General features: G+C 61.1%; 102 protein-coding genes and 1 pseudogene (1 of these 103 only partly in view). 53 read left to right on the top strand and 50 right to left on the bottom strand.

Features of this window, described 5'->3' with window-relative positions:
• The first annotated feature begins 15 nt into the window (after positions 1 to 15).
• From LVD08_RS11725 to fabF, 6 genes are all read left to right on the top strand, one after another.
• A complete protein-coding gene (locus LVD08_RS11725; RefSeq protein WP_247268257.1) occupies positions 16 to 987 on the top strand; it encodes a UDP-glucose 4-epimerase family protein in 972 nt (323 codons plus the stop codon).
• The gene (locus LVD08_RS11730) at positions 984 to 1994 is read left to right on the top strand and encodes an MraY family glycosyltransferase (RefSeq protein WP_247268202.1); all 1011 of its coding nucleotides are present in this window, start codon (positions 984 to 986) and stop codon (positions 1992 to 1994) included. Before LVD08_RS11725 ends, LVD08_RS11730 begins: the two co-directional genes overlap by 4 nt.
• A 260-nt stretch (positions 1995 to 2254) precedes the next feature.
• Complete coding sequence (locus LVD08_RS11735) at positions 2255 to 4117, top strand: polysaccharide biosynthesis protein (RefSeq protein ID WP_431061453.1); 1863 nt, start codon at positions 2255 to 2257, stop codon at positions 4115 to 4117.
• A 110-nt stretch (positions 4118 to 4227) separates the two neighbouring features.
• The gene (locus tag LVD08_RS11740; RefSeq protein ID WP_247268204.1) at positions 4228 to 4563 is read left to right on the top strand and encodes a ComEA family DNA-binding protein; all 336 of its coding nucleotides are present in this window, start codon (positions 4228 to 4230) and stop codon (positions 4561 to 4563) included.
• Positions 4564 to 4775: 212 nt separating this feature from the next.
• Positions 4776 to 5573: an SDR family NAD(P)-dependent oxidoreductase gene (locus LVD08_RS11745; protein ID WP_247268205.1), complete on the top strand. Its 798-nt coding sequence runs from the start codon at positions 4776 to 4778 to the stop codon at positions 5571 to 5573.
• 17 nt (positions 5574 to 5590) lie between these two features.
• Positions 5591 to 6865: a beta-ketoacyl-ACP synthase II gene (gene fabF, locus LVD08_RS11750; protein ID WP_247268206.1), complete on the top strand. Its 1275-nt coding sequence runs from the start codon at positions 5591 to 5593 to the stop codon at positions 6863 to 6865.
• Here the strand turns inward: fabF and LVD08_RS11755 are convergent.
• The 3 genes from LVD08_RS11755 to eat form a co-directional block, all read right to left on the bottom strand.
• Positions 6862 to 7419, bottom strand: coding sequence for a TetR/AcrR family transcriptional regulator (locus LVD08_RS11755; protein ID WP_247268207.1), 558 nt, complete (start codon positions 7417 to 7419; stop codon positions 6862 to 6864). The genes fabF and LVD08_RS11755 overlap by 4 nt on opposite strands.
• Positions 7420 to 7578: 159 nt before the next feature.
• Positions 7579 to 7746 (bottom strand): DUF2897 family protein, encoded by a 168-nt coding sequence (locus tag LVD08_RS11760; RefSeq protein ID WP_003226857.1) that lies wholly within the window; start codon positions 7744 to 7746, stop codon positions 7579 to 7581.
• A 127-nt stretch (positions 7747 to 7873) separates the two neighbouring features.
• Entirely contained in the window at positions 7874 to 9238 is a 1365-nt protein-coding gene (eat, locus tag LVD08_RS11765) for an ethanolamine permease (RefSeq protein ID WP_007963671.1), read from the bottom strand.
• Positions 9239 to 9646: 408 nt separating this feature from the next.
• Between eat and kdpF the strand changes: the two genes are divergently transcribed.
• The 6 genes from kdpF to LVD08_RS11795 all read left to right on the top strand — a co-directional run bounded on the left by kdpF (position 9647) and on the right by LVD08_RS11795 (position 17719).
• Positions 9647 to 9736, top strand: a complete 90-nt coding sequence (gene kdpF, locus LVD08_RS11770; RefSeq protein ID WP_007963673.1) for a K(+)-transporting ATPase subunit F — start codon at positions 9647 to 9649, stop codon at positions 9734 to 9736.
• 8 nt (positions 9737 to 9744) lie between these two features.
• The gene (gene kdpA / locus LVD08_RS11775) at positions 9745 to 11439 is read left to right on the top strand and encodes a potassium-transporting ATPase subunit KdpA (protein WP_027612451.1); all 1695 of its coding nucleotides are present in this window, start codon (positions 9745 to 9747) and stop codon (positions 11437 to 11439) included.
• Between the two features lie 10 nt (positions 11440 to 11449).
• The gene (gene kdpB, locus LVD08_RS11780) at positions 11450 to 13513 is read left to right on the top strand and encodes a potassium-transporting ATPase subunit KdpB (protein WP_049827884.1); all 2064 of its coding nucleotides are present in this window, start codon (positions 11450 to 11452) and stop codon (positions 13511 to 13513) included.
• A 131-nt stretch (positions 13514 to 13644) separates the two neighbouring features.
• Positions 13645 to 14190 (top strand): potassium-transporting ATPase subunit KdpC, encoded by a 546-nt coding sequence (gene kdpC, locus LVD08_RS11785; protein WP_097088328.1) that lies wholly within the window; start codon positions 13645 to 13647, stop codon positions 14188 to 14190.
• 130 nt (positions 14191 to 14320) lie between these two features.
• Entirely contained in the window at positions 14321 to 16972 is a 2652-nt protein-coding gene (locus tag LVD08_RS11790) for a sensor histidine kinase (protein ID WP_247268208.1), read from the top strand.
• 48 nt (positions 16973 to 17020) lie between these two features.
• Positions 17021 to 17719 (top strand): response regulator, encoded by a 699-nt coding sequence (locus tag LVD08_RS11795; RefSeq protein WP_097088324.1) that lies wholly within the window; start codon positions 17021 to 17023, stop codon positions 17717 to 17719.
• 135 nt (positions 17720 to 17854) lie between these two features.
• On the opposite strand, the gene LVD08_RS11800 is transcribed toward LVD08_RS11795, so the two are convergent.
• The gene (locus LVD08_RS11800) at positions 17855 to 18892 is read right to left on the bottom strand and encodes a patatin-like phospholipase family protein (RefSeq protein ID WP_047598663.1); all 1038 of its coding nucleotides are present in this window, start codon (positions 18890 to 18892) and stop codon (positions 17855 to 17857) included.
• Between the two features lie 216 nt (positions 18893 to 19108).
• Here LVD08_RS11800 and LVD08_RS11805 point away from each other — a divergent pair, with 216 nt between their 5' ends.
• The 3 genes from LVD08_RS11805 to LVD08_RS11815 all read left to right on the top strand — a co-directional run bounded on the left by LVD08_RS11805 (position 19109) and on the right by LVD08_RS11815 (position 21256).
• Positions 19109 to 19387, top strand: a complete 279-nt coding sequence (locus tag LVD08_RS11805) for a hypothetical protein (protein ID WP_007963692.1) — start codon at positions 19109 to 19111, stop codon at positions 19385 to 19387.
• A gap of 79 nt (positions 19388 to 19466) precedes the next feature.
• The gene (locus LVD08_RS11810) at positions 19467 to 20234 is read left to right on the top strand and encodes a CHAD domain-containing protein (RefSeq protein WP_247268209.1); all 768 of its coding nucleotides are present in this window, start codon (positions 19467 to 19469) and stop codon (positions 20232 to 20234) included.
• 227 nt (positions 20235 to 20461) lie between these two features.
• A complete protein-coding gene (locus LVD08_RS11815) occupies positions 20462 to 21256 on the top strand; it encodes an acyl-CoA thioesterase (RefSeq protein ID WP_247268210.1) in 795 nt (264 codons plus the stop codon).
• Positions 21257 to 21261: 5 nt separating this feature from the next.
• Here LVD08_RS11815 and LVD08_RS11820 read toward each other — a convergent pair whose 3' ends face one another.
• From LVD08_RS11820 to LVD08_RS11830, 3 genes are all read right to left on the bottom strand, one after another.
• Entirely contained in the window at positions 21262 to 21627 is a 366-nt protein-coding gene (locus LVD08_RS11820) for an Mpo1-like protein (RefSeq protein ID WP_047295495.1), read from the bottom strand.
• A 213-nt stretch (positions 21628 to 21840) separates the two neighbouring features.
• Positions 21841 to 23322: a methyl-accepting chemotaxis protein gene (locus LVD08_RS11825; RefSeq protein WP_150368260.1), complete on the bottom strand. Its 1482-nt coding sequence runs from the start codon at positions 23320 to 23322 to the stop codon at positions 21841 to 21843.
• Between the two features lie 214 nt (positions 23323 to 23536).
• On the bottom strand, positions 23537 to 24343 hold the full coding sequence (locus LVD08_RS11830; protein ID WP_115989200.1) for a TatD family hydrolase: 807 nt from the start codon (positions 24341 to 24343) through the stop codon (positions 23537 to 23539).
• 234 nt (positions 24344 to 24577) lie between these two features.
• Between LVD08_RS11830 and LVD08_RS11835 the strand changes: the two genes are divergently transcribed.
• From LVD08_RS11835 to LVD08_RS11845, 3 genes are all read left to right on the top strand, one after another.
• Positions 24578 to 25999 carry a transglycosylase SLT domain-containing protein gene (locus tag LVD08_RS11835; protein ID WP_247268211.1) on the top strand — a complete coding sequence of 474 codons (1422 nt, stop codon included), beginning with the start codon at positions 24578 to 24580 and terminating at the stop codon, positions 25997 to 25999.
• Between the two features lie 108 nt (positions 26000 to 26107).
• Positions 26108 to 26542 carry a DoxX family protein gene (locus LVD08_RS11840; RefSeq protein WP_007964771.1) on the top strand — a complete coding sequence of 145 codons (435 nt, stop codon included), beginning with the start codon at positions 26108 to 26110 and terminating at the stop codon, positions 26540 to 26542.
• A 248-nt stretch (positions 26543 to 26790) separates the two neighbouring features.
• Entirely contained in the window at positions 26791 to 27099 is a 309-nt protein-coding gene (locus tag LVD08_RS11845) for a hypothetical protein (RefSeq protein ID WP_003226820.1), read from the top strand.
• 5 nt (positions 27100 to 27104) lie between these two features.
• Here LVD08_RS11845 and greB read toward each other — a convergent pair whose 3' ends face one another.
• From greB to LVD08_RS11860, 3 genes are read right to left on the bottom strand one after another with little or no spacing between them, the layout of a single operon-like run.
• Positions 27105 to 27602, bottom strand: a complete 498-nt coding sequence (gene greB / locus LVD08_RS11850) for a transcription elongation factor GreB (protein ID WP_016770885.1) — start codon at positions 27600 to 27602, stop codon at positions 27105 to 27107.
• Between the two features lie 34 nt (positions 27603 to 27636).
• Entirely contained in the window at positions 27637 to 30141 is a 2505-nt protein-coding gene (locus LVD08_RS11855; RefSeq protein ID WP_097088314.1) for an ABC transporter permease, read from the bottom strand.
• Positions 30141 to 30824 carry an ABC transporter ATP-binding protein gene (locus LVD08_RS11860; protein WP_007964778.1) on the bottom strand — a complete coding sequence of 228 codons (684 nt, stop codon included), beginning with the start codon at positions 30822 to 30824 and terminating at the stop codon, positions 30141 to 30143. The genes LVD08_RS11855 and LVD08_RS11860 overlap by 1 nt, the downstream gene beginning before the upstream one ends.
• Before the next feature lie 10 nt (positions 30825 to 30834).
• Between LVD08_RS11860 and LVD08_RS11865 the strand changes: the two genes are divergently transcribed.
• The 3 genes from LVD08_RS11865 to LVD08_RS11875 all read left to right on the top strand — a co-directional run bounded on the left by LVD08_RS11865 (position 30835) and on the right by LVD08_RS11875 (position 32899).
• Positions 30835 to 31440, top strand: coding sequence for an arylesterase (locus LVD08_RS11865; protein ID WP_007964780.1), 606 nt, complete (start codon positions 30835 to 30837; stop codon positions 31438 to 31440).
• A 57-nt stretch (positions 31441 to 31497) separates the two neighbouring features.
• Positions 31498 to 31791, top strand: coding sequence for a hypothetical protein (locus LVD08_RS11870; RefSeq protein ID WP_003226812.1), 294 nt, complete (start codon positions 31498 to 31500; stop codon positions 31789 to 31791).
• 136 nt (positions 31792 to 31927) lie between these two features.
• Entirely contained in the window at positions 31928 to 32899 is a 972-nt protein-coding gene (locus tag LVD08_RS11875) for a L,D-transpeptidase family protein (RefSeq protein WP_027613458.1), read from the top strand.
• Between the two features lie 122 nt (positions 32900 to 33021).
• On the opposite strand, the gene oprI is transcribed toward LVD08_RS11875, so the two are convergent.
• Positions 33022 to 33273, bottom strand: a complete 252-nt coding sequence (gene oprI / locus LVD08_RS11880) for an outer membrane lipoprotei OprI (protein WP_025113130.1) — start codon at positions 33271 to 33273, stop codon at positions 33022 to 33024.
• 635 nt (positions 33274 to 33908) lie between these two features.
• Here oprI and LVD08_RS11885 point away from each other — a divergent pair.
• Entirely contained in the window at positions 33909 to 34190 is a 282-nt protein-coding gene (locus LVD08_RS11885) for a GNAT family N-acetyltransferase (protein ID WP_003226804.1), read from the top strand.
• Positions 34191 to 34250: 60 nt separating this feature from the next.
• Here LVD08_RS11885 and LVD08_RS11890 read toward each other — a convergent pair whose 3' ends face one another.
• Complete coding sequence (locus tag LVD08_RS11890; protein ID WP_027613457.1) at positions 34251 to 35327, bottom strand: 3-deoxy-7-phosphoheptulonate synthase; 1077 nt, start codon at positions 35325 to 35327, stop codon at positions 34251 to 34253.
• A gap of 129 nt (positions 35328 to 35456) precedes the next feature.
• The gene (locus LVD08_RS11895) at positions 35457 to 35900 is read right to left on the bottom strand and encodes a PilZ domain-containing protein (RefSeq protein ID WP_003226800.1); all 444 of its coding nucleotides are present in this window, start codon (positions 35898 to 35900) and stop codon (positions 35457 to 35459) included.
• On the opposite strand from LVD08_RS11895, the gene LVD08_RS11900 reads away from it, so the two are divergent.
• The 5 genes from LVD08_RS11900 to cysB all read left to right on the top strand — a co-directional run bounded on the left by LVD08_RS11900 (position 35899) and on the right by cysB (position 39866).
• Positions 35899 to 36285 (top strand): thioredoxin family protein, encoded by a 387-nt coding sequence (locus LVD08_RS11900; RefSeq protein ID WP_115989230.1) that lies wholly within the window; start codon positions 35899 to 35901, stop codon positions 36283 to 36285. The genes LVD08_RS11895 and LVD08_RS11900 overlap by 2 nt on opposite strands.
• Entirely contained in the window at positions 36286 to 37242 is a 957-nt protein-coding gene (locus LVD08_RS11905) for a putative 2-dehydropantoate 2-reductase (RefSeq protein WP_247268212.1), read from the top strand.
• Between the two features lie 28 nt (positions 37243 to 37270).
• Positions 37271 to 38176 (top strand): 5'-nucleotidase, encoded by a 906-nt coding sequence (locus LVD08_RS11910; RefSeq protein WP_027613454.1) that lies wholly within the window; start codon positions 37271 to 37273, stop codon positions 38174 to 38176.
• Between the two features lie 98 nt (positions 38177 to 38274).
• The gene (locus tag LVD08_RS11915; RefSeq protein ID WP_027613453.1) at positions 38275 to 38778 is read left to right on the top strand and encodes a universal stress protein; all 504 of its coding nucleotides are present in this window, start codon (positions 38275 to 38277) and stop codon (positions 38776 to 38778) included.
• A gap of 113 nt (positions 38779 to 38891) precedes the next feature.
• On the top strand, positions 38892 to 39866 hold the full coding sequence (gene cysB, locus LVD08_RS11920; RefSeq protein ID WP_007908591.1) for an HTH-type transcriptional regulator CysB: 975 nt from the start codon (positions 38892 to 38894) through the stop codon (positions 39864 to 39866).
• Positions 39867 to 39875: 9 nt separating this feature from the next.
• Here the strand turns inward: cysB and LVD08_RS11925 are convergent, their stop codons facing one another.
• Together LVD08_RS11925 and LVD08_RS11930 are read right to left on the bottom strand one after the other, a co-directional pair.
• Positions 39876 to 40358, bottom strand: a complete 483-nt coding sequence (locus LVD08_RS11925) for a GreA/GreB family elongation factor (RefSeq protein WP_003226791.1) — start codon at positions 40356 to 40358, stop codon at positions 39876 to 39878.
• Positions 40359 to 40360: 2 nt separating this feature from the next.
• Positions 40361 to 40771 carry a hypothetical protein gene (locus LVD08_RS11930; RefSeq protein WP_041069540.1) on the bottom strand — a complete coding sequence of 137 codons (411 nt, stop codon included), beginning with the start codon at positions 40769 to 40771 and terminating at the stop codon, positions 40361 to 40363.
• Positions 40772 to 40895: 124 nt separating this feature from the next.
• Between LVD08_RS11930 and earP the strand changes: the two genes are divergently transcribed.
• Both earP and LVD08_RS11940 read left to right on the top strand, forming a co-directional pair.
• A complete protein-coding gene (gene earP, locus LVD08_RS11935) occupies positions 40896 to 42038 on the top strand; it encodes an elongation factor P maturation arginine rhamnosyltransferase EarP (protein WP_097088308.1) in 1143 nt (380 codons plus the stop codon).
• A 48-nt stretch (positions 42039 to 42086) separates the two neighbouring features.
• Positions 42087 to 42656 (top strand): elongation factor P, encoded by a 570-nt coding sequence (locus LVD08_RS11940; protein WP_003226785.1) that lies wholly within the window; start codon positions 42087 to 42089, stop codon positions 42654 to 42656.
• A gap of 184 nt (positions 42657 to 42840) precedes the next feature.
• Here LVD08_RS11940 and LVD08_RS11945 read toward each other — a convergent pair whose 3' ends face one another.
• From LVD08_RS11945 to LVD08_RS11960, 4 genes are all read right to left on the bottom strand, one after another.
• Entirely contained in the window at positions 42841 to 43851 is a 1011-nt protein-coding gene (locus LVD08_RS11945; protein WP_247268213.1) for an alpha/beta hydrolase, read from the bottom strand.
• A 34-nt stretch (positions 43852 to 43885) separates the two neighbouring features.
• Positions 43886 to 44305, bottom strand: a complete 420-nt coding sequence (locus LVD08_RS11950) for an organic hydroperoxide resistance protein (protein ID WP_027613448.1) — start codon at positions 44303 to 44305, stop codon at positions 43886 to 43888.
• Between the two features lie 328 nt (positions 44306 to 44633).
• The gene (locus tag LVD08_RS11955; RefSeq protein WP_103368328.1) at positions 44634 to 45089 is read right to left on the bottom strand and encodes a MarR family winged helix-turn-helix transcriptional regulator; all 456 of its coding nucleotides are present in this window, start codon (positions 45087 to 45089) and stop codon (positions 44634 to 44636) included.
• A gap of 73 nt (positions 45090 to 45162) precedes the next feature.
• Positions 45163 to 46119, bottom strand: a complete 957-nt coding sequence (locus LVD08_RS11960; protein ID WP_135296290.1) for a LysR family transcriptional regulator — start codon at positions 46117 to 46119, stop codon at positions 45163 to 45165.
• A gap of 110 nt (positions 46120 to 46229) precedes the next feature.
• On the opposite strand from LVD08_RS11960, the gene LVD08_RS11965 reads away from it, so the two are divergent.
• Positions 46230 to 46979 carry a sulfite exporter TauE/SafE family protein gene (locus LVD08_RS11965; protein ID WP_247268214.1) on the top strand — a complete coding sequence of 250 codons (750 nt, stop codon included), beginning with the start codon at positions 46230 to 46232 and terminating at the stop codon, positions 46977 to 46979.
• Here LVD08_RS11965 and LVD08_RS11970 read toward each other — a convergent pair.
• A complete protein-coding gene (locus LVD08_RS11970; RefSeq protein ID WP_025113145.1) occupies positions 46969 to 47823 on the bottom strand; it encodes a LysR substrate-binding domain-containing protein in 855 nt (284 codons plus the stop codon). The two genes, LVD08_RS11965 and LVD08_RS11970, sit on opposite strands and share 11 nt — an antisense overlap.
• A 96-nt stretch (positions 47824 to 47919) precedes the next feature.
• On the opposite strand from LVD08_RS11970, the gene LVD08_RS11975 reads away from it, so the two are divergent.
• Complete coding sequence (locus tag LVD08_RS11975) at positions 47920 to 48141, top strand: DUF1127 domain-containing protein (protein ID WP_097088306.1); 222 nt, start codon at positions 47920 to 47922, stop codon at positions 48139 to 48141.
• 64 nt (positions 48142 to 48205) lie between these two features.
• Positions 48206 to 49432 (top strand): annotated as a pseudogene (locus tag LVD08_RS11980) (winged helix-turn-helix domain-containing protein).
• 117 nt (positions 49433 to 49549) lie between these two features.
• Here the strand turns inward: LVD08_RS11980 and LVD08_RS11985 are convergent.
• A complete protein-coding gene (locus LVD08_RS11985) occupies positions 49550 to 50896 on the bottom strand; it encodes a class II 3-deoxy-7-phosphoheptulonate synthase (RefSeq protein ID WP_007964815.1) in 1347 nt (448 codons plus the stop codon).
• 153 nt (positions 50897 to 51049) lie between these two features.
• On the opposite strand from LVD08_RS11985, the gene LVD08_RS11990 reads away from it, so the two are divergent.
• Positions 51050 to 51805, top strand: a complete 756-nt coding sequence (locus LVD08_RS11990; RefSeq protein WP_027613441.1) for a spermidine synthase — start codon at positions 51050 to 51052, stop codon at positions 51803 to 51805.
• 119 nt (positions 51806 to 51924) lie between these two features.
• Here LVD08_RS11990 and LVD08_RS11995 read toward each other — a convergent pair whose 3' ends face one another.
• Positions 51925 to 52716, bottom strand: a complete 792-nt coding sequence (locus tag LVD08_RS11995) for a crotonase/enoyl-CoA hydratase family protein (RefSeq protein WP_247268215.1) — start codon at positions 52714 to 52716, stop codon at positions 51925 to 51927.
• A gap of 421 nt (positions 52717 to 53137) precedes the next feature.
• On the opposite strand from LVD08_RS11995, the gene LVD08_RS12000 reads away from it, so the two are divergent.
• Positions 53138 to 54811 (top strand): DEAD/DEAH box helicase, encoded by a 1674-nt coding sequence (locus LVD08_RS12000; RefSeq protein ID WP_027613439.1) that lies wholly within the window; start codon positions 53138 to 53140, stop codon positions 54809 to 54811.
• A gap of 117 nt (positions 54812 to 54928) precedes the next feature.
• Here LVD08_RS12000 and LVD08_RS12005 read toward each other — a convergent pair whose 3' ends face one another.
• Complete coding sequence (locus LVD08_RS12005; RefSeq protein ID WP_247268216.1) at positions 54929 to 55696, bottom strand: DODA-type extradiol aromatic ring-opening family dioxygenase; 768 nt, start codon at positions 55694 to 55696, stop codon at positions 54929 to 54931.
• A 104-nt stretch (positions 55697 to 55800) separates the two neighbouring features.
• On the opposite strand from LVD08_RS12005, the gene LVD08_RS12010 reads away from it, so the two are divergent.
• A complete protein-coding gene (locus LVD08_RS12010; protein ID WP_247268217.1) occupies positions 55801 to 56457 on the top strand; it encodes a thiopurine S-methyltransferase in 657 nt (218 codons plus the stop codon).
• 199 nt (positions 56458 to 56656) lie between these two features.
• On the opposite strand, the gene htpX is transcribed toward LVD08_RS12010, so the two are convergent.
• Together htpX and LVD08_RS12020 are read right to left on the bottom strand one after the other, a co-directional pair.
• Positions 56657 to 57544 (bottom strand): protease HtpX, encoded by an 888-nt coding sequence (gene htpX, locus LVD08_RS12015; protein WP_007964827.1) that lies wholly within the window; start codon positions 57542 to 57544, stop codon positions 56657 to 56659.
• A gap of 304 nt (positions 57545 to 57848) precedes the next feature.
• On the bottom strand, positions 57849 to 59060 hold the full coding sequence (locus LVD08_RS12020) for a pyridoxal phosphate-dependent aminotransferase (protein WP_003226761.1): 1212 nt from the start codon (positions 59058 to 59060) through the stop codon (positions 57849 to 57851).
• Between the two features lie 223 nt (positions 59061 to 59283).
• Here LVD08_RS12020 and msrB point away from each other — a divergent pair, with 223 nt between their 5' ends.
• The 3 genes from msrB to LVD08_RS12035 all read left to right on the top strand — a co-directional run bounded on the left by msrB (position 59284) and on the right by LVD08_RS12035 (position 60724).
• Positions 59284 to 59679 carry a peptide-methionine (R)-S-oxide reductase MsrB gene (gene msrB, locus LVD08_RS12025; protein WP_027613436.1) on the top strand — a complete coding sequence of 132 codons (396 nt, stop codon included), beginning with the start codon at positions 59284 to 59286 and terminating at the stop codon, positions 59677 to 59679.
• Between the two features lie 101 nt (positions 59680 to 59780).
• A complete protein-coding gene (locus tag LVD08_RS12030; protein ID WP_027613435.1) occupies positions 59781 to 60266 on the top strand; it encodes a glutathione peroxidase in 486 nt (161 codons plus the stop codon).
• A complete protein-coding gene (locus LVD08_RS12035; protein ID WP_027613434.1) occupies positions 60263 to 60724 on the top strand; it encodes a MarR family winged helix-turn-helix transcriptional regulator in 462 nt (153 codons plus the stop codon). Before LVD08_RS12030 ends, LVD08_RS12035 begins: the two co-directional genes overlap by 4 nt.
• On the opposite strand, the gene LVD08_RS12040 is transcribed toward LVD08_RS12035, so the two are convergent.
• A complete protein-coding gene (locus LVD08_RS12040; RefSeq protein ID WP_097088295.1) occupies positions 60708 to 63029 on the bottom strand; it encodes a hybrid sensor histidine kinase/response regulator in 2322 nt (773 codons plus the stop codon). The two genes, LVD08_RS12035 and LVD08_RS12040, sit on opposite strands and share 17 nt — an antisense overlap.
• Positions 63030 to 63194: 165 nt before the next feature.
• On the opposite strand from LVD08_RS12040, the gene LVD08_RS12045 reads away from it, so the two are divergent.
• Positions 63195 to 64085: an ATP-binding protein gene (locus tag LVD08_RS12045; RefSeq protein WP_096794965.1), complete on the top strand. Its 891-nt coding sequence runs from the start codon at positions 63195 to 63197 to the stop codon at positions 64083 to 64085.
• Positions 64082 to 64564, top strand: a complete 483-nt coding sequence (locus LVD08_RS12050) for a GAF domain-containing protein (protein WP_007969095.1) — start codon at positions 64082 to 64084, stop codon at positions 64562 to 64564. The genes LVD08_RS12045 and LVD08_RS12050 overlap by 4 nt, the downstream gene beginning before the upstream one ends.
• On the opposite strand, the gene LVD08_RS12055 is transcribed toward LVD08_RS12050, so the two are convergent.
• From LVD08_RS12055 to LVD08_RS12090, 8 genes are all read right to left on the bottom strand, one after another.
• Positions 64565 to 67510 carry an HD domain-containing phosphohydrolase gene (locus LVD08_RS12055; RefSeq protein WP_247268218.1) on the bottom strand — a complete coding sequence of 982 codons (2946 nt, stop codon included), beginning with the start codon at positions 67508 to 67510 and terminating at the stop codon, positions 64565 to 64567.
• A 48-nt stretch (positions 67511 to 67558) separates the two neighbouring features.
• Complete coding sequence (locus LVD08_RS12060) at positions 67559 to 71200, bottom strand: transporter substrate-binding domain-containing protein (protein ID WP_247268219.1); 3642 nt, start codon at positions 71198 to 71200, stop codon at positions 67559 to 67561.
• An 8-nt stretch (positions 71201 to 71208) separates the two neighbouring features.
• Positions 71209 to 71835, bottom strand: a complete 627-nt coding sequence (locus LVD08_RS12065) for a response regulator transcription factor (RefSeq protein WP_027613428.1) — start codon at positions 71833 to 71835, stop codon at positions 71209 to 71211.
• 348 nt (positions 71836 to 72183) lie between these two features.
• Complete coding sequence (locus tag LVD08_RS12070; protein ID WP_003226741.1) at positions 72184 to 73512, bottom strand: deoxyguanosinetriphosphate triphosphohydrolase; 1329 nt, start codon at positions 73510 to 73512, stop codon at positions 72184 to 72186.
• Positions 73513 to 73588: 76 nt separating this feature from the next.
• Positions 73589 to 74752 (bottom strand): EAL domain-containing protein, encoded by a 1164-nt coding sequence (locus LVD08_RS12075; RefSeq protein WP_247268220.1) that lies wholly within the window; start codon positions 74750 to 74752, stop codon positions 73589 to 73591.
• A 124-nt stretch (positions 74753 to 74876) separates the two neighbouring features.
• Positions 74877 to 75215: a hypothetical protein gene (locus LVD08_RS12080; protein WP_027613426.1), complete on the bottom strand. Its 339-nt coding sequence runs from the start codon at positions 75213 to 75215 to the stop codon at positions 74877 to 74879.
• Positions 75212 to 75598: a phage holin family protein gene (locus LVD08_RS12085; protein ID WP_027613425.1), complete on the bottom strand. Its 387-nt coding sequence runs from the start codon at positions 75596 to 75598 to the stop codon at positions 75212 to 75214. The genes LVD08_RS12080 and LVD08_RS12085 overlap by 4 nt, the downstream gene beginning before the upstream one ends.
• 2 nt (positions 75599 to 75600) lie before the next feature.
• Positions 75601 to 75915, bottom strand: a complete 315-nt coding sequence (locus LVD08_RS12090) for a DUF883 family protein (protein ID WP_003226733.1) — start codon at positions 75913 to 75915, stop codon at positions 75601 to 75603.
• A 305-nt stretch (positions 75916 to 76220) separates the two neighbouring features.
• Between LVD08_RS12090 and LVD08_RS12095 the strand changes: the two genes are divergently transcribed.
• Positions 76221 to 77429: an ammonium transporter gene (locus LVD08_RS12095; protein WP_247268221.1), complete on the top strand. Its 1209-nt coding sequence runs from the start codon at positions 76221 to 76223 to the stop codon at positions 77427 to 77429.
• Here LVD08_RS12095 and LVD08_RS12100 read toward each other — a convergent pair.
• Positions 77426 to 79138 carry a cation:proton antiporter gene (locus LVD08_RS12100; RefSeq protein ID WP_097088289.1) on the bottom strand — a complete coding sequence of 571 codons (1713 nt, stop codon included), beginning with the start codon at positions 79136 to 79138 and terminating at the stop codon, positions 77426 to 77428. The two genes, LVD08_RS12095 and LVD08_RS12100, sit on opposite strands and share 4 nt — an antisense overlap.
• A gap of 201 nt (positions 79139 to 79339) precedes the next feature.
• Between LVD08_RS12100 and LVD08_RS12105 the strand changes: the two genes are divergently transcribed.
• The 3 genes from LVD08_RS12105 (at position 79340) to LVD08_RS12115 (ending at position 81033) form a co-directional block, all read left to right on the top strand.
• Entirely contained in the window at positions 79340 to 79576 is a 237-nt protein-coding gene (locus tag LVD08_RS12105; RefSeq protein ID WP_027613422.1) for a glutaredoxin family protein, read from the top strand.
• Positions 79577 to 79743: 167 nt separating this feature from the next.
• Positions 79744 to 80061 carry a transcriptional regulator gene (locus LVD08_RS12110; RefSeq protein ID WP_247268222.1) on the top strand — a complete coding sequence of 106 codons (318 nt, stop codon included), beginning with the start codon at positions 79744 to 79746 and terminating at the stop codon, positions 80059 to 80061.
• 81 nt (positions 80062 to 80142) lie between these two features.
• Positions 80143 to 81033: a pseudouridine synthase gene (locus tag LVD08_RS12115; RefSeq protein WP_247268223.1), complete on the top strand. Its 891-nt coding sequence runs from the start codon at positions 80143 to 80145 to the stop codon at positions 81031 to 81033.
• 76 nt (positions 81034 to 81109) lie between these two features.
• Here LVD08_RS12115 and LVD08_RS12120 read toward each other — a convergent pair whose 3' ends face one another.
• Positions 81110 to 81331 carry a YgdI/YgdR family lipoprotein gene (locus LVD08_RS12120; RefSeq protein WP_027613420.1) on the bottom strand — a complete coding sequence of 74 codons (222 nt, stop codon included), beginning with the start codon at positions 81329 to 81331 and terminating at the stop codon, positions 81110 to 81112.
• Between the two features lie 78 nt (positions 81332 to 81409).
• On the bottom strand, positions 81410 to 82012 hold the full coding sequence (gene mobA, locus LVD08_RS12125) for a molybdenum cofactor guanylyltransferase MobA (protein WP_027613419.1): 603 nt from the start codon (positions 82010 to 82012) through the stop codon (positions 81410 to 81412).
• A gap of 82 nt (positions 82013 to 82094) precedes the next feature.
• Between mobA and moaB the strand changes: the two genes are divergently transcribed.
• Positions 82095 to 82634, top strand: a complete 540-nt coding sequence (gene moaB, locus LVD08_RS12130; protein ID WP_003226719.1) for a molybdenum cofactor biosynthesis protein B — start codon at positions 82095 to 82097, stop codon at positions 82632 to 82634.
• On the top strand, positions 82618 to 83844 hold the full coding sequence (locus LVD08_RS12135) for a molybdopterin molybdotransferase MoeA (RefSeq protein WP_247268224.1): 1227 nt from the start codon (positions 82618 to 82620) through the stop codon (positions 83842 to 83844). The genes moaB and LVD08_RS12135 overlap by 17 nt, the downstream gene beginning before the upstream one ends.
• 57 nt (positions 83845 to 83901) lie before the next feature.
• On the opposite strand, the gene LVD08_RS12140 is transcribed toward LVD08_RS12135, so the two are convergent.
• Positions 83902 to 84210: a hypothetical protein gene (locus tag LVD08_RS12140; RefSeq protein WP_171061883.1), complete on the bottom strand. Its 309-nt coding sequence runs from the start codon at positions 84208 to 84210 to the stop codon at positions 83902 to 83904.
• A gap of 318 nt (positions 84211 to 84528) precedes the next feature.
• Here LVD08_RS12140 and yegS point away from each other — a divergent pair, with 318 nt between their 5' ends.
• Positions 84529 to 85446, top strand: a complete 918-nt coding sequence (gene yegS, locus LVD08_RS12145; RefSeq protein WP_247268225.1) for a lipid kinase YegS — start codon at positions 84529 to 84531, stop codon at positions 85444 to 85446.
• Here the strand turns inward: yegS and LVD08_RS12150 are convergent.
• The 3 genes from LVD08_RS12150 to LVD08_RS12160 form a co-directional block, all read right to left on the bottom strand.
• Complete coding sequence (locus tag LVD08_RS12150; RefSeq protein ID WP_007969079.1) at positions 85430 to 86089, bottom strand: response regulator; 660 nt, start codon at positions 86087 to 86089, stop codon at positions 85430 to 85432. The genes yegS and LVD08_RS12150 overlap by 17 nt on opposite strands.
• Positions 86086 to 86979, bottom strand: coding sequence for a sensor histidine kinase (locus LVD08_RS12155; protein ID WP_027613415.1), 894 nt, complete (start codon positions 86977 to 86979; stop codon positions 86086 to 86088). The genes LVD08_RS12150 and LVD08_RS12155 overlap by 4 nt, the downstream gene beginning before the upstream one ends.
• 491 nt (positions 86980 to 87470) lie before the next feature.
• On the bottom strand, positions 87471 to 87941 hold the full coding sequence (locus LVD08_RS12160; protein ID WP_027613414.1) for a hypothetical protein: 471 nt from the start codon (positions 87939 to 87941) through the stop codon (positions 87471 to 87473).
• Positions 87942 to 88396: 455 nt separating this feature from the next.
• Between LVD08_RS12160 and LVD08_RS12165 the strand changes: the two genes are divergently transcribed.
• A complete protein-coding gene (locus LVD08_RS12165; RefSeq protein ID WP_003226705.1) occupies positions 88397 to 89332 on the top strand; it encodes a chemotaxis protein CheV in 936 nt (311 codons plus the stop codon).
• 190 nt (positions 89333 to 89522) lie between these two features.
• A complete protein-coding gene (locus LVD08_RS12170; protein ID WP_097088280.1) occupies positions 89523 to 90329 on the top strand; it encodes an MOSC domain-containing protein in 807 nt (268 codons plus the stop codon).
• 71 nt (positions 90330 to 90400) lie between these two features.
• On the opposite strand, the gene ppnP is transcribed toward LVD08_RS12170, so the two are convergent.
• From ppnP to LVD08_RS12210, 8 genes are all read right to left on the bottom strand, one after another.
• A complete protein-coding gene (gene ppnP / locus LVD08_RS12175; RefSeq protein ID WP_003226701.1) occupies positions 90401 to 90685 on the bottom strand; it encodes a pyrimidine/purine nucleoside phosphorylase in 285 nt (94 codons plus the stop codon).
• A 114-nt stretch (positions 90686 to 90799) separates the two neighbouring features.
• A complete protein-coding gene (locus LVD08_RS12180; RefSeq protein WP_027613412.1) occupies positions 90800 to 91342 on the bottom strand; it encodes an exonuclease domain-containing protein in 543 nt (180 codons plus the stop codon).
• A gap of 70 nt (positions 91343 to 91412) precedes the next feature.
• On the bottom strand, positions 91413 to 93374 hold the full coding sequence (locus tag LVD08_RS12185; protein ID WP_247268226.1) for an acetyl/propionyl/methylcrotonyl-CoA carboxylase subunit alpha: 1962 nt from the start codon (positions 93372 to 93374) through the stop codon (positions 91413 to 91415).
• Positions 93375 to 93490: 116 nt separating this feature from the next.
• The gene (locus LVD08_RS12190) at positions 93491 to 94288 is read right to left on the bottom strand and encodes an enoyl-CoA hydratase/isomerase family protein (RefSeq protein WP_247268227.1); all 798 of its coding nucleotides are present in this window, start codon (positions 94286 to 94288) and stop codon (positions 93491 to 93493) included.
• A complete protein-coding gene (atuD, locus tag LVD08_RS12195) occupies positions 94285 to 95442 on the bottom strand; it encodes a citronellyl-CoA dehydrogenase (RefSeq protein ID WP_103368475.1) in 1158 nt (385 codons plus the stop codon). Before atuD ends, LVD08_RS12190 begins: the two co-directional genes overlap by 4 nt.
• A gap of 30 nt (positions 95443 to 95472) precedes the next feature.
• Positions 95473 to 97089 (bottom strand): acyl-CoA carboxylase subunit beta, encoded by a 1617-nt coding sequence (gene atuC / locus LVD08_RS12200; protein WP_247268228.1) that lies wholly within the window; start codon positions 97087 to 97089, stop codon positions 95473 to 95475.
• A gap of 3 nt (positions 97090 to 97092) precedes the next feature.
• Positions 97093 to 97962, bottom strand: coding sequence for an SDR family oxidoreductase (locus LVD08_RS12205; RefSeq protein WP_247268229.1), 870 nt, complete (start codon positions 97960 to 97962; stop codon positions 97093 to 97095).
• Positions 97963 to 97974: 12 nt separating this feature from the next.
• A complete protein-coding gene (locus LVD08_RS12210) occupies positions 97975 to 99765 on the bottom strand; it encodes an acyclic terpene utilization AtuA family protein (RefSeq protein WP_247268230.1) in 1791 nt (596 codons plus the stop codon).
• A 183-nt stretch (positions 99766 to 99948) separates the two neighbouring features.
• On the opposite strand from LVD08_RS12210, the gene LVD08_RS12215 reads away from it, so the two are divergent.
• The 3 genes from LVD08_RS12215 (at position 99949) to LVD08_RS12225 (ending at position 102555) form a co-directional block, all read left to right on the top strand.
• Entirely contained in the window at positions 99949 to 100572 is a 624-nt protein-coding gene (locus tag LVD08_RS12215; RefSeq protein ID WP_247268231.1) for a TetR/AcrR family transcriptional regulator, read from the top strand.
• A 92-nt stretch (positions 100573 to 100664) separates the two neighbouring features.
• Positions 100665 to 101462: a substrate-binding periplasmic protein gene (locus tag LVD08_RS12220; RefSeq protein ID WP_027613404.1), complete on the top strand. Its 798-nt coding sequence runs from the start codon at positions 100665 to 100667 to the stop codon at positions 101460 to 101462.
• A gap of 79 nt (positions 101463 to 101541) precedes the next feature.
• Positions 101542 to 102555: a GNAT family N-acetyltransferase gene (locus tag LVD08_RS12225; RefSeq protein WP_247268232.1), complete on the top strand. Its 1014-nt coding sequence runs from the start codon at positions 101542 to 101544 to the stop codon at positions 102553 to 102555.
• Positions 102556 to 102689: 134 nt separating this feature from the next.
• Here the strand turns inward: LVD08_RS12225 and LVD08_RS12230 are convergent, their stop codons facing one another.
• Positions 102690 to 103244, bottom strand: a complete 555-nt coding sequence (locus tag LVD08_RS12230) for an RNA polymerase factor sigma-70 (protein ID WP_027613402.1) — start codon at positions 103242 to 103244, stop codon at positions 102690 to 102692.
• 370 nt (positions 103245 to 103614) lie between these two features.
• Here LVD08_RS12230 and LVD08_RS12235 point away from each other — a divergent pair, with 370 nt between their 5' ends.
• Positions 103615 to 114994, top strand: partial view of a non-ribosomal peptide synthetase gene (locus LVD08_RS12235; protein ID WP_247268233.1) — the 5' portion only. It continues 1619 nt past the right edge of the window; only the first 11380 of its 12999 coding nucleotides appear in the window; the start codon lies at positions 103615 to 103617; its stop codon lies off the right edge, out of view.

Genomic DNA, 114994 nt, shown 5'->3' on the forward strand with positions numbered 1-114994 from the left:
CCTCAAGGGTCGCCCATGAGCTCCAAGACATTTCTGGTAACCGGAGGCAGCGGTTTTGTGGGGCGAGCATTGATCGAACGTTTGTCGAAATTGCCAGAGTGCGCGGTCATCGCTCCGGTGCGGGGCGCTGTGATGTCGTTTCCATCCGGGGTGTGCTCGATTCCGTGCGCGGGGCTCGAACCGCCGCAGGACTGGAGTGCGGCGCTAAAGGATGTCGATTGTGTCATTCACGCGGCAGCACGCGTTCATGTCATGAACGAGGCTGCAGCCGATCCGCTGGCAGTATTTCGCCTGGTCAACGTCGATGGCACCTTGAATCTGGCGCGTCAGGCTGCTGCTGCCGGCGTCAAACGGTTCATTTTCATCAGCTCGATCAAGGTCAACGGTGAGGTCACGGCGCCGGGTCATCCGTTCACGGCAGACGATAAGCCCGCCCCGGTCGATCCCTATGGCGTCTCCAAGCTTGAAGCCGAACAGGCCTTGCGGGCATTGGCTGCAACCACAGGTATGGAACTGGTAATCATCCGGCCGGTGCTGGTGTACGGCCCGGGAGTGAAAGCCAATTTTCTCAGCATGATGCGCTGGTTGTATCGCGGCGTGCCGTTACCGTTCGGTGCTCTGGATAATCGGCGTAGCCTGGTCGCGATTGACAATCTGGTCGACTTGATCGTGACATGCGCCGAGCACCCTGGCGCGGCCAACCAGACTTTTCTGGCCAGTGATGGTGAAGATCTATCGACGACTCAACTGTTGCGCAAGCTGGCCGCTGCCTTGGGGTGTCCAGCGCGGCTGCTGCCGGTACCGGTTGGCTTGATGGATGGCGTAGCCACGCTGATGGGGCGTCGGGCACTGGCGCAGCGGATTTTTGCTTCCCTGCAGGTTGATATCAGCAAAAACCGGCAGCTGTTGAACTGGACCCCACCGGTTGCCTTTGACAGCGCCCTCAGTCTGACGGCGCAGCACTTCCTGGATACTCGTCAATCATGAATTTCGGATGGATCATACCGGTCATTGCGCTGCTGTCCTTTGGCTTCACGTGGCTTCTGCGACATTACGCGTTGTCGCGCAGCCTGCTGGATATTCCCAACGCCCGCAGTTCACACTCGGTCCCGACCCCGCGCGGAGGTGGAGTCGCGATTGTTCTGACCTTTATGCTTGCGCTGGCTTTCCTGCTATGGCGGGACCTCATTGTTCCGACTCAGTTCTGGGCAATTGCCGGGGCGGGCGGCCTGGTCGCGGTTATCGGTTTCATGGATGACCATGGGCATATCGCTGCCCGCTGGCGTCTGCTGGGTCATTTTACGGCCGCCACCTGGTTGCTTTGCTGGATGGGAGGCTTGCCATCGATCACGATTTTCGGATGGCAGGCCGATCTCGGTGTGCCGGGGCATCTGCTTGCCGTGGTTTATCTGGTGTGGCTGTTGAACCTCTACAACTTCATGGACGGCATCGACGGTATCGCCAGTGTCGAAGCCATCAGTGTCTGTCTCGGCGCATGTCTGCTCGCTTGGCTCGAAGGTTCGTTGCAGTTGATCTGGGCGCCCCTGCTATTGGCCGTATGTGTCGCCGGCTTTCTATTCTGGAACTTCCCGCCCGCGAAAATTTTCATGGGCGATGCTGGCAGCGGATTCCTGGGGATTGTCCTGGGAGGCCTTTCGTTGCAGGCCGCAGCGGTTTCGGCCGATTTTTTATGGGGGTGGCTGATTCTGTTTGGTGTATTCATTGTCGATGCGACGTACACCTTGCTACGCCGGCTGCTGCGTGGTGACAAAGTGTATGAAGCCCATCGCAGTCATGCCTATCAGTTTGCCTCTCGTCGGTTCGGCCGTCATTTGCCGGTAACTATTGCCGTTGCGGCAATCAATATGTTCTGGCTGTTGCCAATTGCTGTTGCGGTGGCGCGTTTTGGATTGGACGGCTGCCTGGGCCTGATTGTGGCCTATGCTCCTCTGCTGGTGCTGGCAATCGGGTTTGGAGCCGGTAAGCGCGAATAGAGGGTTGATGAAAATCCCGGTAACGGCTTTGACATTGTCATTTGGGTTTAAACTAGACGAGATGTGCTACTGGCCTGCCTGGGCGATGCGTCAGTTGAAAGGAGGGGGCTGAGGTGTTTGAAGAGTCATTGAACAAAGTCAGAGAGCGGTTGCTGGGATTGCCCCGGCGGCGCAAGCGTCTGATACAAGTGATAACAGACGTTGTTCTGGTCTGGGCCGCGCTCTGGTTGGCATTCATTGTCCGGCTGGGGATAGACGACATGTACAATCCCTTCAAAGTGCATCTCTGGTTGTTTGCCTTCGCTCCTATTGTTGCCATTCCTCTGTTTATCCGCTTCGGCATGTACCGGGCGGTCATGCGCTACTTCGGTAATGACGCGTTGGTCGCGATCATCAAGGCTGTCAGTCTTTCTTCGTTGATTCTGGCTGTTGTCGTCTACTGGTACAGCAATCACGAGGTCGTTGTTCCACGTTCGATCATTTTCAACTACTGGTGGCTGAGTCTGGTCATCATCGGCGGATTGCGACTGTGCATGCGTCAGTACTTCATGGGCGACTGGTTTACTGCGTCTCTGCACGTACCTTTCACGAGCCGTGACAACGGCTTGACAAAAGTCGCCATCTACGGCGCCGGCGTTGCCGGCAATCAATTGGTGGCAGCACTTCGCATGGGCAAGGTCATGCGCCCCGTGGCGTTCGTCGACGATGATCCGAGCATTGCCGACCGCTCGATTTCCGGCCTGCATGTCTACAAGCCCAAGCACATTCAGGAGATGATCGATGTCACGGGAGCTCAGGAAATCCTCCTCGCGCTTCCGTCGTCTACCCGGGCGCGCCGCCGAGAGATCCTCAACCTGCTGGAAGGGTTTCCGCTTCACGTAAGAAGCGTGCCGAACTTCACCGATCTGGCGAGCGGCCGGGTCAAGGTCGAGGATATCCAGGAGGTTGATATTGCCGACCTGCTAGGGCGTGATTCGGTACCTGCGCAGCCGGATCTGCTCGAACGCTGTATCAAGGGCAAGACGGTGATGGTGACGGGGGCTGGAGGTTCGATCGGTTCGGAGTTGTGTCGCCAGATCTTCGCATTGGGGCCGACCACGCTACTGCTGTTCGACCACAGTGAGTTCAATCTGTACAGCATTCTCTCAGAGCTGGAACGACGCGGCTGCCGGGAGTCCGTATCCGTGCACTTGCTGCCAATTCTCGGTTCGATCCGCCACCCACACAAACTGCTCGATGTCATGAGGACCTGGCGGGTCGAAACCGTCTATCATGCCGCCGCCTACAAACATGTGCCGATGGTCGAGCACAACATCGCCGAAGGTGTGCTGAACAATGTGATCGGCACGCTCAATACGGCTCAGGCTGCGTTGCAGTCCGGGGTGTCCGACTTCGTGTTGATTTCGACTGACAAGGCTGTGCGTCCAACCAACATCATGGGTAGCACCAAGCGCCTTGCCGAGTTGACGCTTCAGGCCTTGAGTCGTGAGATAGCTCCGGTGTTGTTTGGCGACAAGTCCAATGTCTCCCGGGTCAACAAGACCCGTTTCACCATGGTTCGTTTCGGCAATGTGCTGGGGTCTTCCGGCTCTGTCATTCCACTGTTTCACAGCCAGATCAAGTCGGGTGGCCCACTGACGGTCACCCACCCGAAAATCACCCGCTACTTCATGACGATCCCGGAAGCCGCTCAACTGGTGATTCAGGCGGGGTCCATGGGGCAGGGCGGCGACGTGTTTGTGCTGGATATGGGCGAGCCGGTTAAAATCGTTGAACTTGCCGAGAAAATGATACATCTGTCCGGTTTGAGCATTCGTTCCGAACGCAACCCTCAGGGCGATATCTCCATAGAGTTCACGGGGTTGCGTCCCGGTGAAAAGCTCTATGAGGAGCTGTTGATTGGCGACAACGTTGCCGCGACACCGCATCCGATGATCATGACCGCCAGTGAAGATCATTTGCCTTGGGATGTCTTGAAAGCACGCTTGAGTGAACTGCTCGCCGCTGTGGACGCGGATGATTACTCTCGAGTCCGCCAGCTTCTGCGTGAAACGGTTAGCGGTTACACCCCCGACGGCGAAATCGTCGACTGGATCCATCAGCAACGCCGTCTCGAACCCTGATTGTTTCACATCCTGTAACGGACGCGTTTTTGACAGGCTCCCATCATGGCCTAAGTTTGGAGAGCAGCTTCGGAAAAGCTGCTTTCTCAATTGATGATGGAGCGTCACTTATGCGTACCGGATATTTCCACTCCCTGATTTTTGCCTTGCTCACCAGCGCCTCGATTGCCGCCATTGCTGCGCCTCTCGCTTCTTCCGAAGTGAACAAGCCGCCCGTGGTGATGGACGCGTCAACGACTTCTGAAAATCAAAAGGTCGATCTGAACGGCGCCGATGCCGTGACGCTGCAAAAGCAATTGTCCGGAGTCGGCGAGGCGAAAGCCAAAGCGATTGTTGCGTATCGTGATGCTAATGGGCCATTTGCCTCGGTGGATGAACTGCTTGAAGTGAAGGGCATCGGCAAGGCGATCCTGGATCGCAACCGCGACAAGCTGGAAGTGAACTAAGCTGATTATTCAACGCCAAGGGGCCGGTCATTGACCGGCCTTTCTGCTTTCTGGTGGCAGCGATGCAACAGGGGGAGCGGCGTCGCGTTTGTCGGTGAGCTGAAAATTATGGGTATCATATTGTCTTTGGATTATGCCTATAATAATTTCCGTCACCTCCAGGCCAATGAGCGTTGGAGGCCTATCTCCCAATATGTTTCAGGAGCGCTCTCATGAGTTCAGTCCAGTCTCAAGGTACCGCTGTCGTCACTGGCGCATCGTCCGGTATCGGTGCCATCTACGCGCAGCGGCTGGCAGCGCGTGGTTTTGATTTGCTGTTGGTGGCACGTGATCAACAGCGTCTGGAAACCGCTGCGAAGCAGTTGCGCGAGACCTGTGGTGGTGAGGTCGAAGTGCTCAAGGCCGACCTGACGCAAAAGGACGATGTCCTCAAACTCCAGCAACGCCTGCGCAGTGATTCGAGCATCAGCCTGTTGGTGAATAACGCAGGGGTCGCAGCCGATGGTTTGCTGGCCAATTCCGACGCCGAGCAACTGGAGCGTCTGATCCAATTGAACGTCACCGCGGTGACGTTGCTGGCCTCGGCAGCCGCCGCCAGTTTCGCCAAGGCCGGACGCGGCACGATCATCAACATCGCCTCGGTGGTGGCGCTTTTTCCTGAACGCTTCAACGCGACCTACAGCGCCAGTAAAGCCTACGTGTTGAGCCTGACCCAGTCGCTCAACGCCGAGCTCGAAGGCACTGGCGTGAAGGTGCAAGCGGTGCTGCCCGGGGTTACCCGCACTGAAATCTGGGAACGCTCGGGCATCGACGCCAGTGGCATACCGGCGGAGATGGTGATGGAAGCCGGCGAGATGGTCGACGCGGCGCTGGCCGGCCTGGATCAGGGCGAGTTGATTACCATCCCGTCGCTGCCTGACGCGGGTGAATGGCAGGCCTTTGTGCGTGCACGACATGTCATGGCACCGAATCTGTCGCGCAGTTCGGCGGCTGAACGCTACAAAAATTGATCAGAGGTAACTGCGGTATGAGTCAGCGTCGAATTGTTGTCACCGGTATGGGCCTGGTTTCGCCTTTGGGCAGTGATCTCGAGATTGTCTGGCAGCGCTTGCTCGCCGGGCGCTCGGGCTTGCGCAATTTGCCGGACGCGGTGAGCGCGGATCTGCCGACCCGGGTCGCCGGGATGGTGCCAACGGCGGCGGAGGACGTCGAGGCCGGTTTCGATCCGGACCTTGCCACGCCACCCAAGGAACAGAAGAAGATGGATCGCTTCATCCTGTTCGCCATGGAAGCGGCGCGCCAGGCGTTGGCGCAAGCCGGATGGCAGCCGTCCGAGGCCAAGGATCAGGAGCGCACCGCGACGATCATCGGCTCCGGTGTTGGCGGGTTCGGTGCAATAGCCGACGCCGTACGCACCACGGACAGTCGTGGCCCGCGTCGTCTGTCGCCGTTCACCATCCCATCGTTTCTGGTCAATCTGGCGGCCGGACATGTGTCGATCCAGCACGCTTTGAAGGGCCCGCTCGGCGCACCGGTGACCGCTTGTGCGGCCGGGGTCCAGGCAATCGGCGATGCTGCGCGGATGATTCGTGCCGGTGAAGCGGATATCGCGGTTTGCGGTGGCGCGGAAGCCTGCATCGATCGGGTCAGCCTGGCCGGTTTTGCCGCGGCGCGAGCGTTGTCCAGCGGTTACAACGACACCCCCGAACGTGCCTCACGACCCTTTGATAGTGGTCGCGATGGTTTCGTAATGGGTGAGGGCGCCGGTCTGCTGGTGATCGAATCGTTGGAGCATGCACTGGCCCGTGGCGCGCAGCCTTTGGCTGAGCTGGTCGGTTACGGCACCACTGCCGACGCCTATCACCTCACCGCCGGGCCGGAGGACGGCAGCGGTGCACGGCGGGCGATGCAGTTGGCGCTGGCTCAGGCGGGTGTTGCGCCAGATCAGGTGCAGCATCTCAATGCACACGCGACCTCGACGCCGGTGGGCGATCTTGGTGAGTTGGCAGCGATCAAGGCGCTGTTCGGTACGGAGAATAAAATCGCCGTGACGTCGACCAAATCCGCCACCGGGCATTTGCTCGGCGCTGCCGGCGGGTTGGAAGCGATCTTCACCTTGTTGGCCATCCGCGATCAGGTCGTCCCGCCGACGCTCAACTTCGACAATCCCGATCCGGCGAGTGCGGGTGTAGATATCGTTCACGGTCAGGCGCGGTCTGTGCCGATCGAGTATGCCCTGTCCAACGGTTTCGGTTTTGGCGGAGTGAATGCCAGTGTGCTGTTCAAGCGCTGGCAGGCTTAGTCCTGCGATTGCTTGAGGTGATCACGCGTGACGTCGAGGATGCGTTGGGCAAACTCGACGTCAGCGACACTGCGTGACAGCAAGAGCGCGCCGACCAGCGTCGACATGATGACAATGGCCCGATCGGCGCCATTGTCGCCCTCAAGGGTGCCTTCGATTTGACTCAGCCGGGCATTGAGTACTGCATCACTGGTCGGGCTCGGCTGGCCGCGCAGACCCAGCTCTGAGGAAATGGTCAGCAGCGGGCAGCCTTCGTGCGGGGAGGTCTGATGCCATTCGGACAGGTAGGTGTCGATAAACGCTTGCAGCGGCTGTTCCTTGGCAAAGATCTCGGCGCACAGGCCATCGACTTGATTGCTTGCCTCCTGCAAGGCTTTCTCGACCAGTTCGTCCTTGGATTTGAAGTGCGAGTAAAAGCCGCCGTGGGTCAGCCCTAGCGCTTTCATCAGCGGTTGCAGGCCGGTGGCACCGATGCCGTCTCTGCGAAATCGCGCCGAGGCTTCCTTGATGATCCGTTGATGGGTTTGAGCTTTATGATCTTGCGAGTAACGCATGTGGAACTCTCCGCAACAAGACCACCATCTTAACCAAGGTAAATGACATGGTGACTGTACTTCTACTTCTTAAAAGCGCGCCGCTGAGTCCAATACGATCCTTGGAGTTAATACTCCGCACAAAAAACAAACCCCGCCGATTCAGGCGGGGTTCTTCGTTCAGCGATCCTGCGCGTCTTTGATGTCCGCTTCGGCGTTGCGCTGTGCAACGCGTTTGCGTTCTTCATCGGTCAGTTCAACCTTGTTGGCGGTGTCGCGCAGCATCATCAATCCGCCAACGATCGAGCCGATTGCAACGACCAGAATCAACCAGGCATACCAGGGCATAACGGCTCTCCTTAATGGCAGCTCGGCGGGCGAGGGTTTCGCCAGCGACGCTGCATACCACTTTGAGCGAAGTGAGTTCGCAGTGGTTCCATTCTAGGCCGGTTAAGCCCGGTGTACCCGAAATCCCTCAGCGGCCGGTCAGCATCGCATCGGCCGGAGCGTCAGCGCGCAGTTGCCCGGTGAGCAGGAAGTAGCCGAAACCGACCGCCATGAAGCCAAGGAAAATCAGCCCGATCAGTGCATTGAACCAGGCCATGGCGATCAGACACACCACCGCCAGCACCAGTGCGATCAGCGGAATCAGCGGATAACAAGGCGCACGGAAAGTCCGCTCGAGATTGGGTTCGGATTTACGCAATTTGAACAGGCTGAGCATGCTCATGATGTACATCACGATCGCGCCGAACACGGCCATGGTGATCATCGCGGCGGTGAGTGTCATGCCGCCGAGGTTGATCAGGCCGTCGCTGTAGATCGCGGCGATGCCGATGATGCCGCCGGCGATGATCGCGCGGTGCGGGGTCTGGAAGCGCGAGAGTTTCGCCAGCGACGCCGGCAGGTAACCGGCGCGGGCGAGGGCGAAGAACTGCCGCGAGTAGCCGAGGATGATCCCGTGGAAACTCGCCACCAGACCGAACAGACCGATCCACACCAGCATGTGCAACCAGCCGGAGTTGTCGCCGACCACGGTCTTCATCGCCTGCGGCAGCGGGTCGTTGATGTTCGCCAGGGTGCGCCAGTCACCGACGCCGCCCGCGAAGAACATCACGCCCATCGCCAGCAACACCAGGGTCAGGATCCCGCTGATGTAGGCCTTGGGGATCGTGCGCTTCGGATCCTTGGCTTCTTCGGCAGCCATCGCCGCGCCTTCGATGGCGAGGAAAAACCAGATCGCAAATGGAATCGCGGCGAACATCCCGGCAATCGCTGGCGGCCCGAACACATCGGAACCGGCCCAGCCATTCAGGGCAAAGCTACTGAAGCTGAACGCTGGCGCGACCACGCCCATGAACACCAGCAATTCGATCACCGCCAGCACGCAGACGATCAGTTCGAACGTCGCGGCCAGTTTCACCCCGAGGATGTTCAAGGTCATGAACACGATATAGGCGCCGACTGCCGCATGTTTCGGGTCAAGCGCCGGAAATTGCACGTTCAGATAGGCGCCGATCGCCAGCGCAATCGCCGGAGGTGCGAAGACGAATTCGATCAGCGTGGCCAGCCCGGCGATCAGCCCGCCTTTCTCACCGAACGCACGACGGCTGTAAGCGAACGGCCCGCCGGCATGGGGAATCGCCGTGGTCAGTTCAGTGAAGCTGAAGATGAAACAGGTGTACATCGTGGCGACCATGAACGAGGTCACCAGAAAACCCAGCGTGCCAGCCACGCCCCAGCCGTAACTCCAGCCGAAGTACTCGCCGGAAATCACCAGCCCGACGGCGATGCCCCACAGGTGCAAGGTGCCCAGCGTGGGTTTGAGTTGTGTGTTCATGCGCTTGCTCCCGGAACGGTTTGGAAAGCTCGGGGGAGGGCGTGTGCAGTGGGCGTGCCATTGCTGTAAGTCAGGTCGTAAAGCGCTGAAAGCTGTCGTATCGGGGATGTTCGCGGCTGGATGAGCATTTTTTGTGCGCCAGTTGGGTGCGATGCTGGCAGTTATGCCGTCTTCGCGAGCAAGCCCGCTCCCACATTGGATCTGTGGCGTTCACAAATCCCCTGTGGGAGCGAGCTTGCTCGCGAAGAGGCCCGCCAACACGACGCAAAACCCACCTGTAACGAACGCATAAACCCACTCTTTACGCTTTCTTTATGCGCCGCTGCACCCCTCGGTCTCGTTCCTTTACAGCCTCCTTTCCGACAATGCCTCCACACGCGGCAATACGCCGTAACACGGAGATCTTCCATGAGCGTTCTGGACGGGGTGTCCCTGCTGTTGGCAGCCGGGCTGTTCATTTATCTGTTGGTTGCGCTGTTGCGCGCGGACCGGAACTAGGAGCGGCTATGCACAGTTATGACTATTGGCTGATCCTCGCGTTTTTTGCGGTGGTCTTGCTGCCGGCGCCGTTCCTCGGGCGCTTTTACTACAAGGTGATGGAAGGTCAGCGCACCTGGCTGACGCCGATTCTCGGCCCGGTCGAGCGCGGTTGCTATCGGATTGCCGGGGTTGATCCGCAGGCTGAGCAGAGCTGGCAGAAGTACACGCTGGCCTTGCTCGCGTTCAACCTCGCCGGTTTCCTGCTGCTGTTCGCGATCCTGTTGTTCCAGGATCACCTGCCGCTGAACCCGCAAAACCTGCCGGGCCAGGAATGGACTCAGGCGTTCAACACCGCGGTCAGTTTCATGACCAACACCAACTGGCAGTCCTACAGCGGTGAAGCGACCCTCAGCTACCTGAGTCAGATGGTCGGCCTTACCGTGCAGAACTTCGTCAGTGCCGCCACCGGTCTCGCCGTGCTGGTTGCGTTGTGCCGTGGCATCGGTCGCAAGTCAACCAAGACTCTGGGCAACTTCTGGGTCGACATGACCCGCGCCACCCTCTATGGCCTGCTGCCGCTGTGCCTGCTGCTGGCGCTGTACCTGGTGTGGCAGGGCGTACCGCAGACCTTCGCGCAATACGTCAATGCCGTCACCATGCAGGGTGTCGATCAAGTGATCCCGCTCGGCCCGGCGGCCAGCCAGATTGCGATCAAGCAACTGGGTACCAACGGCGGTGGCTTCTTCGGTGTGAACTCGGCGCATCCGTTTGAGAACCCGACCGCGTGGAGCAACCTGTTCGAACTCGCGTCGATCATCCTGATTCCGGTAGCGCTGGTGTTCACCTTCGGTCATTACGTGAAAGACCAGCGTCAGAGCCGCGCGATCATCGCCTGCATGCTGGCGCTGTTCCTGATCGGCGGCGCGACTTCGCTGTGGGCCGAATATCAGCCCAACCCGGCGCTGAACAATGTTGCTGTCGAACAGACCGCGCCGCTGGAAGGCAAGGAAGCACGCTTCGGTACAACTGCCACCGTGTTGTGGTCAGTGACCACGACTGCGGCGTCTAACGGCTCGGTCAACGGCATGCACGACAGCCTCAACCCGCTCAGCGGCATGGTGGCGCTGGTCAACATGATGGTCGGCGAAGTGATCTTCGGCGGCGTCGGCGCCGGGCTCTACGGCATGTTGCTCAACGTGCTGATCGCGGTGTTCCTCGCCGGCCTGATGATCGGCCGTACACCGGAATACCTCGGCAAGAAACTGCAGGCGCGGGAAGTGCAATTGCTGGTGGTGACCTTGCTGGTGATGCCGGTGGGCGTGCTGGTACTCGGCGCCATCGCGGCGGCTCTGCCTGGCCCGGCGGCGACCATCAGCAACCCCGGCCCGCACGGTTTCAGCCAGTTGCTCTATGCCTACACCTCGGCCAGCGCGAACAACGGTTCGGCGTTCGGTGGCCTGAGCGCCAACACGCCGTTCCACAACCTGATGCTCGGTCTGGGCATGTTGATCGGTCGCTTCGGTTACATCCTGCCGGTACTGGCCCTGGCCGGCAGCCTGGCGATGAAGAAAACCGCACCGATAGGCCAGAACAGCTTCCCGACCCACGGCCCGCTGTTCGTGACCCTGTTGACCGTGACCATTTTGCTGGTGGGCGGCCTGACCTTCCTGCCGACCCTGGCGCTCGGTCCGATTGCTGAACACTTGAGCATGGGCTTCTAAGGAATCGATCATGAATATGCATGTTCCTGCAAAACCTGCGGTGCCGACCCAGTCGGCAGAAGCACCGAAAACCGCGATCTCAGCCCTGTGGCGTCCGGCGCTGGTGCAAGCCTTCGTCAAGCTCGACCCGCGCCAACTGGTGCGTTCGCCGGTGATGCTGGTGGTCGAACTGACGGCGATTTTCACCACCGTGCTGTGCTTCATCCCGGACAACGTCGTGCCGACTTTCGTCGCCGCGCAGATTGCTCTGTGGCTGTGGTTCACGGTGCTGTTCGCCAACTTCGCCGAGGCCTTGGCCGAAGGTCGCGGCAAGGCCCGCGCCGACAGCCTCAAGGCCGGCAGCGAAGGCCTCAGCGCGCGGCGCAAACTGGCCAATGGCAGCTTTCAGGTGGTACCCGCCGCCAGCCTGCGCAAAGGCGACGTGGTGCGCGTCGAAGCGGGGGAGATGATCCCCGGTGACGGCGAAGTCATCGAAGGCATTGCGGCGGTCAACGAAGCGGCGATCACCGGTGAATCGGCGCCAGTGATTCGCGAGTCCGGCGGCGATCGCTCCGCGGTTACCGGCAACACGCGTCTGGTGTCCGACTGGCTGCTGGTGAAGATCACCGCCAACCCCGGTGAATCGACCCTCGACCGTATGATCGCGCTGGTCGAAGGCGCCAAACGCCAGAAGACCCCGAACGAAGTCGCGCTGGATATCCTGCTGATCGGCCTGACCCTGATCTTCCTGCTGGTGGTGGTGACCCTGCAGCCGTTCGCCCATTTCGCCAACGGCAACCTGCCGCTGGTGTTTCTGGTGGCGCTGCTGGTCACGCTGATTCCGACCACCATCGGTGGCCTGTTGTCCGCCATCGGTATTGCCGGGATGGATCGACTGGTACGCCTGAACGTGATCGCCAAGTCCGGGCGCGCCGTGGAGGCGGCCGGTGACGTGCACGTGTTGCTGCTGGACAAGACCGGCACCATCACCTTCGGTAACCGCCGTTGCAGCGCGGTGTATGCGGCGCCGGGCGTGAGTGGTCGCGAGTTGGCCGAAGGCGCGTTGTTTGCCTCGCTGGCGGACGAAACCGCCGAAGGCAAATCCATCGTCGAGTACCTGCGCGGTCTGCATCCGCAAACCGAGCCGGCACTGGATACGTTGACTGCCGTGCCGTTCAGTGCGGAAACCCGCTTGTCCGGTGTCGACTATCAGGGCCGCGTGTATCGCAAGGGCGCAGTCGATTCGCTGCTGTCGTTCCTCGGCCAACAACGCTCCGATCTGGCCCCGGCGCTGTCGCGGGAAATCGACAAGATTGCCCAGAGCGGCGGTACGCCGTTGCTGGTCTGCGCCGACGGCAAGCTGCTCGGTGCGATCCATCTCAAGGACGTGGTCAAGCCAGGCATTCGCGAGCGTTTTGCCGAGCTGCGCAAACTGGGGATTCGCACGGTGATGGTCACCGGCGACAACCCGTTGACCGCTGCGGCCATCGCGGCTGAAGCGGGCGTCGATGACGTGCTGGCCGAAGCCACCCCGGAGAAAAAACTGGCGCGCATCCGTCTTGAGCAGAACGACGGTCGTCTGGTCGCCATGTGCGGCGACGGCGCCAACGACGCCCCGGCGCTGGCACAGGCTGACGTCGGCATGGCGATGAACGACGGCACGCAAGCCGCACGCGAAGCCGCAAACATGGTCGACCTCGACAGCGACCCGACCAAGCTGCTGGACGTGGTGCAGATCGGCAAGGAATTGCTGGTGACCCGTGGTGCGCTGACGACGTTTTCCATCGCCAACGACGTGGCCAAATACTTCGCGATTCTGCCGGCGCTGTTCGCCGCGATCTATCCGCAACTGGGCGTGCTGAACATCATGCACTTGACCAGTCCGCAGAGCGCGATCCTCTCGGCGATCGTCTTCAACGCCTTGATCATCGTCGTGCTGATTCCACTGGCATTGCGTGGCGTACGCGTACAGGCAGCGAGTGCCGCGGCACTGCTGCGGCGCAACCTGCTGATCTACGGACTGGGCGGGATTCTGGTGCCGTTCGTGGGGATCAAGGCGATCGACATGCTGCTCACAGCTTTGCATTTGGTGTGATCCATTCGCGAGCAGGCTCGCTCCCACATTTGCAATGCGGCCTCCTGTGGGAGCCAGCCTGCTGGCGATGAAGTCGACTCGGTCCACCTGAATTAACGCGGTATCCGCTTTCTGAATTCGAGGATTTTGCAATGTCCACAATGATACGTCCGGCCCTGAGCCTGCTGGTGCTGATGACCCTGATCACCGGCGTGGCCTATCCACTGGTGGTGACCGGCGTTGCGCAGGTCGCTTTTCCTGAACAGGCCAACGGCAGCCTGGTGCACGATGCCGATGGCAAGGTGCGCGGCTCGTCGTTGATCGCCCAGGATTTCGTCGGTGATGCGTGGTTTCATCCGCGTCCTTCGGCGGGCGCCTTCGCGACCGTTTCCAGCAGCGCCAGCAACCTCGCGCCGAGCAATCCGGCGCTGGCCACTCGGGTAATCGACGACGCCAACAAGTTGCAGGTGCCAGGCCAGGGGCCGGTGCCCTTGGCGCTGCTGACCACCTCCGGCAGCGGACTCGATCCGCACTTGCCACCGGCGGCAATTGCCTATCAACTGGCGCGTGTCGCGCAAGCGCGCAACTTGCCGGTGGCGACCTTGCAGCAACTGCTCGATGCGCACATCGAACAGCCGCTGGTGGGGCCGCCGGTGGTGAATGTGCTGGAGCTGAACATGGCGCTGGAAAAACTCTGAACCGGCGGCGCGGCCATTCGCGAGCAGGCTCGCTCCCACAGGAATACGTGTTCCAAATGTGGGAGCGAGCCTGCTCGCGAAGAGGACCGAAAGAACACCGCATAACTATCTGGAAGAGAGAACATCAAGCATGAGCGACTCCGGCCGCGCCGACGCGCTGTTAGCAGACCTGCCCCGCGACGGCCGTGGCCGGCTGAAGATTTTCCTCGGCGCCGCCCCCGGGGTCGGCAAGACCTACGCGATGCTCCAGGCCGCGCACACGCAATTGCGCCAGGGCGTGAAAATCATCGCCGGTGTCGTCGAAACTCACGGCCGCGCGGAGACCGAAGCGCTGCTCGGCGGTTTGCCGCAGCAGCCGCTGGTACGCTCAGAATACCGTGGCGTGATGCTCGAAGAAATGGACCTCGACGGCCTGCTCGCAGCCCAACCCAAGCTGGTGCTGGTTGATGAGCTGGCGCACACCAACGCCCCCGGCAGTCGTCACGCCAAGCGCTGGCAGGATATTCAGGAACTGCTTGCCGCCGGCATTGACGTCTACACCACGGTCAACGTCCAGCACCTGGAAAGTCTCAACGATCAGGTGCGCGGCATCACCGGTGTGCAGGTGCGCGAAACCCTGCCGGACTGGGTGCTGCAGGAAGCCTACGAACTGCTGCTGATCGACCTGCCGCCGCGTGAATTGCTGGAGCGTCTGCGCGAAGGCAAGGTCTACGTGCCGGAGCAGGCGCGGGCGGCGATCGATGCGTTTTTCACCCAGACCAACCTCACCGCGTTGCGCGAGCTGGCGATGCAAACGGCGGCCGCGCAGGTTGATAACGATCTCGCGCAAGGCTATCGCCAACTCGGTCAGGCGGCTCCGGCGGTGCGCGGGCGTTTGCTGGTCGGCGTCGATGGCGATGCGCATGCCGAACGCCTGGTGCGTCACGCCAGTCGCGTGGCCCAGCGCCGGCATTTGCCGTGGAGTCTGGTGCATGTCGACAACGGCACAGTGCGCGACGAGCAATCGCGCCTGCGCCTGCAAAATGCCCAGCAACTGGCCGAACGCCTCGGCGGCGAAGTGGTGTTGTTACGCGCCGGCGAAGTGGCGAAAACCCTGATTCAGCATGCTGCCGAACGCCGGGCGAGTCTGCTGCTGGTCGGGCAGTCGCGGCCGAGTCTGCGCCGTCGCCTGTTCGGTGGCGGGCTCGCCGCGCGTTTGCTGCGCCAGGCCCACGGCCTGGAAATCAACGTCCTCGACAACGACCATGAACACCCGCAATCGCGCCTGAGAACGACGCCGACGCTGGTCTGGTTCGACTATCTGTTGGCGCTGGTTGCCACGCTGTTGGCCAGTGCCCTGGCGTGGGCGGTATCGAGTATTTTGCCGCTACCGAACATCTCGCTGGTGTTCCTCGCGGCGGTGTTGCTGGTGGCGGTGCGCAGCAGTCTGGGCCCGGCGCTGGCCTGCGCGGCTTTGTCGTTTCTGACCTACGATTTTCTGTTTATTCCGCCGAATTTTTCCTTCGCCATCCAGCGCGAAGAAGATGTTCTGACCTTGCTGTTCTTCCTGCTGATGGCGGCGCTCACCGGCAATCTCGCGGCGCGTCAGCGGCGGCAGTTGCAGGCGTTGCGCGATACGCAGGAAGAGACCACGGAGCTGCTCGACCTGTCGCGCAAACTGACTGCGGCGACGGATCGTCAGGCAGTGATCAGCGCTGCTGCGCAGCACCTCAACGGCTGGAGCGATCTGCAATTGTGCCTGCTCAACCGCGACGGCCAGGGCGGCTGGAAAGTCGAGACCGGCGGGCCACTGGAATTCAGCGAATCGGAACGCGCCGCCGCCGACTGGGCCTGGCAACACGATCAACCGGCCGGCATGGGCACCGGCACGTTGCCGTTCGGTCGCTGGTGGTGGTGGCCGCTGTCGGTGGAGGACGGGCCGCTGGCGCTGCTCGGGGTCTGCGCCAAAGAGGGCCAGACCTTGAGCGGCCAGCGTCGACGCCTGCTCACCGCGTTGAGTCAGCCACTGGCTCAGGCACTGGCGCGGGCGCAACTGGCGGACGATCTGGAAGCCGCGCGCCTGCACGGTGAAACCGAGCAGTTGCGCAGTGCGCTGCTGGCCTCGGTATCGCATGATCTGCGCACACCGCTGACCGCCATGCGCGGCAGCATCGACAGTCTGCTGGCCCTCGGCGAAGCCATTCCACTGGAAGATCGCCGCGAGTTGCTCGAAGGCACCCGCGACGAAGCCGAACGCCTCGATCGCTACATTCAGAACCTGCTGGACATGACCCGTCTCGGCCATGGTGCATTGAAGCTCGCGCGCGACTGGGTAGCGCCGGCGGACATCGTCGGCAGTTCGCTCAATCGCCTGCGTGCGGTGCTCGCGCCGTTGCAGGTCAGCACCGATGTGCCGTCCGAGTTGCCGCTGCTGTTCGTGCATGCGGCGCTGATCGAACAGGCGCTGGTCAATGTGCTGGAAAACGCCGCACGCTTCTCGCCGGTTCACGGTCGTTTGCAATTGAGTGCTGGTGCCAATAACGAAGAGATCTTCTTCACGGTCAGCGACGAAGGCCCGGGGATTCCCGAGGACGAGCGAGCGAAAATTTTCGACATGTTCTACACCGCCGCGCGTGGCGATCGCGGCGGGCAGGGCACCGGTCTGGGTCTGGCGATCTGTCAGGGCATGGTCGGCGCGCATGGCGGCCGGATCAGCGTCGCCGACGGCATCGACGGGCGCGGCACCAGCATCACCCTGCACCTGCCGTTGCAGACGCAACCGGGGATGGACAATGAAGCCTGATCGCGACTGCGCTACTCTCTTGCCAATCTTTTGTGTTGATGTGAATTCATGAGCCAGACCGCGACCATTTTGGTCATCGATGACGAACCGCAAATCCGCAAATTCCTGCGCATCAGCCTCGCCTCACAAGGCTACAAAGTGCTCGAGGCCGGCACCGGTGCCGAGGGCCTGGCGCAGGCGGCGTTGAACAAACCCGACCTGCTGGTGCTCGACCTCGGCCTGCCGGACATGGACGGCCAGCAGGTGCTGCGCGAGTTTCGCGAGTGGGCCACCGCGCCGGTGCTGGTGCTTTCGGTGCGGGCCAGCGAAGGGCAGAAAGTCCAGGCGCTGGATGGCGGTGCCAACGACTACGTGACCAAGCCGTTCGGCATTCAGGAGTTTCTCGCCCGGGTCCGCGCGTTGTTGCGTCAGGCACCGGCCGGCGAGGCCCAGCAAGCAGCGCTGACGTTCGGCCCGTTGACAGTGGACCTGGCCTATCGACGAGTGCTGCTCGACGGTGCCGAAGTGGCGCTGACCCGCAAGGAATATGCGGTGCTGGCGCAACTGGCGCGGCACCCGGGGCGCGTGATCACCCAGCAGCAATTGCTCAAGGATATCTGGGGGCCGACGCATACCGAGGACAGTCATTACCTGCGAATTGTCGTTGGGCATTTGCGTCAGAAGCTGGCGGATGATCCGACGCGGCCTCGGTTTATTGTGACTGAAGCGGGGGTGGGGTATCGGTTGTTGAGTGACAACAATCTGTAGGTTTTGTGTCGCCTGGTCTGGCCTCATCGCGAGCAGGCTCACTCCTACAAGGTTTTTGTGAACGGCGCAGATCCAATGTAGGAGTGAGCCTGCTCGCGATGAGGGCCTTACATCCAGCGGAGACCTTTCAGATACTCAACCTTGCTCACTTTCATACCGATCCAGTGTATCCCGCGCAATCTCCCGCCCCAGCGCGATCAGTTCCGGCGCCTTGTAGAACTCGAAAAACCGGCACACGCGCTTCGGCACGTTGATCAGAATGTCCGGCGGATAGCCGGCGATCTTGTATTGCGCCAACGAGGTCTGCATCACCTCGAAACTCTGGTTGATCAGGTCCAGCAGTGACGCCGGCCCGACGTTGTCGATGATGAAAGAGCCGGTGGCGGACTTCGGCGCGCCTTCGCGCTCAGGGGCGGCTGCCGGTTGCTGACTTTCCGGTTCGCTGCCTTCCAGCCATGGGTTGATGTCGGCGGCTTCGGCGCGCAGCGCTTCCTGTTCCAGCAACAGCAATTGCTCGGCCTGTTTGCGGCGGAACGGCATCTTCGAACCCAGCGAACTGAGCAAACTGTCAAAGCGTGAACGAAACGCGGGCGGGCGCTGAATCACTGGCAATTTGTAGTGGCGCTGGTTGGTCGCGTTGAGGTTGACCGCGATGATCAGGTCGCAGTGGCTGGAGACCACCGGCACGATCGGCAACGGGTTGAGAATGCCGCCGTCCACCAGCATCCGGTTGCCTTGCATCACTGGGGTGAACAGGCTGGGAATTGCCGCCGAGGCGCGCATCGCCTGATGCAGGCAGCCTTCCTGAAACCAGATTTCCTGTTGGTTGGTCAGGTCGGCAGCGACCGCGGTGTAGGGGATGCGCAGGTCTTCGATGTTGATCTCGCCAACGATCTTGCGGATCTGCCCGAAGACCTTTTCGCCACGAATTGCGCCGAGGCGAAAACTCACATCTACCAGCCGCAGCACATCCAGATAATCGAGGGTTTCGATCCAGGTGCGGTACTCGTCAAGTTTGCCCGCCGCATAGATCCCGCCGACCACCGCGCCCATCGAACAACCGGCAATGCAGGCAATGTCGTAACCGCGTCTTTCGATCTCCTCAATGACCCCGATATGGGCATAGCCCCGGGCGCCACCGGAGCCCAGCACCAGTGCGACACGCTTTTTCATCAAACTTCCTCCCGACAAGGCTCCACAATGCACCCTTCGGGGGGCGGGCGACAATCGGCAGGGTCGTTGGGGGCAGCCGGGGCGTCGTTTTTTCGATACTCCGTGACCGCTCGGCGCTATGCTCTGGTCACCGCAGATTCATGGGGCGCCAAGGCACTTTTCCAGCGCCGCAACGTCTTACCTGCACGACTGTTGACCTATTTTGAGGTGTGAGTGATGAAAGCCTGGATCTGTGTGCCGTTGATCGCCCTGGCATTGGCCGGTTGCGCTGGCAAGACTGCTTATCGGGACAGCTGTGGCAGTCAGCTGGATGCGGCGTGGCATGAACTGGACCTGGCCAAGGCCGAGGGTTTCGCCGGCACGGTCAGCTACTCCAAGGCGCTGTCGTTGCTGACGGCGGCCAAGACTCAGCAGCAATTCGAAGGCTTTGAAGGCTGCAGCAACAAGGCCGAGAAAGCCCGTTTCTATATTCGCGAATCCCGCGCCGGGCGCTAAGCTGCTGACTTGACGCAAGGATGCGCCTGCCTTCTGACGGCAGACTCATCCTTCAAGCCATGTGAATCAGGAGCAAGTGATGTCTGCGTTGGTGGATCGGCTGGTGGCTCATGTCCTGAGCCTGGAAGTGCGGCTGCTGGCCTGTCAGGCGCGACTGACCGCGCGTACCGACCCCGAGGCGCTGCACGACTTGCGCACCACGGTGCGGCGCTTGCGCAGCCTGTTGCGACCCTTGCGTGGTTTGCCCGGAGTCGAGCAACTGGAAGTGGCGGCATCTGCGGTGGGGCAGTTGACCACCCCGTGGCGCGATCGCGAGGTGTTGGCCGCCTACCTGCTCAAGCACGATCAACCGCAAGCCGCACAGCGACGCATGGCGCAAATGGACGAAGCCTATCCAGCATTGGCAGCGAGCGCCGAAGTGGCTTCGCTGCTGATCATCCTCGATGCGTTCCCGCGTTTCCTGCGTGCTTCCGAGCGTCAGGGCCTGCTCAAGGGCCTGGGCAAACGCATCGAAAAACGCCTGCACAAACAATGGAAGAAACTCGACGAGGCGCTGCACGATCCGGCCCACGACCGCCATCGTCTGCGCTTGCTGATCAAACGCGTGCGCTATGGCATCGAAGCCTATCCGGAACACGATCGCCTGCCTGAGCCGGCGCTGGCGCGGTTGAAGTCGGCGCAGGGCGCGCTGGGTGACTGGCACGATTGCTGGCAGTGGCTGGCGCGGGCCGAACTGGAAAGCGATCTGCAACCCTGCGTCGCGACCTGGCAGGCGGGGCTGATCAAGGCTGAAGCCAAGGCCGATCGGGTGCTCGACAAACTCAGCACTGCCTGCTTCAAATCCTGAATTCTCCATAGAACCTTTGTGGGAGCGGGCTTGCTCGCGAAAGCGGTGTATCAGTAGACAGATCGGTGACTGACCCACCGCTTTCGCGAGCAAGCCCGCTCCCACATTCGATTATCTTCCTGACCTTAAGGCCTTTCTGTCAGTCCATTTGACCGGAATAGACGCTGCGGCGCTCTGCCATGCTGGTTAAGATCGCTGCATTCCTTTTTTCGCTTGCCGAGGTTGTCATGCGCTTTTCCGATCTGATTGAGGCGGTTCGTCGCCAGCCAGAAGTGACCATTCCTGCCGAGTGGGGTCAGGGGCGGGCCAGTTTTGGTGGCCTGGTCGCGGCGCTGCAATACGAAACCATGCGCGCGCAAGTGCCGACCGAGCGCCCGGTGCGTTCGTTGGCGATCACCTTTGTCGGCCCGGTCGAACCGGAAGTCCCGGTGAGCTTCGAAGTCGATGTGTTGCGCGAAGGCAAAGCGGTCAGCCAAGTGCTGGGCCGGGCTGTGCAGAACGGTCAGGTAGTGACGATCGTGCAGGGCAGCTTTGGTGCTTCGCGACCTTCGGAAGTCGCAGTCGAGGCCTATCCGGCAGCTGAAATGAAACACTGGGAAGAATGCCAGGAGTTGCCCTACATCAAGGGCGTGACCCCGGAGTTCATGCGTCACCTGGCGATGCGCTGGAGCGTTGGCGGCATGCCGTTCACCGGCAACAAGTCGCGACAGATGGGCGGCTGGGTGCGTTTGCGTGGCGATGTGAAGGAAGAGCCGGTCAATGAGGCGCATCTGCTGGCGCTGGTGGATGCGTGGCCACCGGCCTTGTTGCCGTACCTGAAGAAGCCGGCACCGGGCAGCACGCTGACCTGGACCATCGAATTCGTGCAGCCGTTACGCGAGTTGAGCACCCTGGACTGGTGCAAATATCTGGCAGACATCGAATACGCCGCCGACGGCTACGGCCATGTCGCCGCCAAGCTGTGGAGCGCGGAGGGAGAGTTGATCGCCATGAGTCGGCAGACCGTGACGATTTTTGCCTGAATCACTCAATGCCGACGGTGGCGCTCACGCCAGGCGCGCCACCAGCCGCCGCTGAGGAAAAACCGTGGAAAGGTCAGGAACTGCTCGACCAGCAAGCGTGACACGGCATCTTTGCGATCGCTGAACGGCTCGGACGCTTGCGCCTCCAGGCTGTGGCCGTGGCGCTGCAGACCCAGCGCCGCGACGATACCGATCACACCGATCGCCACACTCGCCAGACTCAGGCTGAACACGCCGGACACGATCAACAGAAATGCAACGATGAACAGCGGCACGGCAATCAGGTGCAACACCAGATTGGTCGGGTGCTGGTGATTGTTCGGGTACGCGCGCCATTGCCACGCGGGAAGATTGGGGTGACGTTTGCCCATGTTGACTACTCCTCGATCCATGTTGAACACATGGTTGAAGAATAGGCCGGGGCGGGTGGGGCGGCGAATCAAGGTTGGCTATGGTGGTGATAGGTGCAATGGCTGGATTCGATGGTGTTGCAATTGACGCCATCGCGAGCAGGCTCACTCCTACAAAGGATCTGCTGCGCACACAAATCCCCTGTAGGAGTGAGCCTGCTCGCGATGAGTCCCTTAAAGTTTGAGTTGACCGATGGCCTTGCTCAATTCCCCGGCCAACGTCGCCAACTCATTACTGGTAGTCGCCGAATCCACGGTCTGTTGCACGGTGTTTTCGGTCACATCACGAATGCTTACCACCGCCCGATTCATCTCTTCCGCGACCTGACTCTGCTGCTCCGCCGCCACCGCAATCTGCGTGTTGCTCTCGCGCATCTGCGCCACGGCGCCAGTGATTTCCGCCAGCGCCTCGCCGGCCTCCTGCGCCTGCTGCACGCAGTCGTCGGCCTTGTACGAACTCTCCTGCATGAAGTCCACCGCATCGCGCGTGCCGGCCTGCAGTGCCGAGACCATGGTGGTGATTTCATCGGTGGAGGTCTGCACACGTTTCGCCAGGTTGCGCACCTCATCAGCGACCACCGCAAAACCGCGGCCCATCTCGCCGGCACGCGCTGCTTCGATGGCGGCGTTGAGCGCCAGCAGGTTGGTTTGCTCGGCGATGCTGTGGATCACACTGACTACGCCGTTGATCTTCTGGCTGTCTTCGGCCAGGCGCTGGATCATTTCCGCAGTCTGCTGCACGCCGCTGGAGAGTCCGGCAATCGACTGCTGCACACGGCTGACCACTTGCTGACCGCTGCCGGCCAGACCATCGGCGGTCTGCGACAGATCGCGGGTGGCGCCGGCGTGCTGGGCGATGTGGTAAACCGTGGCGGTCATTTCGTTGATCGCGGTGGCGGCCTGATCGGTCTCGCTCTGTTGACCGAGCATGCCGTGGCGCACTTCGTTCATGCTTGCTGCCAGACGCGCAGCGCCGACGTCGAGTTGCCGCGCGGTGTTGGCGACCGTGGTGACCACGCGCTGATAACCGGCCTGCATCGCGTTGAACGCATTGGCCATTTGCCCGACTTCGTCCTTGCAGGCCAGCGGCACACGGGCCGAGAGGTCACCACTCTTCTCTACATGCAGCATCACGTCTTTCAAGGTGTTGAGCTGACTGAGCAGGAAGCGGATCAGCAGTTGCGAGGCGCCGAGCATGGCCAGCATCAGGATGAACACCGCCACCGCGTAGTTGGCAAAGCGTTCGCTGAACACTTGCGCCAGGCTCGGGCCATAGGCGATGACCGCGACTTGCTGGCCGTCGCCACGGCTGAACACTTCAGCGCCCAGCAGCGGGTTGTTGCCGAACAGCGGCAGATGATTGATCTCGTTCCAGCCGTTGCTATCGCTGATCTCCAGCACGGGTTGATCGTTGAGGCGCGGCGCTTCACCGCGTTTGAAGGTCAGTACCTGATCGGCCTTGGGCAACGCCTGCCCGGTCGGCCAGGCCTTGAGCAATTGTGCCTGGGCTTGCGCGGAGGTTTTCGACGCGTGACTGCGTGCCTGCTGCTCAAGCTGCACGGCATACAGCACCAGCAGCAGGGTGGTGACGAAAGCGACCGCATTGACCGCCCAGAATTTGTATTTCAGCGAGATATTGCTAAGCCAGGCACCCATGGAGGTCTTCTCTGATAGCGGAAACAGTTTTGGCAAGGTGCCAGCATTGTGCCGCTATGAAGATCTGCGGATCTTGATTTGGGTCAACAGGTTCTACGCTGAGCCCCTTTGTGGGAGCGGGCTTGCTCGCGAAGGCGGTGGTTCAGTTAATTAACAATGACTGACACACCGCCTTCGCGGGCAAGCCCGCTCCCACAATGGGATTTGAGGTGTATCAGGGCAGGGCGGGGAGGTTGAAGAACGCGCGGGCACACGCCGTTGTGTGCGCAGCCAGATCTTCCTCGGTCTCGCCCCGATGCAGCGCCACTTCGCGCAGCACCTCGGTCAGATACGCCGGTTCATTGCGGCCGTTCTTCGGCTTTGGGCGCAAGGTGCGAGGTAGCAGGTACGGCGCGTCGCTTTCGAGCATCAGTCGTCCGCGCTTGATCTCCTTGACCAGCGGGTGCAGATGCGTGCCACGGCGCTCGTCGCAGATCCAGCCGGTGATGCCGATGTGCAGGTCCAGATCGAGGTAACTGAACAGGGCTTTTTGCTCGCCGGTAAAGCAGTGCACCACGGCGGCGGGCAGTTGATCGCGGAAGTCCCTGAGGATTTCCAGCAGACGCTGACTGGCATCGCGTTCGTGGAGGAACACCGGCAACTGCAGTTCTACCGCCAGCGCCAGATGTTCTTCGAGGACTTTTTCCTGTTGCGGGCGCGGCGAGAAATCACGGTTGAAATCCAGTCCGCATTCACCCACGGCGACCACGTTTGGCTCGTGCAGCAGACTGCGCAAACGACGCGCGCTGTCAGCGTTCCAGTCACTGGCCGAATGCGGGTGAATGCCAGCGGTGGCAAACAGCCGCTGGCCGCTTTGATCCAGTTGCCGGCAGAGCTCCAGCGCCTGTTCGCTACCCTCGACGCTGGTGCCGGTCAGCACCAGTTGGCAGACCCCGGCAGCGTAGGCGCGGTCGAGCACGGCCTGATGTTTTTCGGCGAAACTGGGGTTGGTCAGGTTGACGCCGATATCGATGAGTTGCATGGTTCTACCTCGGGCCGAAGGCCGGAAAGCATACCAGAGCTGTAGATTTATAAGAAAAGCCAAGAACTACAACGAGTTATAGCTGTCTTTTGATGCCGTGACGTAGCCCGGGTTGGCAGCAAAGCCATCACTGTGCCAGTCTCTCGCACTTGCCAGCGCTCCAGGCGCTCTGTTTTCGTCGGTGATTTCGACCGTTCAGCGGTGAAATCGCCCCGTATTCTTTCCGGAGAGTGGATGCATCGTCCCTCGGTTTTGCTCCTGTTGTGCGCGTCGCTGCTGCTGCCGATAACGGCGGTTGCGCGCCTGCCCGGGCCACAGCAAGCCGTGCCGGCCGCCAAGGTTCGTGACCTGTCGGAGATCCGCAGCAGTCGAGTGTTGCGCGTGCTGGTCAATCAGAGCCGCAACAGTTCCGGTGAAGTCCAGGGTCAGGCCATCGGCGTCGAATACCATCGCCTGCGCGCCTTCGAGCAATACCTCAATGGCCACGCCCGCGATGGTCAGGAAATTACCCTCAAGATCATTCCCAAAGCCAAGGATCAACTGCTCGGTGCCTTGCAGCGTGGTGAAGGAGATCTGGTCGCGCCCGGCGAGCTGCTTGATCTGCAACCCGGCCACGCGGTTGCCAGCAGTGAGCCGATCGCCAGCAACGTGCCGCTGGTGCTGGTCGGCATCAAGGGCGAGCGCCGTTACACCAAGGTCGAGCAGCTTTCCGGCAAAACCCTGGCGTTGCCCACCGGCAGTGCGGCGGGGGAGGCGGTCAGCCAGCTCAATCAGAAACTGGCGTTGCACAAACTGGCGCCGATCAAGATCGAATGGGTCGATCCGACGCTGGCGGTCGAGGACGTGCTGGAGATGGTGCAGGGCGGGATTTTCCACCTGACCGTCGTCGAGCAACCGATCGCCGAGCGTTGGGGCAAGATCCTGCCCAAGCTGCGTTTCGACCGACAATTGATGATCAGCGAGCCGGGTGAGGAATACTGGTTCGTGCGCCGTGATGCCTCGATGCTGCGGGCGAGCATCGATCGTTTCCTGGTCGGCTACAGGAAGCCGGCGAACGAGGATGCAGAGTTTCTGCGGATTTATCGACGGCTCTATCAAGTGCATTATCCGTTGGCCAAGGCTGACCGCCAGCGTCTGGAGAAACTGCGCCCGACCCTGCAAAAACACGCCGACGCGCAAAGCATGGACTGGCTGAATCTGGCGGCGCTGGCCTTCAAGGAGTCAGCCCTGCAACCCAGCGCCCGCAGCGGCAGTGGCCCGACCGGGTTGATGCAGATTACCCCGTCCGCAGCGCAGCGGGTCGGTGTGAACAATATCCAGAATCTCGATGCGAATGTGCAGGCCGGGGCCAAGTACCTGGCGATGATCCGTCGCAAGTTTTTCAACAGTCCGAAACTCAATGAGCGCGAGCGCATGGCGTTCACCCTGGCGGCCTACAACATCGGCCCGGAGCGGGTGCAGGGCATGCGCGCCGAGGCACGCCGGCGCGGGCTGAATCCGAACCAGTGGTTCTTTCAGGTCGAGCGCATCGCCATGGAACAGGTGGGCATGGGCCCCGTCAGCTATGTTAATAGCGTGAACAAGTATTACCTGGCGTTCGACCGGGAGCGGGAGTCGCTGGAGCCCCGGGGACAGAAAGTCGCTTCACGTAAATGATCTAATAATTTGATTGTAATAGCGGAATAATTGCGCTTTTAACATGAATTTAACTGATTAATATAGCGGCCAATCCCAACACACTTCTCGCAAAACAAGGAATGCCCCATGAGCTCTCTGATCAACAAGGTTCTGTTCACTCGCGCCGGTTACGGCCTGACCATTCTGCGTATCGCGGTCGGCGTGATCTTCGCCGCCCACGGTTCGCAAAAACTGTTTGGTCTGTTCGGTGGTTACGGTCTGGCGGGCACCGCGCAATACATGGACAGCATCGGTCTGCACCCGGGTTACCTGATGGCCACGCTGGCCGGCGGTACCGAGTTCTTCGCCGGTCTGGCGCTGATCATCGGCCTGCTGGTGCGCCCGGCGGCGCTGGGTCTGACCTTCCTGTCGCTGGTGGCGATCTTCACCGTACACATCAGCAACGGTCTGTTCATGGCCAACAACGGTTACGAGTTCGCCCTGGCGCTGCTCGGTGGCAGCCTCGCGGTGATGATCGAAGGCGCCGGCAAGCTGTCGGTGGATCGCGCCATCGCCGGTTGAGCGCTCTGGCTCAAGCAAAAGGCCCGCATTGTGCGGGCCTTTTTTGTTGCGGCCGATTCTTGACACTCATCGGTCACGTTATCTAGGATGTTGCTCATGCGCCGATTTAAACAGCTACTTGCGGGGCGCCAGGTGACTCAGACAGTTGCCGTCAGAAGCCGGAACAGGGCTTCGAAATACCGCTAAAGCGCTGGTTCGGTGTTGCCTCTCACCTGCCATGCAGACTTTTGAGGCAGAGACACGACACGATGAATGCACTACGCCCTCCAGCACGTCCCGCGCCGATCACGGCACATATCACCCAGCGCAACCCGAAAATCCTGCTTGGCGGCAAACATCAGCCAACGCTGTTGCGTTATCTCGATGGCTGGCCACGTCGCAGCGGAGGTCCTGCCGCGTTCCTGATCCAGTTCGTTGAAGATGGCGAGTCGCTGGCGCGGTTTGCCAGTGACAGTTTTGACCTGGCGGTGATTCAGGCACCGAGCGCTGAAGACGCTCCGGAAATGATCAAGCAACTGACCCGCGTTGCGCGGCAGGGTTTGATCACCCGCCGCTGAAACGCTCAGGGATATTCGATCGCCACGATATAGACAAACTGCTCACCGGTTGGCGTTTGTACCCGGACTTCGGCGTCCAGCGCCTTGCCGATCAAGGCGCGGGCCAGTGGTGAGTCGATGCTGATCAGACCCAGTTTCAGATCCAGTTCATCCGGACCGACGATGCGGTAGCGCGACTGCTTGCCGTCTTCGTCCTCGATGGTGACCCAGGCGCCGAAGTAGACCTTGTTCGGATCGCTGGGTTTTTCGCTGACGACCTTCAGTGCTTCGAGACGCTTGGTGAGAAATCGCACGCGGCTGTCGATCTCGCGCAGCATTTTCTTGCCGTAGGTGTACTCGGCGTTTTCCGAACGATCACCCTGCGCCGCTGCTTCGCTGACCGCTTGCGTTACCTGCGGTCGGCGCACATGCCACAGCTCATGGAATTCGGCGCGCATCCGCGCTTCACCTTCAGGGGTGATCAGTGCGGTGCCGGCGGTGCGGGGAGGGCGATAACGGCTCATGGCAACTTCTTGTGGTGACGAAGGCTGGAGTCTATCAACCCTCGCGCAAGACTGTCAGCGGACTCGCATTCAATGCTCGACGCGTACCGAACACGCCGGCACCGCCAATCAGCGCGGCGCCAATCAACGGCAGCATCAGCAGCCATGGATGCGGATGCCATGGCAGGTCGAACGCATAGCGATACAACACCAGACTCACCACTTCCGAACCGATGGCCGCGAGCAAACCGCTGACCGCACCGAGCAAGCCGAACTCGATGCGCCGCGCCTTGATCAGCAACTGCCGTTGCGCGCCCAGCGCACGCAGCAGCGCACCTTGGCGAATGCGTTCATCCAAGGTTGCCTGCAAGCCGGAGAACAGCACCGCCATCCCCGCCGCCAACACAAACAACAACACGTATTCCACCGCCAGGGTGACCTGGGCGAGGATGCTGCGCAGCTGTTCGAGCAGGGCTTCGACCTGAAGGATGGTCACCGCCGGGAATGCCCGCGACAGCTCGACGATCTGCTGATCGTGACCGGGGGCCAGATAGAAACTGGTCAGGTAAGTCGCCGGCAGATCCTTCAGGGTGCCGGGCTGGAAGATCATGAAGAAGTTCGGCTGGAAGTTGTCCCAGTTGATCTCGCGCAGGCTGGTGACTTTCGCTTCACGATTGACCCCGCCGACGCTGAACACCATGTGATCGCCGAGTTTGAGCTTGAGGCTTTCGGCGACTTTACCTTCAACCGACACGCCCGGTACGTCGTCCGAGGGTTGCCCGGTCCACCACGTACCGGCGGTGAGCTTGTTACCGGCCGGCAGGTCGGCGGCCCAGGTCAGGCTCAAGTCACGTTGCACGGCACGGTCGCCGGCCGAATCCTTGCTGACGATCTGCTGCACCGGTTCGCCGTTGATGCTGATCAGCCGTCCCGGCACCACCGGGTACAGCGGCGCCGCCTGCGCGGACACCTTGATCAAGTGATCGGTGAAGGCCTGTTTGTCCGCCGGCAGGATGTTCAGGGCGAAGTAGTTGGGGGCGTTTTTCGGCAACTGGTTTTGCCAGGTGTCGAGCAGCTCGCCACGCAGCAGGGCGATCAGCGCCATCGACAGCAGAATCAGACCGAACGCCAGCGCCTGACCGGCAGCGGCCAGTGGATGACGCAGCAGCTGCCCCAGGCCGAGACGCCACGGCAGCGGCGCGCGGGCGAGCATTCGGCGCAGGCTGTTGAGCAACAACAGCAGCAAGCCACCCAGCACCAGCGCAGCGACCACGCCACCGCCAAGCAGGGCGAAGGTCAGCAGCAGATCCAGACTCAGACGCCACATGATCAGGCCCAGTGCACCCAGCGCCGCGCCATAGACCATCCAGGTGCTCGACGGAATCGGCAGCATGTCGCGGCGCAGTACCCGCAGCGGTGGCACCCGACCCAGCGCGGCAAGTGGCGGCAGGGCGAAGCCGGCCAGCGCCACCAGCCCGGTGCCGATCCCGGCGAGCGCCGGAAACAGGCCGCCCGGTGGCACATCGGCAGGCAGTAGATCATGTAATAGAGCGAACAGGCCCAGTTGCGCCAGCCAGCCGAGCACTGCGCCGCTGAGGGCAGCGAACAGGCCGAGTACGGTCAGTTGAATGCTGAACAGCAACATGGTTTCCCGACGCGACAAACCAAGGCAGCGCAGCAAGGCACTGGCATCGAAGCGGCGACTGGCGAAGCGGTTGGCCGACAGCGCCACGGCTACACCGGCCAACAGCACCGCGACCAGACTGGCCATGTTCAGGTAGCGCTCGGCCTTGCCCAGCGCGCCGCCGATCTGCCGGTTACCGTCGCGCGCATCCTGAATGCGCTGATTGGCGGCCAGGCCGGGTTTGATCAGTTGTCGATAGGTTTCCAGTGCCTGCGGTTCGCCACGCCACAGCTCGCGATAACTCACGCGGCTGCCGGGTTGCACTACGCCAGTGGCAGCGAGGTCATCGAGATTGATCATCACCCGAGGCGTGAGGCTGTAGAAGTTGCCGGCGCGATCCGGCTCGTAAGTCAGCACGCGGGTCAGCTTCAAGGTTTTCATGCCGACGTCGATGCTGTCGCCGATCTTCAGATCCAGCGCAGTCAGCAGACGAGCTTCAACCCAGGCTTCACCGGGTTGCGGCTCGCCGCCCGAGGTTTCAGCGGCAAACGGGGCCGGGGCACTTTTCAGCTCGCCGCGCAGCGGGTAGGCGCGGTCGACGGCTTTGATGCTCGATAACTGAATGCCATTGTCGGTGGCAATGACGCTGGAAAACTCCACCACCTGCGCATGATTCAGGCGCAGCTCGGTGCCGCTGCGGATCTGCTCGTCGCGGGCCGGCGAGCTGCCCTCAAGCACCAGGTCGGCGCCAAGGAACTCGGTGGCGCGCAGCATCATCGCACCGTTGAGGCGGGCGCCGAAGTAGCCGATGGCGGTACTCGCCGCAACCGCCACGACCAAGGCAAAAAACAACACGCGCAATTCGCCGGCGCGGGCATCGCGCATGAGTTGACGTAGGGCGAGACTGAACAGACGCAACAGCGGCAGGCGTGCCATCAAGGCTCCAGAGGGGCGACCAGCAGCCCGGCTTCAAGTCGGATCAGGCGCCGGCAGCGATGGGCCAGGCGTTCGTCGTGGGTCACCAGCACGAGGGTGGTGCCGCGTTCCTTGTTCAGTTCGAACAGCAAGTCGCTGATGCGCTCGCCGGTGTGGCTGTCGAGGTTGCCGGTGGGTTCGTCGGCGAACAGCACGTCCGGCTCGGCAGCGAAAGCCCGGGCAATCGCCACGCGCTGTTGTTCGCCGCCGGAGAGCTGGCGCGGCGAGTGTGTCAGGCGCTGGCCGAGACCGACTCGTTGCAGCAGTTCGGTGGCGCGTTCTCGGGCGTCTTTGCGGCCATCGAGTTCCAGCGGCAGCATGACGTTTTCCAGGGCGTTGAGGCTGTCCAGCAACTGGAAGGATTGAAAGACGAAACCCACGTGTTCGGCACGGATGCGCGCGCGCTGGTCTTCGTCGAGATTGCTCAGGCCTTGCCCCGCGAGGATGACTTCGCCGCTGCTTGGCAGGTCGAGGCCGGCGAGCAGGCCGAGCAGGGTGGATTTGCCGGAACCGGACGCGCCGACGATGGCCAGGCTGTCGCCCTGGTTCAGTTCCAGGCTGAGTTCGTGCAGGATAGTCAGTTCACCTTCCGCGCTGGGAACCACTTTGCTGAGGTTCTTCGCGGTGAGAATGCTTGCGCCCATGGAGAATCCGATGCGTGTTTGGTTTTTGAGTGCTGGCCTGGCCTTGATGTGCATGGCCCAGAACGCAGCGGCGGGTACTGTCCTGATCGTTGGCGATAGTATCAGCGCCGGTTTCGGACTGGATACCCGCCTGGGGTGGGTATCGCTGCTCGAGCAACGGCTCAAGCAGGAGGGTTTTGACGACAAAGTGGTCAATGCCTCGATCAGCGGCGACACCAGTGCCGGAGGCCAGGCGCGCCTGCCGGCGCTGCTTGCAGAGCACAAGCCGGAACTGGTGATCCTCGAGCTTGGGGGCAATGATGGCCTGCGCGGAATGCCGCCAACGCAATTGCAACAAAACCTTGCGGCGATGATCGACAGCTCGCGCCAGAGTGGCGCCAAGGTGTTGCTGCTGGGCATGCAATTGCCGCCCAACTACGGCAAGCGTTACACCGATGCCTTTGCCGAGGTCTACGGCAAACTTGCGGACGATAAAAAAATCCCGCTGGTGCCGTTTTTCCTCGACGGCGTGGGTGGGCATCCCGAGCTGATGCAGGCCGATGGTCTGCACCCGGCCGCCGGGGCTCAGGGCAAGTTGCTGGAAAATGTCTGGCCGACGCTAAAACCGCTGTTATGAGGCTTTTCTAGTGGCAGGCTTTCGGCTAATGTGGCGCCCCCTTATTTGGAGCCCCCGATGCCGCGTCCTGCCTGGTCCCTGTTTGCCTACCAACTGATCGAGCCTGACGAACAGCTGGATCTGTTCGCCTGCCAGGAAGTGCGGGTGCATCTGGTGACCCGTCAGCTCGAACTCGGTGGCTCGGCAGACCGCACGTTGTGTGGCAGTCTGCTTCCAGCCCAACCGCGTTGGTCGAGTGTGGATCGTCGGGTGTTTCAGGATCAGCGTCTGTGTTCGTTGTGCCGGGCGATTCTCGAGTCGCAGAAGCGCGGCACCTCGCCGATCTGGCCTGAGTTGCGTTTCGAACTCTAGGATCAACAGATCGCAGCCTGCGACAGCTCCTACATGAAGACTTCTGGCTGGCCATCGGCGCATCTCCCCGAATTCCCGAGGTGCGGTGTACAATCGCGCTCTTATACCCTTGTTGATCATGCGAAGGATTTTCCGGATGTTGCCGCGCTTTCCTGCCGTCACCCGCTGCCTGTCACTTGCCGCCCTGTGTGTGGCCGGTCCCGTTGCTGCATTGGAGTTTCCCCTGCCACCACCCGGTGAGGACATCATCGGCCAGGTGCAGGTGATCAAGGCCAAATACGAAGACACCTTCGCTGACCTGGGCACCAAGTACGACCTGGGTTATTCGGAAATGGTCGCGGCCAATCCGGGCGTCGATGCCTGGCTGCCGGGCGCCGGTACCGAAATCGTCCTGCCGACCCGGTTCATTCTGCCGCCGGGTCCACGCGAAGGCATCGTGATCAACCTTGCCGAGTACCGCCTCTACTACTACCCGAAAGGCCGGAACGTGGTGTACACCTTCCCGTTGGGTATTGGTCGTGAAGGTTGGGGCTCGCCAATCGCGCACACCTCGATCACTGCCAAGACGCCGAACCCGACCTGGACCCCTCCGGCCTCGATCAAGGCCGAGCACGCCGCCGACGGTGATCCGCTGCCGAACGTGGTACCGGCCGGCCCGGACAACCCGCTGGGGCCGTTCAAGTTCACCCTGGGTACACCGGGCTACCTGATCCACGGTTCGAACAAGAAGTTCGGCATCGGCATGCGCACCAGCCACGGCTGCTTCCGCATGTTCAACAACAACGTGCTGGAAATGGCGGCCATGGTGCCGGTCGGCACTTCGGTGCGCATTCTCAACGATGCGTACAAGTTCGGCAGCAGTGGCGGCAAGGTCTATCTGGAAGCGCACACACCCATCGATGACAAGGGCAACCCGTCAGTGGTCGACAAGCACACTGCAGTAATCAATGCGATGCTCAAGCGCGAAGATGTCACCAACAACCTGCGCGTGAACTGGGATGTCGTGCGTGATGTGGTAGCGGCCGAAGATGGCCTGCCAACTGAAATCGGCACACCGAATACCTCGGCGCCGATGGTCTCGAACACCCCGATCGACCTGCAGCAGTAAGTCGATCAAAACCCGCAGGCGCGTGCAGCGTCGGCGGGTTTTTTATTGCCCGGCGGAAAGTACCGGCAATAAAAAAGCCGACCCAAAAAATGGGTCGGCTTGATAACAATCCCGAGGGATTATTACTTGCGGCTAGCTTTGTCCAGCATACGCAGAGCACGCTCGTTAGCTTCGTCAGCAGTCTGTTGTGCTTTTTGAGCAGCAGCCAGAGCTTCATCAGCTTTACGGTATGCTTCGTCTGCACGAGCTTGAGCGCGAGCAGCTGCGTCTTCAGTAGCGGTCAGACGTGCTTCGGTTTCTTTCGATGCGCTGCTGCAACCGGTAGCCAGAACTGCGGCCAGAGCCAGAGCAGAGAATTTCAGAACGTTGTTCATCGTGTTCCCCTTCAAGGACTTTCAATTAAGTGGCTTTCTCCTCCGATTGAGGAAATAGCCGGCGTACATACTACCCATTACTTGTAGTAAGTAAACTGACGGAGCGCAAGAAGCAAAAAAAATTGTAGGCGTTGATTCTTTTTCGAGCAACTTTTAACCGGGCTGTATAAAAAATATCCAGCTGCAGGCCCCGGCCTGAGCGTGTTAATGAGAAAAAGTTCCCGTTGTCCGGTGCTGTTTCTGCGTCTTGCACCAAGTCTGCCTAGATGAATTCGTCTACACTTTTGTTCCGATTTTGCATGACACCTCACATATCTTTGTCGCTCTTGAGGTGACTTTAAAGAAGAGGCTGCGTCTTAAGTCTCGACATCCGGCAATGTTCAGGCGAGTGCCTGGGGAAGATCGTCCCCGCGCCTGCCACTACGCCCATCGGAGTCACCCGTTCAACGAGCATGATGACGAGCGCACCTTGAGCATTTTCGCCAATGGTGCCTACTATTTATGACGTGCTCGATTGCGCGAGACCGGTGTGGTTTTTCTCGGTGTCCATCAGGCACGGGGTGGCGTAGATGTTCCTTCGCCGGAAAAACATCGGTAAGGTAGGGGTCAGAATTCGAGACCCGCGAGGAGTAGTGATGAGCGAGGCGTTGTCCATCCACCATGACCAGGCTGGTCATCAGTTCGAGACCAATGTGGACGGTCATCGTGCCTACCTGACCTATATGGATCTGGGGAAACAGACCCTGGATATCTATCGCACCTTCGTGCCCAACGCCTTGCGCGGCCGTGGCATTGCCGCCGCGCTGACCGAAAGCGCGCTGCAGTACGCTGAAGAAATGGGCTACACGGTGATCCCGTCGTGCTCCTATGTTGAGCGCTACATGGAACGTCATCAGCGCCGCGCCGCCAAGATCTGAATCGCACACACAAAAACGCCGGGCAATGCCCGGCGTTTTTTTATGCCCGTGAAACGCTGATCAGCTGCGCTGACGTTTCGGCAGAACATCCTTGAGCTTGGCGTGCATGCCGCGCAGGGTGTTCTCGGTGGCGGACCAGTCGATGCAGGCATCGGTGATCGACACGCCGTATTGCAGGTCGGCGAGGTCTTTCGGGATGGCCTGGCAGCCCCAGTTCAGATGACTCTCGACCATCAGGCCGATGATCGACTGGTTGCCTTCGAGGATCTGGTTGGCGACGTTCTCCATCACCAGCGGTTGCAGGGCCGGGTCCTTGTTGGAGTTGGCGTGGCTGCAATCGACCATGATGTTCGGTTTGATCTTCGCCTTGTTCAGCGCCTGTTCGCACAGGGCGACGCTGACCGAATCGTAGTTCGGCTTGCCGTTGCCGCCACGCAGCACCACGTGACCGTAGGCGTTGCCCTTGGTGGTGACGATCGACACGCCACCTTCCTGGTTGATCCCCAGGAAACGGTGCGGGCTGGACACCGACTGCAGGGCGTTGATCGCCACGGTCAGGCCGCCGTCAGTGCCGTTCTTGAAGCCGACAGCCGAGGACAGGCCGGAAGCCATTTCACGGTGGGTCTGGGATTCGGTAGTGCGTGCGCCGATGGCCGACCAGCTGATCAGGTCCTGCAGATACTGCGGGGAGATCGGGTCGAGGGCTTCGGTGGCGGTCGGCAGGCCTTTCTCGGCCAGGTCCAGCAGCAACTGGCGACCGATGTGCAGACCGTCCTGAATCTTGAACGAGTCATCCAGGTACGGATCGTTGATCAGGCCTTTCCAGCCAACGGTGGTTCGTGGCTTCTCGAAATACACGCGCATGACCAGATACAGGGTGTCGGAGACTTCCTCCGCCAGCACCTTGAGGCGATCGGCGTATTCGTGGGCAGCCTTGATATCGTGGATCGAGCACGGGCCGATCACTACGAACAGACGGTGGTCGGTGCCATCAAGAATGTTGCGAATGACTTCGCGGCCCTTGGTGACGGTGCGCAGCGCAGCATCGCTCAGAGGGATATCACGCTTGAGCTGATCGGGAGTGATCAGGGTCTCGTTAGAGGCGACGTTTAGGTCGTTGATCGGTAAATCAGCCATCGTTTACTCGTCAGGTCACGGGTGCCGGCCGCCAGCGATCCCCGCGCGGCGGAGCACAGCAGATTTAAGCGCGTCGGGGAGCCGAACCTTAGCGCGTCAGACGCGGCTCGACAATGGGCAAACGCCGCTTTAATCCAGCACTGGCTGGGCAAAAGCCTTGCGCACGCTGTCGTGGGAGAACTCGTCGGCGTGTTGTTCGACCCATTGCAGGGCCAGCGCCTGAATATCCTGCAGATCGTCGTGGGCCTCGTTCATGCGGCAATAACGTTCGATCTGGCACACCTGTTCGCCCATCCGGGCACTGAACAGCGTCTGCTCATCGGTGAACGCGATCCCCACCAGATAGCCCTTTTTGCGCCGCAGACACCACGCGACATAGCCCGGATAACAGATCTCGGCGTTGAGTGTCGGCATGCGCACCTGCAGCGCCGTGCCGTGGCGCCAGGCGCGGTGATAATTGCAAGCGATCCCGCCGAGGCTGATAGTGTGCAGCTGTTGCCTGGAAATACACTCGGGCTTGAGCAAGGTTAATTCAACCGGCACTTCGTCCGGATGAGGAATGAAACGTCCCATGAGCACAGACTCCCTGTGTCGGCCATTTGACATTGTTTCACCCAGTATAGTGGTCGAATCCGAGCTGACCGATTTCGACGCCGACCAGCGGCTGCTGGCGATGAGCGGCGTTTCGCTGGTGATTTTCACCAGCGTCGGCTGTTCCAGCTGCCGCTATGCCAGAGAGGTGTTGCCCGGGTTCGAGCTGGCGGTGGATCGCCTGTGCTGGATCGATGCCGGCGACAACGGCGGGTTGGTGGAGCGTTATCAGGTCTTTCATTTGCCGGCGCTGTTTGTGGTGCGCGACGGCGAGTTCTTTGGGGCATTGCACACGCGTCTGACCGCCGTTGCGCTGAACGCGGCAGTGGCGCAGGCGCTGGGTCGAATTGCAGAGGAGTTGCCATAGATGGTGGGAGCAGACAGCAAACCGGTGATCGGGATTATCGGCACCGGGGCCATTGGCGGGTTTTACGGTCTGATGCTGGCGCGGGCCGGTTTCGATGTGCACTTTTTACTGCGCAGTGAATTCTCGGCGGTGGCCGAACGTGGTTTGCAGGTGGACAGTGCCGTGCATGGCACCCTGACGCTGAACCCGGTGCAGGCGTATGCGAAGGCCGAGAACATGCCGGCTTGCGACTGGTTGCTGGTCGGCGCCAAGACCACCAGCAGCGCGGGTCTGGCCCCGGCGATCATCGCTGCGGCCAGGCCCGGCGCGAAAGTGCTGGTGCTGCAGAACGGTCTGGACGTCGAAGACAGCTTGCGCGAGTTGCTGCCCGATTCCCTGCATCTGCTCGGTGGTCTGTGCCTGATCTGCGTGCATCGGGAAGGTCCCGGGCACATCACCCACCAGGCCTTGGGTGCGGTGAATGTCGGCTATCACAGTGGCCCGGCGGCGGATGAAGCGGCGCGCATGGCGCTGGTCGAGGAGGGTGCCGGTCTGTTCCGCGCCGCTGGCATCGATTCGCAGGCGATGCCCAATCTGCAACAGGCGCGCTGGCAGAAACTGGTGTGGAATATTCCCTACAACGGTCTTTCGGTGTTGCTCGGCGCCGGCACCACGCCGCTGATGGCCGACGGGGACAGTCGCGCGCTGATCCAGGCGTTGATGGCCGAAGTGGTGCAGGGCGCCAGGGCCTGCGGTTACGACGTTCCGCCCGGTTACGCCGAGTACCTGTTCATGATGACCGAGAAAATGCCCGACTATTGGCCGAGCATGTACCACGATTTCCTGCATAAACGGCCGCTGGAACTGGAGGCGATTTATGCCCGGCCACTGGCCGCAGCCAAAGCGGCAGGCTGTGAGTTGCCACGGATCGAAGCGCTGTATCGCACATTGAGTTTTATCGACCGACGCAACACTTGAGTCGGTTTTCGGGGGAGTGGGGGAAGGCATGGCCAAGAACATCGATGACAAACTGGTGCTGGCGATTTCGTCTCGCGCCTTGTTCGACCTGAGCGAGAGTCATAAGGTCTATCTGGCGAGCGGCGTCGAAGCCTATCGGCAATACCAGATTGAACACGAAGACGAAATTCTCGCGCCCGGCGATGCGTTCCCGCTGGTGGAAAAACTCCTGAGCCTCAACAGTCGCCTCGATCGCGCCCGGGTCGAGGTGATTCTGGTTTCGCGCAACAGTGCCGACACCGGCCTGCGCGCGTTCAACTCGATCGATCATTATGGGCTGGACATCTCGCGGGCGGCCTTCGTCGGCGGGCGCAGTCCGTATCCCTATCTCAAAGCGTTTGGCTGTGACTTGTTTCTGTCCACCCACGCCGAGGATGTGCGCGCCGCGCTGGACGCCGGGTTTGCCGCGGCGACGATTCTCTCCGGCGGCGCCAGTCGCGCGGCCAGTGATGAGTTGCGCATCGCCTTCGACGGCGACGCGGTGTTGTTCTCCGACGAATCCGAGCGCGTTTATCAGGCCGGCGGGCTGCTGGCGTTTCAGGCCAAGGAACGCGAGTCGGCGCGCGAGCCATTGCGCGGTGGGCCTTTCAAGGGCTTTCTGGCGGCACTCAATGCGCTGCAACGCGAGTTCCCCGAAGACGACTGCCCGATTCGCACGGCGCTGGTTACCGCGCGTTCGGCACCGGCCCATGAGCGGGTGATCCGCACCTTGCGCGAGTGGGACATCCGCCTCGACGAGTCGCTGTTTCTCGGCGGGCTGACCAAATCGGCGTTTCTCGAAGCCTTCGCTGCCGATGTGTTCTTCGACGATCAGACCGGCCACTGCGAGGCCGCCCGCGAAGTGGTCGCCACCGGTCACGTACCGCATGGCATCAGTAACGAACCGTCGATCTAAAGCCCCAGTGCTTCAAGACGTTGCGTCGCACGTCGTACTCGCCAAGGCACTGCTAAGCTGAATCAAATCTCCGCCATGTTGGCACGCGAGGAGGTCATATGATTCGTTCGATGCTGTATGCCACTGACCTCGGTCTGTACGCACCTTTAGTGATGCAGCATGCCCTGGCGCTGGCGCGGACATTCAATGCCGACTTGTATGTGGTGCATGCAGTGGAACCCATGGGGCTGTTTGCCGAGTCGGTGTTGCAGAGTTATCTCGACGAACAGGCATTGAACGAATTTCACAGTCAGGGTCTGAAAACTGTCATCGCCAATATCGAGCAACGGGTGCTTGACAGTTTTCGCGAAGAGCTGGGCGACGAGGGCGAGCAGGATCTGCAGCGGATTTGCGCGGTTCGGGTAGTGCAGGGCGATCCGGCGCAGGTGATTCTCGACCAGGTGCAGAAACTCTCTGTGGATTTGCTGATCGTAGGCACTCACAGCCACGGCGTAGGGGCGGAAACGCCTTTGGGGCGCACGGCGACCCGGGTCCTGCAATTGGCCAAGGTGCCGGTTTATCTGGTGCCATTGGTGGAGCGCCGGCGCCGGGGGGATCGCTGAAGCGGGAATAATGGCCTTTTGATAAAAAAGTTCTAGATTTATTCATCAAACCATTAATATAGTTATATACCGTCGCTGATGCCCGTGGCGTCTACCTGCTTTGAGGGATACATATGAAGCTTCAACAATTGCGCTACATCTGGGAAGTGGCGCACCACGACCTCAACGTTTCCGCTACCGCCCAAAGCCTTTACACCTCGCAACCGGGTATCAGTAAACAGATCCGCCTGCTGGAAGACGAACTTGGCGTTGAAGTGTTTGCCCGCAGTGGCAAGCACCTGACCCGCGTCACCCCGGCCGGCGAGCGCATCATCACCACCGCAGGCGAAATCCTGCGCAAGGTCGAAAGCATCAAGCAGATTGCCCAGGAATTCTCCAACGAGAAAAAAGGCACCCTGTCGATCGCCACCACCCACACCCAGGCGCGTTATGCATTGCCGCCGGTGATCAGCAATTTCATCAAACAATACCCGGACGTGGCGCTGCACATGCACCAGGGTTCGCCAATGCAGATCGCCGAGATGGCCGCTGACGGCACCGTCGATTTCGCCATCGCCACCGAAGCGCTGGAGCTGTTCGGTGATCTGGTGATGATGCCGTGCTATCGCTGGAACCGCTGCGTGGTCGTGCCCCAGGGCCACCCCCTGACCAAGCTGCCGAAGCTGACCCTCGAAGCGCTGGCCGAATACCCGATCGTGACTTACGTGTTCGGTTTCACCGGCCGTTCGAAGCTCGACGAAGCGTTCAGCCATCGTGGCCTGACGCCGAAAGTGGTGTTCACCGCGGCCGACGCCGACGTGATCAAAACCTACGTGCGTCTGGGCCTGGGTGTGGGCATCGTCGCCAAGATGGCGGTCGACACCAAGCTCGATAACGACCTGGTGGTGCTGGATGCCAGCGAACTGTTCGAGTCGAGCATCACCAAGATCGGTTTCCGTCGCGGTACTTTCCTGCGGGGCTTCATGTGCGACTTCATCGAGAAGTTCGCTCCACACCTGACCCGCGAAGTGATGGCCAAAGCCATCCAGTGCCACAACAAGCAGGAACTGGAAGAGCTGTTCGACGGCGTCGAACTGCCGGTCCACTAAGACCCTGCCTCAAAGCACCTCGGTGACAGCAAACTGTTGCCGGGTGCCCGCTACCAGAATCTCCACTTCATCGCCCTCGAACTTGCCCAGCAGGCTTTTGCCCAGCGGCGAGCGCGGGGTGATGACGGTAATCGGCTGACCCACCACATCGACTTTCAGGCCTGCCGCATCCGGGGCCAGAAACAGCCATTGCTCGCGACCCTTTTCGTCCTCCAGACCGAGCAGGGCGCCGATCTCGATGCCGCGATTTTCGTCATAGGCACGCAGCGTCAGGTTCTGGCAGAGCGCCAGTGACTGACGGATTTCCTCAACCCGTTTCGCCTGACCTGCCGCCAGATAGGAAGCCTCAAGTCCGAGGGTGTCGTACTTGTTCTCGGCGATGTTCTCTTCGTGGGTCGCGGTTTCGTAAGCAGTCTGCGCGGCGCGTTCGGCGATGTCGAGGTCGACGCGCAGTTTGTCGAGGATCAGTTGGTGGACGGTGTGTTTGTTCATGATCAATCGCAGAATTGCAAAACGTTGGCGCGGCTCTTTTCGCTCGGCGCGGTCTGGTCCTGTTGCAGCCAGAACTGGCATTTCGGATTTGACTGGTTGCGACTGCTGCCGCGAGCCTGATCCAGGCGCGCCTGCTGCTCGTTCTTGCGCAGGTTTTCTTCGTACTGTTCGAACAGCGGACTCTGTGGCGGAATGTCCGGTTGTACCTGAACGGCCGCTGGCGGCTTGGCCAGTTGCTGCACCGCCTGAGCAACCGGTGCCAGTTGCTCGGTCAACACAAAACGCGAAATCAGCCAGCAGGTCAGGGCGATGGCCAGAAAGCCCAGCCACATGCCCAGGGCGATGCTGCCGGTCAGTTGCAGCGCGCTAAGCTGAACGGGCAAGGGACGACGCGGGTTGGGGCGATAGGGCATGGCTGCCTCCTGGCGGATGATTGCGGGCAAGTGGCGATTGTCGCACGAAGATTAATCGCCGTCGGCTCTTCTGCGCGAGGTCATTTATGCGGACAATCAGCGCTTTTGCCAACGGGAGTCTTGCATGCCGGTACCGAAAACCCGCTGGGATATTTTTTGCACCGTGGTCGACAACTATGGCGACATCGGCGTGACCTGGCGTCTGGCCCGGCAACTGGTAGCCGAGCATGGGCTGGCGGTGCGCCTGTGGGTCGATGACCTGCGCGCCTTTGAACGTATCTGCCCCGAGATCGACATCCACCTGGCGCAGCAATCGCAGCAGGGCGTCGAGGTGCGGCATTGGCCGAGCGACTGGCCGCAGACGGAGGCGGCGGACGTGGTGATCGCCGCATTTGCCTGCCAACTGCCATCGGCGTACATGGATGCCATGGCCGAGCGGCAACAGCCACCGCTGTGGATGAACCTCGATTACCTCAGCGCCGAAGATTGGGTCACCGGTTGTCACGGGTTGCCGTCGGTGAAGTACAAGTCGGTACAGAAATTCTTTTTCTTTCCCGGATTTCAACCGGGGACGGGCGGCTTGCTGCGTGAAAACGGTCTGCTTGAGCGGCGTCGGCGATTTCAGCAGGACGCGGCTGCGCAGCGACAATTTCTGCACGGCCTGGGCGTAGATCGCGCAGCTGACGCACAGCTGATCTCGTTGTTTGCCTACGAAAATGCCGGGCTGGCCAGTTGGCTGGATGCGTTGGCGGCCGATAGCACGCCGACCCATCTGCTGGTGCCGGAAGGGCGGATTCTCGGTGACGTTGCGCGCTGGCTCGGGGTCGACGCGTTGGCTGTCGGCGATCTGGACGTGCGTCAGGCGCTGACGGTGCAGGTGCTGCCGTTCGTCCGTCAGGATCAATACGATCAGTTGCTGTGGTGCTGCGACTTCAACGCGGTGCGCGGTGAAGACTCGTTCGTCCGTGCACAGTGGGCCGGGCGACCGATGCTCTGGCACATCTATCAGCAGGACGAAGACATTCACCTGGACAAGCTCGATGCCTTTCTCGCGCTCTACACCAAAGGGCTTTCCCCGGCCGCTGCCGAGGCGATGAGCGGTCTGTGGCGGGCCTGGAGTGCCGGGAAACCGATCGGCGAGCACTGGCTCCAGGTCCGTAAACACTGGCCAGAACTGCAGGAAAACGCCGAGCAATGGTGTCTGGAACAAGGCTTGCAGGCGGATCTTGCCACGGCGCTGGTACAGTTTTACCTAAATTGGATATGATACGCGGCCTAGATTTTTGTAAATCCCATCCAAATTCGGATATTCGCAATGAAAACTGGTAAAGAACTCAAACCCGGTACCGTGATCCGTATCGACAACGATCCTTGGCTGGTTCAGAAAGCTGAATTCACCAAGTCGGGCCGTAACAGCGCGATCATGAAGACCAAGCTGAAGAACCTGCTGACCGGTTACAAGACCGAAACCGTTTACGGTGCGGACGACAAGCTGGACGACGTGATCCTCGACCGCAAAGAAGCGACCCTGTCCTTCATCAGCGGCGACACCTACACGTTCATGGACACCACTGACTACACCATGTACGAACTGAACGCCGAAGACATCGAAAGCGTTCTGCCTTTCGTTGAAGAAGGCATGACCGACGTTTGTGAAGCCGTGTTCTTCGAAGAGCGTCTGGTTTCCGTAGAACTGCCGACCACCATCGTGCGTCAGGTTGACTACACCGAAGGTTCCGCTCGCGGTGACACTTCCGGCAAGGTGATGAAGCCTGCCAAACTGAAGAACGGTACCGAGCTGTCGGTTGCTGACTTCATCGAAATCGGCGACATGATCGAGATCGATACCCGCGAAGGCGGTTCCTACAAAGGCCGTGCCAAATAAGCACTGCTTTTCGCGGAAAGAAAAAGCCCGACCATCGAGTCGGGCTTTTTTGTGCCTGCGTTTTGCGCTTCACGCCTGTCCCCTGTGGGAGCGAGCCTGCTCGCGAATGCGTTCTGTCAGTCAGCACACAACCGGATGACACACCGCTTTCGCGAGCAGGCTCGCTCCCACAATGGGATGGTGGTTACTTCAAGTGTTGCTTGAGTTCCTCAGACGCCTGCAACATCGCCGAACGCACCGCCGGCACCTGGCTGACCACGTTGAGCAAGCCGTAATCGTGAATCATGCCGTTGTACCGTACCGACGTTACCGCTACACCCGCCTCGTCGAGTTCGCGTGCGTACGCTTCACCTTCATCACGCAATACATCGGCGCTGGCGGTCTGCACCAGTGCTGGCGGCAGGCCCTTCAATTGCGCGGTGGTTGCTCGCAACGGCGAGGCATAGATCTCGTTACGCTGTTTGGCATCGGTGGTGTAGTTGTCCCAGAACCACTTCATCATGTTGCGTGTGAGGAAGTGCCCTTCGGCGTACTGGTTATACGAGCCCGTGTCGAAACTGGCGTCCGTCACAGGCCACAGCAGTACCTGGAATCTGATCGCCGGGGTGCCTTGGTCTTTGGCCATCAGCGCCACCACGGCCGCCATGTTACCGCCGACACTGTTGCCCGCCACGGCCAGACGCTGGCCGTCGACATTGATCTCTTTACCGTGCTCGGCGACCCACTTTGTCGCGGCGTAGGCCTGGTTGATCGCCACCGGGTAATGCGCTTCCGGAGACGGCGTGTAGTTGACGAAGACTGCCGCCGCGCCCGAACCGACCACCAGATCGCGCACCAGCCGTTCGTGGGTCGGGAAATCGCCCAGTACCCAGCCGCCACCATGGAAGAACATGAACACCGGCAGCTCGCCCTTGACCCCGGCCGGCCGGACGATGGTCAGCTGCAACGGTTGGCCATTGACCTGAATGGTCTTCTCGCTGACGTCTGCTTTGGGCAGCGTCAGCTTGACCCCCGACTGCGCGCCGACCAGCACGGCGCGGGCGTCTTTGGGTGTCAGCTGTTCCATCGGCTTGCCGGTGCCGGCATTCAACACATCGAGAAAGGCCTGAGTGTTGTGTTCGACATCACCGGCGAACGCACTGTGGATGGACAGGGCGAGAAGGGTACCGGTCAAGACTTTGCTGAAAGTGTTCATGTTCATTTCCTGTTCGGGCCTGGGGCGTCAGTGCTTAAACGGTGACGTGCAGACGCACGTCGACGTTGCCACGGGTGGCGTTGGAGTACGGGCAGACTTGGTGCGCCGCGTCGACCAGTGTCTGCGCGTCGGCTTGTTCCAGACCCGGCAGGCTGATGTGCAGGTCGATGTCCAGACCGAAACCACCAGGAATCTGACCGATACCGACATGAGCAGTGATCGAGGCATCGTCGGGGATTTTGCGTTTGGTCTGGCTGGCGACGAATTTCAGTGCGCCGATGAAGCAGGCCGAGTAGCCGGCAGCGAACAGTTGCTCAGGGTTGGTCGCTGCGCCGCCGGCACCGCCGAGTTCTTTCGGGGTAGCGAGTTTGACGTCGAGGATGTTGTCGCTGGAGATCGCACGACCATCACGGCCGCCAGTGGAGGTTGCGATTGCAGTGTAGAGAGTTTGCATGGTGTGGGCCTCGTTGGGTGTCTGTTTTTGCGCTAATTGTTTGCGCGCTAAGTAAGTGCGAGAGGAATGTAGCTCGCTAATGTTTAGTGCGCAAGATAATTTTCTGAAAAATATACGCTTCGACGAAGGACTGGTTCGTTTGGTTAGCCTGGAAGGCGCGGTTTAGAGAGGATGGCGGGAAGGTCAGGCGTGGAAAAATATTTTTCAGACAACGAAATTACCTGTAGGAGTGAGCCTGCTCGCGATAGCGGTGCAGCAGTCAACACGATGGCGGCGCGTTCACCGCTATCGCGAGCGGGCTCACTCCTACAGTGGAACAGTGGCGGGCTCAGGCCAAACTGTTTTGCAGATGGTTGCGCAGGGCTTGCAACTCAGATTGAAGCTTCTGCAGGCGTTCGAGGGTGAAACCACTGGCGCCGAGGATGCATTGTGGAATGGTTTGCGCCTTGTCGCGCAGTGCTCGACCTTGCTCGGTCAACTCGACAATCACCACACGCTCATCTTCACGACTGCGCGTGCGGCTGAGCAAGCCTTCACCTTCCAGCCGTTTGAGCAACGGTGTCAGCGAGCCTGGATCGGTAAGCAACCGCGTACTGATTTCGCCCACGGTCAAACCATCCTTTTCCCACAGAACCATCATCGCCAGATACTGCGGATAGGTCAGGCCCAGCGCTTGCAGCAGCGGCTTGTAGACCTTGGTCATCATCAGTGAAGTGGAATGCAGGGCGAAGCACGCCTGATTGTCGAGCAGCAGGTCGTCGCAGGTGTCGCGTTCGGTGGTCATGGCAAAGCCTTGTTCGGTGATGGGCTTGAATCTAGCGCCCGAATGTTTAATGCGCCAGATAATTATCCAGGATCTAGTGTCGGCCCAGCTCGCGTTGCAGCGCCAGATCCCACGGTGGCACCGGGCTGAAGCGGGTCTTGAGGTATTCCAGAAGCAGACGGCTGCGCGAATGGGTCTGCTGTTCCATGCGCAGTGCATAGATGCCGGTGCTCTCTGGTTGCGGCAGGCCGTTCTCGCAGAACAGCGGCAGCAGTTCGCCGCGCAGCAGGTACTCACTGGCCAGCCAGGTCGGCAAATGCGCGATGCCCAGCCCGGCCAGAGCACCGCACACCAGCGCTTCGGCATTGTTGGCGCTCATGCGGATGCGCGCGGGGCGATGCAGTTGCATTTGCCCGTCCAGTTCGAAGCGCCAGGCGAAGGGCGGGGCGAGACCTTCCCAATCCAGCCCGTCATGTTCACTCAACTGCGCGGGATGGCGCGGTGCGCCACGGCGTTTGAGGTAGTCGGGGCTGGCGCAGGCAATGCGCACCATGCTCGCCAGCGGCGTGGCGACCAGCCGCGTATCGGCCATTTGCCCGGCGCGCAGCACCAGATCGACTTTGCCCAGATTCGAGCCGTGCATGTCGATGAAGCTGTCGATCAGGTGCAACTGCACGTCGAGGCCCGGGTACAGCACCAGAAAGTCAGCGATGACCGGCGCGAGATGGCGGCGACCAAAAGCGGCCGGGGCATCGATGCGGATCAAGCCTTCCGGCGCACTGCTCAACGACACCGCCTCGGCGCGGGCCAGTTGCAGCTCGCTGACGATGCGCCGCGCCCGCTCGGCAAACGCCAAACCCGCCGGAGTTGCCCTTACGACGTGGGTGCTGCGAATGAACAACTGGCTGCCAACCGCGCTTTCCAGGCTGTCGATGCGCCGCGCGACGGCGGAAGGCGTCAGCGGATGACGACGGGAAGCCGCAGAAAAACTGCCACTCTCCAGCACATCGAGAAACAGCCCGAGCTGTTCGGTCAACTGATTGGGATTCATGAGTGTTTCGGTGCTTGTGCGAAATTGGCATAGCCATTGTGCGTTGCTGTGCGTTTCCCCGCCAGCCTCTACTGCGTAGGATGAATCGCCTGACGGATGAGGAAATCGTTGTGATCGAGTTTTTGTTGTACCTGCTGTTTGGCGCCGCCCTGGGGACACTGGGCGGGATCTTCGGCATCGGCGGTGGTTTGATCGCCATCCCGCTGCTGGGCGTGTGGTTTGGCCTCGATCAGCAGATCGCCCAAGGCACGGCGCTGGTGATGGTGGTGCCGAACGTGATGCTGGCGCTGTGGCGCTATCATCAGCGCAATCGCATCGAGCTGCGTCATGCGCTGCCGTTGGCGGTCATGGGTTTTTGCTTTGCGTGGATCGGTTCGATCTGGGCAGTGGGCATCGATGCGCAAACCATGCGTATCGGTTTTGTCGTGTTCCTTGTGGTGCTCTCGGCATACAACCTGCTGAAGATGTTCGGCAAGAAAACCGCCGTGACCTCCGAAATGCGTTACTCATGGCCATGGCTCGGTGTTTTGGGCGCAGCGTCCGGGACCATGGGCGGTTTGTTCGGTGTCGGCGGGGCCGTGGTGGCGACGCCAGTGCTGACCAGTCTGTTCGGCACCAGCCAAGTGGTTGCCCAGGGCCTGTCGCTGGCGTTGGCATTGCCGAGCACCGGCGTGACCTTGGTGACGTACGCGGTGCATCACGAAGTGGACTGGATGATCGGCTTGCCGCTGGCCATCGGCGGTCTGGCCAGCATCAGTTGGGGGGTGAAAGTCGCCCACGCCATGCCGGAAAGGCTCCTGCGCGGGCTGTTCTGCGGTTTTCTGGTGCTGTGCGCGGTGATGCTCGCGTTTAAAGTTTGAAGCCTTCGACGATGTGTTCGGCCAGGCATTCGGTGATCGGCGACGGATTGTTCAGGTTGCGGATCAGCATGATGCTGGCCTCAGGCAACAGCGGTAGATCCTCGGCGGCGCCGAGAATGCGCATGTCCGGGGTGATCAGGCTTTCCAGTTGCGCGGTGATCGCCAGACCCGCGCTCACCACCGCCATCAGCGCCGACAGGCTGGTGCTGTTGTAGGCGATGCGGTAGTCGCGGCCCATCGCGTCCAGCGCATTGCACGCCCACAAACGGCAGAAACAATCACTGTTGAACATGGCCAGCGGCAACGGCGTCTGCTCGTGGGCGCTGAAATTCTGCGCCTCGGCCCAGACGAAACGCTCCTTGCGCAGCAACTGACCGATCTCGTTGCCCGGCTCGCGGGTGACAATCGACAAGTCCAGATCGGTGCGCTGCAACAGCTGTTTGCTGGATTCGCAGTGCACTTCAATCTGGATCAGCGGGTAGAACTGAGCGAACCTCGAGAGGATCCCCGGCAGAAACCGCATCACGTAATCGTCCGGCGTACCGATGCGCACGGTGCCGACCATGTGCGGCTCGCGCAGCGTGTTGAACACTTCGCTGTGCAATTTCAGGATACGCCGCGCGTAACCCAACAGCACCTGGCCTTCGGCGGTCAGACGTACCTGGCGGCCGTCGCGCTCGAAGAGCTGGCGTTGCAGCACATCTTCTTCGAGGCGCTTCATCTGCATGCTCACCGCCGATTGCGTGCGGTTGACCATTTCGCCGGCGCGGGTAAACCCGCCTTGATCGGCAATCGCGACGAAGGTGCGCAGGACATCGGTATCGATACTGGGGTAGGCCGACAATTGATGAATCTCCGTGATGAATGCCATCAGAAACATTCGTTGGATTGATCTTAGCGCCAGCGCGAGACTTGAGCCATCCACAAGGAGGGCAACACGATGAAAGGTCAAAGAGAGTATGTAGACGACGCAAAATTTTCCGGCCACGGCCATATCGTTTCCGACCTGCTGCACAAGTTTAGCCGCTGGTACGAACTGCACCGTGAGCGTGAGTTGCTTGCCAGCCTGAGCGACGAAGCGCTGAAGGACATCGGGGTCAGCCGTGCCGACGTCGAACACGAGGCCATTCGGCCGTTCTGGGACGATCCGATGCATAAATGATCAGGGCCTTACTACACAAACCACTTTCAGGTGAGGTAGGTTGCGAGCAGACAAGGAGATGCTCATGCCCGCGACTCTGGCCTTTTCCCTCAAACAGGCGCGACGTCTGGCGCTGGCTGCCCAAGGGTTCAACGGGCACCAGCCGCCGACCGTCAAGGCGCCACAACTCAACCGGCTGATCGAACGGCTGGGGCTGTTGCAGATCGACTCCGTCAACGCCGTGGTGCGCTCGCACTACCTGCCGCTGTTTTCCCGTCTGGGTTCCTATTCTTCCGATCTGCTCGACCAGGCTGCCTGGAGTTCGGGGCGTCGGCGCACGCTGTTCGAATACTGGGGCCATGAAGCGTCATTGCTGCCGCTGGCGATGTATCCGCTGATGGGCTGGCGGATGCAGCGGGCCAGAACTGGCAGAGACATCTATCAGCAACTGGCGAAGTTTGGTCTTGAGCAGCAGGACGTCGTGCGCCGGGTTTTAAGCGCGGTTGAGGCGCGCGGTGCATTGGGCGCCGGCAGTCTGTCGACCCGCGAGGACAAGGCCGGGCAATGGTGGGACTGAAGCGCGGAAAAGCATGCGCTGGAATGGTTGTTCGCCGCCGGTGAAGTGACCGTCGCCGGCCGCCGCGGTTTTGAGCGTTTGTATGATTTGCCGGAGCGGGTGATCCCGACATCGATTCTGCAGCAGCCGTTGCCGGATGAAGCCGAAGCACAACGTGGTCTGCTGCTGCACGCGGCCCAGGCATTGGGCGTCGGCACGGAAAAGGATCTGCGCGATTATTTCCGCTTGAACCCTGGCGATGCGCGCCCGCGTCTGGCGGAGCTGGTCGAGGACGGGCAGTTGCAGACCTGCGAAGTCGCTGGCTGGCGACAGATCGCCTACTGCCTGCCGCAGCCGAAAGTCCCGCGAAAAGTCGTCGCCAGTGCGCTGTTGTCACCGTTTGATTCGCTGATCTGGGAGCGCAGTCGCACCGAGCGCTTGTTTGACTTCCGCTATCGGCTGGAGATTTACACGCCGCAGGACAAGCGGGTCTACGGCTATTACGTGTTGCCGTTTCTGCACAATGAGCGGATTGCCGCGCGGGTCGATCTGCGCGCCGAGCGGGCGTCGGGACGATTGGCGGTGCATGCAGTGCACGAGGAAGAGCCGGGGCTGGACGAAGAGGGGATGCTGGCGCTGGCGTTGAATTTGCGGCAGATGGCCGATTGGCTGGGGCTTGCGCGAGTGCAGCTTAATTGTCAGCGTGAGAGTGCGGGGCGGTTGCGGGTGGCATTGGCTGAAGTCTGTAGTGACTGAGCTGGCCTCTTCGCGAGCAGGCTCGCTCCCACATGGGTTTTGTGTACGACACAGATCCAGTATGGGAGCGGGCTTGCTCGCGAAGGCGGCCTGCCCGACGCTAAAAATCTGACTGATTCAGCGGCGGACTTGTTTCAGGGTTTCCGCGATCAAAAACGCCAGTTCCAGCGACTGATCGGCATTCATCCGCGGGTCACAGTGGGTGTGATAACGATCCGACAACCCATCTTCAGTGATCGGCCGCGCACCACCGATGCACTCGGTGACGTTCTGCCCGGTCATCTCGATGTGAATCCCGCCGGCATAAGTGCCCTCGGCTTCGTGCACCTGGAAGAACTGCTTCACCTCACCCAGGATCTGCGCGAAGTCGCGGGTCTTGTAGCCGCTGCTGGCCTTGATGGTGTTGCCGTGCATCGGGTCGGAGCTCCACAGCACCTGTTTGCCCTCACGCTGCACCGCGCGGATCAGCGCCGGCAGGTGATCGCCGACCTTGTTCGCACCCATCCGCGCAATCAGGTTCAGGCGCCCCGGATCGTTGTCCGGGTTGAGCACGTCGATCAGGCGAATCAGATCATCCGGGTTCATGCTCGGGCCGACTTTCACCCCGATCGGGTTGTTCACCCCGCGCAGGAACTCGACGTGAGCGCCGTCGAGCTGACGGGTGCGGTCGCCGATCCACAGCATGTGCGCCGAGCAATCGTAGTAATCGTTGGTCAGGCTGTCGCGACGCACGAAGGCTTCTTCGTAGTTCAGCAGCAGCGCTTCGTGGGCGGTGAAGAAACTGGTTTCGCGCAGTTGCGGTGAACTGTCCATGCCACAGGCGCGCATGAACGCCAGGGTTTCATCGATGCGGTCGGCGAGGTGGCTGTACTTCTCGGCCAGTGCTGAGTTGGCGATGAAGTCCAGGTTCCATTTGTGCACCTGATGCAAGTCGGCAAAACCGCCCTGGGCGAAGGCGCGCAACAGGTTCAGGGTGGCGGTGGACTGGTGATAGGACTGCAGCAGGCGCTCCGGGTCCGGCACGCGGCTCTTTTCGTCGAAGCCGATACCGTTGACGATGTCGCCACGGTAGGCCGGCAGGGTCACGCCGTCGATAGTTTCATCGTTGGCCGAGCGCGGCTTGGCGAACTGGCCGGCCATGCGCCCGACCTTGACCACCGGGCAACCGGCGGCGAAGGTCATGACGATCGCCATTTGCAGCAGCACTTTAAAAGTGTCGCGAATCTTCGCCGCCGAGAACTCGGCAAAGCTTTCCGCGCAATCGCCGCCCTGCAGCAGGAACGCCCGGCCCTGAGTCACTTCGGCAAATTGACGGCGCAGCTCGCGTGCTTCGCCGGCAAACACCAGCGGCGGATAACTGGCCAGGGTCTGCTCGACCTGGCGCAGATGCGCCGCGTCAGGGTATTGAGGTTGTTGCTGGATCGGCAGGGCGCGCCAGCTGTCAGGGCTCCACGGTTGGCTCATCACGGTCTCTAATTGGTTCTACGCACGGGAAGCCCATGGTAGCAGCAATTAGTGCGTGACCTGCTCCCGCCCCATCACCGACAATCGCCGCTTTGCCACGGCGCCGCAGCGGTGCCATCGCGTCACCGCGCCCGGTGACCATCAGGAGACGAAATGACTGAGGAGCGCGTCGAGCTGTTGCTCGCCGAGGTACAGGATGAGTTCGGCGTGATTCGCGTGCTGGAAGTGGCCGATTACCGCTTTCTGGAATTTGGCGATGCCATCGAGCAGAGCTGCGTGTTCACCGCCGATCCGAGCTGGCTGGAATATGACTACACCCGGGCGATGCTGATTGGCGCGTTGTGCCATGAGCAACCGGAGAGCGCGCTGTTTCTCGGCCTCGGTGCCGGCACGCTGACCCAGGCCTGCCTCAAGTTCCTGCCGCTGGAAGACGTCGAAGCCATCGAACTGCGCCCGGACGTGCCGCGTCTGGCGATCGAGTACCTGGGGCTGGATGACGATCCGCGCTTGTACATTCGGGTCGGCGATGCGCTGGAGTTGCTGCCGACGGCCGAGCCTGCGGATCTGATCTTTGTCGATCTGTACACCGATGTCGGCCCGGGTGTCGGGCACCTGGCTTGGAGTTTTCTCGGCGACTGTCAGAAGCGTCTGAACCCGGGCGGCTGGCTGGTGATCAACCAGTGGGCCACCGATGACGGCAAACCGTTGGGCGCGGCGTTGTTGCGCGGGCTTTATCACCGGCATTACTGGGAGCTGCCGGTGAAGGAGGGCAATGTGATTCTGATTGTGCCGGCGGATCTCGATCAGGAGCTGGACATGCAGGCGCTGACCGCCCGCGCCGAAGTGCTGGCGCCACGGCTGGGTTATTCGCTGCAGTCGTTGATCAAGGCGATTCGCCCGGCGACATGAGTTGCCAGTGATGGCCCCTTCGCGAGCAAGCCCGCTCCCACATGGGTCCTGTGGCACTCACACAATTTTCTGTGGGAGCGAGCCTGCTCGCGAAGAGGGCCTGATAACCCGCGAATATTTCAGATCCCTTTGAAGATGCCCGGGCGCCGCTCAACCAGCGACCTCACCCCCTCCTTGGCATCCTCACTCCCCAGCAACTTCTTCACCAGTGCCGGCAATCCCTGTGCCGCCGCCGTCTCGCCTTCATACCGCGCCTGGCGCGCCGACATCAGCGTCGCCTGCACCCCCAACGGTGCCTGCCGGGCAATCCGTTCGGCCAGTTCGATCGCCCGTGGCAACAGATCCTCGCTGGCCATCACTTCCTGCACCAAACCCAGATGCAACGCATCGTGGGCATCAAACTCATCGCCGGTCAGCAGCCAGCGCATCGCGTTGCCCCAACCGGCCACTTGGTGAAAGCGCAATGTCGCGCCCCCAAACGGAAAAATCCCCCGCTGCACTTCCATTTGCGCGAAGCGGGTATTACTCGCGCACAGGTTGATATCCGCGGCCAGCATCAACTCGATACCGATGGTCAGGCAGTAGCCCTGCGCGGCGACAATTACCGGTTTGCTGACCCGTGGACCAACGAAAACACCCCATGGGTCGCAACCACCGGTCGGAACCTGCCAGCCTTCGGCGAGGGCGGCGCTGGCGTTGAGCAGATCCAGACCGGCGGTAAAGTGTTCGCCATGCCCGAACACCACCGCCACTCGCGCCTCGCTGTCGGCCTCGAACTCGCCGTAGGCCAGGCTCAAGTCATTGAGCAGATCGATGTCGAAGGCGTTGCGTTTGGCGGCCCGGTCAAGGCCGATCAAGTGGATATGACCTCGACGTTCACGGCTGACGCGGCCGGGGCAGGGCTGATTCATGGAGAAATCCTCGGGCGGGAAGGGCGGGTGCAGCGACGGTATGCCGCACATCGATGAATCGTTTAAGCGTCATCACCCGCAGGGCCGGGCCTTTGCAAAATAGACCTTTGCACGATTATCCGCAAAACCCCGTTACACAGCGGTGACACACCGATTCAGGCGATAAAAAAAGCTCCCTTTTCGGGCAAATTCCGGTATAGTGCGCGCCGGCCTTTAACCGGGCCGCGTTTAGGTAGCGCAATTCCCCGAAGTCAGCTTCGGCTGCACGTCCGCACTGCGGGCTCTTCCTTGACGATTCTTTTTCATTCATACGTTTTCGCAAATCCCCGCCGACAAAGCTGCCAGGGCGACTCTTGAGTCTCAACACGGCATGTGCAGCTTTGGAGCATGGGTCTTTGCGGATGCACTTAGAGGCAGACCCATGACCCAGGAAATCGGCGGCTTCGCCGCTCTTGAACTTCATCCCAATATTGTCGCTGCAGTAGTCGCTACCGGCTATGAAGAGCCTTCGGCCATTCAGCAGCAGTCGATCCCGATCATCCTCGCCGGTCACGATATGATTGGTCAGGCGCAAACCGGTACCGGTAAAACCGCTGCCTTTGCCCTGCCTATCCTGCACCGCATTGATCCGTCCAAGCGCGAGCCGCAAGCTCTGATCCTGGCCCCAACTCGTGAGTTGGCGCTACAAGTTGCAACCGCTTTCGAAACTTACGCCAAGCAAATGCCGGGCGTAACTGTTGTGGCTGTCTACGGCGGCGCGCCGATGGGCCCACAATTGAAAGCAATCCGTAATGGCGCACAGATCGTTGTCGCCACTCCGGGCCGTCTGTGCGACCACCTGCGTCGCGACGAAAAAGTCCTCGCTACCGTGAACCACCTGGTTCTGGACGAAGCAGACGAAATGCTCAAACTCGGTTTCATGGACGACCTGGAAGTGATCTTCAAGGCCATGCCGGAAACCCGTCAGACCGTATTGTTCTCGGCAACCCTGCCGCAGTCGATCCGTGCCATCGCCGAGCGCCACCTGCGCGATCCGAAGCACGTGAAGATCCAGAGCAAGACCCAGACCGTTACCGCGATCGAACAGGCTCACCTGTTGGTTCACGCTGACCAGAAGACCTCCGCCGTTCTCAGCTTGCTGGAAGTGGAAGACTTCGACGCGCTGATCATGTTCGTGCGCACCAAGCAAGCGACCCTGGATCTGGCCAGTGCCCTCGACGCCAAAGGCTACAAGGCCGCTGCGCTGAACGGTGACATCGCCCAGAACCAGCGTGAACGCGTCATCGACTCGCTGAAAGATGGCCGCCTGGACATCGTTGTCGCGACCGACGTGGCTGCCCGTGGTCTGGACGTTCCGCGCATCACCCACGTATTCAACGTGGACATGCCGTACGACCCGGAATCCTACGTGCACCGTATCGGCCGTACCGGCCGTGCCGGTCGCGAAGGTCGCGCACTGCTGCTGGTGACTCCACGTGAGCGCCGCATGCTGCAAGTGATCGAGCGTGTCACCGGTCAGAAGGTTGCCGAAGTTCGCCTGCCGGACGCTCAGGCTGTTCTCGATGCACGCATCAAGAAACTGACCAACAGCTTGTCGCCGCTGGTCGCTGATGCTGAGTCGACTCACGGCGAACTGCTGGATCGCCTGACCGCTGACATCGGTTGCACCCCGCGTGCCCTGGCTGCAGCTCTGCTGCGCAAGGCTACCAACGGTCAAGCGCTGAACCTGGCGGCGATCGAGAAGGAACGCCCACTGGTGCCGAACAATGCACCGCGTGGCGACCGTCCTGAGCGTTCCGGTGATCGTCCTGAGCGTGGTGACCGCGAGCGTCGCGCGCCAATGCCTCTGGGCGAAGGCCGTGCCCGTTGCCGTACCGCGCTGGGTGCGCGTGACGGTATCGCCGCCAAGAACCTGCTGGGCGCGATCCTCAACGAAGGGGGTCTGGCCCGCGAAGCGATCGGTCGCATCCAGGTGCGTGACAGCTTCAGCCTCGTCGAGCTGCCGGAAGATGGTCTGGACAAACTCCTGACCAAGCTGAAGGACACTCGCGTCGCTGGCAAGCAGCTGAAACTGCGTCGCTACCGCGAAGATTGATCCGCCCTTGGGCTGATTGATTGAACATGAAAAATCCCCGACTGGTTCGGGGATTTTTTTTGCCTGCTTTTTGCCTCGCCCCACAACCCTGTGGGAGCTGGCTTGCCAGCGATGACGTCAGCCGAAGCGATAGATATCCATACCCAGTGCACCCATCGTGAAGCCTTTATGCGCTACGCGGAACTCACCTCCCGCACCACGGGCAAAATACAGCGGCAGCAAATGCTCGTCACTCGGATGGCTGCGCACCGCATTGGGCGCCTGCTGACGATAATCGTGCAGTGCCGCCTCATTGTCGACCGCCAGCTTGTCGATCATCCAGTCGCGGAAGTCCCGTGCCCACGGCTCGACACTTTCCGGGCCGGCGTGCCAGTCCAGTTCGCGCAGGTTGTGGGTGATGCTGCCGGAGCCGATCAGCAGAATGCCCTGCTCGCGCAGACTCGCCAGCGCTTGTCCGACACGGGTTTGCAACACCGGGCCGCCGCGACTCGGCAGCGACATCTGCACCACCGGAATATCCGCCTGCGGGTACATCAGCGACAGCGGCACCCAGACGCCGTGATCGAACGGTCGTTGCGGATCGAGGCGTGCCGGCAGATGCGCGGCGTCAAGCAATTCAGCCACTTCGGCTGCCAGTTGCGGATTGCCCGGTGCCGGGTACTGCACTTCGAAAAGGGCACGCGGGAAGCCGCCGAAGTCATGCCAGGTTTCCGGACGAGGATTGCTGCTGACCAGCAGTTCCTGGCTTTCCCAGTGGGCAGAGACGATCACGATGGCTTTCGGCCGCGGCAGTTCGGCCGCCAGACGCGCCAGCGCCGGGCCACTGGCACCGGGTTCCAGGGCCAGCATCGGTGAGCCGTGGGAGATAAACAGGCTGGGAAACATGGAAAGGTTCCTGAGCGGTAAGATGGCCTCATCTTCAGTCAGATCATTGATCTAAATCTAATATAAGTTTTAACGCCTTTTGATCGAATTTTTTGGGGTGATGCATGCAGCCTGAGTTTTGGCACAAGAAGTGGGAATCCAATCAGATCGGCTTTCATTTGCCTGAGGTGAACCCGTATCTGCAGCGGCACTGGCCGCAACTGGCGATCCCGGCCCAGACCCGGGTGCTGGTGCCGCTGTGCGGGAAAAGCCTGGATCTGCTGTGGCTGGCCGGGCGCGGGCATCTGGTGCTCGGAGTCGAGCTGTCGCTGAAGGCCGTCGAGGATTTTTTCAGTGAGCATCAGGTAACGCCGCAGGTCAGTGCCAAGGGGCCGTTCAAAGTCTATCGCGCCGATTCCATCGAGTTGTGGTGCGGTGATTTCTTTGCGCTGACAGCCGACGATGTAGCGGATTGCGTGGCGTTGTACGACCGGGCAGCGCTGATTGCCTTGCCGGCTCAGATGCGTGAGCGCTATGCGGCGCATTTGCAGCAGATCCTGCCGCAAAGTGTGCAAGGGTTGTTGATCACCCTGGATTACGATCAGGCGCAGATGTCCGGGCCACCGTTTGCGGTGGGGGATGATGAGGTGCAGCGGTTGCTGGGCGAAGTCTGGCAGGTGCAGGTGCTTGAGGAGCAGGATGTGCTGGCGGAGAGTGTCAGGTTCCTGCAGGCGGGCGTGACGCGGTTGGAGGAGCGGGCTTATCGGGTTTCTGACCAATAGTTTTGTATCGGCATTAACGGCCTCTTCGCGAGCAAGCCCGCTCCCACAGTGATCCGTGTTGAATCAGAAATCCAGAGAACACCACAGAACCCTGTGGGAGGGGGCTTGCTCCCGAAGAGGCCAGAACAGGCAACCCATAATCCCGAGCATGAAAAAGGCCCGCATCACTGCGGGCCTTTTCGTTACTGCGCCAAACCGATCAACCGCGACGACGCAGCGCGTCGATACGCTCTTCCAGCGGCGGGTGGCTCATGAACATGCGGGCAAAGCCTTGTTTGATGCCACCGTTGATGCCGAATGCGTTGAGGGTGTCCGGCATGTGCACCGGCAGGCCCTGTTCGGCGCGCAGGCGTTGCAATGCACCGATCATCGCATTGGTACCGGCCAGACGTGCGCCGGCTTCATCGGCACGGAATTCGCGTTTGCGCGAGAACCACATGACGATGGCGCTGGCGAGAATGCCCAGTACCAGTTCGGCGAAGATCGTCGCCACGTAGTAGGCAATGCCCTGGCCTTCTTCGTTCTTGAAAATCACCTTGTCGACGAAGTTGCCGATGATCCGGGCGAAGAACATCACGAAGGTGTTCACCACGCCCTGGATCAGTGCCAGGGTGACCATGTCACCGTTGGCCACGTGACCGATTTCGTGGGCCAGAACGGCTTTCACTTCATCTGGCGAAAAACGTTCGAGCAGGCCCTGACTGACCGCGACCAGCGCGTCGTTCTTGTTCCAGCCGGTGGCGAAGGCGTTTGCTTCGTAGGCCGGAAAAATACCGACTTCGGGCATCTTGATCCCGGCTTCGCGGGACAGTTGCTCGACGGTTTGCAGCAGCCATTGCTCATGCCGGGTACGTGGCTGGCTGATGATCTGGGTGCTGGTGCTCATCTTCGCCATCCACTTGGAGATGAACAGCGAGAACAGCGAACCGGCGAAACCAAAGACCGCACAGAAAACCAGCAGCTGACTGAGGTTGAGATCAACCCCGTTGGCCGCCATGAACCCGTTGAAGCCGAACAGGCTCAGGGTGATGCTGGCTATCAGCACGACCGCCAGGTTAGTGGCCAAAAACAGCAGGATGCGCATCATGGTTGTAGAAATCTCCTCAAGCTAAAGATGTAGCGTACTGCGGGGTATATAAGGTGCGGCACCGGGTGATTCAACCGAGTGACTATTTCAAACTGTGTCCTACAGCGGATTCCCGAGTCTGCAGGTCATTGCCCACGGCCAAAACCGAAAGGGATGACAGCCAGCCGCTACCCGCCGCCACTGCGCCAGAGGCGGGTGGGCCCTATGAATCGCAAGTGTAGAAGGCGCAGCGAGGCGGGGAGAGCAGAAGTGTTGCTGAATCAGACAGTGCGCAACGTTCGGGCCGTTGCGCACCGTTGTCCGGTTACTGGCGGTAGGACTTGAGGAAGTTGCCGATGCGGCCGATGGCCATCTCGAGATCGTCGACGCGGGGCAGGGTCACCACGCGGAAGTGATCCGGCCACGGCCAGTTGAAGGCCGTGCCTTGCACCACCAGCAGCTTCTCGGAGAGCAGCAGGTCGAGGACGAATTTTTCGTCGTTGTGGATCGGGCAGACTTTCGGGTCGATCCGCGGGAACGCATACAGCGCACCCATCGGCTTGACGCAGCTGACACCCGGAATGTCGTTGAGCAGCTCCCAGGTACGGTTGCGCTGCTCCAGCAGACGACCTTGCGGCAGCACTAGGTCATTGATGCTCTGATAACCGCCGAGGGCGGTCTGAATCGCATGCTGACTCGGGACGTTGGCACACAGGCGCATATTGGCCAGCATGTCGATGCCTTCGATGTAGCTCTGGGCATTGTGTTTCGGCCCGGAGATAGCGATCCAGCCGGAGCGGAAACCCGCCACGCGGTAGGATTTCGACAGACCGTTGAAGGTCAGGCACAGCAGGTCCGGCGCCAGCGAAGCGGTGCAGATGTGCACGGCGTCGTCGTAGAGGATCTTGTCGTAGATCTCGTCGGAGAACACCACCAGGTTGTGCGCGCGGGCGATTTCCAGCATGCCCAGCAGTACTTCCTTCGAGTACACCGCACCGGTCGGGTTGTTCGGGTTGATGATCACCATGGCTTTGGTGTTCGGGGTGATTTTGGCCTTGATGTCGGCCAGATCAGGGAACCAGTCGGCACCCTCGTCGCACAGGTAGTGCACGGCGTTACCGCCGGCCAGGCTCACGGCGGCGGTCCACAGCGGGTAGTCCGGTGCCGGCACCAGCACTTCGTCGCCATTGTTGAGCAGCGCCTGCAACGACATCACGATCAGCTCGGACACCCCATTGCCCAGGTAAATGTCTTCGATGCCGACGCCTTCGACATTTTTTTGCTGGTAGTACTGCATCACCGCCTTACGGGCGCTGAACAGGCCTTTTGAGTCGCTGTAGCCTTGGGCGGTCGGCAGGTTGCGGATCACATCCTGAAGAATTTCGTCCGGCGCTTCGAAACCAAACGGCGCCGGGTTGCCGATGTTCAGCTTGAGGATGCGCTGGCCTTCCTCCTCCAGACGTTTGGCGTGCTTGAGCACCGGGCCGCGAATGTCGTAGCAGACGTTGGCGAGCTTGTTCGATTTGCTGAACTGCATGGCGATGTGATCCCGAAAATGAACGATCCAGACGGCGGATGGCCAACCGTACTGGGATTCCTGCGTCTTCGCACAGGCGGAGTCTTGCGCCATGGCGCCGAGAATCCGTTTGAATGCGCCCGGTCTGGCTGCCAGACTGGCGTGTGACGAGGCGCAATCATACGTGCCACCCGATCCGTGGAAAAGGTACAGATCGGGCTTTTTCAGCCGCTGAGGTGTGATGATGGAAAAGTTGGAAAAAACCCTGGAAGAATGGCGGGCGATGCTCGACCCCGAGCAGTACAACGTGTGCCGTCTCAGTGCGACCGAACGGCCGTTTTCCGGCAAATACAACGACACCAAAACCGACGGTGTCTATCACTGCGTCTGCTGCAATGAGCCGCTGTTCGACTCCACGACCAAATTCGATTCCGGCTGCGGCTGGCCGAGCTTCTACGCGCCGATCGGCGAAAGCGCCATGACCGAGATCCGCGATACCAGCCACGGCATGATCCGCACCGAGGTCAAATGCGCCCGCTGCGACGCGCATCTGGGCCACGTGTTCCCCGATGGCCCGCCACCGACTGGCTTGCGTTATTGCATCAACTCGGTGTGCCTGAATCTCGAGCCGCGCGAGTAAGCGGACAGGCGACCTGCGGGTCGCCTTTCGGATAATTAAATTGCACACAATTTAATTGCTCGCTATGTTTGGCCTTTCCCGATAACCCGCGGAGCTGACCCATGAGCGATAACCTGCTGAATATCCCTGTCACTACCATCAAGGGTGAGCAAAAGACCCTGGCCGATTTCGCCGGCAAAGCCGTTCTGGTGGTCAACACCGCCAGCAAATGCGGCTTCACCCCGCAATACAAAGGCCTGGAAGAGCTGTGGCAGACCTACAAGGATCAGGGCCTGGTGGTATTGGGATTCCCGTGCAATCAGTTCGGCAAGCAGGAGCCGGGTAACGAGGGGGCGATCAGCGAGTTCTGTGAGTTGAATTACGGCGTGAGTTTCCCGCTGTTCAAGAAGATCGACGTCAACGGGTCTGATGCGCATCCGCTGTTCGTGCAGTTGAAAAAGCGCGCTCCGGGTTTGCTCGGCTCCGAGGGCATCAAGTGGAACTTCACCAAGTTCCTGATCGGCAAGGATGGGCAACTGGTCAAGCGTTTCGCCCCGACCACCAAGCCGCAGGACATCAGCGGCGAGATCGAAGCCCTGCTCAAATGAACAGCCTGCCCGACGATTCGCTGAAGCTCGACAGTCAGTTGTGCTTCAAGTTGTACGCCGCGTCCCGGGCGGTGATTCGCGCTTACAAGCCGATGCTCGATCAACTCGGCCTGACCTACCCGCAGTACCTGGCGATGCTGGTGCTGTGGGAATGGCAGGACAGCGCACCGGAGCAACCGACGGTCAAGGCGTTGGGCGAGCGCCTGGCGCTGGACTCCGGCACCCTGACGCCGTTGCTCAAGCGTCTTGAACAATTGCAGTGGGTGCAGCGCCAGCGTTCGGCGCGCGACGAGCGTGAAGTGCATCTGAGCCTGACCGCGCAAGGCCAAGCGCTGCGCGAGCAGGTCGGGCCGCTCAAGGCGCGGTTGTTGTGCGACAGCGGGGTGGATCTTGATCGGCTCAACGATTTGCGCAATGGCCTCGATCATCTGCTGGGGCAGATCAAAGCGCTGACGTAGCCGGCATCCACTGGTCGAGCAGGGCCGCCAGCTCTTCGCGGCGGAACGGCTTGGCCAGGTAATCGCTCATGCCGGCCGCACGGCAGCGCTCGCGTTCCTCGGACATGGCGTTGGCGGTCAGCGCGACGATCGGCAAATGCGGCCAGCGCCCGCTCTGGCGGATCTGCCGACTCGCTTCGTAGCCGTCCATCACCGGCATGTTGCAGTCCATCAGCACCAGATCGAACTCATCGTGCTCCAGTTGATCCAGCGCCTCGGCACCGTGGGCGGCGACCACCACGTCGCAACCGAGCTTGCCGAGCATGCCTTTGGCCACCAGTTGATTGACCGGATTGTCCTCCACCAGCAGTACCTTTCCGCGCCGCCGGACCGGCTGGCTCTCGAGGCGCGCATCGTTGCTCGTGGTGACATCGGCCAGCAGAATGCGCCGCAGGATCTGGTACAGCGCGTTGCGTGCCAGCGGTCGGGCTTGTTGCTGCAATGGCGCCAGCGCGGCGGCTTCTTCGCCGGGCATGAAACTGCCATAAGCGGTTACGACGAGGATCGGTGCGCTGATGGTCGGGCGCAGACTGAACAGGCATTCCGGGCAATCGGTGATCAGCAGATCGGGTGACAGGCCCAGCAACGGGTCATCCATGGTGCGCTGCTCATAGCTCACGCCCCACACCGGCAGCAATGTCTTGAGCAGTTCCGCCAGCCCGCTGCTGGCGGCCGTGATCGCCAGCACCTTGCCGTGCAGTGGCGGCGGCATGACCGCCCGGGTGTGACACAGCAGTGGCAGGTCGGCACAGAACTGACTGCCGAAACCGGCCTCGGAACTGATGGTCAATCGGCCTTGCATGGCCTCGCACAGGTTGTAGGTCAACGCCAGACCGAGACCGGTGCCGCCGTACTGCCGGGTGATGCCGGCACCGGCCTGGGTGAACGGCTGGAATATTTTCACCTGGGCATCCTGAGCGATGCCAATGCCGGTGTCGCAGACTTCGATGCGCACCCCGTCCTTGTGGGCGGACAGGCGCACATCGACCCGGCCGAAGCGGGTGAACTTCAGGGCATTGGACAGCAGGTTGCTGACGATTTGCCGTACCCGGGTCGGATCCCCCAGCACCAGCGCGGGGAAGTGCGGGTCGATCAGGCAAGTCAGCTCGACGCTCGGCGCGGCGTTCTGCGACAGCAGGTTGGCGGTGTCCTCGATCAGCGAGCCGAGGTCGAACGGGATGTGTTCGAGCTCCAGTTGCCCGGCATCGAACTTGGACAGGTCGAGAATATCGTTGAGCAGCTCGACCAGCACCTTGCCCGAGTCATGGGCAATCGACAGTTGCTGTTGCTGCTCGGCATTCAGCGGCCCATCGAGGGACAAGGCGATCATCCCCAGCAGGCCGTTGAGCGGGGTGCGGATCTCGTGGCTCATGTTGGCGAGGAATGCCGAGCGCGCTTCGGCCATGTCCAGTGCGGTGCTGCGAGCGACTTCCAGTTCTTCGTTGGACTGGCTGAGCCGGGTGTTGATGGCCTTGAGCTCGGCAGTGCGGGCCGAGACGATGTGCTCCAGTTGCCCGAGGTAATCGGTGAGGCGGTTTTCCGCGTTGCGCCGTTGCTGGATTTCCGTGGCGATATTGTCGAACTGCTGGTTGGCGACTTTGACCAGTACGCCGATCTCGTCATTGGCGTGGCCGGCCGGACATTCGAGGGTGGTTGGCTCTGCGCTGCGTGCGTCACGCGCGCTGAGTTCCCGGATCAGGCGCACCAGTGGCTTGGTCAGCATCACGTAGAACAGCGCCAACAGGATCCCGGTGAGAATCAGGCTGCGGGCAAAGCCGTTGAGCAGGGTGACTTCGGCGCGGCGCAGAAACCGGCTGCCGAACGCGTAGGTATCGACCTCCAGGCTCAGCGTGCCCAGTGATTCCTCGGGCAGGTGGTCGAGGTACAGGCGGTCTTCGAACTGGCGCTTGGCACCGAACAGGAAGTCGCTGATCACCCGGTAACCGCTTTGCAGCTCCGGGCGCTTGACGTTGGCCAGGACGTTGCCGTTGTTGTCGGTCAGTTGCGCCGAGATGATCGCCGGCGAACGCAACAGGCCAAGGGTCAGTTCCTGCGCCAGTTCCGCATCGATGTTGTAGGCGATTCGTGACGCCGGATTGTGGCTGATTTCCAGCAAAGACAGGATTTCACGGTTGATGGAGGCGTCTTCGCTGGCATAATCGATGCCGATTTGCAGCAGGCTGAGCAGCGTGCCCAGAACGAACCCGACCAGCACCGTGAATCTGGCTTGCTTGTATGACAGCCGGTGGGTGAATTTGATATCCATGGGGTGTTGAACCACTTCCGTTTCCCTTCGCTGCTCAAGCATAGTCGATCATGTATGGATACCGAGGTTCCCGAAGCGCCTTGTAACAAGGCTTGAACGGGGATTGAGATCTGTCTGTCGTCGCTGGATCGACATCATCACTGTGAACGTGCCCGAGGAGAAGACGTGGATTCCCGATTGAATGCTTTTCTTGAACGCGCCGAGTCGGTTCTGGCGCGGATCGAACCCTTGCTGCCGGCGCCGCGTCCGCTGATCGACTGGGAAACCTGCCTGGCCGCGCGCTGGCAGCGTGACGGGCGCAGCGGCTATTTGCTGCCGCTGGAAGTCAGCCTCGACATGCGCCTGTCCGACCTGATCGGTGTCAATCGTCAGTTGGAACAACTGGGCCGCAACACTCAGCAGTTTCTCGACGGCATGCCGGCCAACCATGCGCTGCTCTGGGGCTCGCGCGGCACCGGTAAATCGTCGCTGGTGCGCGCGCTGCTGGCCGAACACGCCAAGGCCGGCCTGCGTTTGATCGAAATCGAGCGCGACCATCTGGCCGACCTGCCGCGCGTGGTCGAGCAGATCGGCAAACTGCCGCAACGCTTCGTGCTGTTCTGCGATGACCTGTCGTTCGAGTCCGGCGAAGGCGATTACCGCGTGCTGAAAAGTGTGCTCGACGGCTCGCTCGAACAGGCCCCGGACAACGTTCTGCTGTACGCCACTTCCAACCGCCGCCATCTGGTGCCGGAAAAGGAAAGCGACAACGAAAACTGGAAACGCGTCGACGGCGAGCTGCATCCGAGTGAGGCGGTGGAAGACAAGATCGCCTTGTCCGACCGTTTCGGCCTGTGGTTGTCGTTTTATCCGTTTACCCAGGAACACTTCCTCAACGTCGTCGAACACTGGATCGGCCAGTTGGCCGCCAAGGCCGGCTTGAGCTGGCAGCGCGACGAAGAGCTCGACATCCTCGCCGTGCGCTGGGCAACCGGGCGCGGCAATCGCAACGGACGTTGCGCGTACCAATTCGCCCGTTACTGGGTGGGACTGAAATTGCTGGAGCACAAGGCATGATTGATTTGCAACAAAGCGGCCAGGGCCTCGAAGGCTATGGCATGTTGGCCGCACAACTGGAATCGCTGCTGGCGGACGAGCGCGATTTCATCGCTAACGCCGCGCAGTTTTCGGCGTTCCTGTTCAATCAACTCGACGATTTGAACTGGGCCGGTTTCTACCTCAATCGCAACGAAGAACTGGTGCTTGGCCCGTTTCAGGGGCAGATCGCCTGCGTGCGCATTCCGTTCGGTCGCGGTGTATGTGGCGCGGCAGCGGCCAGTCGGCAGACCCAGCGCGTTGAAGACGTGCATGCATTCCCCGGTCATATCGCTTGCGACAGCGCCTCCAACAGCGAGCTGGTAGTGCCGCTGGTCAAGGACGGTCGGCTGATCGGCGTACTTGATCTCGACAGCCCGAAACTCGCACGTTTCGGCACCGACGATCAGGCCGGCATTGAACAACTGGCGGCGATCTTCCTGCGTCTGACCGACTGCTGATCAGGCACTCAGGCCAGCCTTGCGCAACAGGCTGGCCGGGTCCACCGCATCGATCTGGCGCGGATCGAGAAACCGCGCGGCGTACTGCATGTACACCCCGTCGTTGATGAACAGCGCAAACAGCTCGGGGTCGATGTGCGCCTCGCGGGACATGGTGGCCATGATCCCCAGCGCCTCGTTCAAGGATTTGGCCTTCTTGTACGGTCGATCCGCCGCTGTCAGTGCCTCGAAAATATCGGCAATCGCCATCATCCGTGCCGGCAGGCTCATGTCCTCGCGCTTCAGGCGTTTGGGATAACCGCTGCCGTCCATCTTTTCGTGATGCCCACCGGCAATTTCCGCAACGCTGTCCAGGTGCCCGGGGAAGGGCAGGTGGCTGAGCATCAGGATCGTCTGCACCATGTGGTGATTGATGATGTAGCGCTCTTCGCGGGTCAGCGTGCCCCGGGCAATGCTCAGGTTGTACAGTTCGCCGCGATTGTATTTGTAACGCGGCACATCCAGTTTGAACCCCCACGGATTGTCTTCCGGTATCAGTTCGCTGTCGGCGCGTTCTATCAGGTGTTCGGGCTTGTCCGCCAGCAGTGGCTCGCTGACCGGCAGATTCGCCGCCGGCGTTTGCGCCTGACGGCGGTTTTCCTCCCATGACACCCCCAGGCGATCATCGAGGGTGCGCATCCAGCGGCGCTCGGCAATGCATTCAAGGCGCTGCAGATCGGCGGGTGCCATGGCCTCACCGCCCAGATTGCAACGGGCAACGAAGGCAAAGTCATCGTCCAGTTGCGTCAGCGTGGCGTCACGCAGTTCGCTCAGTTGCGCCGCGTTGCCGCCCAGTGCGATCGCCTGCCAGTAACTGATCCAGGCATCGCGCTTGAGCACTTCGAAACGGGTGCGGATTTCGTGGATGCGATCGTTGAGGGTTTCCAGTTTGGTCGCCTTGTCGACGACATATTCTGGTGTCGTGACTTTGCCGCAATCGTGCAGCCAGGCCGCAATGTGCAGGGCTTCCCATTCGTCTTCAGTGGGCTGATAGCTCTGGAACGCCGGCGCCTGGCTGGCGGCCGCGGCCTGCGCGAGCATCAGGGTCAGTTCCGGCACGCGCTGGCAGTGGCCGCCGGTGTAGGGGCTCTTGGCGTCGATGGCGCCGGCCAGCAACTGAATGAACGCGTCGAGCAACTGCTTCTGCTTCGCTTGCAGGCGCTGACTTTCGATACTCACCGCCGCCGCACCAGACACGGCTTGCAGGAAGGCGATGCGGTCCGGGCGCAGTTTTTCCAGGTCCTGAGCGCTGCCGCTGTCGTTGATCAGCAGAAGCAACAGGCCGATGGTTTCGTTGTGCCGATTACGCAGGCGGATGCCGATCAGGTGGATGCGCGGCGACTGCATGGCCAACAGGACTTTCTGCAAGTCCCCGGCCTGCTCGAAGCCAAGGCTGCTGACCACGTTGTCAGCGTTGATCAGTTGCTGGAACCACGCCGGCCCTTGATCGGCCAGGAGATCCCGGCCCAGCACAGCGAACTCGCCCGGCTCGTGCGAAGCGCCGTCAATAACCAGTCCGTAAGGCTCCATCCGGTTGCCATCGCTTTCGCGCAGATAGATCAAGCCTGCCTGGGCCTGGGCGATCTGCACCGTTTCGAACAGCACCCGTTGCAGCAGCGGGGCGAAGCGGGTTTCGGCGCAGAGGCTGTCGGTGATGCGGAAAAAACTGGCGAGCGTGTCCTTCATGCGCGCCATCGACAGGCTTAATTGGTCAACCTCCAGCACCGGCGAGCGGCGGGTGACCGGAAAGTTGAAATCGAAACTGCGGATTGCGTCGGCTTCCTTGACCAGCGCGTGCAGCGGTTTGACCAGAATCCGCGAGATCAGCCAGCCCAGCGGCAGGCACAGCAGCAAGATCGCCAAGGTGATCAGCGCGCCTTGCCAGCGCATGCGGTAGGCATCGGCAAGCAGTTCGTCCTCGGGCACCAGCAGGGCCATCTGCAAACCTTTCGGCCCGCCTTCCTGCAGGGTGCGGCGGGCGACGATCCAGTGGCGGCCATTGACGTCGAGCCGTTTGCCCGGATGGGCGGTGGACAGCAACGCGTGCAGATTCGGACTAAGGTCGGCCGCTTTGGCCAGGCGTGCGTTGCTGCCGTCGACGATCAGCCGGCTGCTGTCCGGATAGGCCACGGCATTGCCATCGACATCGAACAGCACGATTTCGGTCGAGGGAGTGACCACATGCTTGGTCAAGGTGGCCGAGAGTGCCTCCAAAGTCAGATCGGCACCGATCACACTGGTTGCGCTGCTGCGTCGGGCCAGGGTGGTGCCCACATTGTGCGTGGAGAAAAATACATAGGGTTCGGTGGTGATCTGATCGCCCTGTTGCAGGGCGTTGTTGTACCAGTTGCGGGTACGCGGGTCGTAGCGGTCGTCGGGATTGGTGTCGCGTCCGACAGGCGTCAGCGTCTGGTCGAAGAACAGTGACTGCGACAATACGGTGCCGCTGGCGTCGTGCTCGATGCTCCAGACCTGATAGGCCGCTGTTGGTGGTGCCTTGAGCAGGGTTTTCAGCGCGCTGGTGCGCAAGGGCCGGACCATGAAGAAATCGCCGTTGCCGTACCCCAGATACAGCGAGGCGAGATCGGTGTTGTCCTTGAGCGACTGACTGAACGGCTTGAGCAGCGCCAGACGCTGTTGCAGGCTCGGCGCCTCGGCTGCCTGATTGTCGGCCAGCAGGCTCAGCAGGTGCCGGATCGGTTCGTAGGTTGAATGCAGGTCCAGGCGCACGTCCTGTTCGATGCGATTGAACAGGTTTTCACTGCTCGACAGGATGATCCGGGTGGTCTGGCGATAATTGAACAGCCCCAGCACCACGCCTGTGAGCAACAGCAGAAAGGTGAACATGACGCTGATGTGCACGTGCAACGGGAACCGGCGTTGATCCGGGCGCAGTGGGCTGGGCATTGCTGACTCTCCATTGAAGTAAACACACTGCTCAGCGTCCAAGCATAGTTAAGGCTCGGTCATTGTGCTTTCTTCGAACGGTTCCAGTTGTTGCCGCAACGCCTGCTCCAGTTCGAGCATGGCTGCGTCGGTGGCCTCGACGCAGCGCACGATGGTCGGTGCGGGCGTTGTCTGCATGCAGGCCTGTTCCAGCGCATCGCAACAGGCGATCAGACGCGAGGCCTGGGCGATCCGGGCGGCGCCTTTGATCTTGTGGGCGACCAGCGCCACTGCCTGACGATCATTGCAGGGGGCCAGGGCTAATAATTCCTCGCGATCGAGACGGCTGCTCTTGAGCAATTGCGTGAGCAGGCGCCGGACTTGCAGCGGGTTGCCGCCAGTCAACTGACTCAACCCGTCAAGATTGAACGCCGGTTCAAGCGTCGCGGGCTGCAGACCATTGATCCAGTGGCTCAGTGCGCTGAGGCTCAACGGCTTGAACAGGCAGTCATTCATGCCGGCCTGTTTGCAGCGCTGTACTTCTTCAGGCTGCGCGTTGGCCGTGAAACCCAGCACGGTACACGGAGGGCGGCCAGTGCGTTGTTCCTGCTGGCGGATCGCCTCGGTCAGTTCGTAGCCGTTCATCAACGGCATGTTGCAGTCAGCGATAACCAGGTCGAATGCACCGGTCTGCCATTTCTCGAATCCACTCCGACCCTCTTCGGCGAGGGTGAATCGGTGCCCGAGGAACTCCAGTTGCTGGCACATCAGCAGGCGATTGGCCGGATGATCGTCGACCACCAGAATGTTCAGTGGCGCAGAGATTTGCAGCACAGGCTCGGTTTTTGCCGTGGTCACCTGGCACGGCAGCGTCTGCAGCGGCAGCGACAGGCAGACCTGGGTGCCGATCCCCGGCTGGCTGCTCAACTGCAGCTGCCCACCCATCATTTCACACAGGTTGCGACAGATCACCAGCCCCAGGCCTGCGCCGCTGCGAGCTTGCTGCCGGCCACTCTCGGTCTGGGCGAACGGCTCGAACAGGCGTTGTTGATCTTCGATGCTGATGCCGACCCCGGTGTCCTGGATCGTCAACTGAACGAGCGAGCATTGGCTCCGCCCGTTGGGCAGCACATCCAGATTGATCCGCACCTGCCCGGACTCAGTGAATTTGATGGCATTGCTGATCAGGTTCGACAGGATCTGCTTGAAGCGCAACGGATCCAGTTCCACGTCAACCTGCAGCCCGGGCGGATTGATGATCAGCGGCAGGAGGAGGTTTTTCTGGCGGGCGAGGCCGTCGAAGATCCTGACCACCGACGCCACTGTTTCGACCAGATTGACCCGTTCCGGGCTCAGGCTCAGGTGCCCGGATTCGATCCGCGCGATATCGAGAATGTCGCCGATCAGGCCCAGCAGATCCTTGGCCGAGCAGTAGGCGGTTTCAATGGAGGAGCGATCCGGAGCCTGATCATTCATGCGTTTGAGCGTCAGTTCGAGCATGCCGATAATGGCATTCATCGGGGTGCGGATTTCGTGGCTCATGGTGGCCAGAAAGGTACTTTTGGCGCGGTTGGCGTTGTCCGCCTGTTCCTTGGCCCGGCGCAGATCATCGAACAATTGGCGACGTTCACTGATGTCGATCCAGCCGCCGATGATCCCCTGCACATCGCCACTGGAGTCGCGGTACGGCAGGATCCAGTGGTAGATCGTCAAACGCCGGCCACCGATGTGCAGCGGTCGATCGAGCAGCAGAGGCGTGCCTTCGGCCACCACCCGCTGGTAATCCGCCTGGTATGCCTGGGCTTCGAAGGCGTTGCTCAGGGTGCCCTGCATGACACTTTTGCCGATCACGTCTTCGCGTTTGGCGTTGAAGGCTTCGAGGTAGCTGTCGTTGCAGCTTTGCAGCAGACCCTGGCGATCGCGCACGTAGATCGGGTGAGGGGTGCCGTTGACCAGTGAACGCATGAATTCGAACTGATCGTTGAGTGCCCGTTCGGCGGCCTGGCGTTGCTTGATCTGGCGACGCATGTAGGCGTTCCACAACAGCGACAGCAACAGCAGCAGGCAGGCCGCGCCGATCAATTGGTAAAACAGGCGCTTGTAGTGATGCCAGTTGCTTTGAGCCGCATTGGAGAAACCGCGCCAGCGACTGTTGATGACCCCCAGTTCCTCCGGTGTGATGCTCAGCAGCGCCTTGTCGAGGATCGAGCCCAGTTCGGCATTGTCACGGGCGCTGGCCAGCGAGAAGGCCGCCTGACGTGTGCCCAGGGTGGTGGTGATCTGCAACTGATGTTCGAAGATCCGCGACGAAATCAGATAATTGGCAATCACCAGCGAGGCGACGGCGCCATCGGCCTTGCCTTCGGCGAGCAAGGTTGCGGCACCGAAAGTGTCGGAGGTTTCGATCAGGTGGATGTTGGGGAATTCGCGGCGCAGGTAATCGGCCATGGGACTGCCTTGGGCAATCGCCAGGTATCGGTTCTTGAGCTGGGTGGGATGTGTCGGGCTGTCAGCGGATTTGCGCGTCAGCAGGACGAAGGAGTTTTCCAGATAGGGACGGCTGAATTGCAGGGTCTTTTCCCGTTGGGGGCTGGGTAGCAACGCGGCGATCAGATCCGCCCGATGCTGATTGATCTGCTCGATCATTTCACCATCACTGCGGCTGCGGACCAGTTCGAAGCGCAGGCCGGTGCGCAGGCGCAGCAGTTCGAGCAGGTCGGCGGTGATGCCTCGCAGGTTGCCGTCGCTGTCGAAGAATGTCAGCGGCGCGAACGCCTCGTTGACGACGACGCGCAGCACCGGGTGCTGTTTGAGCCACTGTTCTTCGTGGTGGGTCAATTGCAGCTTCTGGTCGGTCAGCAGAATGTCGCTGCCGGCGCTCCAGCGCTTGGCGATGTTGTCCCGTTCGCTGGCCGGTATGGCTTGCAGCACGGTGTTGATGATCGCCAGCAGTTGCGGATTGTCGGCGTGAACGGCAAAGCTGAAACCGTGGGCTTCCTGTTTGCCGAAATTGGCCATGCGAATGTTGTTCAGATAACCCTTGTTGATCATGTAGTGGGTGGAAATGGTGTCACCCAGAAACACGTCAGCCTGATCGAAAGCCACCGCGTTGATTGCGTTTTGATAGGAGGGATAGGACGTCAGGATGGCTTTGGGATACTGCGCCTTGACCTCATCCTGGGGCAGATAGTGATAGACCATGCTCAGCCGCAGACCGGCCAGGCCTTCAGTCAGCGAGCGGGTCTCGCCTTCGCGGGTAACCAGAACCGGCTGATCGATGGCGTAGGGCGTTGAAAGCAGGATATTTACGTTACTGGCCTCGAAACCGTTGGCCGTACCGAGCGTGTCGACCTGACCTGCAATCAACGCCTGCAAGGCGGCTTCCCGTGAGGCAAAGCGCTGGACCCGGATTGGCAACCCGACAGCCTGTTCGAGCAGACCGGCGTAGTCGGCGGTAAAACCTTCGTAATCACGACCGCTGGCGGTCATGTCGAACGGCGGATAGTCCGGCGCGGAAGTGCCCAGTACCAGTTCGCGGCGACTCTCCAGCCATAGCCGTTGCGCGGGTTCAAGGGACACGGATGGCGCTTCGTGGCCCGAGCGGCTGCGCAGCACATAATCTTGCGCGGTGACGAAGCTGGCATGCACCTGAGTCGTCAGGCACAGGCTGACGCAACATAGGGCGAGACAGATCTTTAAACGACTGGGCATTCAGGCTCTCACACTAGCGCGTTGCGTTTGGCCATCTCGATCAGTTCCACCAGAGATCTGGCCTTGAGTTTTTGCATCAGGCGTTTTTTGTAGGTACTGACTGTCTTGTTACTGAGAAACATGCCCTTGGCTATTTCCTTGTTGGTGCGTCCCTGGGCAAATAATTGCAGGACCATCAGCTCGCGGTCGTTGACGGATTTGAATAACTCCAGTTCGGCGTAACGCACGTCGTCGAGGCGTACCGGATTCAATGCCTGGCTGGGGAAATAGTTGTAACCGGAAAGTACCGCCTTGATCGCACTGACCAGTTCACTCAAGTCTTCCTCTTTGCAGACATAACCGGATGCACCGGACTGCATGCAGCGAATGCCGAACAGCGTCGGGCATTGCGCCGTCAGTACCAGGGTTTTGAGCGGGGTGCCCATGGCGTTGAACCGGGCGAGAACTTCCAGGCCGTCGAGTTTGGGTATGCTGATATCAAGGATGATCAGGTCGGGCATGCATTCGCGGACCATTTGCATGGCATCGACCCCGTTATCGGTTTCGCCGACGACCTTGTAACCTTCATGCTCGAGCAGCATTCGAACGGCAAGTCGGATGACGGGGTGATCATCGACAATAAAAACGGAGTTCATAATCAAATCCCATACGTGCGCGAATAAAGGGCGCACCTTAGCTCAGATAAATGAGCTGCCGCATGAACTCCCGTGGCTGTTGCGGCAATATAGGATAAGTCCTACGCACTAAAAGGAAACCGACTACGACCAAACTCTGTGTCGCGTAAGGAAGTGTTGTGCTGATTTGTTTATCTGAATGTTTTAAGTTGCTTGTCGAGCCTTGAATAAACAAGGTTTTGTTTGCGTAGTTGGCTGTTAAACGGATTTACCTTTCAGTCGATCCGTTTGCCTGAGACCACAGAACCGGTTCAATCGAGGTATTGCTCATCCGGGCAGTTGCCTGACCCGGTTGAGCAATTTTTTCTGTCAGTGGCTGGAACGCCCGGTCATTTCCAGCGCCATGTCACTGGCGTAGCTGTCGGTCATCCCGGCGATGAAGTCGATCATGCGCAGGAACGAGGTGTGCAGCGGGCCATGGGGATCCGGCGCATTGTTGCCCAGCAGATCGAGGATCCGGCGGCTCTTGAACGACGGCGTGCGGCCGCCATGTTGCTCCAGGGCCGCGCCGCAGAACGCGTTGAGGAGGATTTCCAGAGTGGTGTAGGCGCCGATTTCATGCAGCGTCTTGCGCTTGTCCTGGAAGATTTTCTTGCGGGCGATGTCCTTGGCGTTGAGTACGCAGCGTTTGGCCGGGCCGTGCATGTGTTCCACCAGGTCGCCGTGCAGGGTGCCGGCCAGCAGCGCATCCTGTTGCTCGACGAATGCCCGGGCAGCGGCGTTGGTCAGGTGCTCGATGGCCTTGCCGCGCAGGATCGCCAGTTTGCGTCGACGCGAATCCTGCGGGCCGAGCTGGCGATAGGTTTCCGGCAGATCGTCTCCCACCAGACCGAGCAGCAGCGATTCGACTTCCGCGTACTCCAGCAGCTCCATTTCCAGGCCGTCTTCGAGGTCGATCAGCGCGTAGCAGATGTCGTCGGCAGCCTCCATCAGGTACACCAATGGGTGGCGCGCCCAGCGCTGGTCTTCCAGTTGCGGCAGACCGAGCTTGTGGGCGATCTGCTCCAGCAGCGGCAGTTCGCTCTGATAGCAGCCGAATTTGTGTTTCTTGTAGCCCAGCGAGTCGGCGTGACGTGCGGTCCACGGGTACTTCAGATAGGTGCCGAGGGTGGCGTAGGTGAGGCGGGTACCGCCGTCGAACTGGTGATACTCCAGCTGAGTCAGCACCCGGAAGCCTTGCGCGTTGCCTTCGAAATTGAGGAAGTCACCGCGCTCGGCTTCGCTCATGCCGTCGAGCCAGCCGCGCCCGGCTGCCTGCTGGAACCAGTGACGAATCGCGTCTTCACCGGAGTGGCCGAACGGCGGATTGCCGATGTCATGGGCCAGGCAGGCCGATTGCACGACCATGCCCAGGTCGCTCGGGTCGCACCAGTCGGGCAGGGCGCTGCGCAAGGTTTCACCGACGCGCATGCCCAGCGAGCGCCCGACGCAGCTGACTTCCAGCGAGTGGGTCAGCCGGGTGTGGATGTGGTCGTTACTCGACACCGGATGCACCTGGGTCTTGCGGCCCAGACGGCGGAAGGCACCGGAGAAGATGATGCGGTCGTGGTCTTTGTGGAACGGGCTGCGGCCCAGCTCTTGCGGGCTGTGCAGCGGTTTTCCAAGGCGTTCGCGGTTGAGCAGGGTCTGCCAATCCAAGGCTGGTTCTCTCCGTCGGTGACTGGGATGACTGTTGCCCTAGCTTCCCGGTTCAGCCACACACCTGCAAGCGGAACTACAAGCCCGCGGCATCAATATCGATCAGCAGCAGGCGCTCGCCGTTATCGAAGAACTGCCCGGCGGTCAGGCAATACTGGTTGCTGGTGGCATCGCGGTAGGTGCTGGACAGGGTCAGGCGTCGCTCTTCCCAGCCTTCGGCGAGCAGATGATAGAAGTACGGACGCCATGACCAGTTGTGCCCCAGGTAGCGGTTGTCGGCGACCCAGCCGTTGTTGCGCCATTCGAGGTTGGGCGTGAGTTGGGTGCCGTGACGGTCGCATTGGTAGAACCGCAGCAACCACGGGAAGGCTTCCAGTTGCGGCAGCGCACTCAGCGGCGCGTGGGCCTTAGCCCAGCTCTGGAGGATCGCCATCAGTTCGCCGAGTTGCTGGCGCATCTGCATCAGGCGCCCGCGTTCGGCCAGTTTCTGCCGCACGTAACGCTGGCGCAGTTCGGCGAAGCGCTGCACGAAGGCGTCGGTCGGATAAAACGCCTCCTGCGCCCGGGCGAACAGGAAACCCTGAACGTAGCGCGAACCGCATTCCAGGGCGAAATTGAGCTGGGCCTCGGTTTCCACGCCTTCGGCGATGATCCAGCAGCCGGTCTTCTCGGCCATTTGCGCCAGTGCCTTGACCACGTCACTGCTCGGCCCGCCCAGTGCGGCAGCCTGAAACAGGCGCATGTCGAGTTTGAGAATGTCCGGCTGCAACGCCAGTACCCGATCAAGCTGCGAGTAACCAGCGCCGAAGTCATCGATGGCGATCCGCGCTCCGGCCTCGCGATAGCGCGCCACCACCTCGGCCAGACGCTGACTGTTGCCACCCAATTCAGTGATCTCGAACACGATGCGTTGCGGATCGACGCCGTGGCGCAGCATCTGCTTGAGGCTGGGCAGCGGTTGATCGGCGCGCAGGCGACTGATCCAGCGCGGCGACATGTTCAGGCTGAGAAACCACTCGGCGGGGGCTTCATGCAGTCGGCTCAGGGCGTTGTCGCGGATCTGCCGGTCGAGCCGGCGCAGAGCGATGGCGGGTGTGCGTGGGTCGGCAAACAACGGCCCGACCGAGGCCAGTTGGCCGTCAGGCTGGCGCAGGCGACCCAATGCTTCGACGCCTGCAATACGTCCGGTGGCGGTATCGATGAAAGGTTGAAAGCAGGCGAGCGGTTGCCCGTCGATCACGGGGCCTCCTTAGTCGTTCTTGTTCTGGATGAACCCCGCCGACCGGGTAGGCGCGCGGGATTGAACCTCCGGGTAAAGAGGTTCATCCCGCGGATATTGCAAGAATGTAGCCAGATGCATCGGCTTAGCGTTTGCCCGAACTCTGCATGACCAGTTTGATCAATGGCCCGAGGCTGGTGCCCAGCCGTATCAGCCGGGTCAGCCCGCCAACACCGCCGCTTTTTGCGCCTTTGCCGGTGATGAAGCCCAGCAGGGTGACGGCGGCCACGCCCCAAAGCGGCGCGTGCTTGATGCCGAAGCCGCCTTGCAGGTTTTGCGTCATGCCGCGCATGCGCTGCAAGGGCTGCAGCACTTGCCCGGCTTCGTGGCGGATTTCCTGACGATGCATTTCCATGCGCAGGCGGATCAGCGCCTTGCGCATTTCCCGGCGCGAGCTGTTGTGTGGCAGTTCAGGCAGGCTCATGGCAGCAGGCGCTCCCGATCATTGGCCAATTCTTCCAGCGTGCCGTGGAAGGGCGAGGATTCATCGAAGACTGCTGCCTTGAGACGCAGCCCGCAGAAAGCAGCCGCCAGGGTGTAGAACACGCACAGGCCGATGATCGCTGCCAGACGATAGGTATCCCAGAACACGATCAGCACCAGCGTCGACAGACCCACCAGCAACAGCAGGGCAAACACCAGCGCCAGCCCTGCGAACAGCAACAGGCTGACGGTGCGTGATTTCTGCTCCTGCAATTCAATGCCGAACAGTTCGACATGGCTGTGCAGCAAGCCGAGAACAGCGGCGCCCAGACGCCGCGTGGAAGAGGAGGTGCCCGACCCCAGGCCGGATTCGCCGATCGACATGATCAGCGCCGAGTGGCCAGCAGGCCAATCAGAAATCCCACCCCGGCGGCGATACCCACTGATTGCCAAGGGTTGGCCGACACATAATCTTCGGTGGCGGTGACGGCAGCCTGGCCGCGATCACGCAGGGTGTCTTCGGTCAGCTTCAGGGTTTCCCGGGCGCGCAGCAGGCTGTCGTGGATCTGATCACGCAGCTCATCGGCCTGATCGCCCGCCAGGGACGCGGTGTGTTCGAGCAGCCGCTCGGTGTCGGCGACCAGAGTCTGGAAGTCGTTCATCAGGATTTCTTGAGCAGTCTTTGCCTTGATGCTGGCCATGGGTGGATCTCCGTAAGTGACGTCTGAAGCGTTCGAGTATGAGCCTTGCGCGAAGGTTCAGTACAAATGACTGGTACAGCTTTTGCTATGTCGTGGTGCGTTCTGCTGCCGCCGTGCGCTGTTGGCGGGCGTACATGCAGCAAAACCTTAACTCAAATAATCCTGGTTCGTGTCAGGACATCGACCTTGTGCGCCAAACCGGTTCATCGCAGCTTCATTGCGCAGACCGACCGGTCGCAACTTGGTGCATGAATTGTCCGCGCGAACCGCTTTGGTGCCTTTTTAGCCTTCAGGTCTGCCTCTTTATGGAAAATCTGCAAAGCGCTGTGGACACGCTGGTTCACAGCTCCAACACGTTGTTCATTCTGATCGGTGCGGTGATGGTGCTGGCGATGCACGCCGGTTTCGCCTTCCTTGAAGTCGGCACGGTGCGCCAGAAAAACCAGGTCAACGCACTGTCGAAGATCCTCAGCGACTTTGCCGTTTCGACCCTGGCCTATTTCTTTATAGGCTATTGGATCTCCTACGGGGTGACCTTCATGCAACCGGCGGCGGTGCTGAGTGCCGATCACGGATATGGGCTGGTGAAGTTTTTCTTCCTGCTGACGTTTGCTGCGGCGATTCCGGCGATCATCTCCGGCGGGATTGCCGAGCGCGCGCGCTTCGCTCCGCAGTTGTGTGCAACGGCGCTGATCGTGGCGTTCATCTACCCGTTTTTCGAGGGCATGGTCTGGAACGGCAACTTCGGTCTGCAGGCCTGGCTGACGGCACGTTTTGGCGCGGCGTTCCATGATTTCGCCGGATCGGTGGTGGTGCACGCCATGGGCGGCTGGCTGGCACTGGCGGCGGTTTTGCTGCTCGGCCCGCGCAATGGCCGTTATCGCGAAGGGCGTCTGGTGGCGTTCGCACCGTCGAGCATTCCTTTTCTGGCGCTGGGTTCGTGGATTCTGATTGTCGGCTGGTTCGGCTTCAACGTGATGAGCGCGCAGACCTTGCAGGGCGTCAGCGGTCTGGTGGCGGTCAACTCGCTGATGGCCATGGTCGGCGGCACGGTGGCGGCGCTGATCGTCGGGCGCAATGACCCGGGCTTCCTGCACAACGGTCCGTTGGCCGGGCTGGTGGCGATCTGCGCCGGTTCCGACCTGATGCACCCGGTGGGTGCGCTGGTGACCGGCGCGATTGCCGGTGCACTGTTTGTCTGGTGCTTTACCGCCGCGCAAGTCAAATGGCGTATCGACGATGTACTCGGTGTCTGGCCGTTGCACGGTTTGTGCGGGGTGTGGGGCGGGATCGCCTGCGGCATCTTCGGCCAGACTGCGCTGGGTGGCCTCGGTGGCGTCAGCCTGATCAGTCAGTTGATCGGCACTGCGCTCGGTGTGGTGGTCGCATTGCTCGGCGGATTCGCCGTTTACGGCGTGATCAAGGCCTTGCACGGCCTGCGCCTGAGTCAGGAACAAGAGTATTACGGCGCCGACCTGTCGCTGCACAAGATCGGCGCGGTCAGTCAGGACTAAGTTTCCTTGTCGTCGGTGCCGGGGTAAAAGCCATGCAACAGGCGATAGCGATTGATGCGCACCTGGTCGACTTTCTCCTGTACCTGATGAGCTGGCAGACCGAGCATGATCAAGGCGTGGGAGGCGAGCATCAGGCTCGACTCCAATAGCTCCGGCACCACTTCGGTGGCGCCGGCAGCCTTCAGCTCCGCCCATTGGCTGTCGTCGCGGGTGCGCACCAGAATCGGTATCCGCGCATTGAGCCGGCGCGCTTCCTTGAGAATTCGCAGGCTGACATCGCTCTGATCCACGGCGATCACCAGCAGTTTCGCGCGCAACAATCCGATGGCCGTCAGCAAGTCACCGCGCGATGAGTCGCCATAATGCACATCACTTTCCTCGGACGCGGCTTCCTGCACGCGCACCGGATCGTTGTCCAACGCGATGTAAGGTTGATTGGCATTGCGCATGAAACGGCCGATGGACTGGCCAACCCGCCCGTAGCCGCAAATCACCACATGCTGGTCGAGGTCGGCGTTGAGCGCACTGATCTCCTCGATTTGCGCCTCCTGATTCGGCTTGCGATGCAGGCGCAGGGCAATTTTCGGTGCCCCGCGCAACAACAGCGGGGTCAGCAACATCGAGCAGAACGTCGCTGCCAGCAGCAGACCGCCCAGCTCGTCAGGCAGCATGCGGTTTTGCTGCATCTGCGCCATCAACGCAAAGCAGAATTCCCCGCCTTGCGCCAGGGCCAGGCCGCTGCGCCAGGCAGTTTCGTGATCGCTGCCGCGCCACTTCACCAAAAGCGCGACGATTGTGCCTTTGATCAGCATCAGGCCGAGGGTAAGGCCGAGAATCAACAGGCTGTGGCTGACGAACAGTTGCAGGTCGATCAGCATGCCGATGCTGACGAAAAACACCCCGAGCAGGATGTCGCGAAACGGCCGGATATCGGCTTCGATCTGATGGCGATAGTGGCTCTCGCCCAGCAGCATGCCGGCGAGAAATGCGCCGAGGGCAGGGGACAGGCCCAGCAGGTGCGTCAGCCAGGCGGTCAGCAGCACAATCACCAGCGCCAGCAGGACGAACAATTCCGCCGAGCGCGAGGCCGCCACTTCGTGGAACAGTCGTGGCAGCAACCAGCGGCTGGCCAGCAACAGACCGAAAAACAGCACCACGGTCTTCACCAGCGTCAGCGGCAAGGCCCAGTACCAGGCTTGCGTACTGCTTCCGGCGAACACCGGCACCAGGGTCAGCAATAACACCGCCACCACGTCCTGAAACAGCAGGACCCCGACCGCGTTTTGCCCGTGACTGCTGAACACCTCGCCCAGGCTGCTCAACTCCTTGGTGACAATCGCCGTTGACGACAACGACAGCCCGGCGCCAAGCAGCAGGGCCGGGGTCGCCGGCATGCCCAGCACGATCAGCACCATTCCCAGTAAGGCCGTGCTGAGCAACACTTGCTGGCTGCCCAGGCGAAACACCACCTGGCGCAGCGCGATCATTTTCGACAGGGAAAACTCCAGGCCCAGCGAAAACAGCAGAAACACCACGCCCAACTCGGCCACGTCCGGCAGGTGCTCGCTCTCGTTGACCCAGTTGAACGCGGTCGGCCCCACCATCAGGCCCACGCACAGATAGCCCAGCACCGGCGGCAAGCGCAGGCGGCGAAACAGGGCAATCATCACCAGGGATGAGGCGAGGATGATCAGCAGGTTGGCAAACACAAGGCACTCCGATGTCAGGCTCAGGCTTCTCAAGCGTAGAGGCAAAAAGCCCGGGAGCATGGCCTGATTGGCTTTTCTCTGGACTGATTTGCGTCAGGGTTTTGCGTACTGGTTGCCGTGCTCGGGCCTTTGGGCGGCAGCGGCTCGACGGGTTTTCGAGGCAGGCCTAGAATGAATGCTCATTTTTCCGGTTGAGCGATCATGCCTCCTGAATGTCAGTTGTTCGGCACCTTGGGATGCCATTTGTGTGAGGTGGCAGAGGCCGAGTTGATGCCTTTTGTCGAGCACGGTCTGCTGGTCGAACTGGTGGATATTGCTGACGATGAATCCTGGTTCGAGGCTTACAGCCTGCGAATTCCGGTACTGCGCCGAATTGACACCGGCGCGGAGCTGAGCTGGCCTTTCAGTGCCGATCAGGTGGTGGCCTTCCTGCGCTGAGCCTGTTTCTTCGTTGACGCGACATGGCTTTCCGCCGGTCGCGACCGCGCATCCTTCCCTTGGCGCTTTACGGATTATTCGGTTACTGTATGTGCATACAGTAATTGGATGGGCCTGCTGCTTTTGATGACTTGAGCAGGTGAATCCGGCAGTCAGAGGGACGAACCGTGGTCAATGTCGAACAGTTGAAAAACAGCGTGAACCGGATGTCGGTTGACGTGGTGCGCGAGGCCGTCCTCGAGTTGCGCCTGGACGGGCTGGTCACGGAGGGCAAGACCCCTTTCAACAAATTGCATTTCAACACCTGTTTTGCCGAGATCGAGGCGCTGTTCCAGCGTGCCGGTTATCACAAGCAACTGGATGTGGTCGGTTATCAGGGCTTGCTGTACGCCTTGTATGACCCGGGGCGCTGGGAGGCGGTCGATGAGCTGCGCTGGCTCAAGGAATTCACCGAAGCCGCCGCGCTCAAGTCGATCCCGGCCTGAAGCGGGCGGTGGAATCGGCGCTAGGTTCGTATCGCTCAGTGTTGGATAATGCCGACCTGCATTGAGGGTTCGAATTTCCGTATGTCCACACCAACGTTTTCCGCTGCGCAGAATCAGGCCAGCACCCTTTACCTTCCTCCGGGGAGTTGGCCTACCGTCCTTGATTGCCTGTGTGAGCATTTCAGTGCGATCAGTCGCGAGCAATGGCTGGACCGGATCGCCCGGGGCCGGGTACTGGATGGGCAGGGACAGCCGATTGCGCTGGATCTGCCGTACAAGGAAGGCCTGCGTATTCACTACTTCCGTGAAGTGCCGGATGAAAAACCGATCCCGGTGGTCGAGTCGATCCTGTATGCGGACGAACATCTGGTGGTGGCGGACAAGCCGCACTTCCTGCCGGTGACGCCGGCCGGCGAGTACGTCGAACAGACGTTGCTGCGTCGTCTGATCCGCCGCCTCGATAATCCGCATCTGGTGCCACTGCACCGCATTGACCGGCACACGGCAGGCTTGGTGATCTTTTCGGCTAACCCACAAACCCGCTCCGCTTATCAGTCGCTGTTCCCTACGCGGCAGATCGATAAACGCTATGAGGCGATTGCCCGTGCGCTTCCGGAGCTGGAATTTCCCCTGGTACACAAAAGCCGTCTGATCGATGGCGAACCGTTCTTCCGCATGCAGGAAGGGCCAGGCGTTGCCAATACGGAAACAGCGGTGGAAGTCCGGGAAAAGAACGGTGATCTGTGGCGCTATGGCCTTTACCCGGTGACCGGCAAGAAGCATCAGTTGCGGGTACACATGACCGCGCTGGGAGCGAGTATCTGCAATGATCCGTTTTACCCGGAGGTGCTGAAAGACGTTGAGGACGATTACGCCAATCCGCTCAAGCTGCTGGCGCAAGGGCTGCGGTTTGTCGATCCGGTGACGGGCGAGGATCGTGAATTCGAGAGCCGGATCACCCTGCAGTGGTGATGCCAGGCACTTTCCCGTGCCCATGAAAAAGCCCGCATTGATGCGGGCTTTTCTGTATCCGGTATCGACGTAAAGCTTACAGCTCTTTAACGGTACGAACCTGATCCTTGTTGATGCGGGTCTCTTTGCCGTCCAGTTGCTTGAACTCGTAGAAGCCCGAATCTTCATCGTATTTCGGGGTGTCGACGGCCTGGATTTCGCGACCGTCATTCAAGGTGAGCACTGTTGGCGAGGAGCAACCAGCGAGGGTAGCCAGGCCCAGTGCGAGCATGAAAGTGGCGAGGGTCCGTTGAGTCATGGGTGTGTCTCCGAATGGGAATACTTTTGGTTACTGAGCTTGAGACGTATACAAGGCGTGAGAGTTCCTTGAATGCTGTCAGTCTGACACAGTGTTGTGCGTATTTAACAGTTCGGGGGTGTTCAGGTTGGCCAGTCGCGGGTCATTGTCCGGGCATTGCAGGGCAGTCGCGCCGAGATTGCGCATGACCCGGCCGGGGCTGCGTTCACCGGCGTTCCACGCGGTTTCGAAGGCGGGCAACAGGGCGACGGGAATTACACACAGCAGGGGTTCCCAGTGGTCGTCGTGACGCAACATTAAAGGTTTTTCAGGAAACCGGCCGGCGGTTTCACGCATGTCCTGCAACAGCGCGGCGTCGATTCGCGGCACATCGCAGGGCAAGACCAGCAGGTGTGGACGGCGGGCGACCTTGAGTCCGGCGAGGATGCCGGCCAGCGGACCAGGAAAATCGCCTTGCTCATCGCTGACCAATTGATCGGCGTAGGCGGCATAACGCTCGTGATTGCGATTGCAGGAGATGATCAGATCGTCAGTCAGCGGTCGGACCTTGCGCTGCAAATGCGCAATCAGCGGCTCACCCTGCCATTCGACCAGCCCTTTGTCCTGGCCGCCCATGCGCTGGCCGCGTCCGCCTGCCAGGAGCAGAATGGAGCAGGGGGGCAATGGCGTATTCGAGGTCATGGCAGCTCTCCAGCGGGGCGGCGAAAAATTCAGGCGCTGTGATATAACACCGGGCTGTTTCTCCTACAACTGGACGAGCCTAATGAAAGCCAAGGCCGATGTACCTTTTGCGCCGCTGAACATTGCGGTGCTGACTGTCAGCGATACCCGAACCCTGGAAACCGACACCTCAGGCCAGGTCTTCGTCGACCGCCTGACTGCTGCCGGTCACCGCTTGGCCGAACGGGTCCTGCTCAAAGATGACCTGTACAAGATCCGCGCGCAAGTTGCCCACTGGATTGCCGAGGACGTCGTGCAGGTCGTGTTGATTACCGGCGGCACTGGTTTCACCGGGCGTGACAGCACGCCTGAAGCCGTGGCTTGTCTGCTCGACAAGCAGGTTGACGGCTTCGGTGAACTGTTCCGCCAGATCTCGGTGGCCGATATCGGTACTTCGACCGTGCAGTCGCGGGCACTGGCCGGCCTGGCCAATGGCACACTGGTGTGCTGCCTGCCAGGTTCGACCAATGCGGTGCGCACCGGTTGGGACGGCATTCTCGCCGAACAGCTGGATTCGCGGCACCGTCCGTGCAACTTCGTCCCTCACCTGAAACAGGCGGCGCCCTGTGAATCCCGTGGGTAAGCCGGGCAAGACCGGCAGCCTGATGCCTGTCGAGCAAGCGTTGGCCCGCCTGCTGGAAATGGCTGAAGCCTCGCCGATTGTCGAACGCGAGTTTCTGCCCTTGGCCGAAGTCGAGGGGCGGGTGCTCGCCGAGGACCTGGTTTCGACCCTGGACCTGCCACCCTGGCCAAATAGCGCCATGGATGGTTATGCCCTGAATCTGGCGGACTGGACTGGTGCACCGCTGCCGGTCAGCCAGAAAGTCTTCGCCGGGCAAGCGCCAGAGCCGTTGAAACCCGGTACCTGTGCGCGGATCTTCACCGGTGCGCCAGTACCAGCCGGGGCCGATTGCGTGGAAATGCAGGAGAACGCCGAAGTTCAGGACGACGGCAGCGTGCGTTTCATCGAAACCATGAGCGTCGGCCAGAACATTCGCCCGCAAGGCCAGGAAACCACCGTGGGTGAGTTGATTCTGGCGGCAGGTACCCGGCTGGGACCGATCGAACAAGGTCTGGCGGCGTCGCTGGGGTGTGCCGGGTTGAATGTGGTACGCAAGGTCCGAGTGGCGGTGCTGTCCACCGGCGATGAGCTGGTCGAGCCGGGCCGGCCGCTGGGGCCGGGGCAGATCTACAACAGTAATCGGGTGGTGTTGTGCAGCTGGCTGCAGCGCCTGGGTTGTGAAGTGATTGATGCCGGTATTCTTCCGGACGATCTGGCGACCACGCGGGCGCGCCTTGGCGACTTGCAGGGTGTCGACCTGATTCTCTCGACCGGAGGCGTGTCGGTCGGTGAAGCGGATTTTCTTGGCATCGCATTGCGGGAAGAGGGCGAGCTGGCGCTGTGGAAACTGGCCATTAAACCGGGCAAGCCGCTGACAGTTGGCCATTTTCGCAAGGTGCCGGTCATCGGTCTGCCGGGCAACCCCGCTTCGACGCTGGTGACCTTTGCTCTGCTCACGCGGCCCTACTTGTTGCGGCGTCAGGGCGTACAGGATGTCGAACCCCTGAAGTTTACGATTCCGGCAGGTTTTGTCTGGCCTGTGGCCGGCAATCGGCGCGAATACCTGCGCGGTCGTCTCGAGCAGGGGCGGGCGATCATCTACCGCAATCAAAGCTCCGGTGTGCTGCGCAGCGCGGCCTGGGCGGATGGTCTGGTAGAGGTGCTGGAAGGCCGCACGCTGGTAGAAGGCGATGAGGTCGGGTTCATTCCCCTGAGCGACCTGCTCGGCTGATCCGCTTCCGGTAATTGCAGGCTCGACCGATACCGCGTCGATGCCTGCATTCCTCTGTCAATGGCTCATCAGTGTGACCAACTGATCGAACCGGCTGTTGGCAACCCATCCCAGCAGTCCCAGGACCACCGCCGTCGCACCCGCCGAATAGGCGAGACGGTGCTTGATGGTCTTTACATCCCCGCGAACTTCGTCCATATCCCGACGAATGTATTTGAGGTGGGTTTCCAGTTCGGTCACGCGCGGTTCCATATCAACTTCTCCAGCGGTTCTGGCGTTCTTTCTGAAATCGGATTTGTGACTGGCGCGACTTTCGTCCAGAGGGGCAACCGGACTATTTGCAATTCTGGCTTCATGGCTTGGCATGGAAATGTCCATCGGCTGTTTCAAGTGTAAGCGCACCGGCCTTCCCGTCATCCAGACTGCCACCAGCTCCGAGGGTGTATCCAATCATTACCTGCACATCCTTGTGTTGTTGAATCGAAAATTGATACCACCTGCACAAGGTGAATCAAGGATCGTGTCCGGTCAATTGAGCCGATTCCTCACATGTTGTAAGAAAAAATACCGTCGCGTAGGACGCAACAGGTCAGTCGCTTGAATTAAATGGTGTTCCCATGGCTTTTTTGCCTGCACCAGTGGTCAAGATGTTTCATACCGATTCAATCTTGGGGAGTGACCGTAATGAGTGAACGCAGGGCGCTGTTGATTCTGCATGGCAAGCAGGCACTCAATGAGGCGGTTCGCGCCGCCGTCGAAGGCAAACGCAAGCAGGGCTGGGAATTGGCCGTACGGCTGACCTGGGAGGCCGGTGACGCTCAGCGTCTGGTGGAAGAAGCACTGGCGAGTGGCTTTCGGAAGATCATCGCCGGAGGCGGAGATGGCACGTTGCGCGATATCGCTGAAGCGCTTGCCGCGCATCCGGACGAGGCCAGTCTGGTGCTGTTGCCGCTAGGAACGGCTAACGATTTTTCCCGCGCGGCGGGGATCCCGCTGGAGCCGGCCGAAGCACTGGAAATGCTGGACGTGCCACCGCGCAAGATTGACCTGGGCGAAGTCGGTGGGCAGATTTTCCTGAACATGGCGACGGGTGGTTTCGGCAGCCAGGTCACGGCCAATACCTCTGAAGATCTGAAAAAAGTGCTCGGCGGGGCCGCTTATCTGTTCACCGGTTTGTCGCGCTTCAGTGAGCTGCACGCGGCTTACGGTGAACTGCAAGGGCCGGACTTTCACTGGAGCGGCGAGCTGCTCGCATTGGGCATCGGCAACGGTCGTCAGGCAGGCGGCGGACACGTCTTGTGCCCGCAGGCACTGGCGGACGATGGTCTATTGGACATCAGTATTCTGCCAGCACCACAGGAGTTGGTGGGCACGCTGAAGAGCCTGCTCAGCGACGGCTTCGGCCTCGACAATATGTTTGTCCGGGCCCGTTTGCCCTGGGTCGAAATCAAGGTCGCCGAGGGGCTGAGCATCAACCTTGACGGCGAGCCGCTGGAGGGCGACAGCCTGCGTTTCGAGGCGCGCCCCGCCGCCTTGCAGGTGCATTTGCCGGAGCATTCGCCGCTGTTGGGCGGCGCGGGTTCGATCAGTCGTCCAGACTGATGATCTGTTCACGCACCGCGAACAACACCAGACCCGCCACGTCGTAGATCTGCAGGCGTTTCATGATCTGCGAGCGGTGGGTTTCGACGGTCTTGATGCTCAGCCCTAGGCCGTTGGCGATCTCCCGAGTGGATTTGCCGCGTACGATCAACCGCAGGATTTCCAGCTGGCGTGCCGTCAGATTGTGCGAGTCGGCCACTTCCGGCTGGTTTTTCTGCGTACGGGTCAGCGCCTGGTTGATCACGGTGTGGGCGATGGCCGGGCTCAGGTAGCGCTCGTTGTTACGCAAGGCTTCGAGGGCGTGTTCAAGCTCGGTGGCCGTGGTGTCCTTGAGCAGGTAACCGTGCGCGCCGGACTCCAGCGCCTGCATGATCAGCGCCGGATCGGTGTGCATCGAGAGAATCAGCACCTTGCTTTGCGGGCGCACCCGCTTGAGCCGTTGCAAGGCTTCCAGGCCACCGGTTTCCTTCATCGAGATATCCAGCAACACGATGTCGGGCGCCAGTTGCTCGACCATTTCGAGCAACTGCGAGCCGTCGCTGGCTTCGCCAACGACCGCGTAACCGGGAATATCGAGCACCAGAGCGCGCACGCCGGCCCTGATCAGCGAGTGGTCATCCACCAGAAGTAAGTTACAAGTCAACGCATAACCTTATTCGTACTGGCCCGCTCGAGTGCACGGGGCGCCCAGGGGAATAGTGCTTCGATTTGAGTGCCTTTGCCCGGCTCGCTGATGACGTTCAGCGTGCCGCCCAACTGTTCGATCCTTTCGGCCATCCCGGCCATTCCGCGCTGTCCTTCCCGGCCCGGGTCCGCGGCAGGCGCAAAGCCTTGGCCGTCGTCGCTGATCAACAGCGTCAGGCCTTTTGGCAAGCGTTGCACGCGGATCAGCAGATTGCTGGCCTGCGCGTGACGCAGAATGTTGGTGACCGCTTCCTGGGCAATGCGAAAGGCAGCGACCGCCATTTCTTCCGGAATGCCATTGAGCCGTTGCTGGCAATCGAGGCTCCAGTGCACCGAGGTGTTCGCCAGGGTCTTGAGCAGGTGCGCGCGCAGACTGGCCTCCAGCCCGAGGCTGGTCAGTTGGCGGGGATTGAGAATGGCGGAAACGTCGCGCACCTTGTTGAGGGTTTCATCAAGGGTGTCGCAGAGTGTCGAGCATTGCGCTTGCAAGTCGGCTGGCAGGCGTTTTTTCAGCCATTCACTTTGCAGCTTGGCCGCTGTCAGTAACTGGCCGATATCGTCGTGCAGTTCACGGCTGAGACGGTGGCGTTCGTTTTCCTGGACTTCCAGCAAACGGTCGGCGAGTTCCTGAGGCTGAAACTTGATCGATTTGCGCGACAGTCGATATTGCACCCAGACACAAGCAGTGGCGGCAATATTCAACAGCAGCAGACCCAGTGAGAGCGGAGCAGACAATCCGTAGGTCAGCAGGCTGCCAGCGGCGGCGATGACACTCAATATGAGAGTGAACCGGCGTGCATTTTCCCGGGACGGTGGCCATTTGATGATTGACTTGAGGCTGGCGTACATAACGGATGGAGCCAATGGATGTTCGCTACGGGCAGACCGGCCGGTGGCTGGCGGATCTCTGTCTGAAAATGCTGTCAATTATGTTATTGATTTTAACGAAGTACAGTGAACGATATTCGACCATCAAGTTCGTTGGATGACAGTCGCTGAATCACTGTGCCATTAGTTGAAAGCAACTAACGGTCGGCATAATACCACTTAAGATACCGTTGGTCGCGTTTGCGATATATGTCCAATGAGTCAGGAAATACGCCATGTTGGACGTGAGTTCCATTATGGAAAATGTCGTTTTATTGTGCTTGGTAGAGATCCGTGCGGTTCGAAGTTGATCGTTACACAGACACAGGCAAACCCTGAGGCCGCGGCAGAATATCCGCTGGTGTCAGGTGTGATTATTTAATTCGAATTGTCGCTGGCAGGTATGAACTATTCAATTGCGACATTAAGCGATTCCCGTCTTCAGCCTGGATTTACGCTTTGAATGCGGCGGATCACGCCTGACGCTCGGAATAAGACAACAGCGAAAGCGGCTGAGGCCGGAGCGGTGGCTTGAACTGGCTCTGACCGACCTGAAACGCGAACGCTTCGATCAGTGAGGTTTGTTCGCTGCCATCCAGGCTCAATTGGCCGGTATTGTGATCGACCAGTTCAATCTGCCAGGCCATCAGGGTGAAACAGTCCTGCAGCGCATTCAGCGCCTGTGCGTGCAGATCGATATGGTCCGGCGCGTGGTCGAGCAGGCTGTGAATATGCAGGGAAAACTCGGAGATCGCCTCCAGTGCCAACGCTTCAGCCCGGCTCGCCAGCTTGAGCAGGGTGTTGCGCATGCAGTCGATGGCATCTTTGTCGTTGCTGATCAATTGCAGGTGGCTCAGGCACTCTTCGGACTTGGCCAGGAGTGTTTCAGCTTCGACGAGGAATTCGGGAAAGCGTTGCGCCCAGTCTTTACGGTCGATTGGCATGCTTATCTCCACAGCGTCATGTCTGATGAGGGAATGCCGTGTGTGTCGACGTTCGTGGATCGTCGGGAGATCGCGCCCCACCGTGCAATCGCACTGGCTGAGGTTTTCCAGAGGGTGGGGTTCCACTGACCTGCGATCGCACACAATAGCCTGACTCCGTTCATGCAATGAGAATGGCGTCACATTAATGGCTATTGGATATTGCGAACATCAGGTTGGGCCTGATTGTTCCTAGGGGATTCCCTTACGCGCGGGAACCTGTGGCGCAAACTGTGGTCGCGCCAGAAGAGGATGTAGCAGATGAAAACACCGGGTCAGTAAACCATGATGTTAATGTGACATCAATGCCCGTGTGTGGCATTTTGATGGTGAATTTTGTGGGATCAAGAATCGCCATAAACAGCCGATAACCCCACTTAGTAGTGAATTCATCAGAACAAGCCCAGGAGTCATTGATGGCCGGCATTCTCGACACGGTAGACCAACGCACGCAACTGGTGGGTGAGAATCGCCTGGAAATTCTCATGTTTCGACTGGCCGGACGCCAATTGTTCGCGATCAACGTGTTCAAGGTTCAGGAAGTTCTGCAACTGCCAAAGCTGACCTTGATGCCACAGCGTCACCCGTTTGTCTGCGGCGTGGTCAACCTGCGTGGGCAGACGCTGCCGGTGATCGATCTGTCTCAGGCGATCGGCATGCGCCCGCTGGTGCCGGGCCCGAACAGCACCATCATCGTTACCGAGTACAACCGTTCGGTGCAGGCTTTCCTCGTCGGTGGCGTGGATCGCATCGTCAACATGAACTGGGAAGCCATTCTGCCGCCGCCGACCAGTGCTGGCCGCCAGCACTACCTGACCGCGATCAGCAAGGTTGACGATCAACTGGTGGAAATCATCGACGTCGAGAAAGTCCTCGCCGAAATCGTCCCGTACAACGCCAAGGTCTCGCGTGACAAGCTCGATGATCCGGTGCTGGAGCGTGCCCGTGGCCGCGAAGTGCTTCTGGTGGACGACTCCAACGTGGCGCTTTCGCAATTGCGTGACACCCTCGGCCAGCTCGGGGTGAAAATGCACATCGCCAGCGACGGTCTGAAGGCGCTGAACATGCTCAAGGCCTGGGCCGATACCGGCGTGAACATGACCGACAAGCTGTTGATGGTGTTCACCGACGCGGAGATGCCGGAAATGGATGGCTATCGTCTGACCACCGAGATCCGCAACGATCCACGTCTGCGCGGCCTGTACGTGGTGTTGCACACTTCACTGTCCGGCAGTTTCAACGACTCGATGGTGAAGAAGGTCGGTTGCGACAACTTCCTCTCCAAATTCCAGCCGGACAAACTGGTCGATGTAGTGCGTCAGCGTCTGATGCTCGATGAAGTGCCGGCCTGATCCTGACGCTTCAGCCTCCTGTGGGAGCGAGCCTGCTCGCGAAGGCGGATTCCATGTCAACACATGTGTTGAATGAATTTCCGCTTTCGCGAGCGGGCTCGCTCCCACAAGGTTTGCACTGCACAAACTCTTTTGATTCGCCGATAAAGCTCGTATAGGGTGGCTTTTTTTGCCCACCAGGGAGCTGGCCATGCTGCGTCTGAGCGCGCTTTATCGTTACCCGTTGAAATCCGGCAAACCCGAGATTCTGCAATCGATTGGCCTGGACAAACTGGGCCTTGCAGGGGACCGACGCTGGATGCTCGTGGATGAAGCCAGCGGCCGCTTTCTGACCCAGCGGGCCGAGGCGAAAATGAGCCAGTTGTCGGCGCTGTGGAATGCGCAGGGCGGTCTGACCCTGAGTGCCCCCGGGCTTGCCGCGCTGGACGTGCCATTGCCCGAGGCCGATTCCGACTTGCGCGGTGTGACCATCTGGCGTGACACCCTGCGCGTGCCGGATGCCGGTGATGCAGCGGCCCGCTGGGTCAGCGAGTTCATCGGCAAACCGACCCGTCTGGTGCAGGTGCCGCTTGATCGCGCGCGCATGACGCAGGCCGGTTATGGCCGCGAGGACGATCAGGTCGCGTTCGCCGACGGTTTCCCGCTGTTGCTGATTGGCGAAGCGTCACTTGAGGATCTGGTGCAAAAGGTCGGACGGCCGCTGGAGATGCTGCGCTTTCGGCCGAATCTGGTGATCGAAGGCAGCGCGGCGTTCGCCGAGGACGGCTGGAAGCGCATTCGTATCGGTGACGTCGAGTTCCGCGTGGTGAAGCCTTGCTCGCGCTGCATTCTGACCACCATCGATCCGCAAACCGGCGAACGCAGTGCTGATCGCGAACCGCTGGCAACCCTGCAGAAATACCGTGCGCAGGCCGATGGTGCGATGTTCGGGCAAAATTTGGTCAACGACAGCAATGGTCAACTGGAAGTCGGAATGCCGGTGGAAATCCTCGAGTAACCGAGGCCAGAAATAAAAATGCCCGTGTCCATGGACACGGGCATTTTTTTGCACCGGGAAAAACCGTGGGCTTAGCCGCGGTATTCGCACAGGTAAGCGGTATCAACGGCGACTTTCAGCTGGAACTTGCTGTTGGCCGGAACGTTGAACTGGCTGCCGGCGGCGAAGGTTTCCCAGTCGCTGCTGTCCGGCAGTTTGACGGTCAGCGCACCAGAGACCACGTGCATGATCTCGCGCTGAGCGGTGCCGAATTCGTATTCGCCCGGGGCCATGACACCGATGGTCGCCGGACCTTCAGCGGTGCCAAAAGCGATCGACTTGACGGTGCCGTCGAAGTACTCGTTGACTTTGAACATGGGCGATTCCTCTCGAAAAGGGCAAAAAAGGGTTAAAAAAGGCTGGCCAGTATGCACAAGGCTCCCGGCGCCGTCACCTGCCCGGGGCGTGTCCGGCGAGTTCTCGCCCTGACTTCAGAGTGGCAAGACCAACGGCAGCAACCGCGCGGTATTGCGCGCATCTTCCAGGGCTCGGTGCTGTTGACCGCTGAACTGCATGCCGGCCAGTTGCAGCGCACCGTTCAAGCCCAGCGGTCGTTCCAGGCGCCGGGCCTTGGCGAAGCGCTGCTTGAGGTTCATGTGCGGCACCCGGCTCAGCAGGCTGTCGAGTTGCAGGCGCTGCCATTCCTGGAGCAACTGCTTGCGGTCGTAATCGCCCCAACTGGCCCAGCCTTCGAGGCGCGTCTGGTGTTGCCCGAGCCAGCGTTCGAAGGCCGGCCAGACCTCGTTCAACGGCTGCGCGGCGTCGATGTTGGCCTGGGTGATGTGCGTGAGCTCACGGCAGAACGGCGTCAGCAACGGCCGCCGGGTCGGTTTGACGAACCGCTGAAAGTGATCCTGCTCGCGACCGGCACGGTCGACCAGCGTCGCGCCGATTTCGATGATTTCCATTTCCGTAACCGGCCAGCCACCTTCATCTGTGGTGGCTTCCAGATCAATGACCAGCCAATGGGGCATCGCAGGTTTCCTGATTTACGCGTCCTGATAGATCAGAGCGTAGTCAAACCTTGCGTTTGCGCCTGGCGACTCACTCGACCTGCAACAGAACCTGACGATTTTTTACCTGATCGCCGACCTTGACCTGCACCCGCTTGAGCACGCCGTCGATGCCGGCCTTGAGCGGATGCTCCATTTTCATTGCCTCCAGCACCACCAGCAACTGACCCTTGCTGACCGGGCTGCCTTCGCTGACCAGCACGTCGACGATGGCACCGTCCATCGGCGCTTTCAGTGTGCCGGAGCTGACGCTGCTCTGACTGCTGATCAGCGCATGAGTTCGATCCTCCAGGCGCAGGTTGCCGGGGTGGGTGAACAGCCAGAGTTCTTCGTCATCGATCCGGTAGGCGTGACGCTGGCGCAGGCCGTCGACTTCCAGTGTCACCGCGCGCTCGTCGCAATTGATGACGGTCAGTACCAGTGCGCGCTGCATCACGTTCACGGTGAAGCGGCCAGCGCCGTCCGCAAGCAGTTGCACGGTCCAGTCCTGCTGTTCAAGCCCGAGGCGGTAATTGAGCGGCGCGCCGACATTGTTGCGCCAGCCCTTGAGCGGCGCACGATGCGCCTGCGCGACAGCCTGATAAAACAGCACGGCGGCGATGGCCAGCTCCTCGGCGGTGGGGGCGTAAGTGTGCAGGCATGGGTGGTCAGTGAAATGCTGAGCAATGAACGCGGTACTGAACTCGCCGCTGATGAACTGCGGATGCTGCAGCAGGCTGACCAGCAAACGCTGGTTGTTCTGAACGCCGAGCAGCACGCTGTCCTGCACCGCGCGCAGCAGCTTGCGCCGTGCCTCTTCGCGGGTGGCGCCGTGGGCGATCAGTTTGCCGAGCATCGGATCATAAAACGGGCTGATCGACTGACCTTCGAGCAAGCCATGATCGATCCGCGCTCCCGGGCCCAACGCCGGTTCCCAGGCCTGTACACGACCGGTCTGCGGCAGGAAATTCTGCGTCGGATCTTCGGCATACAGACGCACTTCCATGGCGTGACCGTTCAGCGCGACCTGATCCTGAGTCAACGGCAGCGGCTGCCCCTCGGCGACGGCCAGTTGCCAGGCGACCAGATCCTGCCCGGTGATCAACTCGGTCACCGGATGCTCGACCTGCAGACGGGTGTTCATTTCCAGAAAGTAGAACTGCCCACGGGCATCGAGCAGAAACTCGACGGTGCCGGCACCGACGTAATTCACCGCTCGGCCAGCTTTCAATGCCGCTTCGCCCATGGCCTGGCGCAACTCGCGTGTCATCACCGGGCAGGGTGCTTCCTCGACGACTTTCTGATGGCGGCGCTGCACCGAGCAATCGCGCTCGCCGAGGTAGATCAGGTTGCCGTGATGATCGCCGAACAGTTGCACCTCGACGTGCCGTGGTTCGATCAGCGCCTGTTCGAGGATCAGTTCATCACTGCCGAAACCGTTCAGCGCCTCGGAGCGGGCGGTGCGCAATTGCGCCGGCAATTCCTCGCTGCTGTGCACCAGACGCATGCCGCGTCCACCGCCGCCAGCGCTGGCCTTGATCATCAGTGGATAGCCGATGCGCCCGGCTTCGCGCAGCAACGTGGCGTCATCCTGCGCGGCGCCTTGATAGCCGGCGATACAGGGAACACCAGCGTCGAGCATGGCGATTTTCGACAGGCGCTTGCTGCCCATCAGCTCGATGGCCTCGGCGCTGGGGCCGATGAAGGTCAGGCCGGCCTCTGCGCAGGCACGGGCGAATTCGGCATTTTCCGAGAGGAAGCCATAGCCGGGATGGATCGCGTCGGCACCGCTGCGGCGGGCGGCGTCGAGGATCGCCGGGATGTTCAGATAGGACTGCTGCACCGGTGCGGCGCCGATGTTCACCGCTTGATCGGCCATCTGCACGTGCAGGGCATCGGCGTCGGCATCGCTGAATACGGCGACGGTGCGATAGCCGAGGGCCTGGGCGGTGCGCTGGATGCGGCAGGCGATTTCACCGCGGTTGGCGATCAGGATTTTGTGGATGACGGGCATGGCTGTTCCCTCGGAATTTGCGGTGTTGGTGCTGGTCTCTTCGCGAGCAAGCCCGCTCCCACAAGGAATTTGCATCGTTCACAAAAACTGTGGGAGCGAGCCTGCTCGCGAAGCTTTTAAGGGGCCCATCGCGGTTTGCGCTTTTGCACGAAAGCCATGGTGCCCTCGATCCCTTCGGCCCCGGTCACCGCTTCGCTGAACCACCGCGCCGCTTCATCCAGCAATTCACTCGAAGGCTGCCCGGCACTGGCGAGCAGCAGCTTTTTGGTCGTCGCATTCGCTTCGGGCGCGCAGCACAAAACATGGTCGAGCACTTCGTCGAGGCGTTCTGCCAGTGCCTGCGGATCCTGCTCGACGAAATGCACCAGCCCCAACCGCCGCGCCTGATGACCATCGAAACGCGCAGCGGTCAGTGCCAGTCGGCGGGTCTCGGTCAGGCCGATGCGCTGCACCACGAACGGAGCGATCTGCGCTGGCAGCAAACCGAGGCTGGTTTCCGGCAGACCGAACTGCGCCTGATGATCGGCCATCGCGATATCGCTGACACATGCCAGCCCGAAACCACCACCGAGCACTGCGCCCTGTAAAACGGTGATCAGCACTTGTGGTGCATCCTGAGCTTCTTGCAGCAGAGCTCCAAAGGCGCGGTTCAACACGCGGTAAGCGTCGGCCCCTTGGGCACGGGCATTGGCCATGTCCTTGATGTCGCCCCCCGCACAGAAATGCCCACCGGCACCGCTGAGGACCAGAGCGCGAACCCCGCGGTCATCGCGCACCGCCGCCAATACCGCGCGCAGTTCGGCGACCATTTGCAGGCTCATCGCATTGCGGCTGTCCGGGCGATTGAGGGTGATGTGCAGCACGCCGCCGTGCAGTTCCAGCAGCAGAGTCTGACAGTCGGGCAGGGGGCTCATTTCTTTTTCCCCGGCAGGATGCCCATCAGTTTGCAGATGATCCCCAGCATGATTTCGTCGGCGCCGCCGCCGATCGAAACCAGCCGCACGTCGCGATAGGCGCGGGCCACCGGGTTGTCCCACATGAAGCCCATGCCGCCCCAATATTGCAGGCAGCTGTCGCTGACTTCACGACCGAGACGGCCGGCCTTGAGCTTGGCCATCGACGCCAGACGCGTGACGTCCTGACCTTTCACATATTGCTCGGTGGCCTGATAGACCAGCGCTCGCAGGCATTCGATTTCGGTCTGCAGTTCGGCGAAGCGGAAGTGGATCACCTGATTGTCGATCAGCGCGTTGCCGAAGGTCTTGCGCTCCTTGCAGTACTCGATGGTGCTGTCGACGCAATATTCCAGACCCTTGATCATGTTCGCCGCGCCGAACAGGCGTTCTTCCTGGAACTGCAGCATCTGCATCATGAACCCGGCGCCTTCGTGGCCGATGCGGTTGCGCTGCGGCACACGCACGTTATCGAAAAACACCTGGGCGGTTTCCGAGCTGCGCATGCCGAGCTTGTCCAGGTGCGAGCTGAGGCTGATCCCCGGGGTGTTCATCGGCACCATGATCAGCGACTTGTTGATGTGCGGCTTGTCGTCCGAGGTATTGGCCAGCAGGCAGATGAAGTCGGCACTCGGTGAATTGGTGATCCACATCTTGCTGCCGTTGATCACGTAGTCGTCGCCGTCCTTGCGCGCGCTGGTCTTGAGTCCGGCGACGTCGGAGCCGGCACCGACTTCCGAGACGCCGATACAACCGACCTGCTCGCCGGTGATCGCCGGACGGAGGAATTCGTCGCGCAATTCATCGGAGCCGAAGCGGGCCAGCGCCGGGGTGCACATGTCGGTCTGCACGCCGATCGACATCGGAATGCCGCCGCAGTGGATAGTGCCGAACTCTTCGGCGGCGACAATCGAATAGCTGTAGTCGAGGCCCATGCCGCCGAATTTTTCCGGCTTGGAAATCCCCAGCAGTCCGAGGTCGCCGGCCTTGCGGAAAATCTCGTGGATTGGAAAGCGTCCGGCCTTTTCCCATTCATCGACGTGCGGGTTGATCTCGTGCTCGACGAACTGGCGGACGGTACGGCGCAGTGCTTCGTGTTCCGGGGTGAAGATCATTTTTATTGTTCTCCTTGGGATCCGTGGCAGTCAGAAGCGGCTGACGCCGAAGCTGTTGGGTTGCAGCGTGCGGATGTCGGCTTCGTGGCAGATATCCAGCAGGTAACCGAGCAGGGTGCGTGTATCGCGTGGGTCGATCAGGCCGTCGTCCCACAGGTTGGCGCTGCCGTAGAGCGCGGTGGATTGGCTGTCGAGTTTCTGCGCGGTGACCTGTTCGAGCATGTCGAGCATTTTCGGATCCGGCACCAGGCCTTCCTTGAGCTGTTTGGCCTCGGTGACGATGCGCAGCACCTTGCCGGCCTGCGCGCCGCCCATCACCGCGGTGCGGCTGTTGGGCCAGGCGAAGATGAAACGTGGATCGAGACCGCGTCCGCACATCGCATAGTTGCCGGCACCGTAGGAGCCACCGACGACAATCGTCAGTTTAGGCACTCGCGCATTGGCCACCGCTTGAATCAGTTTCGAGCCGTGTTTGATCACGCCTTGCTGCTCGGACTCGGTGCCGACCATGAAACCGGTGGTGTTGTGGAAAAACAGCAGCGGCGTCTGGCTCTGATCGCACAGTTGAATGAACTGCGCGGCCTTGCTCGCGCCGGCGGGGGTGATCGGGCCGTTGTTGCCGATCAAGCCGCAGGCGCGACCGTGGATTTTCAACTGGCCGCAAATGGTTTGCTGATCGAACTCGCCCTTGAATTCGAGAAACTCCGATTCATCGGCAATCCGCGCAACGATTTCGCGCACGTCGTAGGGCTTCTTCGGGTCGTCGGGAATCAGCCCGAGCAGCTCGTCGATCGGGTACAGCGGCGCCTTGTATTGCGGCTCCGGCAGCCACGGCAGTTGCTCGTTCCACGGCAGCATGCGCAAGATCTCGCGGACCAGGCGCACGCCGTCGGCATCGTTCTCGGCCAAGTACTCGGCGGTGCCGGCGACCTGCGCGTGCATCTCGGCGCCGCCCAGCTCTTCATCGGTGGCGACCTCGCCCGTCGCGGCTTTGAGCAGTGGCGGCCCGGCAAGAAACAGCTTGGCCTTGCCGCGTACCACCACCACGTAATCCGACAGCCCCGGTTGATAGGCGCCACCGGCCGTCGCCGAGCCGTGCACCACGGTAATTTGCGGCAAACCCATGGCCGACATCCGCGCCTGATTGGCAAAACTGCGTGCGCCTTCGACGAATATCTCCGCCGCATAATTGAGGTTGGCGCCGCCGCTCTCTGCCAGAGTGATCACCGGCAGTTTGTTTTCCAGGGCGATCTGTTGCAGCCGCAGGGATTTTTTCAGGCCGGTGGGGGAGATCGTGCCACCCTTGATCGCGCTGTTGTTGGCCACCACCATCGCCCGGATGCCGGACACGTAACCGATGCCGGCGATCAGGCCGCCACCGGCAGCGCTGCCGTCCTTGTCGTCGTGCAGCTTGTAGCCGGCCAGACTCGCCAGTTCGAGGAACGGCGCACCGGGGTCGAGCAGCAGGTTCAGGCGTTCGCGGGGCAGCAGTTGCCCGCGCTTGTCGAATTTGCCCTTGGCTTCGGCAGCCTTGTTCAGCAGGTTCTGTTCCAGTTGCTTGACGTGCTCGATGGCCGTGAGCATCGCCGCGCAGTTGCGCGCGAAAGCTTCACTGTGCGGATCGAGTTCGGACTGGATCTGCGGCATGGCTTACTCCTTGTCCTTGAGCACGTCGGGCAGGTACGCCCGATGGAAACCGTTGAACGACTCGCTGTGGCTTGCCTTGTGCAACGGCCATGCGCGGCTGCCGAGACTGGCCGCGCCATCGATTTTCAAGGTGCTGCCGCTGATGAACGCCGCCGCCGGACTGAGCAGGAAAACGATCGCTGCACTGACCTCCGATTCGGTACCGATGCGTTTGAGTGGCACGTGTTCGCGCAGGGTAGGGATCACCGCTTTGAACGCGCCTTCATAAGTGTCCATGCCGCTGGACGCGATCCAGCCCGGCGCCACCGCATTGACCCGCACCCCGGCGTACCCCCACTCGAACGCGGCGGTTTTGGTGAAGTTGTCCATCCCCGAACGTGCCGCGCCCGAGTGGCCCATGCCGGGCATGCCGCCCCACATGTCGGCAAGCATGTTGACGATATTGCCGCCGTGCTTGCTCATCGATTGGTTGAACACTTCCCGGGCCATCAGGAAGCCGCCGACCAGATTGGTGCGCAGTACGGTTTCGAAACCTTTCTGATTGATCGAGGCCAGTGGCGACGGGTACTGGCCGCCGGCATTGTTGACCAGACCGTGGATCGGCCCGTGTTCGGCGATCAGCCCGGCGATCAGTTGCTTCACCGCGTCTTCGTCACGGATGTCGCAGGCCTGCCAATGGGCGCGGCCGCCGTCTTCGCTGATTTCGGCGGCGACCTTTTGCAGCTTCTCCGGTTTGCGCCCGACCAGCAGCACAGTGGCGCCGAGCGCCGCCAGTTCATGCGCGGTGCAACGGCCGATGCCACTGCCGCCACCGGTGACGATGATGGTCTGGCCGCTGAACAGATCGGCTTTGAAAATCGATGCGTAAGCCATGAAGCCCAACCTCTAGTCGAGTTGTTCGGCGATGCTCTGCGGCACCGGGATCTGGATTTCCAGCAGTTGCTGAGCGAAGGCCTTGCCCTGGGGATCGATGCGCAGACTCGCCACGCCACCGCCACCGAGGGCGTTTTCCAGCAGGAAGTTCAGGCTGTGGGTGCCGGGCAGGTACCAGCGTTCTACCCGGCCGTGAATCGGGTCGAGCACATGGCGCATCCAGTCGACGATCACCGCTGGCGTCAGCGCTTCGGCGATCCATGGCAGGTATTCCGGTCGACGCGGCAGGACACCGATGTTGCTGTGGTTGCCCTTGTCACCGGAGCGCGCCACCGCCAGTTTCACCAACGGCACACTGGCGTCGGCGCGGCCTTGGGGTTTGGGTGGCTGGTCGGGGGTTGGCAGGTCATGGCTGTCGAGCGGCATTTGCGCGGGGAGGGCGCAGGGATGCTGTTCACCGGCCATGTCGATGTGCAGGGTGCAGGCGGTTTTATCGATCAGGAACGAGAACAGACGGATCAGCGGGTATACCGTCGGCCGTCCGCCGACGATGCCGGTCAGTCCCGGTGCCATGCCGGTGGCAGCCTGGGCGATTTCCCGGGAGAACAGGATCAGCGCCGGTTTCAGTGGATGGCGCACCGCAAGTTTGATCACCACCTCGCGGCTGTCACGACGCTGGCCGTGAGGGCCGTATGTGGCTTCGCTGCCGAGCAGTTCAATGTTGACTTCGCTGTAGGGTGGCCAGCCGCGCTGGCTGAACATTTCTGCAGTCTTGTCGATGATTGCCTGACTGACGCGCCGCGCCTTGTCCACCGCATCGATGCCGGCGATCAGGCAACTGGCGGTGCAGCGGAAACCGTCCGGGTAAGTTGCGCTGACCTTGTATTTATCGCTGGGCGGCAGGCCTTTGGCTCCGTGGACGTGCACGGCGTTTTTGCCCTGTTGCTGCAGTTTCACTTGAGTGAAATCGCAGACTACATCCGGCAACAGATAGGCCTGCGGATCACCGATTTCATAGAGCATCTGCTCGCCAACGGTCAGCGGCGTCACCAATCCGCCGGAGCCTTCGGGTTTACTCACGATGAACTGGCCGTCGGCACTGACTTCAACGATGGGAAAACCGATGTGTTCGTAGTCCGGCACGTCGCGCCAGTCGGTGAAGTTGCCCCCGGTGCATTGCGCGCCGCATTCGATGATGTGCCCGGCCAGCGCGGCCTGGGCCAGTTTGTCGTAGTCGTGCCACGCCCAGCCGAATTCATGCACCAGCGCCGCACTGACCACCGCGCTGTCGACCACGCGCCCGGTGATGACGATGTCGGCGCCCAGGCGCAGGGCTTCGACGATGCCCGGTGCGCCGAGGTAGGCGTTGGTCGATACGCACATCGGCGGCAGCGGCGCGCCGTTGAACATTTCGTGGATGCCTTGGGCGGCGAGTTGCTTGAATTGCGGTTGCAGGTCATCGCCGAGCAGCACGGCGATTTTCAGCTTGACCCCGGCCTTGTCGCAGGCGGCTTGTAGGGCGGCGGCACAGGCTTTTGGATTGATCCCGCCGGCATTGCTGATGACGCGGATTTTCTGTTCAGCCAGTTGCGGCAGCAGCGGCGCGAGCACCTCAACGAAGTCCCCGGCGAACCCTGCCTGCGGGTCCTTCATGCGCGCGCCGGACATGATCGACAGGGTGATTTCGGCCAGGTAATCGAACACCAGGTAATCCAGCTGTCCGCCGGCCACAAGTTGTGCGGCGGCGGTACTGGTGTCACCCCAGAATGCGCTGGCGCATCCGATCCGAACGGTGGTGGGCATTTTTATCTCCGACTCAGGAACCTGCGACAGAAGTGTCTGGAGGCTACCAAGCAAGCGCTTGGTTTGTAAACCACTCAAATATCTTCTGCCCAAGCGCTTGCTTGGTTGCGGCCCGCGGCTTAAATTGCGCGCAACCCTGCGTGTTCAGGGGGCAACAGACTGATCGACTGTAGGAGAGAACGGGTGGACGAGCAAAAAGCCCTGAGGGTCATGCGCGAACTGGTCGACCAGGGCCAGTTGACTGACCCCGACAGCGCCCGCGGCAAACTGCTGCAAGTGGCCGCTCACCTGTTCCGCAACAAGGGTTATGAACGCACCACCGTGCGCGATCTGGCCGGGGCGGTGGGGATCCAGTCCGGGAGCATTTTTCATCACTTCAAGAGCAAGGATGAAATCCTCCGGGCGGTGATGGAAGAAACCATCCGTTACAACACCGCGTTGATGCGCGCCGCGCTGGCCGAAGCCAGCAACGTGCGCGAGCGGGTGCTGGCGCTGATCCGCTGCGAGTTGCAGTCGATCATGGGCGGCAGCGGCGAAGCCATGGCGGTGCTGGTCTATGAATGGCGTTCGCTGTCCGAAGAAGGTCAGGCCCGGGTGCTGGCCCTGCGCGATGTCTATGAAGACCTCTGGTTGCAGGTGCTGGGCGAAGCCAAGGAGGCGGGGTTTATCCGTGGCGATGTATTCATTACCCGACGTTTTCTCACTGGCGCGCTGTCCTGGACCACCACCTGGTTTCGTGCCGGCGGCAGCCTGAGCCTCGATCAGTTGGCCGATGAAGCGCTGATTCTGGTGCTCGAAGAGCATTAACCCACGTTCCAACAGGTCAGGAAACTGGCTAACTGGGCGAAACCGCCTAGCTTGAATGCATTGATCGGTATTTTTTCGGGGAGTGGGGTGTTTTGAAGTCTTCGCCAATTCGGACGGCCACGGGGCTGGTACTCGTCGCGCTGACGGCATTTTCAGGGTTGCCTGCGCAGGCGGCGCAACTGGTTCGAGTGGGCGCCGCGCACTTTCCGCCTTACACCATCCGCCCGGAAAACGGTGCCGACACCGGTCTGCTGCCGGAATTGGTCGAAGCGCTGAATGCGTTGCAGACGGAGTATCAGTTTGTCCTGGTACCGACCTCGATTCCCCGGCGCTTCGGCGACCTGAAGGAAGGTCGCACCGACATGGCGATTTTCGAAAACCCGGAGTGGGGCTGGAAGGACATTCCACACACCACGGTCGATATGGGTCTGGAAGATGCCGAGATTTTCGTCGCGCAACGCGAAGAGGGTCGGCAGCAGGATTACTTCTCGGACCTCAAGGGCAAGCGGCTGGCGCTGTACAGCGGTTATCACTACGAGTTCGCCAATTTCAACGCCGACCCCAAATTTCTCGCGGATACGTTCAAGGCCACGTTGACCTATTCCCATGACAGCAACCTGTTGATGGTGCTGCGCGGGCGCGCCGACATTGCCTTGGTCACGCGCTCCTACCTGTTCGACTACCTGAAACGCAACGAAAAGGTGGCTGACAAGTTGCTGGTGTCGCAGCGCATCGATCAGGTTTATCACCACTATTCCATTTTGCGCCCGGCCGCGCCGATCACCGGTGAGGCGTTTGGCAAATTGTTACAGGAACTGCGGGACAACGGACAGATGCTGAAGATTTTCGAGCCATACAAGATCGCTCTGGTACCTGTACCGCAACACTGATTTGACCCCGCCGGCTAAATTTTCCCGTGCGGCTCACGTCCCATCGTTGAACTGTCGACGATTATCGTGAGCCCGACCCATGTCCAATCTGAATGACCTGACTGCCCTGGCCTTGCCTTCGGGCAGTGAACTGGTAGCCGATGCTACTGAAAGCCGTCTGAGCCTGAGCCTGGACGGGCAACCGCTGGTTCGCTTGCGTCTGAATCGTGACGGCACCGGCCCGATTCAGCTCGATGAGCGTTTTGCCCTGCCCCCCGGCCTGGCGTTGTGGGCTGCCTGTTACTGGTTGTTCGCCCGTGAGCCGGAGCGTCAGCAATTGCTCTGGCAACTGGACCAGCCGCCCACCGAAGCCTTGCTCAGCGGCTTGCTGGTCAGCACCGAAGTGGCCGGCGAATACCGTTGCGAGCGCACCCTTTTCTGGCAATTGCCGCAGCCATGGCTCGGTACATCGCTGAGCGGCAGCTACCCACAACAAATGGTGATCAGCCAGGGCAAGCGCCATCCGCTGCGTCCGGTCAAGCCGCGCGGCGAAGTCTATCGACGTTTCGATGCACGCCTCGGGGCGTGGATTTCCCTGCGCACGGTGGAGATCGAGCAGGATCTGGCGCGGTTCAATCGCTGGCAGAACAGTCCGCGTGTCGCCAGTTTCTGGCAGGAGGAGGGCAGTCTTGAGCAGCATCGCGAATACCTGAGCAAGCTAGACGCCGATCCGCACACGCTGACGTTGATCGGCTGCTTCGACGATCAACCGTTTGCCTATTTCGAGGCCTACTGGGCCAAGGAAGACCGTATCGCGCCGTTCTACGACGCCGACGCTTACGACCGTGGCATTCACATGCTGGTGGGGGAAGAGAGTCACCGTGGCCCGCACAAGGTCGCGAGCTGGTTGTCGGCGCTGGTGCACTATCTGTTTCTGGATGATCTGCGTACCCAGCGCGTGGTCGCCGAACCGCGTGCCGACAACGCGAAGATGATCGGCCACATGCAGAATCAGTGCTTCCACTGCGAGAAGGAATTCGACTTTCCGCACAAGCGCGCGGCGTTGATGATTCTGGGGCGTGAGCGGTTTTTTGATCGGTGCAAGCTGGCCTGAGGTGACAAGGCCTGGGATCTATTGCGGTCTCAAGTCTGCCTTCGCGAGCAAGCCCGCTCCCACATCGACCTGTGTACGCCGGTCAAATGTGGGAGCGGGCTTGCTCGCGAATGGCTTGACGCCGAATTCAGGGCTTAGCGGCGACCCATCGAAGCCGCATCCCCGCGACTGCCCGACACCTTGCGGCAGTGCACCAGCGCATCGCGAATCATGAAATTGACCAGGGTTGGCGAGACGCCGAGTTCCTTGGCGATGTCCTTTTGCGGCACGCCGTGCAGACGGTACATCTCGAAGGCGTAGCGGGTGCGGCTGGGCAGTTCGGTCAGCGCGTCGGCGATGTGTTCCAGCGTCGAGAAGTTGATATGCGAGGTTTCTGGCGAAGCGCCCTGAATGACCACATTCAACCCTTCCTCTTCCGGGCCTGAGTACTTCTGTTCCAGCGCCTGTTTGCGGTAGTGATCGATGGCGAGGTTGCGCACGATCTGGAACAGATAACTCAATTGTGCCTTGATCGACGACGTGATCGGCGGGGCCGACTGCAAGCGGAAGAACGCATCCTGCACCACATCTTCGGCGCGTGAACGGCAGCCGGTAATGCGCGCTGCAATCTTCACCAGAATCAGTCGATTGTCGACGAAGGCCTGAAGTAGCGGTGAATCGCACCTGCTTGTGGATACTTGTTCCGTCATGGAAATCACCTTGCTGCCAATAGGTTAGTGGGACGCCTGGGGGACGGGGCCGTCCTACACATCGAGCGACAAATTATGTTGAATGATAATGATTGTCAATTGAGAAAGAGAACTAATGCTCCGTAAAGGTGCGAATCGAGAACTGCGACACACCGCCACACCCCAGCCCCCGTTGGCGATCCAGCCTGCCGACTAATTATTTCAAGACGTCATCCGTTCTCATTGGTGAATGGCTCCGGGTACCGAGCCCCGGCCAGACAGCATTCCGATGCCTTGCGCGATCGGCACAGACCGCGCCCTGCACGCCCTCGACCGGCGTGACGCAGCAACCCGATTCCACTTAGCAAGCCGAATTCAGGCAGGAAACCTCATGACCGACGCGTTCGAACTCCCCAGCACTCTGGTCCAAGCCCTCCAGCGCCGTGCGGCACAGACGCCGGATCGCCTGGCCCTGCGCTTTCTCGCCGAAACCGAGGAGCAGGGCGTGGTGCTCAGTTACCGCGAACTGGATCAACGCGCGCGCACCATTGCTGCCGCGCTGCAGGCCCAGGCTGAGTTCGGTGATCGCGCGGTGCTGCTGTTTCCAAGTGGCGCAGATTACGTCGCGGCGTTTTTCGGTTGCCTGTACGCCGGGGTGATCGCCGTGCCGGCCTATCCGCCGGAGTCCGCCCGTCGTCATCATCAGGAACGCCTGCTGTCGATCATTGCCGACGCCGAACCGCGCCTGCTGCTGACCAGTGCCGACCTGCGCGATGCCTTGCAACAAATCGACGGCGCGCCGCCGTTGTTGTGCGTCGATACCCTCGACAACGCCCTGGCCGAGGCCTGGATCGAGCCGACCCTGCCGCAGGACCACATCGCCTTTCTGCAATACACCTCCGGTTCTACCGCGCTGCCCAAAGGCGTGCAGGTCAGCCACGGCAATCTGGTGGCCAACGAGCTGCTGATTCGCGACGGTTTCGGCATCGACGTGAACCCCGACGACGTGATCGTCAGCTGGCTGCCGCTGTACCACGACATGGGCCTGATCGGCGGATTGTTGCAGCCGATTTTCAGCGGCGTGCCGTGCATCCTGATGTCGCCCGCGTACTTCCTCGGTCGCCCGTTGCGCTGGCTTGAAGCGATCAGCCAATACGGCGGCACCATCAGCGGCGGTCCGGATTTCGCCTACCGTCTGTGCAGCGAGCGGGTCAGCGAATCGGCGCTGGAGCGACTCGACCTGAGCCTCTGGCGCGTGGCCTATTCCGGCTCCGAACCGATCCGTCTCGATACCCTTGAGCGCTTCGCCGAGAAGTTCACCCCGTGCGGCTTCAGCGAAGACAGCTTCATGGCCTCCTATGGTCTGGCCGAGGCGACCCTGTTCGTCGCCGGCACACCACGGGGCACCGGCATTCCTGCGCTGCGCGTCGATGATCAGGCACTGGCGCAAAACCGCGCCGAGCCGGGCAATGGCAGCCCGATCATGAGTTGCGGCATCAGCCAGCCGGAGCACGCGGTGCTGATCGTCGAGCCGGGCAGCCTGCAAGAACTCAATGACAATGCGGTCGGCGAAGTCTGGGCCGCCGGCCCGAGCATCGCCCACGGCTACTGGCGCAACCCCGAGGCCAGCGCCAAGACCTTTGTCCAGCACGCCGGTCGCACCTGGCTGCGCACTGGCGATCTGGGCTTCATCCGCGACGGTGAACTGTTCATCACCGGGCGCCTGAAAGACATGCTGATCGTGCGCGGTCACAACCTCTATCCGCAGGACATCGAGCAAACCGTCGAGCGTGAAGTGGAAGTGGTGCGCAAAGGTCGCGTCGCGGCATTCGCGGTCAATCAGGGCGGTGAAGAAGGCATTGGCATCGCGGCGGAAATCAGCCGCAGCGTGCAGAAAATCCTGCCGCCCGAAGCGCTGATCAAAGCCATTCGCCAAGCGGTGGCCGAGGCCTATCAAGAGGCACCGAGCGTGGTGGTGCTGCTCAACCCCGGTGCGCTGCCGAAGACTTCCAGCGGCAAGCTGCAACGCTCGGCATGCCGCAATCGTCTGGCCGACGGCAGCCTCGACAGCTACGCGGTGTTCCCCTCCGCCGAGCTGCAAAGTACCGGGTCGAGCCTGGCAGCTTCCGAGCTGGAAGCGCTGATTGGCAAGATCTGGGCCGAGCAACTCAACCTCAAACAGGTCAACGCCGACGATCACTTCTTCCTGCTCGGCGGCAACTCGATTGCCGCCGCGCAAGTGATCGCCCGGGTCCGCGAAGAACTGGGCCTGGAGCTGAACCTGCGCCTGCTGTTTGAAGCGCCGACCCTGTCCGCATTCGCCGCTGTAGTCGCGCAACAGCAACAGGACGGCGGCAGCGCCCAAGGCGCAATCAACACCTTGTCGCGCGGCGAAGCACTGCCGCAATCGCTGGCGCAAAACCGGCTGTGGATCACCTGGCAACTCGACCCGCAAAGTAGCGCCTACAACATTCCCGGCGCCCTGCGTCTGCGTGGCGAGCTGGACGAAGAGGCGTTGCGCGCCAGCTTCCAGCAACTGATCGAGCGCCACGAATCGCTGCGCACGCGTTTCTTCGAACGCGACGGTGTGGCGCTGCAACAAGTCGACGCCGCACCTGAATTCAACCTGCAACTGATCGACATCAGCGACCTGCCGGCGCACGAGCGTGAAGCCCGCGCGCAACAGATCCGCGAGGACGAGGCGCGCACCCAGTTCGATCTGGAAAAAGGCCCACTGCTGTGGGTGACACTCGTACGCCTCGACGATGAAGATCATCAGCTTTTGGTGACCCTGCATCACATCATCGCCGACGGCTGGTCGCTGAACGTGCTGATCGACGAATTCTCGCGCCTGTACGCTGCCGCCTCTCAAGGCCTGCGCGCCGAACTCGCGCCGCTGCCGACCCAATACGCCGACTACGGCAGTTGGCAGCGCCAATGGCTGGCGCAAGGCGAGGGCGAGCGGCAACTGGCCTACTGGAAAACCCAGCTGGGCGACGAACATCCGGTGCTGGAACTGGCCACCGACCACCCGCGCTCGGCCAAGCAATTGCATAGCGCCGCGCGTCACAGTGTGCGCCTCGGCGTCAGCCTCAGTGATGCGATCAAGCAGACTGCGCAGGCGCATCAATCGACGCCGTTCATGCTGTTGCTCTCGGCGTTCCAGAGCCTGCTGCACCGCTACAGTGGTCAGCGCGATATCCGCATCGGCATCCCCAACGCCAACCGTCCGCGCCTGGAAACCCAGGGGCTGATCGGCTTCTTCATCAACACCCAGGTGCTGCGGGCCGAGGTTGATTCGCGGCTGTCGTTTGTCGAGTTGCTGGCACAGACCCGCGACGCTGCACTGGGGGCGCAGGCCCATCAGGATCTGCCGTTCGAACAACTGCTCGAAGCGTTCCCGCAGGCTCGCGAACAAGGTCTGTTCCAGGTCATGTTCAACCACCAGCAACGCGACTTGAGTGCGCTCAAACGCCTGCCGGGCCTGCTCGCCGAAGAACTGCCGTGGCACAGCCGCGAAGCCAAGTTCGACCTGCAACTGCACAGCGAAGAAGATCGCAACGGACGCCTGACCTTGTCCTTCGACTACGCCGATGAACTGTTCGACGCGGCGACCATCGAGCGTCTGGCCGAACATTTCAGCAACCTGCTGCGCGCTGTCTGCGAGCAGCCGCAACAGGCGATCGGCGACCTGCCATTGCTCACTCCATGCGAGCACGAACAGCAACAGGCATGGAGCATCGCCCCGTGTACCCCGGCGCAACAATGGCTGCCGGAATTGCTCAACGAACAGGCTAGGCAGACGCCGGAACGCACCGCACTGGTGTGGGACGGTGGCAGCCTCGACTTCGCCGAATTGCACGCCCAGGCCAACCGTCTCGCGCATTATCTGCGCGACAAAGGTGTCGGCCCGGATGTGTGCGTGGCGATTGCCGCCGAGCGTTCGTCGCAACTGCTGATCGGCCTGCTGGCGATTATCAAGGCCGGTGGCGCTTATGTGCCGCTGGATCCGGATTATCCGGCCGAGCGCTTGGCTTACATGCTCAGCGACAGCGGCGTCGAACTGCTACTGACCCAGACCGCATTGCTCGATCGCTTGCCGGCCAGTGACGGCGTCAGCGTGATCGCCATGGACGCGTTGCACCTGGAAAACTGGCCGAGCCAGGCACCGGGTCTGCACCTGCACGGCGACAATCTCGCCTACGTGATTTACACCTCCGGCTCCACTGGTCAACCGAAAGGCGTCGGCAACACCCATGCCGCGTTGGCCGAACGGCTGCAGTGGATGCAGAACAGCTATCGCCTGAATGACAGCGACGTGCTGATGCAAAAGGCGCCGATCAGTTTCGACGTATCGGTGTGGGAATGCTTCTGGCCGCTGATCACTGGCGCGCGTCTGCTGATCGCCGGCCCCGGCGAACACCGTGATCCGCATCGCATCGCGCAACTCGTGCAGGAATACGGTGTGACCACGCTGCACTTTGTGCCGCCGCTGCTCGCGCTGTTCATCGACGAACCGCTGAGCGCCGAATGCACCAGCCTGCGCCGGTTATTCTCCGGCGGTGAAGCGCTGCCGGCGGAACTGCGCAACCGCGTGCTGGCGCAGCTGCCGGCGGTGCAACTGCACAACCGTTACGGCCCGACCGAAACCGCGATCAACGTCACCCACTGGCACTGCACCACGGCCGACGGCGAGCGTTCGCCAATTGGCCGGCCGCTGGGCAATGTGATCTGCCGCGTGCTCGACGCCGATCTCAATCCCGTGCCGGCCGGTGTGCCGGGTGAACTGTGCATCAGCGGCATCGGTCTGGCCCGGGGTTACCTCGGTCGCCCGGCGCTGACGGCCGAGCGCTTTGTGGTCGACCCGTTGGGCGAGCAGGGCGCACGTTTGTACCGCACCGGTGACCGTGCACGCTGGACCTCGGACGGCGTGGTCGAATACCTCGGGCGTCTCGATCAGCAGGTCAAACTGCGTGGTTTCCGCGTTGAACCGGAAGAAATCGAAGCGCGGCTGCTGGCTCAAAACGGCGTCGCCCAGGCCGTGGTGTTGGTAAGGGAAACCGCAGCCGGTGCGCAACTGATCGGCTATTTCACTGCCGCCGACGCCAGCGAAGATCAGGACGCACAGATCGCCCGCCTGAAAAACGCGCTGGCCTCCGAGCTGCCGGAATACATGGTCCCGGCGCAACTGATGCGCCTGGACGCAATGCCCCTGAGCCCAAGCGGCAAACTCGACCGTCGCGCCTTGCCTGAGCCGCAGTGGCAAGTGCGTGAACACGTCGAACCGGTCACAGAGCTGGAACAACAGATCGCCGGGATCTGGCGCGAAGTGTTGGGTCTGCCACGGATCGGTCTGCGCGACGACTTCTTCGCCCTCGGCGGGCACTCGTTGCTGGCCACACAAATCATCTCGCGTAGCCGTCAGGCCTGTGACGTCGAGTTGCCGTTGCGCGCCTTGTTCGAGCACAGTGAACTCGGCGATTTTGCCGAACAGATCCGCCTGATCCAGGCCAACGGCCAGACCAACCAACAGCCGCCGATTGCCAAAGTCGATCGCCGCCAAGCGGTGCCGTTGTCGTACTCGCAACAGCGCATGTGGTTCCTCTGGCAGATGGAGCCGGACAGCCCGGCTTACAACGTCGGCGGCATGGCGCGCCTGCGCGGCGTGTTGCACGTCGAGCATTTCGAGGCAGCCTTGCAGGCGTTGATCCTGCGCCACGAAACCTTGCGTACCACGTTCCCGAGCGTCGATGGCGTGGCCCGTCAGCAGGTGCATGCCGAGACCGGCGTGCGCATGGGCTGGAAAGATTTCTCGAAACTGCCGGCTGACCAGCGTGAACAGAACGTCCAGCAACTGGCCGATGACGAAGCGCATCTGCCGTTCGACCTGGAAAGCGGCCCGCTGCTGCGCGCCTGTCTGGTGAAGACCGCCGAGCACGAGCATTACTTCGTGCTGACATTGCACCACATCGTCACCGAAGGCTGGGCGATGGATATTTTTGCCCGCGAGCTCAGCGCGCTGTACGAAGCGTTCGTCGATGAGCGCGATTCGCCGCTTGAAGCGTTGCCGGTGCAGTACCTCGATTACAGCGTCTGGCAACGGCAGTGGCTGGAGTCAGGTGAACGTCAGCGCCAGCTCGACTACTGGACCGCGCAACTCGGTCGCGAACATCCGTTGCTGGAACTGCCCGGCGACCGTCCGCGTCCGCCGGTGCAAAGCCATCAGGGTGAATTGTTCCGTTTTGATCTCAGTGATGATCTCGCCGCGCGCGTCCGTGCATTCAATGCGCAAAACGGTCTGACCCTGTTTATGACCATGACCGCTGCGCTCGCCACCTTGCTCTACCGCTACAGCGGCCAGACCGACCTGCGCATCGGCGCGCCGGTGGCCAACCGGATTCGTCCGGAAAGCGAAGGGCTGATCGGCGCATTCCTCAACACTCAGGTGCTGCGTTGCCAGCTCGACGGGCAGATGTCGGTGGGCGAATTGTTCGAGCAAGTGCGCCACACCGTTATCGAAGGCCAGTCGCATCAGGACCTGCCGTTCGATCATTTGGTCGAAGCGCTGCAACCACCTCGCAGCGCGGCGTACAACCCGCTGTTCCAGGTAATGTGCAACGTGCAGCGCTGGGAATTCCAGCAGAGCCGCATGCTCGCCGGGATGACCGTCGAGTACCTGGCCAACGATGCGCGGGCGACCAAGTTCGACCTCAACCTGGAAGTCACCGACCTCGACCATCGCCTCGGTTGCTGCCTGACCTACAGCACCGATCTGTTCGATGAACCGACCATTGCGCGCATGGCCAAACATTGGCGCAACCTGCTGGAAGCGTTGATCGCCGATCCGCAACAGCGTCTGAGCCAATTGCCGCTGCTCGACCCGACTGAACAACAGCGGTTGCTCGACAGCCTCGGCGTTGAACCGGGCGAACGTCGTCTCGACCAGTGCATCCATCACCTGTTCGCCGAGCAGGCGCTGGCGCGTAAAGATGCCCCGGCCCTGACCTTCGCCGGCCAGACCCTGAGCTACGCCGAACTCGACGCTCGCGCCAATCGTCTGGCCTGGGCCCTGCGTGAGCGTGGGGTCGGTCCGCAAGTGCGGGTCGGTCTGGCGCTGGAACGTTCGCTGGACATGGTCGTCGGCCTGCTGGCGATTCTCAAGGCCGGCGGCGCTTATGTGCCGCTGGACCCGGAATACCCGCTCGATCGCCTGCACTACATGATCGAAGACAGCCGCATCGGTCTGCTGCTCAGCGACCGCGCGATGTTCAAAGCGCTTGGCGCTCTGCCGTCGAACGTGGCGCGCTGGTGCCTGGAAGACGACTGCGCGGCGCTGGCGGATTACCCGGCCACTGAGCTGCCCTTTATCAGCCTGCCGCAGCATCAGGCGTACCTGATCTACACCTCGGGTTCGACCGGCAAGCCGAAAGGCGTGGTGGTGTCCCACGGTGAAATCGCCATGCATTGCCAGGCCGTGATCGAACGTTTCGGCATGCGCCCCGACGACTGCGAGCTGCACTTCTATTCGATCAACTTCGACGCCGCCACCGAGCGTCTGCTGGTGCCGTTGCTCAGCGGCGCGCACGTGGTGCTGCGAGCGCAAGGGCAGTGGGATGCGGAAGAAATCTGCGGGTTGATCCGCACCCACCGGATCAATGTGCTCGGCTTCACCCCGAGCTACGGCAGCCAGCTGGCGCAGTTCCTCGCCACGCAGAAGGAAACTCTGCCGGTGCGGATGATCATCACCGGCGGCGAAGCGCTGACTGGCGAGCACCTGCAACGGATTCGCGCCGCGTTCAAACCGAGCCTGTTCTTCAACGCCTATGGCCCGACTGAAACCGTGGTCATGCCGCTCGCCAGTCTCGCCCCGGAAGTGCTTGAAGAGGGCGCCGGCAGCGTGCCGATCGGCAGCGTGATCGGTGACCGCGTGGCGTACATTCTCGACGCCGATCTGGCGTTGGTGCCGCAAGGCGCGACCGGTGAATTGTTCGTCGGCGGCGCCGGTCTGGCGCAGGGCTATCACGACCGTCCGGGCATCAGCGCCGAGCGTTTCGTGGCAGACCCGTTTGCCGCCGATGGCGGGCGCATGTACCGCACCGGCGATCTGGTGCGCCAGCGCGCCGATGGTCGGGTGGAATACCTGGGCCGGATCGACCATCAGGTGAAAATCCGTGGCTTCCGCATCGAGCTGGGTGAGATCGAAACCCGTCTGCTCGATCACCACTCGATCCGCGAAGCGGTGGTGCTGGCGCTGGATGCGCCGAGCGGCAAGCAACTGGTGGGCTACCTGGTCAGCGAAGTTGCCGAACAGGGCGAAGCGCAACAGGCCGAACTGCGTGAAGCACTGAAGTCGCACCTCAAGGCACAACTGCCGGACTACATGGTGCCGACGCACCTGATCCTGTTGGCGAGCATGCCGCTGACCGCCAACGGCAAACTCGACCGCCGCGCCTTGCCGGCACCGGATCCCGAGCTGAATCGTCAGGACTACGTCGCCCCGAGCAATGAGCTGGAGCAGACCCTGGCGCAGATCTGGTGCGAGGTGCTCAACGTCGAGCAGGTCGGGCTCAACGATAACTTCTTCGAACTCGGCGGCGACTCGATCCTGTCGATTCAAGTGGTCAGCCGTGCGCGGCAGCAGGGCATTCATTTCAGTCCACGGGATCTGTTCCAGCATCAAACGGTGCAGACCCTGGCCGCTGTCGCCAGCCGCAGCGAGCAAGTCACTGCCGAGCAAGGATTCGTGGTCGGTGAGTCGGCAATGACGCCGATCCAGCACTGGTTCTTCGACACTGAAATCCCTGAGCGTCAGCACTGGAACCAGGCGCTGCTGCTGGAGCCGAGCGTGGCGCTGGAACCGCATCGTCTGGAGCAGGCGCTGCTGGCAGTGATCGAACAGCACGACGCCCTGCGTCTGCGCTTCACTCAGGCCAACGATCAATGGCAGGCAACGCATCAACCGGTGTCCGACGCCGAGGTGTTGTGGCAAGTGCGGGTGGCGGCGATGGACCAGTGCGCAGCGCTGTTCGCCGATGCCCAGCGCAGTCTCGATTTGCAAAACGGCCCGCTGCTGCGCGCCTTGCTGGTGGATGGTCCCGAAGGGCAGCAACGCCTGTTCATTGCGATTCATCACTTGGTGGTCGACGGCGTGTCGTGGCGCGTTTTGCTCGACGATCTGCAAACCGTGTACCGCCAGCTCGAAGCCGAACAGTCGGTAAAACTGCCGGCGAAAACCAGTGCCTTCAAGGACTGGGCGGCACGTTTGCAGGCCTACGCCGGCAGCGAATCACTGCGTGAAGAACTGAACTGGTGGCAAACCCAACTGGCCGGATCGAACGCCGATCTGCCGTGCGAAAACCCGCAGGGTGGACAACAGAATCGTCACGCGCAAACCGTCAGCGTGCGCCTGGATGCCGAGCGTACCCAACAACTGCTGCAACAGGCGCCGCGGGCCTACCGCACACAGGTCAACGATCTGCTGCTGACCGCGCTGGCCCGCGTCTTGTGCCGCTGGAGCGGTCAGCCGTCGGCGCTGATTCAACTGGAAGGCCACGGCCGCGAAACCCTGTTCGACGAGATCGACCTGACCCGCACCGTCGGCTGGTTCACCAGCGCCTATCCATTACGCCTGACCCCGCACAACATCGAAGAGGCCGCCGGGCAGGGCGCTTCGATCAAGGCGATCAAGGAGCAACTGCGCGCGGTACCGCACAAAGGTCTCGGTTATGGCGTGCTGCGTTATCTGGCCGATGACCTCAGCCAGCGCAGCATGGCGGCGTTGCCGAATGCTCCGGTGACCTTCAACTACCTCGGCCAGTTCGACCAGAGCTTCGCCAGTGATGCGCTGTTCCGTCCGCTGGACGAGCCGGTCGGTGCGGCCCACGATCCGCAGGCGCCGTTGCCCAACGAGTTGAGCATCGACAGTCAGGTGTACGGCGGCGAACTGCTGCTGCGCTGGACTTTCAGTGGCGAGCGCTACGAGGCGCAAACCATCAACGATCTGGCCGACGCCTACCTCGGCGAGCTGCAAAGCCTGATCGCACATTGTTTGCAGGACGACGCTGGCGGACTGACGCCTTCGGACTTCCCGCTGGCGAAACTGACCCAGGCGCAACTCGATGCACTGCCGGTGCCAGCGGCGCACATCGAAGACGTCTACCCGCTGACGCCGATGCAGGAAGGCATGCTGCTGCACACCTTGCTCGAACCGGGCACCGGTCTGTACTACATGCAGGATCGCTACCGGATCAACAGCGAGCTCGATCCCGAGCGTTTCGCCCAGGCCTGGCAAGCGGTGGTCGCCCGTCATGAAGCGCTGCGTGCATCGTTCTGCTGGAACGTCGGCGAAGACATGCTGCAAGTGATCCACACTCCGGGGCGCACGCCGATCGAGTATCTGGATTGGAGCGCCATCGCCGAGGACGAGCAAGAACCGAAGCTGCAAGCGCTGCTGAAAAGCGAGCGCGAGGCCGGGTTCGATCTGCTCAATCAGGCACCGTTCCACCTGCGCCTGATCAAGGTCGGCGCGGCGCGTTACTGGTTCATGATGAGCAACCACCACATCCTGATTGATGCCTGGTGTCGTTCGCTGCTGATGAACGATTTCTTCGAGATCTACACCGCCCTCGGTGAAGGTCGCGAAGCACAGTTGTCGGTGCCGCCGCGTTACCGCGACTACATCGGCTGGCTGCAACGCCAGAGCCTGGCCGAGGCGCGCCAGTGGTGGCAGCAGAACCTGCAAGGGTTCGAACGCACCACGCCGATCCCGAGCGACCGACCGTTCCTGCGTGAACACGCCGGCGAAAGCGGCGGCATGATCGTTGGCGACCGCTATACCCGTCTCAATGTTGAAGATGGCGTCCGCCTGCGCGAGCTGGCCCAGGCTCATCAACTGACCATCAACACCTTCGCCCAAGCGGCATGGGCCTTGGTACTGCGCCGCCTGAGCGGTGATCGCGACGTGCTGTTCGGCGTGACCGTGGCCGGGCGTCCGGTGGAAATGCCGGAGATGCAGCGCACCGTCGGCCTGTTCATCAACAGCATCGCGCTGCGGGTGAAAATGCCTGAGGACGATCAGCGCAGCAGCGTGCGGCAGTGGTTGAGCGGGTTGCTCGACAGCAACATGCAGCTGCGCGAGTACGAATACCTGCCGCTGGTGAACATCCAGGAGCAGAGCGAATTGCCGAAAGGCCAGCCGCTGTTCGACAGTCTGTTCGTGTTCGAGAACGCGCCGGTGGAAGTCTCGGTGCTGGACCGTGCGCAGAGCCTCAACGCGACTTCTGACTCCGGTCGAACCCACACCAACTTCCCGCTGACGGCGGTGTGCTACCCGGGCGATGACCTCGGTCTGCACCTGTCGTACGACCAGCGCTATTTCGACGAATCGACGATCGAGCGCATGCTCGCCGAGTTCAAGCGCCTGCTGCTGGCATTGGTCGATGGCTTCCATGGCGACATGGCTGACCTGCCGCTGCTGGGCTTTGATGAGCAGGACTTCCTGCTGCACGGCTGCAATCAGAGCGCGCACGATTATCCGCTGGAGCAGAGCTACGTGGCGCTGTTCGAAGCGCAGGTCGCGGCGCATCCGCAGCGCATCGCCGCTACGTGCCTTGATCAGCAACTGAGCTATGCCGCGCTGAACCAGAACGCCAACCGCCTCGGCCATGCACTGGTCGCGGCCGGGGTGCAGTTGGATCAACCGGTAGCGTTGCTCGCCGAACGTAATCTGGATCTTTTGGGGATGATCATCGGCAGCTTCAAGGCCGGTGCCG

Origin of the sequence: Pseudomonas sp. YL2 (genome assembly GCF_023063025.1) — a bacterium.
GTDB lineage: Bacteria > Pseudomonadota > Gammaproteobacteria > Pseudomonadales > Pseudomonadaceae > Aquipseudomonas > Aquipseudomonas putida_A.

Coding starts and splice junctions, on each gene's coding strand:
- LVD08_RS11725 (WP_247268257.1), top strand. CDS start 16: ATGAGCTCCAAGACATTTCTGGTAACCGGAGGCAGCGGTTTTGTGGGG.
- LVD08_RS11730 (WP_247268202.1), top strand. CDS start 984: ATGAATTTCGGATGGATCATACCGGTCATTGCGCTGCTGTCCTTTGGC.
- LVD08_RS11735 (WP_431061453.1), top strand. CDS start 2,255: ATGTACAATCCCTTCAAAGTGCATCTCTGGTTGTTTGCCTTCGCTCCT.
- LVD08_RS11740 (WP_247268204.1), top strand. CDS start 4,228: ATGCGTACCGGATATTTCCACTCCCTGATTTTTGCCTTGCTCACCAGC.
- LVD08_RS11745 (WP_247268205.1), top strand. CDS start 4,776: ATGAGTTCAGTCCAGTCTCAAGGTACCGCTGTCGTCACTGGCGCATCG.
- fabF (WP_247268206.1), top strand. CDS start 5,591: ATGAGTCAGCGTCGAATTGTTGTCACCGGTATGGGCCTGGTTTCGCCT.
- LVD08_RS11755 (WP_247268207.1), bottom strand. CDS start 7,419: ATGCGTTACTCGCAAGATCATAAAGCTCAAACCCATCAACGGATCATC.
- LVD08_RS11760 (WP_003226857.1), bottom strand. CDS start 7,746: ATGCCCTGGTATGCCTGGTTGATTCTGGTCGTTGCAATCGGCTCGATC.
- eat (WP_007963671.1), bottom strand. CDS start 9,238: ATGAACACACAACTCAAACCCACGCTGGGCACCTTGCACCTGTGGGGC.
- kdpF (WP_007963673.1), top strand. CDS start 9,647: ATGAGCGTTCTGGACGGGGTGTCCCTGCTGTTGGCAGCCGGGCTGTTC.
- kdpA (WP_027612451.1), top strand. CDS start 9,745: ATGCACAGTTATGACTATTGGCTGATCCTCGCGTTTTTTGCGGTGGTC.
- kdpB (WP_049827884.1), top strand. CDS start 11,450: ATGAATATGCATGTTCCTGCAAAACCTGCGGTGCCGACCCAGTCGGCA.
- kdpC (WP_097088328.1), top strand. CDS start 13,645: ATGTCCACAATGATACGTCCGGCCCTGAGCCTGCTGGTGCTGATGACC.
- LVD08_RS11790 (WP_247268208.1), top strand. CDS start 14,321: ATGAGCGACTCCGGCCGCGCCGACGCGCTGTTAGCAGACCTGCCCCGC.
- LVD08_RS11795 (WP_097088324.1), top strand. CDS start 17,021: ATGAGCCAGACCGCGACCATTTTGGTCATCGATGACGAACCGCAAATC.
- LVD08_RS11800 (WP_047598663.1), bottom strand. CDS start 18,892: ATGAAAAAGCGTGTCGCACTGGTGCTGGGCTCCGGTGGCGCCCGGGGC.
- LVD08_RS11805 (WP_007963692.1), top strand. CDS start 19,109: ATGAAAGCCTGGATCTGTGTGCCGTTGATCGCCCTGGCATTGGCCGGT.
- LVD08_RS11810 (WP_247268209.1), top strand. CDS start 19,467: ATGTCTGCGTTGGTGGATCGGCTGGTGGCTCATGTCCTGAGCCTGGAA.
- LVD08_RS11815 (WP_247268210.1), top strand. CDS start 20,462: ATGCGCTTTTCCGATCTGATTGAGGCGGTTCGTCGCCAGCCAGAAGTG.
- LVD08_RS11820 (WP_047295495.1), bottom strand. CDS start 21,627: ATGGGCAAACGTCACCCCAATCTTCCCGCGTGGCAATGGCGCGCGTAC.
- LVD08_RS11825 (WP_150368260.1), bottom strand. CDS start 23,322: ATGGGTGCCTGGCTTAGCAATATCTCGCTGAAATACAAATTCTGGGCG.
- LVD08_RS11830 (WP_115989200.1), bottom strand. CDS start 24,343: ATGCAACTCATCGATATCGGCGTCAACCTGACCAACCCCAGTTTCGCC.
- LVD08_RS11835 (WP_247268211.1), top strand. CDS start 24,578: ATGCATCGTCCCTCGGTTTTGCTCCTGTTGTGCGCGTCGCTGCTGCTG.
- LVD08_RS11840 (WP_007964771.1), top strand. CDS start 26,108: ATGAGCTCTCTGATCAACAAGGTTCTGTTCACTCGCGCCGGTTACGGC.
- LVD08_RS11845 (WP_003226820.1), top strand. CDS start 26,791: ATGAATGCACTACGCCCTCCAGCACGTCCCGCGCCGATCACGGCACAT.
- greB (WP_016770885.1), bottom strand. CDS start 27,602: ATGAGCCGTTATCGCCCTCCCCGCACCGCCGGCACCGCACTGATCACC.
- LVD08_RS11855 (WP_097088314.1), bottom strand. CDS start 30,141: ATGGCACGCCTGCCGCTGTTGCGTCTGTTCAGTCTCGCCCTACGTCAA.
- LVD08_RS11860 (WP_007964778.1), bottom strand. CDS start 30,824: ATGGGCGCAAGCATTCTCACCGCGAAGAACCTCAGCAAAGTGGTTCCC.
- LVD08_RS11865 (WP_007964780.1), top strand. CDS start 30,835: ATGCGTGTTTGGTTTTTGAGTGCTGGCCTGGCCTTGATGTGCATGGCC.
- LVD08_RS11870 (WP_003226812.1), top strand. CDS start 31,498: ATGCCGCGTCCTGCCTGGTCCCTGTTTGCCTACCAACTGATCGAGCCT.
- LVD08_RS11875 (WP_027613458.1), top strand. CDS start 31,928: ATGTTGCCGCGCTTTCCTGCCGTCACCCGCTGCCTGTCACTTGCCGCC.
- oprI (WP_025113130.1), bottom strand. CDS start 33,273: ATGAACAACGTTCTGAAATTCTCTGCTCTGGCTCTGGCCGCAGTTCTG.
- LVD08_RS11885 (WP_003226804.1), top strand. CDS start 33,909: ATGAGCGAGGCGTTGTCCATCCACCATGACCAGGCTGGTCATCAGTTC.
- LVD08_RS11890 (WP_027613457.1), bottom strand. CDS start 35,327: ATGGCTGATTTACCGATCAACGACCTAAACGTCGCCTCTAACGAGACC.
- LVD08_RS11900 (WP_115989230.1), top strand. CDS start 35,899: ATGAGCACAGACTCCCTGTGTCGGCCATTTGACATTGTTTCACCCAGT.
- LVD08_RS11895 (WP_003226800.1), bottom strand. CDS start 35,900: ATGGGACGTTTCATTCCTCATCCGGACGAAGTGCCGGTTGAATTAACC.
- LVD08_RS11905 (WP_247268212.1), top strand. CDS start 36,286: ATGGTGGGAGCAGACAGCAAACCGGTGATCGGGATTATCGGCACCGGG.
- LVD08_RS11910 (WP_027613454.1), top strand. CDS start 37,271: ATGGCCAAGAACATCGATGACAAACTGGTGCTGGCGATTTCGTCTCGC.
- LVD08_RS11915 (WP_027613453.1), top strand. CDS start 38,275: ATGATTCGTTCGATGCTGTATGCCACTGACCTCGGTCTGTACGCACCT.
- cysB (WP_007908591.1), top strand. CDS start 38,892: ATGAAGCTTCAACAATTGCGCTACATCTGGGAAGTGGCGCACCACGAC.
- LVD08_RS11925 (WP_003226791.1), bottom strand. CDS start 40,358: ATGAACAAACACACCGTCCACCAACTGATCCTCGACAAACTGCGCGTC.
- LVD08_RS11930 (WP_041069540.1), bottom strand. CDS start 40,771: ATGCCCTATCGCCCCAACCCGCGTCGTCCCTTGCCCGTTCAGCTTAGC.
- earP (WP_097088308.1), top strand. CDS start 40,896: ATGCCGGTACCGAAAACCCGCTGGGATATTTTTTGCACCGTGGTCGAC.
- LVD08_RS11940 (WP_003226785.1), top strand. CDS start 42,087: ATGAAAACTGGTAAAGAACTCAAACCCGGTACCGTGATCCGTATCGAC.
- LVD08_RS11945 (WP_247268213.1), bottom strand. CDS start 43,851: ATGAACACTTTCAGCAAAGTCTTGACCGGTACCCTTCTCGCCCTGTCC.
- LVD08_RS11950 (WP_027613448.1), bottom strand. CDS start 44,305: ATGCAAACTCTCTACACTGCAATCGCAACCTCCACTGGCGGCCGTGAT.
- LVD08_RS11955 (WP_103368328.1), bottom strand. CDS start 45,089: ATGACCACCGAACGCGACACCTGCGACGACCTGCTGCTCGACAATCAG.
- LVD08_RS11960 (WP_135296290.1), bottom strand. CDS start 46,119: ATGAATCCCAATCAGTTGACCGAACAGCTCGGGCTGTTTCTCGATGTG.
- LVD08_RS11975 (WP_097088306.1), top strand. CDS start 47,920: ATGAAAGGTCAAAGAGAGTATGTAGACGACGCAAAATTTTCCGGCCAC.
- LVD08_RS11985 (WP_007964815.1), bottom strand. CDS start 50,896: ATGAGCCAACCGTGGAGCCCTGACAGCTGGCGCGCCCTGCCGATCCAG.
- LVD08_RS11990 (WP_027613441.1), top strand. CDS start 51,050: ATGACTGAGGAGCGCGTCGAGCTGTTGCTCGCCGAGGTACAGGATGAG.
- LVD08_RS11995 (WP_247268215.1), bottom strand. CDS start 52,716: ATGAATCAGCCCTGCCCCGGCCGCGTCAGCCGTGAACGTCGAGGTCAT.
- LVD08_RS12000 (WP_027613439.1), top strand. CDS start 53,138: ATGACCCAGGAAATCGGCGGCTTCGCCGCTCTTGAACTTCATCCCAAT.
- LVD08_RS12005 (WP_247268216.1), bottom strand. CDS start 55,696: ATGTTTCCCAGCCTGTTTATCTCCCACGGCTCACCGATGCTGGCCCTG.
- LVD08_RS12010 (WP_247268217.1), top strand. CDS start 55,801: ATGCAGCCTGAGTTTTGGCACAAGAAGTGGGAATCCAATCAGATCGGC.
- htpX (WP_007964827.1), bottom strand. CDS start 57,544: ATGATGCGCATCCTGCTGTTTTTGGCCACTAACCTGGCGGTCGTGCTG.
- LVD08_RS12020 (WP_003226761.1), bottom strand. CDS start 59,060: ATGCAGTTCAGCAAATCGAACAAGCTCGCCAACGTCTGCTACGACATT.
- msrB (WP_027613436.1), top strand. CDS start 59,284: ATGGAAAAGTTGGAAAAAACCCTGGAAGAATGGCGGGCGATGCTCGAC.
- LVD08_RS12030 (WP_027613435.1), top strand. CDS start 59,781: ATGAGCGATAACCTGCTGAATATCCCTGTCACTACCATCAAGGGTGAG.
- LVD08_RS12035 (WP_027613434.1), top strand. CDS start 60,263: ATGAACAGCCTGCCCGACGATTCGCTGAAGCTCGACAGTCAGTTGTGC.
- LVD08_RS12040 (WP_097088295.1), bottom strand. CDS start 63,029: ATGGATATCAAATTCACCCACCGGCTGTCATACAAGCAAGCCAGATTC.
- LVD08_RS12050 (WP_007969095.1), top strand. CDS start 64,082: ATGATTGATTTGCAACAAAGCGGCCAGGGCCTCGAAGGCTATGGCATG.
- LVD08_RS12055 (WP_247268218.1), bottom strand. CDS start 67,510: ATGCCCAGCCCACTGCGCCCGGATCAACGCCGGTTCCCGTTGCACGTG.
- LVD08_RS12060 (WP_247268219.1), bottom strand. CDS start 71,200: ATGCCCAGTCGTTTAAAGATCTGTCTCGCCCTATGTTGCGTCAGCCTG.
- LVD08_RS12065 (WP_027613428.1), bottom strand. CDS start 71,835: ATGAACTCCGTTTTTATTGTCGATGATCACCCCGTCATCCGACTTGCC.
- LVD08_RS12080 (WP_027613426.1), bottom strand. CDS start 75,215: ATGAGCCTGCCTGAACTGCCACACAACAGCTCGCGCCGGGAAATGCGC.
- LVD08_RS12085 (WP_027613425.1), bottom strand. CDS start 75,598: ATGTCGATCGGCGAATCCGGCCTGGGGTCGGGCACCTCCTCTTCCACG.
- LVD08_RS12090 (WP_003226733.1), bottom strand. CDS start 75,915: ATGGCCAGCATCAAGGCAAAGACTGCTCAAGAAATCCTGATGAACGAC.
- LVD08_RS12095 (WP_247268221.1), top strand. CDS start 76,221: ATGGAAAATCTGCAAAGCGCTGTGGACACGCTGGTTCACAGCTCCAAC.
- LVD08_RS12105 (WP_027613422.1), top strand. CDS start 79,340: ATGCCTCCTGAATGTCAGTTGTTCGGCACCTTGGGATGCCATTTGTGT.
- LVD08_RS12115 (WP_247268223.1), top strand. CDS start 80,143: ATGTCCACACCAACGTTTTCCGCTGCGCAGAATCAGGCCAGCACCCTT.
- LVD08_RS12120 (WP_027613420.1), bottom strand. CDS start 81,331: ATGACTCAACGGACCCTCGCCACTTTCATGCTCGCACTGGGCCTGGCT.
- mobA (WP_027613419.1), bottom strand. CDS start 82,012: ATGACCTCGAATACGCCATTGCCCCCCTGCTCCATTCTGCTCCTGGCA.
- moaB (WP_003226719.1), top strand. CDS start 82,095: ATGAAAGCCAAGGCCGATGTACCTTTTGCGCCGCTGAACATTGCGGTG.
- LVD08_RS12140 (WP_171061883.1), bottom strand. CDS start 84,210: ATGCCAAGCCATGAAGCCAGAATTGCAAATAGTCCGGTTGCCCCTCTG.
- yegS (WP_247268225.1), top strand. CDS start 84,529: ATGAGTGAACGCAGGGCGCTGTTGATTCTGCATGGCAAGCAGGCACTC.
- LVD08_RS12155 (WP_027613415.1), bottom strand. CDS start 86,979: ATGTACGCCAGCCTCAAGTCAATCATCAAATGGCCACCGTCCCGGGAA.
- LVD08_RS12160 (WP_027613414.1), bottom strand. CDS start 87,941: ATGCCAATCGACCGTAAAGACTGGGCGCAACGCTTTCCCGAATTCCTC.
- LVD08_RS12165 (WP_003226705.1), top strand. CDS start 88,397: ATGGCCGGCATTCTCGACACGGTAGACCAACGCACGCAACTGGTGGGT.
- LVD08_RS12170 (WP_097088280.1), top strand. CDS start 89,523: ATGCTGCGTCTGAGCGCGCTTTATCGTTACCCGTTGAAATCCGGCAAA.
- ppnP (WP_003226701.1), bottom strand. CDS start 90,685: ATGTTCAAAGTCAACGAGTACTTCGACGGCACCGTCAAGTCGATCGCT.
- LVD08_RS12180 (WP_027613412.1), bottom strand. CDS start 91,342: ATGCCCCATTGGCTGGTCATTGATCTGGAAGCCACCACAGATGAAGGT.
- LVD08_RS12185 (WP_247268226.1), bottom strand. CDS start 93,374: ATGCCCGTCATCCACAAAATCCTGATCGCCAACCGCGGTGAAATCGCC.
- LVD08_RS12190 (WP_247268227.1), bottom strand. CDS start 94,288: ATGAGCCCCCTGCCCGACTGTCAGACTCTGCTGCTGGAACTGCACGGC.
- atuD (WP_103368475.1), bottom strand. CDS start 95,442: ATGATCTTCACCCCGGAACACGAAGCACTGCGCCGTACCGTCCGCCAG.
- atuC (WP_247268228.1), bottom strand. CDS start 97,089: ATGCCGCAGATCCAGTCCGAACTCGATCCGCACAGTGAAGCTTTCGCG.
- LVD08_RS12205 (WP_247268229.1), bottom strand. CDS start 97,962: ATGGCTTACGCATCGATTTTCAAAGCCGATCTGTTCAGCGGCCAGACC.
- LVD08_RS12210 (WP_247268230.1), bottom strand. CDS start 99,765: ATGCCCACCACCGTTCGGATCGGATGCGCCAGCGCATTCTGGGGTGAC.
- LVD08_RS12225 (WP_247268232.1), top strand. CDS start 101,542: ATGTCCAATCTGAATGACCTGACTGCCCTGGCCTTGCCTTCGGGCAGT.
- LVD08_RS12230 (WP_027613402.1), bottom strand. CDS start 103,244: ATGACGGAACAAGTATCCACAAGCAGGTGCGATTCACCGCTACTTCAG.